Consider the following 115343-nt stretch of genomic DNA (forward strand, 5'->3'; position numbering starts at 1 on the left):
AGTTGGCGGCGGCGGCCGCGGCCACCGCGGCCAACTCCTCGCTGTTCGCCGTGGAATGGACCGCCGCACCGGCCGCCACCGGTGCCGGCGCCGGCACCGGCGGACCGGCCGACGTGCACGTCCTGCCCGGCGGCCCCGTCACCGAGGACCTCGACGACGCCACCGCCGACCTGGTCGTGTGCACCGTCGGCCCGGCCCGCGGCGACCTCGCCGAGAACGTCCACCGGACCACCGCCGCCGTCCTCGGCCTGATCCAGCGCTGGCTGGCGGGCGAACGGCCCGCCTCCTCCCGGCTCGTCCTCGTCACCCACGGCGCGGTGGACGCCGGCCCGGGCGAGGGCGCCCCGGACCTGGCCGCCGCCGCCGTGTGGGGCCTGATACGCACCGCGCAGTCCGAGAACCCGGACCGCTTCGTCCTCCTCGACCTCCCCGCCACCGGCGGGCCCGCCGGCACGGAAGGCACCCCCGGCACGGAGGGGCCCACCGGCAACGCGACACCCCTCGGCACCCCCACGCCCGCCGACGGCGTCGGCTGGACCGCCGTCCACGACGGCGTCGACTGGACCGCCGTCCGCGACGCCGTCGACCGGGGCGAGCACCAACTCGCCCTGCGCGCAAGCGAACTGCGCACACCACGCCTCGTCCGCCTGCCCGCCCCTGACGGCCTCCCGCTCCCCGCCGACGCACCCGCCTGGCGCCTCGACACCACCGGACCCGGCACCCTGGAGAACCTGGCCCTGGTCCCCGCCGACGCCCCGCCGCTGGAGCCCGACCAGGTCCGCGTGGCCGTCCGCGCGGCAGGCGTCAACTTCCGCGACGTCCTCATCGGCCTGGGCATGTACCCGGAGCCGTCCCCGATGGGCGCCGAAGCGGCCGGCATCGTCGTCGAGGCCGGCCCCGCCGTCACCGACCTGGCCCCCGGCGACCGCGTCTTCGGCCTCGTCCCCGCCGGCCTCGGCAACGTCGCCACCGCCCCGCGCGCCCAGCTCGCCCGCATCCCGCGGGACTGGTCGTTCAGCCAGGCCGCCACCGTGCCCGTCGCCTTCGTCACCGCGTACTACGGACTCGTCGACGTCGCGGGCGCGCGGCCCGGCGAATCTGTCCTCGTCCACGCCGCGACCGGCGGCGTCGGCACCGCCGCCGTCCAGCTCGCCCGCCACCTCGGACTCGACGTGTTCGGCACCGCGAGCCCCGCCAAGTGGGACGCCCTGCGCCGGGCGGGCCTCGACGACGCGCACATCGCGTCCTCCCGTACCACCGACTTCGAAGCCCGCTTCCGGACCGCCACCGGCGGGCGCGGCGTCGACATCGTCCTCAACTCGCTCACCGGCGACATCCTGGACGCCACCCTGCGCCTGCTCGCCCCCGGCGGCCGGCTCGCCGAGATGGGCAAGGCCGACCTGAGGGACCCCGAGCAGGTCGCGGCCGCCCACTCCGGCGTCCGCTACCGCTCCTTCGACCCCTCCGAGGCAGGCCCGCAGCGGCTCGGCGAGATCCTCACCGACATCCTCGCCCTGTTCGACAGCGGAGCACTCCAGCTGCCCCCGGCCACGGCCTGGGACATCCGCGACACCGCCGCCGCGTTCCGGCACATCAGCCAGGCCCGCCACATCGGCAAGAACGTCGTCACCGTCCCCGCGGCACCGGACCCCGACGGCACCGTCCTCGTCACCGGCGGCACCGGCACCCTCGGCGGCCTCCTGGCCCGCCACCTCGTCACCGAACACGGCATCCGTCACCTGCTGCTGCTCAGCCGCCGCGGCACCGACACACCGGGCGCCACCGAACTCGTCGCGGACCTCGAACGGCTCGGCGCCCACGCCACCGTCCTGGCCGTCGACGCCGCCGACCGCGCCGCCCTCGGCGCCGCACTCGCCGGCATCCCGGCCGCCCACCCGCTCACCGCCGTGGTCCACGCCGCCGGAGTCGCCGAGGACGGAGTCCTCGAAACACTCGACGCCGCACGGCTGCACGACGTCCTGCGGCCCAAGGTCGACGCCGCCGTCAACCTGCACGAGCTGACCGCCGGACACGACCTGACCGCCTTCGTCCTCTACTCCTCGGTGGCCGCCCAACTCGGACCCGCCGGCCAGGGCGGCTACGCCGCCGCCAACAGCTTCCTGGACGCCCTCGCCCGGCACCGGCGCGCCCACGGGCTGCCCGCCGTGTCACTGGCCTGGGGCCTGTGGGCCGCGGACAGCGGCGTCACCGGGCGGATGACCGACGTCGACCTCGCACGGGCCACCCGCCTCGGCGCGCCGCTGCAGGCCGCCCACGGTCTCGCCCTGTTCGACGAGGCGAGCACCACGCACCGCTCGCACATCGTGCCGGCCAACCTGGACACCACGGCCCTGAGGTCCACCGCCGCGCCCGTCCCGCCGATCCTGGCCGCACTGGCCGGACCCGCACGGCGACGGGCGGCCGGCGGCCGCGCCACCGACGCCTCCTTCCTCGCCCAGCGCCTCGCCGCGCTCCCGGGCGACGAGCGCCTCGCCCTGGTCGTCGACGTCATCCGCACCCAGGTCGCCCTGGTCCTCGGCCACGGCTCCGCCGAAGCCGTCGAACCACGCCGCGCCTTCAAGGACCTCGGCTTCGACTCGCTCACCGCCGTCGAACTCCGCAACCGCCTCGCCGCCGAGACCGGCCTGCGGCTGTCGGCCACCCTCGTCTTCGACCACCCGGCACCCGCCACGCTCGCCGACTACCTGCTCGGAGAACTCGTCGGCAGCATGCCCGCCGCGCCGCCGAAGACATCGGCGCAGCCGGCGCCCGCCGACGATCCCATCGCCATCGTCGGCATGAGCTGCCGCTACCCCGGCGACGCGGACAGCGCCGACCGGTTCTGGCAGCTCCTCCTCGGCGGCACCGACGCGATGACCGTCTTCCCCGCCGACCGTGGCTGGGAACAGAGCATCGCCGACGCCCGCTTCGCCCTGCGCGGCGGCTTCCTCGGCACCGCGACCCGATTCGACGCCGGCTTGTTCGGGATCAGCCCGCACGAGGCCCTGGCGATGGACCCGCAGCAGCGCCTGGCCCTGGAGGCAGTCTGGGAGGCCTTCGAGGACGCGGGCATCGACTCCACGACCCTGTGGGGCAGACCGGCCGGAGTGTTCCTCGGAGCCGGTTCCAGCCACTACGGCGTCAGCGCCGACCTCCCGCCCGAGGTCAGAGGACACGTCGTGTCCGGCTCGGCCACCAGCGTCATCTCCGGCCGCGTCTCCTACACCTTCGGTCTTGAGGGCCCGGCGGTGACGGTGGACACGGCGTGTTCGTCGTCGCTCGTCGCCCTGCACCTGGCCAGCCAGGCGCTGCGCGCGGGGGAGTGCGAACTCGCCGTCGCGGGCGGGGTCACCATCATGACCAGCCCGGACATCTTCACCGAGTTCCAGGTACTGGGCGGCGTGGCCGGCGACGGCCGGTGCAAGGCGTTCTCCTCGGCCGCCGACGGAACCGGCTGGGCCGAAGGAGTCGGCGTCCTCGTGCTGGAGCGGTTGTCGGACGCGGAGCGCAACGGGCACCAGGTGCTGGCGGTGGTGCGGGGCAGTGCGATCAATCAGGACGGTGCGTCGAACGGTCTGACGGCGCCGAACGGTCCGTCGCAGCAGCGGGTGATCCGTCAGGCGCTGGCGAATGCCCGGCTGACGGGCGCGGACGTGGATGTCGTCGAGGCGCACGGCACCGGGACGCGTCTCGGGGATCCGATCGAGGCGCAGGCGCTGCTGGCGACGTATGGCCAGGACCGTGACGAGGCCGGCGAGCCGCTGTGGCTGGGGTCGGTGAAGTCCAACATCGGTCACGCGCAGGCAGCCGCGGGTGTCGCGGGTGTGATCAAGATGGTGATGGCGCTGCGGCACGGTGTGCTGCCGGCGACGTTGCATGTGGACGAGCCGTCGGCGGAGGTGGACTGGTCGGCGGGTGCGGTGGAGTTGCTGACGGAGTCCCGGGACTGGCCTGCGGTGGAGCGTCCGCGGCGTGCGGGTGTGTCGTCGTTCGGCATGTCGGGTACGAACGCGCACGTGATTCTGGAGCAGGCCCCGCAGCCGGAGGCTTCGGTTGCAGAGACCTCTGTTCCGGGTGTGTCGGCGTGGGTGGTGTCGGCGAAGTCCGAGGCCGCGTTGCGGGCGCAGGTGGAGCGGCTGACCTCGTTCGTCGCGGAGCGGCCGGAGCTGGACCCGGTGGACGTGGGCTGGTCTCTGGCGACGACGCGGGCTGCGTTGGAGCATCGTGCGGTGGTCGTGGGGGAGGGCCGGGAGGAGTTGCTGGCCGGGCTGTCCGTGGCCACGTCGGCCGTTACGGGTGCCGGTGGTGTGGTGTTCGTTTTCCCGGGTCAGGGCTCGCAGTGGGTGGGCATGGCGCGGGAGTTGTGGCAGACCTCGCCCGTGTTCCGGGAGCGGCTGGCCGAGTGCGAGACGGCGCTCGCCCCGTACGTCGACTGGTCGTTGACCGATGTGTTGTTGCGGGACGGTGATGTGGACCGGGTGGATGTGGTCCAGCCGGTGCTGTGGGCGGTGATGGTGTCCCTGGCGGAGGTGTGGCGTTCGGCGGGTGTGGTGCCGTCCGCGGTGGTGGGTCATTCGCAGGGTGAGATCGCTGCGGCGTGTGTGGCGGGCTGGTTGTCGCTGGACGATGCGGCGCGGGTGGTGGCCTTGCGGTCGCAGGCTTTGGTGGCGGTGGCCGGTGGTGGGGGCATGGTGTCCGTGGCTGCCGGCCGGGAAGCGGTCGAGGGCCTGATGCCGGGCACGGTGTCGGTGGCCGCGGTGAACGGTCCGTCGTCCACCGTGGTCTCCGGCGACGCAGAGTCCCTCGGCTCCTTCATGGCCGAGTGTGAACGCCAGGGCATCCGCACGCGCCGCATTCCGGTGGACTACGCGTCGCACTCGCCGGAGATGGACCGGCTCCGGGAGCGGATCCTGGCCGACCTGGCCGGGCTGACTCCGGCCACCGGCACGGTTCCGATGCTGTCCACCCTGACCGGCGAGACCGTCGACGGCGGACTGGACGCCCGGTACTGGTTCGACAACCTCTGCTCCACGGTCGAGTTCGAAGGCGCCGTCCGGTCCCTTCTCGGTCAGGGACAGCGGACGTTCATCGAGATCAGCACCCACCCCGTACTCACGGTGGGCATCGAGGAGACGATCGACGCGACCGGGGCTGACGCCACGGCACTGGGTACCCTGCGACGCGGCGAGGGTGGCATGCGCCGCCTGCTGACCAGCCTCGGCGAGGCATGGGCCACCGGCGTGGACGTCAACTGGTCCGTGCTGCTCACCGGCCGCCATGTCGCTTTGCCGACCTACGCCTTCCAGCACCACCACTACTGGCTCAGCCCCCGCGCCGGCGCAGGGGACGTCGCGGCGGCAGGTCTCGTCGGGGCGGACCACCCGCTGCTGTCCGCTTCGGTCGCACTGGCCGCCGCCGACGACGTGGTGCTCACCGGCCGGCTGTCCCTGCCCGCGCAGCCCTGGCTGGCGGACCACACTCTCCACGGCCGCGTAGTGGTTCCCGGTACCGCCTTCGTCGAACTCGCGCTGCGGGCCGGCCACGAGGCCGGCTGCGGTGACATCTTCGAACTCACCCTTCACGAGCCCATGTTGCTGTCGGCGACCGGCAGCTCACGTATCCAGGTGCGGATCGGAGCGCCCGGGCCCGACGGCAATCGCGACGTGGCCGTCCACGCCCAGGCGGACACCACCGGCGACGACTGGATCCTGCATGCCGACGGCGTACTCGCCGGTGCCCCGGCCTCCGACGTCCCGGCCGCCGAGGTATTCGACCTCTCCGCGTGGCCGCCGCCGGGGGCGACACCGGTCGACCTGGAAGGGTTCTACCCGGCCCTGGCCGACGCGGGCTACGGCTACGGACCGGCGTTCCAAGGCCTGAGCCGGGCCTGGCGCGACGGAGACGACGCCCTCGCCGAGATACGGCTCCCCGCGTCCGCGGGTGAGGACGCCGACCGCTTCGGCCTGCACCCCGCCCTGCTGGACGCCGCGCTCCACGTACTCGGCGCCGCCGGGCTGGTAGCGGACCCGAGCGCAGTCCCGGTGCCGTTCGCATGGTCCGGGGTGTCGCTCCAGGCCACCGGTGCGACCGTGCTGCGTGTCAGGCTGTCCCCGGCGGGCCCCGACACCGTGTCGCTCCGGATCGCCGACGGCAGGGGTGCGCCTCTGGCACGGGTCCGCTCGTTGACCGTCCGTCCGTGGAACGCCACGGACACCGGGCCCACCGTCGGCGACTCGCTCTTCGCCGTCGAGTGGCAGCCCCTGCCCGCTGCCTACGACACCGCGGCCCCTGGCGGCCCCACGTCCGCCACCGAAGCGCCGTGGCAGGTCGAGGACCTCACCACCGCCGCCTCCGGGTCGGCACACGACTCGGCGGCCGACCGGGCACGTGCCCTGACGGTCCGCGCCCTGGACGTCGTCCAGCAGCGCCTGCGCGCCGAAGGCGAGCAGGCCGCCGCCCCGCTGGTCCTGCTGACCCGCTCCGCGGTGACGACCGGCACGGACGGCGCACCGACCGACCCCGCCGCGGCAGCGGTGTGGGGCCTGGCCCGGACCGCGCAGACCGAGCACCCCGGCCGCTTCGTCCTGCTCGACGTCGAGGCCGATGCCGACGACCCGTCCGCACCGTCGCCCGACTGGGAGCGGATCGGACGCGCCGTGACCGGCGGCGAAGCCCAACTGGCCGTGCGTGGCGGCGAACTCCTCGTCCCGCGCGTGGTCCGGACGGCACCGGCCGAACGCCGGGCCGCACCGGAGCCCGGAAGCCTGCGGGGCACGGTTCTGATCACCGGCGGGACCGGCGTCCTCGGCGGCCTGGCGGCACGGCGGCTGGCCGACGACCCCGGCGTCCGGCGGCTCCTGCTGCTCAGCCGGCAGGGCCCCGACGCTCCCGGCGCGGCTGAGCTCGCGGACGCGCTGCGCGACACCGGCGTCACGGTGGACATCGTGGCCTGCGACGTGGCCGACCGCGCCGCCCTGGCGGACGTCCTGGCCACCATCCCGCACGACGCCCCGCTCACCGGCGTGATCCACACGGCCGGGACGCTCGACGACGGCATGGTCGAAGCCCTGACCCCGGAACGCGTCCGGAGCGCACTGCGCTCCAAGATCGACGGGGCCGTCCACCTCCACGACCTCACCGCCGACGCCGACCTCGGCCTCTTCGTCCTCTACTCGTCCGCCGCCGCCACCTTCGGCGCGGCGGGACAGGCCGGCTACGCCGCGGCGAACGCGTTCCTCGACGCCCTGGCCCACCTGCGCCGCGCCGAGGGCCGGCCGGGCATCTCCCTCGGCTGGGGCCTCTGGCAGCAGGCGACCGGCATGACCGGCCACCTGGCGGACGCCGAGGCGGCGCGCGCGGCCGAGCTGACCGGCTCGCTGTCCGCCGCGGACGGCATGGCGCTCTTCGACGTGGCCCGCGCCTCCGGCCGCCCGCACCTCCTTCCCCTGCGGCTCAACACCGAGGCGACCGGCGACGGCGACACACCGCCGATGCTCCGCGCCCTGACCCGCCGCCGACTGCGCCGTGCCGCCGACGTGGCCGAAGCCGCCACGTGGACGCGTCGACTGGCCGAACTCCCCGAGGCCGAACGGACCCGGGCCGTCCTCGACCTCGTTCGCACCGAGATCGCCGCGGTCCTCGGGCACGCGGGACCGCAGGACGTCGAGCCCGGTCGCCCCTTCAAGGACCTCGGCTTCGACTCCCTCCTCGCCGTCCGCCTGCGCAACCGCCTCCAGGCGGCGACCGGCCTGCGTCTGCCGGCCACGCTCGTGTTCGACCACCCCACCGCACTCGCCCTCGCCGACCACCTTCGCGGCCAGGTCACCGGAACCCGGCCCGACACCGTGTCGCCGACCGCCGTCGCCACCTCCGACGAGCCGATCGCGATCGTGGGCATGGCCTGCCGCCTCCCAGGGGGGATCTCCTCCGCGGACGAGCTGTGGGAACTGGTGGCCGGCACCGGTGACGCCATGTCCCCGTTCCCGGCGGACCGGGGCTGGGCCGAAGCCCTGCGCGGCGCGCCGTTCGCACCCGTCGGCGGGTTCGTCCACGACGCGGACCGGTTCGACGCCGACCTCTTCGGCATCTCCCCGCGCGAGGCCCTGGCCATGGACCCCCAGCAGCGACTGCTGCTGGAAACCGCCTGGGAGACATTCGAGTCGGCGGGCATCGATCCGACGTCCCTGCGCGGCAGCGCCACCGGCATCTACGCGGGCGTGATGTACCACGACTACGCCGCGAGCATGGGCCGCGTTCCGGAAGGCGTCGAGGCCTTCCTCGGCACCGGAAACGCCGGCAGTGTCCTCTCCGGCCGAGTGGCGTACGCCTTCGGCCTCGAAGGACCGGCGATCACGGTCGACACCGCGTGCTCCTCGTCCCTGGTCGCCCTGCACTCGGCGGTCCAGGCACTGCGCGCCGGCGAATGCTCGCTGGCCCTCGCCGGCGGTGTGACGGTCCTGGCGACGCCCGGCATCTTCACCGAGTTCGACCGGCAGGGCAACCTCGCTTCGGACGGCCGCTGCAAGTCCTTCGCGGGAGCAGCCGACGGCACGGGCATGTCCGAGGGCGTGGGCCTGCTGCTGGTCGAGCGGTTGTCGGACGCGGAGCGCCATGGGCACCAGGTGCTGGCGGTGGTGCGGGGCAGTGCGGTGAACCAGGACGGTGCGTCGAACGGTTTGACGGCGCCGAACGGGCCTTCGCAGCAGCGGGTGATCCGTCAGGCGCTGGCGAATGCGCGCGTGGCGGCGGCGGATGTCGATGTCGTCGAGGCGCACGGGACGGGTACGCGTCTCGGGGATCCGATCGAGGCGCAGGCGCTGCTGGCGACGTACGGTCAGGAGCGGGGCGAGGCCCGTGAGCCGTTGTGGCTGGGGTCGGTGAAGTCGAACATCGGTCACACGCAGGCGGCCGCGGGTGTCGCGGGTGTGATCAAGATGGTGATGGCGCTGCGGCACGGTGTGCTGCCGGCGACGTTGCATGTGGACGAGCCGTCGCCGCAGGTGGACTGGTCGGCGGGTGCGGTGGAGTTGCTGACGGAGGCGCGTCCGTGGCCGGTGGCGGACCGTCCGCGGCGCGCGGGCGTCTCGTCGTTCGGCATCAGCGGCACCAACGCCCACGTCATCCTGGAGGCGCCTCCCACCGCACGGGCCGTCGCGGCGGCCCCGGTACCGACGCGTTCCGGGCTTCCTGCTCCGGTGCCGTGGGTGGTGTCGGCGAAGTCCGAGCCGGCGCTGCGGGCGCAGGTGGAGCGGCTGACGTCGTTCGTGGCGGAGCGGCCGGAACTGGATCCGGTGGACGTCGGCTGGTCGCTCGCGACGACCCGTGCCGCGCTGGAGCACCGTGTAGTGCTGGCGGCCGGCGGGGATGTGCTGGCGACCGGCACGTCCGCTGAGGGGCGGACCGCGTTCCTGTTCACGGGCCAGGGTTCGCAGCGTGCGGGGATGGGGCTGGGTCTGTATGGGGCGTTCCCGGTGTTCGCGGAGGCGTTCGACGCGGTGTGCGCGCGGCTGGACGTCCGGCTGGAGCGCCCGCTGCGGGAAGTTCTGACCGACGGCGTCGACCTGGACCGGACCGGCTGGGCGCAGGCGGGGCTGTTCGCCCTTGAGGTGGCGCTGTTCCGGCTGGTGGAGTCGTGGGGCGTGACCCCGGATGTGCTGCTGGGGCACTCGCTGGGCGAGATCAGTGCGGCGCATGTCGCGGGGATCCTCGACCTGGACGATGCGTGTGTGCTGGTGGCGGAGCGGGGCCGGCTGATGCAGGCGCTGCCCGCGGGTGGCGGGATGCTCGCTGTTCAGGCGACCGAGGCCGAGGTCGCCGACTCCGGTCTGGACGTCGCGGCCGTGAACGGCCCGAACTCCGTTGTGCTGTCGGGTGAACTGGACGCGGTGGAGCGCTACGCCGTCGAATGCGCAGAGCGTGGCCTGCGGTTCAACGTCCTGTCGGTGTCGCATGCGTTCCACTCGGCTCTGATGGAGCCGATGCTGGACGAGTTCGCGACGGTCCTGAACGGCCTGACGTTCCGTGCCCCCCGTATCCCGGTGGTCTCGAACCTGACCGGCGCCGTTGCCGAGCCGGGTGCCATGCAGCAGCCCGCGTACTGGCTGAACCAGGTCCGCGGCACGGTCCGCTTCGCCGAGGGCGTCACCGCCCTCGCGGCCATGGGCGTGACCCGCTGCCTGGAACTCGGCCCCGATGGTGTGCTGTCGGGCATGGCCCAGACCGGCGCCGAGGACATGCTCTGCGCCCCCGTTCTGCGCAAGGACCGCGACGAGAGCGACACCGTCCTGACCGCCGTGAGTCGTCTGTGGACCTCTGGGGCCGAGGTCGACTGGACGATGGTGTTCGCCGGCTGGGGCGGCCAGGTGGTCGATCTGCCGACGTACGCCTTCCAGCGCGAGCGATTCTGGCCGCAGCCGTCGGCGACGTCGGCCGCCGGCGACGGCCTGGACTCGGCGTTCTGGGATGCGGTGGAGCGTGAGGACCTGTCCGAGCTTGCGGGTCTGGAGTCGGCGTTGCCGGCGTTGTCCGCGTGGCGTCGGCGTCATCAGGAGCGTTCCACGGTCGATGCGTGGCGTTATCGGGTGATGTGGCGGCCGTTGGATGGTGTGGCGTCGTCGTCTCGGGTGTTGTCCGGGGTGTGGGCGGTTGTGGGTGCTGGGGATCCGGGTGTGTCTGCGGCGTTGTCGGCTGCGGGTGCGTCGGTGGTGGGTGTCGGGGTGGAGGAGGTTGCGGGGCTGTCCGGTTTGGCTGGTGTGGTGCTGGTGGCGTCGGGTGTTGCGGAGATGTTGTCGGTGGTGCAGGGGCTGGCTGGTGTGGATGCGCCGTTGTGGGTGTTGACGCGTGGTGCGGTGTCGGTGGGTGGTTCGGATCGGTTGGGTGATCCGGGTCTGGCGGCGGTGTGGGGTCTGGGCCGGGTGGCGGCGCTGGAGGTTCCGGACCGTTGGGGTGGTCTGGTGGACCTGCCGGAGGTGTTGGACGCGCGGGCGGGTGCGCGTTTCGCGGGTGTCCTGGCGGCACTTGGTGGGGAGGATCAGGTCGCGATCCGTGGGTCGGGGGTGTTCGGGCGTCGTCTGGTGCGTGCGGTGCCTGCCGCGGCGGTGGAGGGGTCGTGGTGTCCGAGTCCGTCGGGGACGGTGCTGGTCACGGGTGGTACGGGTGCGTTGGGTGTCGAGGTGGCGCGGTGGTTGGCGGGTCGGGGTGTGCCGCATCTGCTGCTGACGAGCCGTAGTGGTGTGGCGCCGGTGGGTCTGGTGGAGGAGCTCGCGGGGCTGGGTGCGCGGGTGACGGTCGCGGCGTGTGATGTGGCGGACCGGCAGGCACTTGGGGCGGTTGTCGCGGGCATTCCCGGACAGTGGCCGCTCAGCGGTGTTGTGCATGCGGCGGGTGTGTTGGATGACGGTTTGTTGGAGGGGTTGTCGCTGGAGCGTCTGGTGTCGGTGATGGCGCCGAAGGTGGACGGTCTGGTGAATCTGGATGTGGTGACGGCGGGGCTGCCGGTGGAGTGGTTGGTGGTGTTCTCGTCGTTGGCGGGTTCGGTGGGCAGTGCCGGGCAGGGTAACTATGCGGCGGCGAATGCGTGTGTGGATGCGTGGGTGGAGTGGCGTCGTGGGCGTGGGTTGCCGGCGGTGTCGGTGGCGTGGGGTCCGTGGGCCGAGGGGGGTATGGCCGCGGATGGTGTGGTGGTGGAGCGGCTGCGGCGTGGTGGGGTGCGTCCGCTGGACGCGGAGCTGGCGTTGCGGGTGTTCGGTGAGGCGATCCGGTCCGGTGACACGGATGTGACGGTGGCGGATGTGGACTGGGAGCGGTTCGTTCCGGTGTTCACGTCGGCGCGTGCGAGCCGTCTGCTGGCGGACCTCCCGGAAGCGGCCAAGGTGTCGTCGGTGTCGTTGGGCGAGGCGGCCGCGTCGGGCCTGCGGGAACAATTTGCGACGGTTCCGGCGGGGCAGCGGCAACAGATGCTGCTGGACTTGGTGCGGGGGCAGGCCGCTGCCGTTCTCGGGCATGCCGGGGTGCAGGGCGTGGAGCCGGGCCGGGCGTTCCGGGAACTGGGCTTCGACTCCCTGATGGCGGTCGAACTGCGCAACCTGCTCTCCGCGCGGACCGGGCTGCGTCTGCCCGCCACCCTCGTCTTCGACCACCCGGCACCGTCGGTCCTGGCCGACCACCTGTCGGCCGAACTGGCCGGTGACGGCGTCGGTATCGCGACGGCGACCGAGACGGCGGCCCTGGCGCTCGCGCCGGTGGACGAACCACTCGCGATCGTGGGCATGGCATGCCGCTTCCCGGGCGGAGTCACCTCGCCCGCCCAATTGTGGGACCTCGTCGCCGACGGAGTCGACGGCATGTCGCCGTTCCCGGCCGACCGCGGCTGGCCCGCCGACGCACCCGGCGGCGTAGGCGCGTTCGTTGCCGACGCAGACCGGTTCGATGCCGGGTTGTTCGGGATCTCGCCGCGTGAGGCGCTGGCGATGGACCCGCAGCAGCGGCTGCTGCTGGAGGCGGCCTGGGAGGCGTTCGAGTCGGCGGGGATGGACCCGCGGTCGCAGCGCGGCCGCAGCGTGGGCGTCTTCGCCGGCACCAACGGCCAGGACTACGGGCAGGTCCTCGCGGCGTCGCAGGACACCGGTGACGGGCACGCTGCCGTGGGGAACGCGGCGGCGGTGCTGTCGGGCCGGGTCTCGTACGCCTTCGGGCTGGAGGGTCCGGCCGTGACGGTGGACACGGCGTGTTCGTCGTCGCTGGTCGCGCTGCACTGGGCGGGGCAGGCACTGCGGGCCGGTGAGTGCGAACTCGCCCTGGCCGGTGGTGTGACGGTCATGGTCACCCCGGGCGCGTTCGTGGAGTTCGACCGGCAGGACGGTCTGGCGTCGGACGGCCGGTGCAAGGCGTTCGCGGGAGCGGCCGACGGCACGGGCTGGGGTGAGGGCGTCGGCCTGCTGCTGGTGGAGCGGCTGTCGGACGCCGAGCGCAACGGGCACAAGATCTTTGCGGTGGTGCGCGGCAGCGCGGTGAACCAGGACGGTGCGTCGAACGGTCTGACGGCGCCGAACGGGCCGTCGCAGCAGCGGGTGATCCGCCAGGCCCTGGCCAACGCCGACCTCACGACCGCTGACGTCGACGTGGTCGAGGCGCACGGCACGGGTACGCGTCTCGGGGATCCGATCGAGGCGCAGGCGCTGCTGGCGACCTACGGCCAGGAGCGCGGCGAAGCCGGTGAGCCGTTGTGGCTGGGGTCGGTGAAGTCGAACATCGGTCACACGCAGGCCGCCGCGGGTGTCGCGGGCCTGATCAAGATGGTCATGGCGATGCGGCACGGCGTCCTGCCGGCGACGCTGCACGTGGACGAGCCGTCGCCGCAGGTGGACTGGTCGGCGGGCGCGGTGGAACTGCTGACGGAGGCACGTCCGTGGCCGGTGGCGGACCGTCCGCGCCGCGCGGGCGTCTCGTCGTTCGGCATCAGCGGCACCAACGCGCACGTCATCCTGGAGCAGGCCCCGGAGCCCGAGCCGCTTCCGGTTGCCGCCCCGCGACAGGCGCCTGGGCTGGTCCCGTGGCCGGTGTCGGCGCACTCCGAGATCGCGTTGCGGGCTCAGGTGGAGCGGCTGGGATCGTTCGTGGCGGAGCGGCCGGAGCTGGATCCGGTGGACGTCGGCTGGTCGCTCGCGACGACCCGGGCCGCGCTGGAGCACCGAGCGGTGCTCACCTCCGGCGGGGATGTGCTGGCCGCCGGCACGGCCGCTGAGGGCCGGACCGCGTTCCTGTTCACCGGCCAGGGCTCGCAGCGCATGGGCATGGGGCTCGGGCTCTATGCGGCGTTCCCGGTGTTCGCGGAAGCGTTCGACACCGTGTGCGCCCGGCTCGACGTCCGCCTGGAGCGCCCGCTGCGGGAGGTTCTGAGCGACGGCGTCGACCTGGACCACACGATGTGGGCGCAGGCGGGCCTCTTCGCCCTCGAAGTCGCACTGTTCCGCCTGGTCGAGTCGTGGGGGGTGACCCCGGATGCGCTGCTTGGCCACTCGCTGGGTGAGATCAGCGCCGCACACGTGGCGGGCATCCTGGACCTGGACGACGCGTGTGTGCTGGTGGCGGAGCGTGGCCGGCTGATGCAGGCGCTGCCCGCGGGCGGCGGCATGCTCGCCGTCCAGGCCACCGAGGCCGACGTCGCCGACTCCGGCCTCGACATCGCCGCGGTCAACGGGCCCCGGTCCGTGGTGCTCTCCGGCGACGTGGACGCGATCAAGCGCTACGCGGTCGAGTCCGCGGAGCAGGGCCTGAGGGTCAGGAACCTTGCGGTTTCGCACGCGTTCCACTCGGCTCTGATGGAGCCGATGCTGGACGAGTTCGCGAACGTGCTGTCCGGACTGACGTTCCACCCGGCTCGGATTCCCCTCGTCTCCAACCTGACCGGAGCCGTCGCCGAGCCCGGTGCCATGCAGGAGCCCGCGTACTGGCTGAACCAGGTCCGTGGCACGGTCCGCTTCGCCGACGGCGTCACCGCGCTCGACGCGCTGGGCGTGACGCGATACGTGGAACTGGGCCCGGACGGAGTCCTGTCGGGCATGGCCCAGGACACCGTCTCCGATGCCGTGTTCGTCCCTGTCCTGCGCAAGGACCGCGACGAGACCGACACCGCCCTCACCGCGGTCGGCCGCCTGTGGGCGATGGGTGGCGAGGTGGACTGGACGGCGGTGCTCGGCGGCTGGGACGGCCGGACGGTCGACCTGCCCACCTACGCCTTCCAGCGCGAACGCTACTGGCCGCAGTTGCCGATGCAGGAAGTCCAGGACTCGTGGCGTTATCGGGTGATGTGGCGGCCGTTGGATGGTGTGGCGTCGTCGTCTCGGGTGTTGTCCGGGGTGTGGGCGGTTGTGGGTGCTGGGGATCCGGGTGTGTCTGCGGCGTTGTCTGCTGCGGGTGCGTCGGTGGTGGGTGTCGGGGTGGAGGAGGTTGCGGGGTTTTCCGGTTTGGCTGGTGTGGTGCTGGTGGCGTCGGGTGTTGCGGAGACGTTGTCGGTGGTGCAGGGGCTGGCTGGTGTGGATGCGCCGTTGTGGGTGTTGACGCGTGGTGCGGTGTCGGTGGGTGGTTCGGATCGGTTGGGTGATCCGGGTCTGGCGGCGGTGTGGGGTCTGGGCCGGGTGGCGGCGCTGGAGGTTCCGGACCGTTGGGGTGGTCTGGTGGACCTGCCGGAGGTGTTGGATGCGCGGGCGGGTGCGCGTCTCGCGGGTGTCCTGGCGGCACCTGGTGGGGAGGATCAGGTCGCGATCCGTGGGTCGGGGGTGTTCGGGCGTCGTCTGGTGCGTGCGGTGCCTGCCGCGGCGGTGGAGGGGTCGTGGTGTCCGAGTCCGTCGGGGACGGTGCTGGTCACGGGTGGTACGGGTGCGTTGGGTGTCGAGGTGGCGCGGTGGTTGGCGGGTCGGGGTGTGCCGCATCTGCTGCTGACGAGCCGTAGTGGTGTGGCGCCGGTGGGTCTGGTGGAGGAGCTCGCGGGGCTGGGTGCGCGGGTGACGGTCGCGGCGTGTGATGTGGCGGACCGGCAGGCACTTGAGGCGGTTGTCGCGGGCATTCCCGGACAGTGGCCGCTCAGCGGTGTTGTGCATGCGGCGGGTGTGTTGGATGACGGTTTGTTGGAGGGGTTGTCGCTGGAGCGTCTGGTGTCGGTGATGGCGCCGAAGGTGGACGGTCTGGTGAATCTGGATGTGGTGACGGCGGGGCTGCCGGTGGAGTGGTTGGTGGTGTTCTCGTCGTTGGCGGGTTCGGTGGGCAGTGCCGGGCAGGGTAACTATGCGGCGGCGAATGCGTGTGTGGATGCGTGGGTGGAGTGGCGTCGTGGGCGTGGGTTGCCGGCGGTGTCGGTGGCGTGGGGTCCGTGGGCCGAGGAGGGTATGGCCGCGGATGGTGTGGTGGTGGAGCGGCTGCGGCGTGGTGGGGTGCGTCCGCTGGACGCGGAGCTGGCGTTGCGGGTGTTCGGTGAGGCGATCCGGTCCGGTGACACGGATGTGACGGTGGCGGATGTGGACTGGGAGCGGTTCGTTCCGGTGTTCACGTCGGCGCGTGCGAGCCGTCTGCTGGCGGACCTCCCGGAAGCGGCCAAGGTGTCGTCGGTGTCGTTGGGCGAGGCGGCCGCATCGGGCCTGCGGGAACAACTTGCGACGGTTCCGGCGGGGCAGCGGCAACAGATGCTGCTGGACCTGGTGCGGGGGCAGGCCGCTGCCGTTCTCGGGCATGCCGGGGTGCAGGGCGTGGAGCCGGGCCGGGCGTTCCGGGAACTGGGCTTCGACTCCCTGATGGCGGTCGAACTGCGCAACCTGCTCTCGGCCGCGACCGAGTTGTCGTTGCCGTCGACCCTCGTCTTCGACCACCCGACCCCCGACACCCTCGCCGACCACCTCCACACACAACTCGCCCCCGGCGAAGCACAGCAGACGGCCTCGATTGCCGAAGAGATCGACCGGCTGGAAGCGGCCCTGCTGACGCTGTCACAAGCCGAGGGCGAACAGTTCGACGTCTCGGGCCGACTGCAAGCCCTCCTGGCGAACTGGCGGAAGAGCAATGCCCCCGATGAAGAGACAGCTGCCGACGACGCGCTGGACCAAGCGGCCAGCGCCGACGAAGTACTGCAGCTGATCCAGAAGGAATTCGGGGGACCGAAGTGAACAGCGTTCAGACATATCCCGTGAAGGACAACGGCCATGGCGGATGAAGCACAGCTCCTCAACCAGCTGAAGTGGATGACCACGGAGCTGCGCCAGGCCCAGCGCTCGCTGCGCCAGGTCGAGGAACGCGAACACGAGCCGATCGCGGTCGTCGGTGTCAGTTGCCGCTTCCCCGGCGGGGTCCGGTCCCCGGAAGACCTGTGGCGGCTGGTCCGCGACGGTGTCGACGGCATCGGCGACTTCCCTGACAACCGTGGCTGGAGCGAGGAGGGCGACTTCGTCCGCCAAGGCGGATTCCTCCACGACGCCGACCGGTTCGACGCGTCCATGTTCGGGATCTCGCCGCGCGAGGCGCTCGCCATGGACCCGCAGCAGCGACTGCTCATGGAGTCGGCCTGGGAGGTCTTCGAGTCCGCCGGGATCGACCCGCGGTCGCAGCGGCGTACCCGGACCGGCGTGTACGTCGGTACGAACGGCCAGGACTACGCAACGCTGCTGAACGCCGACGAGGCGGAGGGATACGTCTCCACCGGCGCCAGCGCCAGCGTGATCTCCGGCCGCGTGGCGTACGCGTTCGGGCTGGAGGGCCCGGCCGTCACCGTCGACACGGCGTGTTCGTCGTCGCTGGTAGCGCTCCACCTGGCGTCGCGTGCGCTGCGATCGGGAGAGTGCGGACTGGCCCTGGCCGGCGGTGTGACGGTGATGTCCACCCAGGCCGCCTTCGTGGAGTTCGACCGGCAGGACGGCCTGGCGTCGGACGGCCGATGCAAGGCGTTCGCGGCGGGGGCCGACGGCACCGGCTGGGGCGAGGGCGTCGGCCTGCTGCTGCTGGAGCGGTTGTCGGATGCCGAGCGCAACGGGCACAAGATCCTCGCCGTGGTGCGGGGTACTGCCGTCAACCAGGACGGTGCGTCGAACGGTCTGACGGCGCCGAACGGTCCGTCGCAACAGCGGGTGATCCGCCAGGCGCTGGCGAATGCCCGGCTGACGGGTGCGGACGTGGATGTCGTGGAGGCGCACGGGACGGGCACCCGGCTGGGTGATCCGATCGAGGCGCAGGCGCTGCTGGCGACCTACGGCCAGGAGCGCGGCGAGGCCGGCGAGCCGCTGTGGCTGGGCTCGGTGAAGTCCAACATCGGCCACACGCAGGCGGCCGCGGGTGTCGCGGGCCTGATCAAGATGATCATGGCGATGCGGCACGGTGTGCTGCCCGCCACCCTGCACGTGGACGAGCCGTCGCCGCAGGTGGACTGGTCGGCCGGTGCGGTGGAACTGCTGACGGAGTCCCGGGACTGGCCCTCGGTGGAGCGCCCGCGGCGCGCGGGTGTGTCGTCGTTCGGGATCAGTGGCACGAATGCGCATGTGATCCTGGAGCAGGCTCCGGAGCCCGTCGTCGAGGGGGAGCCGGCTGCCGCGCCGCGACAGGCGCCGGGTCAGGTGCCGTGGGTGGTGTCGGCGAAGTCCGACGCTGCGTTGCGGGCGCAGGTGGAGCGGTTGACGTCGTTCGTGGCGTCGCGGCCGGAGCTGGATCCGGTGGATGTGGGCTGGTCGCTGGCGACGACCCGTGCCGGGCTGGAGCATCGTGCGGTGCTGGCGGGAGGCGGGACGCTCGCCGAGGGCGTGGCGGCCGAGGGCCGGACCGCGTTCCTGTTCACGGGGCAGGGTTCGCAGCGTGCGGGCATGGGCCTGGGGCTGTACGAGGCGTTCCCGGTGTTCGCCGAAGCGTTCGACGCGGTGTGCGCGCGGATGGATGCCCGGCTGGAGCGCCCGCTGCGGGAGGTTCTGACCGACGGCGTGGACCTGGACCGGACCGGCTGGGCGCAGGCGGGGCTGTTCGCCCTTGAGGTGGCGCTGTTCCGGCTGGTGGAGTCGTGGGGCGTGAGCCCGGATGTGTTGCTCGGGCACTCGCTGGGTGAGATCAGTGCGGCGCATGTCGCGGGGATCCTCGACCTGGACGATGCGTGTGTGCTGGTGGCGGAGCGGGGCCGGCTGATGCAGGCGCTGCCCGCGGGCGGCGGCATGCTCGCTGTCCAGGCGACGGAGGCGGATGTCGCAGACTCCGGTCTCGACGTCGCGGCCGTCAACGGCCCGAACTCTGTCGTCCTGTCGGGCGCGGTCGAGGCTGTCGAGCGGTATGCCGCCGCATGCGCGGACCGTGGCCTGCGGGTCCGGGTCCTGTCGGTGTCGCACGCGTTCCACTCGGCGCTGATGGAGCCGATGCTGGACGAGTTCGCGACCGTGCTGGACGGTCTGACCTTCCACCCGGCGCGGATTCCTGTCGTGTCGAACGTGACGGGTGCGGTGGCCGAGCCGGGTGCCATGCAGGACCCGGGGTACTGGCTGAGCCAGGTCCGGCAGGCGGTCCGGTTCGCCGACGGTGTTGCGGCGCTCGACGCGATGGGCGTGACCCGCTACTTGGAGCTGGGTCCGGACGGTGTGCTGTCGGGCATGGCCCAGGAGACGGCCGCCGAAGCGGAGTTCGTCCCTGTCCTGCGCAAGGACCGGGACGAGGCCGGCAGTGCGCTGACCGCGGCCGGTCGTCTGTGGGCGACCGGTGCCGAAGTCGACTGGACGAAGGTGTTCGCCGCCTGGGGCGGCCGGACGGTCGACCTGCCGACGTATGCCTTCCAGGGCGAGCGGTACTGGCCGCGACCGAACACGAACGCCGGGGATCTGGCCGCTGTCGGTCTGGTGAGTGCGGGCCACGCGCTGCTGGGTGCCACAGTTGCCCTTGCCGACGGGGATGCGGTCGTGCTGACCGGCCGCCTCGCTCTCGGAGCACAGCCCTGGCTCGGCGACCACGTCGTGCTGGACCAGGTCGTGGTCCCGGGTGCGGCGTTGGTGGAGATGGTGCTGCGGGCGGGGCAGGAGGTTGGCTGCGGTCTGCTGCGGGAGCTGGTGCTGCGGGCGCCGTTGGTGCTGCCGGAGTCCGGTGGTGTGCAGGTTCAGGTGCGGGTCGAGGGGCCGGATGCCTCGGGTGACCGGCCGGTGCATGTCCATGGGTGTGTCGAGGGCGCGGAGGAGTGGACGTTGCATGCGTCGGGCTTCCTCGCTGTGTCGCAGACGCGGGTGCCTGAGTTCGGTTTGAGTGTGTGGCCTCCGCAGGGTGCGGTTGCGGTGGAGGTCGACGGGTTCTACGAGTCGTTGGCCGGGGTGGGCTTCGGTTACGGTTCGGTGTTCCAGGGGGTGCGGGCGGCCTGGCGTGACGCGTCCGGTGTGTATGCGGATCTGGTGTTGCCGGAGCCGGGTGTGGGGCAGGTCGACGCGTTCGGTATTCATCCGGCGCTGCTGGATGCCGCGTTGCATCCGGCGAATCTCCTGTCCCAGGGCTCCGGCAAGTCCGGAGAGCCGGGGGAGTCGGGGCCGCGGTTGCCGTTCGCGTGGTCGGGTGTGGAGTTGTTCGCGGTCGGGGCGACCGTGCTGCGGGTGGCGATCCGTCCCGAGGGCGAGAGCATCACGGTTCAGGCGGCGGACGGCACGGGTGCGCCGGTCGCTCTCGTGCGTTCGTTGATGTCGCGTGCGGTGTCGGCCGGGCAGTTGTCGGCGTCCGGGGGCGTGGCGGACGACGCGCTGTTCGCCGTGGAATGGGTGCCGGTTCCGGTATCACCTGGGATCACCGCTGTCACCGAAGAGGACTCGGCGGAGGCTGCGGCGTGGACGGTGCTGCCGGCCGGTGACGGTCCGGTGGAGCAGGTCCTCGGCGAGGTGCTGCGTGGTGTGCAGGAGTGGCTGTCGGACGAGAGCACGTTCGGCTCTCGTCTGGCGGTCGTGACCCGGGGCGCGATGCCCGTGGGCACTGCGGACGTCGTGGACCCGGTGGGTGCGGCGGTGTGGGGTCTGGTGCGCTCGGCGCAGTCGGAGCACCCGGACCGGATCGTGCTCGTCGACACCGACCCGGCATCTGAGGAACAGCTCGACCTGGCCCTCTTGGCCGGTGTCGACGAGCCGCAGGTCGCCCTCCGTGACGGTGTGCTGCTGGCGCCTCGCCTGATGCGCGCCGGAGGCAGCGGGTTGGTGCTGCCCGACGACACCTGGCGCCTTCTGCCTGGGACGGACGGCACGCTGGAGTCCCTCCACCTTGAGGCAGCCGGCTCGCTGCCTCTGGAGTCCGGCCAGGTGCGGGTCGAGATCCGTGCGGCGGGTGTGAACTTCCGGGACGTGCTCCTGGGCCTCGGCATGTATCCGGAGCCCGGCGAGATGGGTGCGGAAGCGGCCGGTGTGGTCGTCGAGGTGGGCCCGGAGGTTGCGGACCTTCACGTCGGGGACCGGGTATTCGGCTTCTTCACCGGTTCGTTCGGTGCTGAGGCGGTGACGGACCGGAAGCAGGTGGTCCGGGTGCCCGAGGGTTGGTCGTGGGCGCAGGCGGCGGCGGTGCCGGTGGTGTTCGCGACGGCCTGGTACGGGCTGCGGGACCTGGCTCAGGTCAAGGCCGGTGAATCCGTGCTGATCCACGCGGCCGCCGGTGGTGTCGGCATGGCCGCCGTCCAACTGGCCCGTCACTGGGGCCTGGAGGTGTATGCCACCGCCAGCCCCGCCAAGTGGCCCACGGTCGTTGCCGCCGGCGTGGATCCCTCGCGGATCGCGTCTTCCCGCGATCTCGACTTCGAAGACCGGATCCGGACCGCGACCGGCGGCAGGGGTGTCGACGTCGTGCTGAACTCGCTTGCGGGCGAGTACGTCGACGCGTCACTGAGGCTGCTGGCCCCCGATGGCCGGTTCCTTGAGATGGGCAAGGCCGACGTCCGGGCCGGCCTCGACGTCCCGTACTTCGCCTTCGATCTGTCGGAGGCGGGTCCGGAGGGTATGGGCCGCATCCTGACCGAGGTCGTCGCGCTGTTCGAGGCGGGTGTGCTCGCACCGCTGCCGTTGACCGTGTGGGACGTGCGTGAAGCGGTCACCGCCTGGCGGCACATGGCCCAGGCCAAGCACATCGGCAAGAACGTCCTCTCCCTCCCTGTTCGCCCGAACTCCGACGGCACGGTGCTGATCACCGGTGGCACGGGAACGCTCGGCGGCCTCCTGGCCCGCCACCTGGTCACCGAGCACGGCGCGCGGAACCTGCTCCTGCTGTCCCGCCAGGGTCCCGACGCTCCTGGCGCAGCCGCTCTCGTCGCGGGACTGGCCGAGCTCGGCGCGCAGGCAGGCATCGTGGCGTGTGACGCGGCCGACCGCGACGGCCTCGCGGCGGTCCTCGACGGCATCCCCGCCGAGGCGCCGCTGACGGGTGTCGTTCACGCGGCGGGTGTCCTCGACGACGGTGTCTTCACCGGGCTGACCCAGGAGCGCCTGGACACCGTCCTGCGCGCCAAGGCCACCGCCGCCACCAACCTCGACGAGCTGACCCGCGGCTCCGACCTGGCGATGTTCGTCCTCTACTCTTCCGCGTCGGCGACCTTCGGCACCCCCGGCCAGGCCAACTACGCGGCCGCCAACGCGTATCTCGACGCCCTCGCTGTCCGTCGGCGTGCGGAGGGGCTGCCTGGTCTCTCGCTGGGCTGGGACATGTGGCAGCAGGCCAGTGCGATGACCGGTCATCTTGAGGACCAGCTCGCGCGCGGGCTGGCCACCGAGCAGGCGCTCGCTCTCTTCGACACCGCACTGCAACGCTCTGCGGCACACCTGGTGCCGGTCAGCCTTGACCTTGCTGCGGTGCGTGCGGCGGGTGAGGTGCCCGCGCTGCTGCGTGGGCTGGTCACCGGGCGGGTGCGGCGTGCGGTCGCGCAGGAGTCCGTGGCCGGTCTGGCGCTGGTGCAGCGGCTGCGGTCCGTCCCCGAGGCCCAGCGGCACCAGCTGCTGCTGGAGCTGGTGCGCGGCAGCGCCGCGACGGTCCTGGGCCACGGTTCGACGGACGCGGTCGGTGAGCGTCAGGCGTTCAAGGAGCTGGGCTTCGACTCGCTCACCGCGGTGGAACTGCGTAATCGGCTGACTGCCGCCACCGGCCTGCGGCTGTCCGCGACGCTCGCGTTCGACTACCCCACCCCGGCTGTTCTCAGTGACCATCTGCTGGCGCAGTTCTTCGGCGAGTTGGACACCGCCGCAGAACCGGAGCCCCGGCTCACCCTGACCGGAACCGACGAGCCGATCGCGATCGTGGGCATGGCCTGCCGGTTCCCCGGCGGGGTCATGTCGCCCGAGCACTTGTGGGACCTGGTCGCCGACGGAGCAGACGGCATGTCGCCGTTCCCGACGGATCGCGGCTGGCCTGCCGATCTCGCGGGCCGATCCGCCGGGGTGGGCGGCTTCGTCCATGACGCGGACGGCTTCGACGCCGAGCTGTTCGGCATCTCGCCGCGTGAGGCCGTCGCCATGGACCCCCAGCAGCGGCTGGCGCTCGAGTCGGCGTGGGAGACCTTCGAGACCGCGGGAATGGATCCCCGTTCGCTGCGCGGCCGGAGCATCGGCGTGTTCGCCGGCGCGGCCTCCTCGGGGTACGGCATGAACGCACGGCTGCCCGAGGGCGCCGACGGACACCAGCTGACCGGAAGCACGACCAGCGTGATCTCCGGCCGTATCGCCTACTCCTTCGGGCTGGAGGGCCCGGCGGTGACGGTGGACACCGCGTGCTCGTCGTCGCTGGTGGCTCTGCACCTGGCCACGCAGGCGCTGCGCGCCGGCGAGTGTGACATGGCACTGGCCGGTGGTGTCACGGTGATGGTCACGCCGGGCATGATCGCAGAGTTCGACCGGCAGGACGGGCTGGCCGGCGACGGCCGGTGCAAGGCGTTCTCCTCGGCGGCCGACGGCACCGGCTGGTCCGAGGGCGTGGGTCTGCTGCTCGTGGAGCGGTTGTCGGACGCGGAGCGCAACGGGCACCAGGTGCTGGCGGTGGTGCGGGGCAGTGCGATCAATCAGGACGGTGCGTCGAACGGTCTGACGGCGCCGAACGGGCCCTCGCAGCAGCGGGTCATCCGTCAGGCGCTCGCCAACGCCCGGCTCACCGGCGCGGACGTGGACGTGGTCGAGGCACACGGCACCGGTACGCGTCTCGGTGACCCGATCGAGGCAGGTGCCCTGCTGGCGACCTACGGCCGCGAACGCGGTGAGGGCGGCGAGCCGTTGTGGCTGGGGTCGGTGAAGTCGAACATCGGTCACACGCAGTCCGCTGCGGGTGTCGCGGGTGTGATCAAGATGGTGATGGCGCTGCGGCACGGGGTGCTGCCGGCGACGTTGCATGTGGACGAGCCGTCGGCGGAGGTGGACTGGTCGGCGGGTGCGGTGGAGCTGCTGACGGAGTCCCGGGACTGGCCCGAGGTGGAGCGTCCGCGGCGTGCGGCGGTGTCGTCCTTCGGGATCAGCGGTACCAACGCCCACGTGATCCTGGAGCAGGCCCCGGTCGGGGCCTCGGTTCGGGAAGCTGCTGCGGTCTCTCCTGTTTCGGTTCCGGGTGTGTCGGCGTGGGTGGTGTCGGCGAAGTCCGAGGCCGCGTTGCGGGCGCAGGTGGAGCGGCTGACCTCGTTCGTCGCGGAGCGGCCGGAGCTGGACCCGGTGGACGTGGGCTGGTCGCTGGCGACGACGCGGGCTGCGTTGGAGCATCGTGCGGTGGTCGTGGGGGAGGGCCGGGAGGAGTTGCTGGCCGGGCTGTCCGTGGCCGCGTCGGCTACCGCCGTGTCCGGTGGTGTGGTGTTCGTTTTCCCGGGTCAGGGCTCGCAGTGGGTGGGCATGGCGCGGGAGTTGTGGGATGCCTCGCCGGTGTTCCGGGAGCGGCTGAAGGAGTGCGGGACCGCACTGGCTCCGTTTGTGGACTGGTCGTTGACCGATGTGTTGTTGCGGGATGGTGATGTGGACCGGGTGGATGTGGTCCAGCCGGTGCTGTGGGCGGTGATGGTGTCCCTGGCGGAGGTGTGGCGTTCGGCGGGTGTGGTGCCGTCCGCGGTGGTGGGTCATTCGCAGGGTGAGATCGCTGCGGCGTGTGTGGCGGGCTGGTTGTCGCTGGACGATGCGGCGCGGGTGGTGGCCTTGCGGTCGCAGGCTTTGGTGGCGGTGGCCGGTGGTGGGGGCATGGTGTCCGTGGCTGCCGGCCGGGAAGCGGTCGAGGGCCTGATGCCGGGCACGGTGTCGGTGGCGGCCGTGAACGGTCCGTCGTCCATTGTCGTCTCCGGCGACGCAGAGTCCCTCGGCTCCTTCATGGCCGAGTGCGAACGCCAGGGCATCCGCACGCGCCGCATTCCGGTGGACTACGCGTCGCACTCGCCGGAGATGGACCGGCTCCGGGAGCGGATCCTGGCCGACCTGGCCGGGCTGACTCCGGCCACCGGCACGGTTCCGATGCTGTCCACCCTGACCGGCGAGACCGTCGACGGTGGATTGGACGCCCGGTACTGGTTCGACAACCTGCGCTCCACGGTCGAGTTCGAGACCGCGATCCGTGCCCTCCTCGGACAGGGGATGCGCACCTTCGTCGAGGTCAGCGCCCACCCCGTACTCACGGTGGGCATCGAGGAGACCATCGACGCGACCGGGGCCGACGCCACGGCACTCGGCACCCTGCGACGCGACGAGGGCGGCATGCGCCGCCTGCTGACCAGCCTCGGCGAGGCATGGGCCACCGGCGTCGACGTCAACTGGCGGGCGGTGCTCACTGGCCGCCATGTCGCTTTGCCGACCTACGCGTTCCAGCATGAGCGGTACTGGCTGGACGTCCCGTCGCTGCCGGTTCAGGCTGCGGGCGGGGTGGTGGACGCGGTCGAGTCGCGGTTCTGGGATGCCGTGGAGCGTGGTGACCTCGATGAACTCGCGGGCACGCTCCAGCTGTCGGAGGCCCCGCAGTTGCTGGGGTCGGTGGTTCCGGCGCTGGCGTCGTGGCGCCGGGAGCGGAGGCAGCGGTCCGTGATCGACACCTGGCGCTACCAGGTGGTGTGGAAGCCTCTCGAAACGGCCTCTGCCGCACTGCTGTCGGGTACCTGGCTGGTGGTGGGCGACGACGGCAGGGACGTGGCCGGGGCGTTGACGGGCGCGGGTGCCGTAGTGGCGGGCCTGTCGGTGGATGAGGTCGTGGACCGTGCGGGCTTGGCCGGGGCGGTCGCTGCCGTGCCGGATGTGTGCGGTGTGGTGCTGGCGGCTGGCGCGGGGACGGCCGACCGCACTGCTGATGTGGTGGCGGATGAACTCACCCGGGTGACGGTGCTGTTGCAGGCGCTGGGTGATGCCGGGGTGGACGCGCCGTTGTGGGTGCTCACGCGGGGTGCGGTCGCTGTCGGTGCGTCGGACCGGGTGCTGGATCCGGTGCAGGCCGCGGTGTGGGGTCTGGGCCGGGTCGCGGCGCTGGAGTTCCCGCAGCGCTGGGGCGGCATGATCGACCTGCCCGAGACCCTGGACACTCGTGCGGGCGCCCGCCTCGCGGCCGTCCTGACCACCGGTGACGGTGAGGACCAGACCGCCGTGCGTGGCTCCGGTGTCTACGCCCGGCGTTTGGTCCGGGCAGCGGCGACTGATGCGGCGGGCGAGGGATGGCAGCCCTCAGGAACCGTGCTGGTCACGGGTGGTACCGGGGCGCTGGGCGCTGAGGTTGCGCGGTGGCTGGCGGGTCGGGGTGTGCCGCATCTGGTGCTGACCAGCCGCCGAGGGACCGCCCCGGACGGCCTGGTCGAGGAGCTGGCAGCGCTCGGGTCCCGGGTCACCGTGGCCGCGTGCGATGTCGCCGACCGGGATGCGCTCGCCGAGGTCATCGCCGCTGTTCCGGCAGATGCTCCGCTCACCGGTGTGGTGCATGCGGCCGGTGTCGGAGACACGCAGATGCTGGAGGCCGCCGACCGGGACACCACGGCTGCGGTGATCGGCGCGAAGATCGACGGGGTCGCACACCTGGAGGCCCTGACCGCGGATCTTCCGCTCGACCTGTTCGTCGTCTTCTCTTCCGGCGCCGCAGTGTGGGGTGGTGCGGGTCAGGGCGCCTACGCCGCGGCGAACGCGTTCCTCGACGCCTGGGCGGCCGAGCGCCGTGAACGCGGCCTGTCCGCCACATCCGTGGCCTGGGGCCCCTGGGACGGTGCCGGTATGGCCGTCCAGGGTGAGACCCAGCAGCTCCTGCGCCGACGCGGCATGGCCCCGATGAACCCCGAACTCGCCATGCGCACCCTCGCGGCAGCCGTCGATGCCGGGGAGTCGGGACTGACCGTCGCCGACATCGACTGGCCCACGTTCACAGCCTCGTTCACCGCCATCCGCCCCAGCCAACTCCTCGCCGACCTCCCCGAAGCCACCACCCCGGACACGTCGTCATCGTTCGAGGAGGACGGCGGAGCAGCCGGTCTGCGCCGGCAACTCGCAGGGACAGCGGCCGCGCAGCGCCGGCAGGTGGTGCTGGACGTCGTGCGCACCCACGCCGCGGCCGTCCTCGGGCACGCGGACGGGGAGTCCGTGGAAGCCGGCCGGGCCTTCCGCGACCTCGGATTCGACTCCCTGATGGCAGTCGAGGTCCGCAACCGTCTCCAGTCGGTCACCGGACTCAGGCTGCCGGCCACCCTCGTCTTCGACCACCCCACACCCCTCGTCCTGACCGACTTCCTGCTCACCGAACTCTCGGACATCGCCCCCGGCACAGCGTCGCAGGCCCGGGCGGTGGCAGCCGCCGGCGGCGTCGACGAGCCGGTTGCCATCGTCGGCATGGCCTGCCGCTTCCCCGGCTCGGTGACCTCCGCCCAGTCCCTGTGGGACCTGGTCGCCGACGCGGGCGACGCGGTGGGGCCGTTCCCCACCGACCGTGGCTGGCCCGCGGGCATCGCCGGCCGGGGCGCGTTCCTCGACCACGCCGACGAGTTCGACGCCGACCTGTTCGGCATCAGCCCCCGAGAAGCCCTCGCCATGGACCCCCAGCAACGACTGCTGCTGGAAACCGCATGGGAAGCGTTTGAGTCCGCCGCCCTCGACCCGGCCGGACTGCGCGGCTCGGCGACCGGCGTGTTCGTCGGTGGCACCACCTCCGGCTACGGCACCGGAACCCAGATCCCCCAAGGCGCCGAAGGACACCTGCTCACCGGCAACGCCACCAGCGTCATGTCCGGACGCGTCTCCTACGCCTTCGGCCTCGAAGGCCCCGCCGTCACCGTCGACACCGCCTGCTCCTCCTCCCTCGTCGCCCTGCACCTGGCGGCGCAGGCGCTGCGGACCGGTGAATGCGACATGGCGCTCGCCGGCGGCGTGACCGTCATGGCCAACCCCGGCGTGTTCGCCGAGTTCGACCGCCAGGGCGGGCTGGCCTCCGACGGCCGGTGCAAGTCGTTCGCCGATTCCTCCGACGGCATGGGCTGGGGCGAAGGCGTCGGCCTGCTCCTCGTCGAACGCCTCTCCGACGCAGAACGTCGCGGACACCGCGTGCTCGCTGTCGTGCGGGGCAGCGCCATCAACCAGGACGGCGCCAGCAACGGCCTGTCGGCGCCGAACGGGCCCTCGCAGCAGCGGGTCATCAGCCAGGCGCTGGCCAACGCCGACCTGACCGGTGCGGACATCGACGTGGTCGAGGCCCACGGCACCGGCACGCGCCTCGGCGACCCGATCGAGGCCCAGGCGCTGCTGGCGACCTACGGCCAAGACCGCGCCGGTCACGAGCCTTTGTGGATCGGCTCGGTCAAGTCCAACATCGCCCACACCCAGGCCGCCGCAGGCGTCGCCGGCGTCATCAAGATGGTCATGGCCCTGCGCCACGGCCTGATGCCCGCCACCCTCCACATCGACGAACCGTCGACCCAGGTCGACTGGACCGCCGGCGGGGTCGAACTCCTCACCCAGGCACGCCCCTGGCCCGAGAACGACGACCGGCCTCGGCGGGCAGGTGTGTCCTCATTCGGTATCAGCGGCACCAACGCCCACATCATCCTCGAACAGGCACCCGCGCCCGAGCCGGTCTCGGATGTGACGAAGCAGCAGACGCCCAGCCTGGTGCCGTGGCTCGTCTCGGCCAAGTCCGACACCGCCCTGCGCGCACAGATCGACAGCCTTCGGACCTTCGTTGCCGACCAGCCCGAACTGGACCCGGTCGACGTGGCCTGGTCGCTCGCGACCAGCCGGGCAGCGTTGGAACACCGCACCGTCCTGGCCGCCGATGGGGAGGTGCTCGCCACAGGCACCACGGGCGAAGGCAAGACCGCGTTCCTGTTCACCGGCCAGGGCTCCCAGCGCGCGGGCATGGGCCTGGGGCTCTACGAGGCGTTCCCCGTCTTCGCCGAAGCGTTCGACGCCGTCTGCGCCCGACTTGATGTCCGGCTGGAGCGCCCGCTGCGGGAGGTTCTGACCGACGGCGCCGACCTCGACCGCACGATGTGGGCTCAGGCGGGGCTGTTCGCGCTCGAAGTCGGCCTGTTCCGGCTGGTGGAGTCCTGGGGCGTGACCCCGGATGTGCTGCTGGGGCACTCGCTGGGTGAGATCAGTGCGGCGCATGTCGCGGGGATCCTCGACCTGGACGACGCGTGTGTGCTGGTGGCGGAGCGGGGCCGGCTGATGCAGGCGCTGCCCGCGGGTGGCGGGATGCTCGCTGTTCAGGCGACGGAGGCCGAGGTCGCCGACTCCGGTCTGGACGTCGCGGCGGTGAACGGCCCCAACTCCGTTGTGCTCTCGGGTGACCTGGACGCTGTGGAGCGCTACGCCGCCGAGTGCGCGGACCGTGGCCTGCGGTTCAACGTCCTGTCGGTGTCGCACGCCTTCCACTCGGCCCTGATGGAACCGATGCTGGACGAGTTCGCGAACGTCCTGAACGGCCTGACGTTCCACCCCGCACACATCCCGGTGGTCTCGAACCTCACCGGAGCCGTTGCCGAGCCGGGTGCCATGCAGCAGCCCGCGTACTGGCTGCACCAGGTCCGCGGCACGGTCCGCTTCGCCGACGGCGTCACCACCCTCCAGACCATGGGCGTGACCCGCTACCTCGAACTCGGCCCCGACGGTGTCCTGTCGGGCATGGCCCAGGACACCGCCACCGCCACCGGTGCCGTGTTCGTCCCCGTTCTGCGCAAAGACCGCGACGAGAGTGACACCGTCCTGACCGCCGTGAGTCGACTGTGGACCTGCGGTGTCGAGGTCGACTGGCGCGCGGTGTTCGCCGGCTGGGGCGGCCGGACGGTCGACCTGCCCACCTACCCCTTCCAGCGACAGCGGTACTGGCCCGAGCCGATCGCCGCACCCACCAGCGGCGAGGTGGCCGAGACCGGATTCTGGGACGCGGTCGAACGCGAAGACCTCCAGCAACTGGCCACCGAACTCGAACTCACCGAACCCCCGGCCTCCCTGGGCCAGGTCCTGCCCGTGCTCGCCACCTGGCGACGCCGCCGACGCGAACGCTCCGTGATCGACTCCTGGCGCTACCAGGTCGCCTGGAAACCCCTCACCACCCTCCCCACCACACCCACCCTCACCGGCACATGGATCCTCGCCACCACCGGCGACCCCACCACCACCACCGCCACCATCACGGCCGCTCTCACCGGAGCCGGTGCCACCGTCCTCACCCTCCCCCTCGACACCCCCCACGACAACGCCACGGCCACACGCCACGAACGGAAAGCGGCACTCGAACACCTCGCCGCCCAGGCCCCCGACCTGTCCGGCATCCTGCTCCTCGCCGACACCCTCACCAACCAGCCCGCACACGACGGCATCCCCGCACCCCTCGCCGGCGTGCTGACCCTGCTCCAGGCACTCACCGACACCCACCTCACCGCCCCCCTGTGGGTGACCACCCGCGGCGCCGTGTCCACCACGGCATCGGACCCGCTGACCAACCCGGCCCAGGCCACCATCTGGGGCATGGGCCGCGTCGCCGCACTCGAAGCACCCCACGTCTGGGGCGGCCTCATCGACCTCCCCGCAACAACCGACACCCACCCCACAACCGACACGAACACGGCAGCACGCCTCGTCGGCGTCCTCGCCGACGGCCGCGAGGACCAGGTCGCCGTCCGCGACTCCGGGCTCCACGGCCGGCGCGTCCTGCACGCCCCGACCACCACACCGCCCACCACCCCGTGGACCCCCACCGGGACCGTCCTGATCACCGGCGGCACCGGCGCCCTCGGCACCGTCGTGGCCCGCTGGCTCGCCCACCGCGGCACCCCCCACCTGGTCCTCACCAGCCGCAGCGGCAACGCCCCCGACGGCCTGACCGAAGAACTCGCCCGCCTCGGCACCCAGGTCACCGTCGCCGCCTGCGACGTCACCGACCGCGACGCCCTCGCCGAAGTCATCGCCCGCATCCCCACTCACACACCACTGACCGGCATCGTGCACGCCGCCGGCATCGGGAACTCGGCAGGGCTGGAGCAGACCACCGCCGCGGCGTTCGCGGACGCGGTGCGGGCCAAGGTCGAGGGCACGGTCCTGCTGGACGAACTGACGTCGGGCCTGCGGATCGACCTCTTCGTCGTCTTCTCGTCGATCGCCGCCACCTGGGGCAGCGGCGGCCAGGCCGCCTACGCGGCCGGCAACGCCTTCCTCGACGCCTGGATCCAGCACCGCCACGACCGCGGACTCCCCGGCACATCCCTGGCCTGGGGCCCCTGGGCCGAGGTGGGCATGGCCACCGAGGGCGAGACGGAGGAGTACCTGCGTCGGCGTGGGCTGCACACGATGGATCCGGAGCTCGCGATGCGGGCACTGGCCCAGGCGATCGACTCGGGACCGGGCACGCTGACGGTGGCCGACGTCGACTGGCCCACCTTCCTGCCCGCCTTCACCTCGGCACGGCGCAGTGCGCTGCTCGGCGACCTGCCCGAGGCGGCCGCCCTGGCCGACACCGCCCCGGGCGGCGCTCCCGGCGCGGAGTCGCCGCTGCGTCAGGAACTCACGTCGATGCCCCAGGAGCGGCAGCAGGAGAGGCTGCTGGAGCTGGTGCGGGAGCAGGCTTCGAGCGTGCTGGGGCACTCCGCCGCGCAGGCGGTCGAACCCGGGCGGGCGTTCCGTGACCTGGGCTTCGACTCGCTGATGGCGATCGAACTGCGCAACCTGCTGTCCTCGCACACCGGGACGACTCTGCCCGCGACGCTGGCGTTCGACTACCCCACGCCGCGAGTGCTGGCGGAGTACCTCCAGGCCCAGCTTCTCGGCGCGGACCGGCCCGCGGAAATGGTGCCGGCCCGGGCGGGCGCGGCCGACGAGCCGATCGCGATCGTGGGCATGGCCTGCCGCTACCCGGGTGGAGTCGACTCGCCGGAGCGGTTGTGGGACCTGGTCGCCGGCGGGACGGACGGCATGTCGGTGTTCCCGGCGGACCGCGGCTGGCCGGCCGATGTGGCCGAGGCGGCCGGTGGCATGGGCGGGTTCGTCCATGACGCGGCCGGGTTCGACGCGGGCCTGTTCGGGATCTCGCCGCGTGAGGCGCTGGCGATGGACCCGCAGCAGCGGCTGCTGCTGGAGGCCGCATGGGAGACGTTCGAGTCGGCGGGAATGGACCCGCGTGCGCAACGAGGCCGCAGCGTGGGCGTGTTCGCCGGCGCGTCCTCGTCCGGATACGGCTACGGCGGTGTCCCAGGATCCGACGGTCACCTGCTGACCGGTACGGCGAACAGCGTGATCTCCGGCCGGGTGGCGTACGCGTTCGGACTCGAGGGTCCGGCGGCCACGATCGACACGGCGTGTTCGTCGTCGCTGGTCGCCCTGCACTGGGCGGCACAGGCACTTCGGGGGGGCGAGTGCGACCTGGCGCTGGCGAGCGGCGTGACCGTGATGGCCACGGCGAACGTGTTCACCGAGTTCGACCGGCAGGACGGGCTGGCGTCGGACGGCCGGTGCAAGTCGTTCGCCTCGGCGGCCGACGGGACCGGCTGGGCCGAGGGCGTCGGTGTCCTGATGCTGGAGCGGTTGTCGGATGCTGAGCGCAACGGGCACAAGATCCTCGCGGTGGTGCGCGGCAGTGCCGTCAACCAGGACGGTGCGTCCAACGGTCTGACGGCGCCGAACGGCCCCTCGCAGCAGCGGGTGATCCGCCAGGCTCTGGCGAACGCCCGGCTTTCCGGCGTCGATGTCGATGTCGTCGAGGCGCATGGCACCGGCACCCGGCTGGGTGACCCGATCGAGGCGCAGGCGCTGCTGGCGACCTACGGCCAGGAGCGCGGCGACGCCGGCGAGCCCCTGTGGCTGGGCTCGGTGAAGTCCAACATCGGTCACACGCAGGCCGCCGCAGGTGTCGCGGGCGTGATCAAGATGATCATGGCCATGCGGCACGGCGTGCTGCCCGCCACGCTGCACGTCGACGAGCCGTCGCCGCAGGTGGACTGGTCCGCCGGTGCGGTGGAACTGCTGACGGAGTCGCGTGCCTGGCCCACGGTGGAGCGTCCGCGGCGTGCGGGTGTGTCGTCGTTCGGGATCAGCGGGACGAACGCCCACGTAATTCTGGAGCAGGCACCGGAAGCGGAGCCGGCACTGGAGCCCGCCCCGATCGACCTGCAGACGTGGACCCCGCAGGCGGTCCCGTGGGTGGTGTCGGCGAAGTCCGAGCCTGCACTGCGGGCTCAGGTGGAGCGGCTGAGGTCGTTCGCCGCGGAGCGGCCGGAGCTGGATCCGGTGGACGTGGGCTGGTCGCTGTCCACGACCCGTGCCGCGCTGGAGCATCGTGCGGTGCTGGCGGGGGAAACGACGCTCGCCGAGGGCGTGGCGGCCGAGGGCCGGACCGCGTTCCTGTTCACGGGGCAGGGGTCGCAGCGTGCGGGCATGGGGCTGGGGCTCTACGAGGCGTTCCCCGTCTTCGCCGAAGCCTTCGACGCGGTGTGCGCGCGGATGGATGCCCGGCTGGAGCGCCCGCTGCGGGAGGTTCTGACCGACGGCGTCGACCTGGACCACACGATGTGGGCACAGGCCGGCCTCTTCGCCCTCGAAGTCGCCCTGTTCCGTCTGGTGGAGTCGTGGGGCGTGAGCCCGGATGTGCTCCTCGGCCACTCGCTGGGCGAGATCAGCGCCGCGCACGTTGCCGGGATCCTCGACCTGGACGATGCGTGCGTGCTGGTGGCGGAGCGGGGCCGGCTGATGCAGGCGCTGCCCGCGGGCGGCGGCATGCTCGCCGTGCAGGCGACCGAGGCCGAGGTCGTCGGCTCCGGCCTGGACGTCGCGGCCGTCAACGGCCCGAACTCCGTCGTCCTGTCGGGCGCGGTCGAGGCTGTCGAGCAGTATGCCGCGGAGTGCGCCGAGCGCGGCGTGCGGTTCAACGTCCTGTCGGTGTCGCACGCGTTCCACTCGGCTCTGATGGAGCCGATGCTGGACGAGTTCGCGGCCGTGCTGGACGGTCTGACCTTCCACCCGGCGCAGATTCCTGTCGTGTCGAACCTGACGGGTGCGGTGGCCGAGCCGGGTGCCATGCAGCAGCCGGCGTACTGGCTGCGTCAGGTGCGGCAGGCGGTCCGGTTCGCCGACGGTGTCGCCACGCTCGACGCGATGGGCGTGACGCGGCACGTCGAGCTGGGTCCGGACGGTGTGCTGTCGGGCATGGCTCAGGAGACGGTCTCCGACGCCGTGTTCGTGCCTGTGCTGCGCAAGGACTGCGACGAGACCGACACCGCCCTGACCGCCGTGAGTCGTCTGTGGGCCTGCGGCGCGGACGTCGACTGGCGCGCGGTGTTCGCCGGCTGGGGCGGCCGGACGGTCGACCTGCCGACGTATGCCTTCCAGCGCGAGCGCTACTGGCCGCAGCCGGGCGTACTCGGCGCGGACGCGGGCGCACTGGGCATCCAGGGAGCCGAGCACGCGCTGCTCGGCTCCGTGGTGGCCCTCGCCGACGCGGACAGCGTGCTCCTCACCGGCCGTCTCTCCATGGATACTCAGCCGTGGCTGGCCGATCATGTGGTGTCGGGGCATGTGGTGGTGCCTGGGACCGCGTTGGTGGAGATGGTGCTGCGGGCGGGGCAGGAGGTGGGCTGCGGTCTGTTGCGGGAGCTGGTGCTGCGGGCTCCGCTGGTGCTGCCGGAGTCCGGTGGTGTGCAGGTTCAGGTGCGGGTCGAGGGCCCGGATGCTTCGGGCGACCGGCCGGTGCATGTCCATGCCCGTGCCGAGGGCGTGGACGAATGGACGCTGCACGCGTCCGGTTCGCTGGCGGAGCAGGCTGCTTCGGGGGCGGGTTTCGAGCTGAGTGTGTGGCCTCCGCAGGGTGCGGAGGCGGTGGACGTCGACGGGTTCTACGAGGCGCTGGCGGGTGCGGGCTTCGGTTACGGTCCGGCGTTCCAGGGCGTCCAGGCGGCCTGGCGGGACGCTTCCGGTGTCTACGCCGAGGTCACATTCGCGGAGTCGGTGGACGGGTTCGGTATCCACCCCGCCCTCTTCGACGCGGCACTGCACCCCTCCGGGCTGGTCCCGAGTGCCGACGCTGAAGCGAGTGGGCCGCGGTTGCCGTTCGCGTGGTCGGGTGTGGAGTTGTTCGCGGTCGGGGCGACCGCGCTGCGGGTGGCGATCCGTCCCGAGGGCGAAGGCTTCACGGTTCAGGCGGCGGACGGGACCGGTGCGCCGGTCGCGGTGGTCCGTTCGCTGGTGTCGCGTGCGGTGTCGGCGGAGCAGTTGTCGGCGTCCGGGAATGCGGCGGACGACGCGCTCTTCGCGGTCGAGTGGGTCGCGCTCCCGCCCGGCGGTGCTTCCGGTGAGACGGCGTGGACGGTGCTGCCGGCCGGCGACGGCCCGGTGGAGCAGGTCCTCGGCGAGGTGCTGCGTGGTGTGCAGGAGTGGCTGGCGGACGAGAGCACGTTCGGTTCGCGTCTGGCGGTCGTGACCCGGGGAGCCATGCCCGCGGGTCCTGGCCGTGCCGTGGACCCGGTGGGTGCGGCGGTATGGGGTCTGGTGCGCTCGGCGCAGTCCGAGCACCCGGACCGCATCGTGCTCGTCGACACCGACCCGGCATCTGAGGAACAGCTCGACCTGGCCCTCTTGGCCGGTGTCGACGAGCCGCAGGTCGCCATCCGTCAGGGTGCGCTGCTGGCGCCCCGCCTGATGCGCGCCGGAGGAGGCAGTGGACTGGTGCTGCCCGACGACACCTGGCGCCTTCTGCCGGGCACCGACGGGACTCTGGAGTCTCTCCACGTCGCCGCCGCCGACGTGCAGGAGCCGGGCCCCGGCCAGGTGCGGGTGGAGATACGTGCGGCGGGTGTGAACTTCCGGGACGTGCTCCTGGGCCTGGGCATGTATCCCGTTCCCGGCACGATGGGCTCCGAGGCGGCCGGTGTGGTCGTCGAGGTGGGCACGAACGTTGACGATCTTGCTGTCGGTGACCGGGTGTTCGGGTTCTTCGAGGGCGGGTTCGTGACGGAGGCCGTGACCGACCGCCGTCTGCTGGTGCGCGTTCCGTCGGGCTGGTCGTGGGCGCAGGCGGCAGCGGTGCCGCTGGTGTTCGCGACGGCCTGGTACGGACTGCGGGATCTGGCCCAGGTCAAGGCCGGTGAATCCGTGCTGATCCACGCGGCCGCCGGTGGTGTCGGCATGGCCGCCGTCCAACTGGCCCGTCACTGGGGCCTGGAGGTGTATGCCACCGCCAGCCCCGCCAAGTGGCCCACGGTCGTCGCCGCCGGCGTGGATCCCTCGCGGATCGCGTCCTCCCGGGACCTCGACTTCGAAGGCCGGATTCGGACCGCGACCGGCGGTCGTGGTGTCGACGTCGTCCTGAACTCGCTTGCGGGCGAGTTCCTCGACGCGTCCCTGAGGCTGCTGGCCCCCGGCGGTCGGTTCGTCGAGATGGGCAAGACCGACGTCCGGGCCGGCCTCGACGTCCCGTACTACCCGTTCGACCTCACCGACGCAGGTCCCGAGCGTATGGGCCGTATCCTCGCCGAGGTCGTCGCCCTCTTCGAACAGGGCTCCCTCCAGCCACTGCCGCTGACCGTGTGGGACGTGCGTGAAGCGGTCACCGCCTGGCGGCACATGGCCCAGGCCAAGCACATCGGCAAGAACGTCCTCTCCCTCCCGGCCCGCCCGAACCCCGACGGCACCGTACTGATCACCGGCGGCACCGGAACCCTCGGCGGCCTCCTCGCCCGCCACCTCGCCACCGAACACGGCACGAGGAACCTCCTCCTGCTGTCCCGCCAGGGCCCCGACGCCCCCGGCGCAGCCGACCTCGTCACGGAACTCGCCGAACTCGGCGCGCAGGCACGCATCGTGGCCTGCGACGCGGCCGACCGTGATGCCCTCGCGGCGGTCCTCGACGGCATCCCCGCCGAGGCTCCGCTGACGGGTGTAGTCCATGCGGCGGGTGTCCTCGACGACGGTGTCTTCACCGGGCTGACCCAGGAGCGCCTGGACACCGTCCTGCGCGCCAAGGCCACCGCCGCCACCAACCTCGACAAGCTGACCCGCGGCAGCGATCTCGCCATGTTCGTCCTCTACTCCTCGGCGTCGGCGACGTTCGGGAGTCCGGGGCAGGCCAACTACGCGGCCGCGAATGCCTTCCTCGACGCCCTCGCTGTCCGTCGGCGTGCGGAGGGCCTGCCTGGTCTCTCGCTGGGCTGGGACATGTGGCAGCAGGCCAGTGCGATGACCGGTCATCTTGAGGACCAGCTCGCGCGCGGGCTGGCCACCGAGCAGGCGCTCGCCCTCTTCGACACCGCACTGCGACGCTCGGCGGCACACCTGGTGCCGGCCAATCTTGACCTTGCTGCGGTGCGTGCGGCCGGTGAGGTGCCCGCGCTGCTGCGTGGGCTGGTCACCGGGCGGGTGCGGCGGGCGGTCGCGCAGGAGTCCGTGGCCGGTCTGGCGCTGGTGCAGCGGCTGCGGTCCGTCCCCGAGGCCCAGCGGCACCAGATGCTGCTGGAGCTGGTGCGCGGCAGCGCCGCGACGGTCCTGGGCCACGGTTCGACGGACGCGGTCGGTGAGCGTCAGGCGTTCAAGGAGCTGGGCTTCGACTCGCTCACCGCGGTGGAACTGCGTAATCGGCTGACTGCCGCCACCGGCCTGCGGCTGTCCGCGACGCTCGCGTTCGACTACCCCACCCCGGCCGTGCTGAGCGACTACTTGGCCCAGCAGTTCTTCGGCGAGTCGGAGGCGATCGCAGAGTCGGCCCGTCAGCTCACGTCGGACGTGAGCGATGAGCCGCTGGCGATCGTGGGAATGGCCTGCCGTTTCCCGGGGGAGGTCGTGTCCCCCGAGCAGCTGTGGGACATGGTCGCCGACGGGAGGGACGGCATCTCGCCGTTCCCCTTCGACCGTGGCTGGCCGAGCGAGGCGCTCGCTGACATGACGCGACTTGGTGGGTTCGTCCACGGTGCGGACGGCTTCGACGCCGGACTCTTCGAGATCAGCCCTCGTGAGGCGCTGGCGATGGACCCGCAGCAGCGGCTGCTGCTGGAGGCCGCCTGGGAGACGTTCGAGTCGGCCGGAATGGACCCACGGTCGTTCCGTGGCCGGAGCGTCGGCGTGTTCGCCGGCGCGGCGTCGTCCGGCTACGGCGCGGCGGGGATCCCGGGTGCCGAAGGACACATGCTGACCGGTACCGCGAGCAGTGTGATCTCAGGGCGGGTTTCCTACGCGTTCGGGCTGGAGGGCCCGGCGGTGACGGTGGACACAGCGTGTTCGTCGTCGCTGGTGGCGTTGCATCTGGCGGGTCAGGCGCTGCGGTCGGGTGAGTGCGACATGGCGCTGGCCGGTGGTGTGACGGTGATGGCCACACCGGGCGCGTTCATCGAGTTCGACCGGCAGGACGGGCTGGCCGGCGACGGCCGGTGCAAGGCGTTCTCCTCGGCCGCCGACGGCACTGGTTGGTCTGAGGGCGTCGGCCTGGTGATGCTGGAGCGGTTGTCGGACGCGGAGCGCAACGGGCACCAGGTGCTGGCGGTGGTGCGGGGCAGTGCGATCAATCAGGACGGTGCGTCGAACGGTCTGACGGCGCCGAACGGTCCGTCGCAGCAGCGGGTGATCCGTCAGGCGCTGGCGAATGCCCGGCTGACGGGCGCGGACGTGGATGTCGTCGAGGCGCACGGCACCGGTACGCGTCTCGGGGATCCGATCGAGGCGCAGGCGCTGCTGGCGACGTATGGCCAGGACCGTGACGAGGCCGGCGAGCCGCTGTGGCTGGGGTCGGTGAAGTCCAACATCGGTCACACGCAGGCAGCCGCGGGTGTCGCGGGTGTGATCAAGATGGTGATGGCGCTGCGGCACGGTGTGCTGCCGGCGACGTTGCACGTGGACGAGCCGTCGGCGGAGGTGGACTGGTCGGCGGGTGCGGTGGAGCTGCTGACGGAGTCCCGGGCCTGGCCTGCGGTGGAGCGTCCGCGGCGTGCGGGTGTGTCGTCGTTCGGCATGTCGGGTACGAACGCGCACGTGATTCTGGAGCAGGTCCCGCAGCCGGAGGCTGCGGTTGCAGAGACCTCTGTTCCGGGTGTGTCGGCGTGGGTGGTGTCGGCGAAGTCCGAGGCCGCGTTGCGGGCGCAGGTGGAGCGGCTGACCTCGTTCGTCGCGGAGCGGCCGGAGCTGGACCCGGTGGACGTGGGCTGGTCGCTGGCGACGACGCGGGCTGCGTTGGAGCATCGTGCGGTGGTCGTGGGGGAGGGCCGGGAGGAGTTGCTGGCCGGGCTGTCCGTGGCCGCGTCGGCTACCGCCGTGTCCGGTGGTGTGGTGTTCGTTTTCCCGGGTCAGGGCTCGCAGTGGGTGGGCATGGCGCGGGAGTTGTGGGATGCCTCGCCGGTGTTCCGGGAGCGGCTGAAGGAGTGCGGGACCGCACTGGCTCCGTTTGTGGACTGGTCGTTGACCGATGTGTTGTTGCGGGATGGTGATGTGGACCGGGTGGATGTGGTCCAGCCGGTGCTGTGGGCGGTGATGGTGTCCCTGGCGGAGGTGTGGCGTTCGGCGGGTGTGGTGCCGTCCGCGGTGGTGGGTCATTCGCAGGGTGAGATCGCTGCGGCGTGTGTGGCGGGCTGGTTGTCGCTGGACGATGCGGCGCGGGTGGTGGCCTTGCGGTCGCAGGCTTTGGTGGCGGTGGCCGGTGGTGGGGGCATGGTGTCCGTGGCTGCCGGCCGGGAAGCGGTCGAGGGCCTGATGCCGGGCACGGTGTCGGTGGCGGCCGTGAACGGTCCGTCGTCCATTGTCGTCTCCGGCGACGCAGAGTCCCTCGGCTCCTTCATGGCCGAGTGCGAACGCCAGGGCATCCGCACGCGCCGCATTCCGGTGGACTACGCGTCGCACTCGCCGGAGATGGACCGGCTCCGGGAGCGGATCCTGGCCGACCTGGCCGGGCTGACTCCGGCCACCGGCACGGTTCCGATGCTGTCCACCCTGACCGGCGAGACCGTCGACGGTGGATTGGACGCCCGGTACTGGTTCGACAACCTGCGCTCCACGGTCGAGTTCGAGACCGCGATCCGTGCCCTCCTCGGACAGGGGATGCGCACCTTCGTCGAGGTCAGCGCCCACCCCGTACTCACGGTGGGCATCGAGGAGACCATCGACGCGACCGGGGCCGACGCCACGGCACTGGGTACCCTGCGACGCGACGAGGGCGGCATGCGCCGCCTGCTGACCAGCCTCGGCGAGGCGTGGAAGGCGGGTGTCGACGTGGACTGGCGGGCGGTGCTCACCGGCCGCCATGTCGCTTTGCCGACCTACGCGTTCCAGCACCAGCGGTACTGGCCGCAGTCGGTGCCGGGTGGGAGCGGTCAGTTCGCCTCTGGACATGCATTGTTGGGGACCTCGGTCTCGTTGGCCGAGGGCGCCGGCAGTCTTCTGACCGGCTCGCTGTCTGTGGACGCCCAGCCGTGGCTGGCCGATCATGTGGTGTCGGGGCATGTGGTGGTGCCTGGGACCGCGTTGGTGGAGATGGTGCTGCGGGCGGGGCAGGAGGTGGGCTGCGGTCTGTTGCGGGAGCTGGTGCTGCGGGCTCCGCTGGTGCTGCCGGAGTCGGGTGGTGTGCAGGTTCAGGTGCGGGTCGAGGGCCCGGATGCTTCGGGTGACCGGCCGGTGCATGTCCATGCCCGTGCCGAGGGCGTGGACGAATGGACGCTGCACGCGTCCGGTTCGCTGGCGGAGCAGGCTGCTTCGGGGGCGGGTTTCGAGCTGAGTGTGTGGCCTCCGCAGGGTGCGGAGGCGGTGGACGTCGACGGGTTCTACGAGGCGCTGGCGGGTGCGGGCTTCGGTTACGGTCCGGCGTTCCAGGGCGTCCAGGCGGCCTGGCGGGACGCTTCCGGTGTCTACGCCGAGGTGGCGATCGCGGAGTTGGTGGACGGGTTCGGTATCCACCCCGCCCTCTTCGACGCGGCACTGCACCCCTCCGGGCTGGTCCCGAGCGCCGACGCTGAAGCGAGTGGGCCGCGGTTGCCGTTCGCGTGGTCGGGTGTGGAGTTGTTCGCGGTCGGGGCGACCGCGCTGCGGGTGGCGATCCGTCCCGAGGGCGAAGGCTTCACGGTTCAGGCGGCGGACGGGACCGGTGCGCCGGTCGCGGTGGTCCGTTCGCTGGTGTCGCGCGCGGTGTCGGCGGAGCAGTTGTCGGCGTCCGGGAACGCGGCGGACGACGCGCTCTTCGCGGTCGAGTGGGTCGCGCTCCCGCCCGGCGGTGCTTCCGGTGAGACGGCGTGGACGGTGCTGCCGGCCGGTGACGGCCCGGTGGAGCAGGTCCTCGGCGAGGTGCTGCGTGGTGTGCAGGAGTGGCTGGCGGACGAGAGCACGTTCGGTTCGCGTCTGGCGGTCGTGACCCGGGGAGCCATGCCCGCGGGTCCTGGCCGTGCCGTGGACCCGGTGGGTGCGGCGGTATGGGGTCTGGTGCGCTCGGCGCAGTCGGAGCACCCGGACCGCATCGTGCTTGTCGACACCGACCCGGCCACCGACGACCAGGACGTGGACCTGACGCTGCTCGCCGGTCTCGACGAGCCGCAGGTCGCCCTCCGCGACGGTGCGCTGCTGGCGCCCCGCCTGATGCGCGCCGGAGGAGGCAGTGGACTGGTGCTGCCGGACGACACCTGGCAAATGCTGCCTGGGACGGACGGCACGCTGGAGTCCCTCCACATCGAGGCGGTCGATTCGCTGCCTCTGGAGTCCGGCCAGGTGCGGGTCGAGATCCGTGCGGCGGGTGTGAACTTCCGGGACGTGCTCCTGGGACTGGGCATGTATCCGGAACCTGGCGTCATGGGCTCCGAGGCGGCCGGTGTCGTCGTGGAGACCGGTCCCGGTGTCGGCGACCTTGCTGTCGGTGACCGGGTGTTCGGGTTCTTCGACGGTGGGTTCGCCGACGAGGCGGTGGCGGGCCGGGAACTGCTCGTGAAGGTTCCGTCGGGCTGGTCGTGGGCGCAGGCGGCAGCGGTGCCGCTGGTGTTCGCGACGGCCTGGTACGGACTGCGGGACCTGGCCCAGGTCAAGGCCGGTGAATCCGTGCTGATCCACGCGGCCGCCGGTGGTGTCGGCATGGCCGCCGTCCAACTGGCCCGTCACTGGGGCCTGGAGGTGTATGCCACCGCCAGCCCCGCCAAGTGGCCCACAGTCATCGCCGCCGGCGTGGATCCCTCGCGGATCGCGTCCTCCCGGGACCTCGACTTCGAAGACCGGATTCGGACCGCGACCGGCGGTCGCGGTGTCGACGTCGTCCTGAACTCGCTTGCGGGCGAGTTCCTCGACGCGTCCCTGAGGCTGCTGGCCCCCGGCGGCCGGTTCGTCGAGATGGGCAAGACCGACGTCCGGGCCGGCCTCGACGTCCCGTACTACCCGTTCGACCTGTCGGATGCGGGTCCCGAGGGTATGGGCCGCATCCTGACCGAGGTCGTCGCCCTGTTCGAGGCGGGTGTGCTCGCACCGCTGCCGTTGACCGTGTGGGACATGCGTGAAGCGGTCACCGCCTGGCGGCACATGGCCCAGGCCAAGCACACCGGCAAGAACGTCCTCTCCCTCCCCGTCCGCCCCAACCCCGACGGCACCGTACTGATCACCGGCGGCACCGGAACCCTCGGCGGACTCCTCGCCCGCCACCTCGCCACCGAACACGGCGTCCGCCACCTGCTCCTGCTGTCCCGCCAGGGCCCCGACGCCCCCGGCGCAGCCGCTCTCATCGAGGAACTGGCCGAACTCGGCGCGCAGGCAAGCATCGTGGCGTGCGACGCCGCCGACCGCGACGCCCTCGCCACCGTCCTCGACGCCATCCCCGCCGAGACCCCGCTCACCGGCGTCGTCCACGCCGCCGGCGTCCTCGACGACGGCATCGTCACCGCGCTGACCCAGGAACGCCTGGACACCGTCCTGCGCGCCAAGGCCACCGCCGCCACCAACCTCGACAAGCTGACCCGTGGCAGCGATCTCGCCATGTTCGTCCTCTACTCCTCCGCATCGGCAACCTTCGGCACCCCCGGACAGGCCAACTACGCCGCCGCCAACGCCTACCTCGACGCCCTCGCCACCCGCCGCCGCGCACACGGCCTGCCCGGCCTCTCCCTCGCCTGGGGCATGTGGCAGCAGGCCAGTGCGATGACCGGTCATCTTGAGGACCAGCTCGCGCGCGGGCTGGCCACCGAGCAGGCGCTCGCCCTCTTCGACACCGCCCTCAACCGACCCACAGCACACCTGATACCGGTCAGCCTCGACCTTGCTGCCGTGCGTGCGGCCGGCGAGGTGCCCGCGCTGCTGCGCGGCCTGGTCACCGGCCGGGTGCGGCGTGCCGTCGCGCAGGAGTCCGTCGCCGGTCTGGCACTCGCCCAGCGGCTGCGGTCCGTCCCCGAGGCCCAGCGGCACCAGCTCCTGCTGGAGTTGGTGCGCGGCAGCGCCGCGACGGTCCTGGGCCACGGTTCGACCGACGCGGTCGGTGAGCGTCAGGCGTTCAAGGACCTGGGCTTCGACTCGCTCACCGCCGTCGAACTGCGCAACCGGCTGACCGCCGCCACCGGACTCCGGCTGCCCGCGACGCTGGTGTTCGACTACCCCACCCCGACCGTGCTGAGCGGCTACCTGGCCCAGCAGTTCTTCGGAGCCGACGAGCCGGTGCCGACGGCGCCGGCCCGGGTCGTGCCGCTCGACGAGCCGCTGGCGATCGTGGGCATGGCCTGCCGGTTCCCCGGGGAGGTCACGTCTCCCGACCAGCTGTGGGAGCTGGTCACCGGCGGAGTGGACGGTATGTCCGCCTTCCCGTCGAATCGCGGCTGGCCGGCCGAGGTGCCCGGCGGTGCCGCCGGCCTGGGTGGGTTCGTGCACGACGTGGACCGGTTCGACGCCGCCTTGTTCAACATCTCGCCGCGTGAGGCCGTCGCCATGGACCCGCAGCAGCGCTTGCTGCTGGAGGCCGCGTGGGAGACGTTCGAGTCGGCCGGAATGGACCCGCGGTCCCTGCGGGGTCGCAGCGTGGGTGTCTTCGCCGGAGCGTCGTCGTCCGGGTACAGCATCCCCGGAACGCTGGGGGCGGACGGTCATCTGCTGACCGGCAACGCGCCGAGTGTGATCTCCGGGCGCGTCGCCTACGTGTTCGGGTTGGAAGGCCCTGCCGTCACTGTGGACACCGCTTGCTCCTCCTCCCTGGTGGCGTTGCACTGGGCGGGGCAGGCGCTCCGTGCCGGTGAGTGCGAACTCGCTCTCGTCGGCGGTGTGACGGTGATGGCCACACCGGGCATGTTCGCCGAGTTCGACCGGCAGGACGGACTGGCCGCGGACGGCCGCTGCAAGTCGTTCGCGGCTGCCGCGGACGGGACGGGCTGGGGCGAAGGCGTCGGTACGGTGCTGGTGGAGCGGCTGTCGGACGCCGAGCGCAACGGGCACAAGATCCTCGCGGTGGTGCGCGGCAGCGCGGTGAACCAGGACGGTGCGTCGAACGGTCTGACGGCGCCGAACGGTCCGTCCCAGCAGCGGGTGATCCGCCAGGCCCTGGCCAACGCCCGGCTCACCGGTGCCGACATCGACGTGGTCGAGGCCCACGGCACCGGCACCCGTCTCGGCGACCCGATCGAGGCGCAGGCGCTCCTGGCGACCTACGGTCAGGAGCGGGGCGAGACCGGTGAGCCGCTGTGGCTCGGCTCGCTGAAGTCGAACATCGGTCATACACAGGTGGCCGCGGGTGCGGCCGGTGTGATCAAGATGGTCATGGCGTTGCGGCACGGCGTGCTGCCCGCGACGCTGCACGTCGACGAGCCGTCGCCGCAGGTGGACTGGTCGGCCGGTGCGGTGGAACTGCTCACCGAGGCGCGTCCCTGGCCCGAGTCGGACCGTCCGCGCCGCGCGGGCGTCTCATCCTTCGGCATCAGCGGCACCAACGCCCACGTCATCCTCGAACAGGCTCCGGAATCGGAGCCCGAGCCGGTTCCGGTCGCCGCGCCGCGACAGGCACCGGGCTTGGTGCCGTGGCTGGTGTCGGCGAAGTCCGAGACCGCGTTGCGGGCACAGGCCGAGCGGCTGACATCGTTCGTGGCGGGGCGGCCGGAGCTGGATCCGGTGGACGTCGGCTGGTCGCTGGCGACGACACGGGCCGCGCTGGAGCACCGTACGGTGCTGGCCCCTGACGGGGAAGTGCTCGCCGCGGGCAGGGCCGCTGACGGCCGGACCGCGTTCCTCTTCACCGGCCAGGGCTCGCAGCGGCCCGGGATGGGCCTGGGGCTGTACGAGGCGTTCCCCGTCTTCGCGGAAGCCTTCGACGCCGTGTGCGCGCGGTTTGACGTCCGGCTGGAGCGTCCGCTGCGCGACGTCGTGACCGACGGCGTCGACCTGGACCGCACGATGTGGGCGCAGGCCGGTCTCTTCGCCCTCGAAGTCGCCCTGTTCCGGCTGGTGGAGTCGTGGGGCGTGACCCCCGACGTGCTCCTCGGTCACTCCCTGGGCGAGATCGTCGCCGCACATGTGGCCGGGATCCTCGACCTGGACGACGCGTGCGTGCTGGTGGCCGAGCGGGGCCGGCTGATGCAGGCGCTGCCCGCGGGCGGCGGCATGCTCGCCGTCCAGGCGTCCGAGGCCGAGGTCGCCGACTCCGGCCTGGACATCGCCGCCGTCAACGGCCCGAACTCCGTCGTCCTGTCCGGCACGGTCGAGGCCATCGAGCGGTACGCCGCCCAATGCGCCGAGCAGGGACGCCGGTTCACCGTTCTGACCGTGTCGCACGCGTTCCACTCCACGCTGATGGAACCGATGCTGGACGCGTTCGCGACCGTCCTGGCCGGCCTCACGTTCCACCCGGCCCGGATTCCCCTCGTTTCGAACCTCACCGGAGTTGTCGCCGAACCCGGCGCCATGCAGCAGCCCGCGTACTGGCTGAACCAGGTCCGCGGCACGGTCCGCTTCGCCGACGGTGTCAAAGCACTCGCAGCGATGGGCGTGACCCGCTGCGTCGAACTCGGCCCGGACGGCGTCCTGTCGGGCATGGCCCAGGACACCGTCACCGACGCCGAGTTCGTCTCCCTCCTGCGCAAGGACCGCGAGGAGACCGATACCGTGCTCACGGCGGCCGGTCGACTCTGGGTGTCCGGAGCCGAGGTCGACTGGACGGCGGTGTTCGCCGGTTGGGGTGGTCGGACGGTCGATCTGCCCACCTATGCGTTCCAGCGTGAGCGCTACTGGCCGGAGCCTTCGGCCACGGCTGTCGCAGGCGACGGCGGTGATCCGATCGAGGCCGCGTTCTGGGATGCGGTGGAACGTGAGGACCTGACGGAACTCGCCGGTCTGGAGTCGGCACTCCCGGCGCTGTCGGAGTGGAGGCGGCGCCACCGGGAACGCTCGACGCTGGACTCGTGGCGTTACCGCGTCACCTGGCAGCCGCTGGACGGCCTGCCCGAGACGGCGGTGCTGTCCGGTATCTGGGCGGTCGTGGGCACCGAGGACCCGGAGGTGTCCGCCGCGTTGGAGGCCGCGGGCGCGACCGTGGTCGGCCTGTCCGCCGAGGAGGTGCCGGGACTGCCTGGCCTGGCGGGTGTCGTCCTGTCCGCGTCCGGGTGGGCGGAGACGCTGGCCGTGGTGCAGTCACTGGCCGGGGTGCACGCACCGCTGTGGGTGCTGACACGAGGTGCGGTGTCCGTGGACGGTTCCGACGGGCTCGGCGATCCGGATCTGGCGGCGGTGTGGGGTATGGGCCGGGTCGCGGCGCTGGAGCTGCCGCAGCGCTGGGGCGGTCTCGTCGACCTGCCGGCCGAGCTGGACGCGCGGGCCGGTGAGCTTCTCGCGGGTGTCCTGGCCGCCGATGCGGCCGGTGCGGGTGAGGATCAGGTCGCGGTCCGTGGGACCGGGGTGTTCGGGCGTCGGCTGGAGCGTGCGGTGCCTGGCGGTGTGCCGGCCACGCCGTGGGACCCGGACCCGTCGGGCAGCGTGCTGGTCACGGGCGGTACCGGTGCGCTGGGTGCGGAGGTGGCGCGCTGGCTGGCGGGCCGGGGTGTGCCGCATCTGGTGCTGACCAGCCGTGGCGGCGTCGCGCCGGAGGGTCTGGTCGAGGAGTTGTCCGGGCTGGGGGCGCAGGTCACGGTCGCGGCCTGCGATGTGGCCGACCGGGACGTCCTGGCGGCGGTGATCGCCGGTGTTTCGGAGCAGTGGCCGCTCACCGGCATCGTGCACGCGGCCGGTCTCGACCTCCCGCAGCGGATCGAGGAAGCCACCCCCGAGACCTTCGCGACGGTGCTCCGCGCGAAGGTCGACGGGACCCGTTACCTCGACGAACTCACCGCCGGGATGCCGATCGGTCTGTTCGTGGTGTTCTCGTCGATCGCCGCGACCTGGGGCAGTGGCAGTCAGAGTGCGTACGCGGCGGGCAACGCTTTCCTCGACGCCTGGGTCCAGCACCGCCACGACCGCGGACTCCCTGGTACGTCCATCGCCTGGGGCCCCTGGGCCGGAACGGGCATGGCGGCCCAGGGCGAGGCGGAGCAGGGACTGCGCCGGCGCGGGCTGACCCCGATGGAACCGGACCTGGCGATCCGCGCCCTGGCCCAGGCGGTCGACAACGGCGACAGCAGCCTCACCGTCGCCGACGTCGACTGGACACGCTTCGCCGAAGCCTTCACCCTCCTGCGGCCCAGCCCGCTGCTCCACGAGTTCACCGCGACGTCCGAAGACCCGGCCGCCGGAGCGACCCCTGCCGACGAAACGGAGGAGAACACCGGTGCCGAGTTGCGGGACCGGTTGGCGGACGCCCCGGCCGCACAGCGCCAACGGATCCTGCTGGACATGGTCCGGTCCACGGCCGCGACCGTCCTGCGACACCGCGATCCGCATGCGATCGGAGCCGGCGAGGCGTTCAAGGACCTCGGGTTCGACTCCCTCATGGCAGTCGAGTTCCGCGATCACCTCAACCGGCTGACAGGCTTGCGCTTCCCGGTGAGCCTCGTCTTCAACTTCCGTTCGCTGCAGGCGGTGGCCGACCTGCTCCTCACCGAGCTGATGCCGGAACCCACCGCACCGGACGACCCCGTGTCCGACTCCCGTGACGCCGAGATCCGCGGTGTCCTCGCCGCGATCCCGATCGAGCGGCTGCGGGAAGCCGGACTCGTGGACACCTTGCTGAAACTGGCAGAACCCACAGACGCCGTCGAGCAGTCCTCGACCGAGAGACTCGACTCGCTGGACGACCTGGACGCCGAAGCCCTCATCGAAATCGCGCTCGACGCCGCACGGCACGAAGCCAGTTCTGGAGAAACCAATGACCGCTGACTCGGCCGACAAGCGAATCGTCGAAGCGCTGCGGGCCTCCCTCAAGGAAGCCGAGCGGCTCCGCACCCAGAACCGGGAGATCCTGGCCGCGAACAGCGAGCCGATCGCCATCGTCGCCATGAGCTGCCGGCTCCCCGGCGATGTCGCGGGCCCCGACGAGTTCTGGCAACTGGTGAGCACAGGCACCGACGCCATCACGGACTTCCCCTCCCACCGCGGCTGGGAACAACCCGAGCGGGACCAGGGACCCGAGACCTATGCGCCCAGGGGCGGCTTCGTCCACGACGCCGACCTTTTCGACGCCGACCTGTTCGGCATCAGCCCGCGCGAGGCGCTCGCCATGGACCCGCAGCAGCGGCTGCTGCTGGAGTCCGCGTGGGAGGCGTTCGAAACCGCGGGCGTCGACCCGCGCTCACTCGCGGGCACGCCCACCGGAGTGTTCATCGGGGCTTCGCCCTCCGGCTACGGCCTGATCGACCAGGGCTCCGAGGACGCCGAGTCGTTCGCCCTGACCGGGGGCGCCAGCAGCGTCCTGTCGGGCCGCGTGTCCTACGTCTTCGGCCTCGAAGGCCCCGCGGTGACCGTGGACACGGCGTGCTCCTCGTCGCTGGTGGCCCTCCACCTCGCCGCGCAGGCACTCCGCCAGGGCGAGTGCCGCATGGCCTTGGTCGGCGGAGTCGCCGTGATGGCGACCCCCGGCTCGTTCAGCGCCTTCGCCAAGCAGGGCGGTCTCGCCTCGGACGGCCGGTGCAAGTCGTTCGCCGCGGCCGCCGACGGCACCGGCTGGTCCGAGGGCGTCGGCGTCCTGCTGGTCGAGCGTCTGTCGGACGCCGTCCGCAATGGACACCAGGTACTGGCGGTGGTGCGGGGCAGCGCGATCAACCAGGACGGCGCCTCCAACGGCCTGACGGCGCCGAACGGCCCCGCGCAGCAGCGCGTGATCCGCCAGGCCCTCGCCAACGCCCGGCTGACGGGCGCCGACGTCGACGTGGTCGAGGCGCACGGCACCGGCACACGGCTCGGCGACCCGATCGAGGCGGAGGCACTCCAGCTCACCTACGGCCGGAGCCGGGGCGAGAGCGGCGAACCGCTGTGGCTGGGCTCGGTGAAGTCGAACATCGGCCATGCCCAGTCCGCGGCAGGTGTCGCGGGCGTGATCAAGATGGTCATGGCGTTGCGGCACGGCGTGCTGCCCGCGACGCTGCACGTCGACGAGCCGTCGCAGCAGGTGGACTGGTCGTTGGGCGCGGTCGAGCTGCTGACCGAGTCCCGTCCGTGGCCGATGGTGGAGCGTCCGCGGCGTGCGGCGGTGTCGTCGTTCGGCATCAGCGGCACCAACGCGCATGTGATCCTGGAGCAGGCTCCACCATCGGAGACCGTTCCGGTTGCTGCGACCCGGCAAGCGCCTGGGCCGGTGCCGTGGGTGGTGTCGGCGAAGTCGGACGCTGCGTTGCGGGCGCAGGTGGAGCGGCTGAGGTCGTTCGTGGCGTCGCGGCCGGAGCTGGATCCGGTGGATGTGGGGTGGTCGCTGGCGACGACTCGTGCCGGGCTGGAGCATCGTGCGGTGCTGGCGGGGGGCGGGACGCTCGCCGAGGGCGTGGCGGCCGAGGGCCGGACCGCGTTCCTGTTCACGGGGCAGGGTTCGCAGCGTGCGGGTATGGGGCTGGGGCTGTACGAGGCGTTCCCGGTGTTCGCGGAGGCGTTCGACGCGGTGTGCGCGCGGATGGACGTCCGGCTGGAGCGCCCGCTGCGGGAGGTTCTGACCGACGGCGTGGACCTGGACCGGACGGTGTGGGCGCAGGCGGGGCTGTTCGCGCTCGAAGTCGCCCTGTACCGCGTCGTCGAATCGTGGGGCATCACCCCGGATGTGTTGCTGGGTCACTCGCTGGGTGAGATCAGCGCCGCGCATGTCGCGGGGATCCTCGACCTGGACGATGCGTGTGTGCTGGTGGCGGAGCGGGGCCGGCTGATGCAGGCGCTGCCCGCGGGTGGCGGCATGCTCGCTGTCCAGGCGACGGAGGCGGATGTCGCAGACTCCGGTCTCGACGTCGCGGCCGTCAACGGCCCGAACTCCGTCGTCCTGTCGGGCGCGGTCGAGGCTGTCGAGCGGTATGCCGCCGCATGCGCGGCCCGTGGCCTGCGGGTCCGGGTGCTGTCGGTGTCGCACGCGTTCCACTCGGCGCTGATGGAGCCGATGCTGGACGAGTTCGCGGCGGTGCTGGACGGTCTGACGTTCCACCCGGCGCAGATCCCGGTGGTCTCGAACCTGACGGGTGCGGTGGCCGAGCGGGGTGCCATGCAGGACCCGGGGTACTGGCTGCGTCAGGTGCGGCAGGCGGTGCGGTTCGCGGACGGTGTGGCGGCGCTCGACGCGATGGGCGTGACGCGGTATGTGGAGCTGGGTCCGGACGGTGTGCTGTCGGGCATGGCTCAGGAGACCGTCAGCGACGCCGAGTTCGTCCCTGTGCTGCGCAAGGACCGGGACGAGGCCGGCAGTGCGCTGACCGCGGCCGGTCGTTTGTGGGCCTGTGGTGTCGAGGTCGGCTGGTCTGTGGTGTTCGCCGGTTGGGGCGGTCGGGTGGTGGATCTGCCGACGTATGCCTTCCAGCGGGAGCGGTTCTGGCCGGAGCTGTCGGCGGTGGCCGCTGCGGGCGGTGGTGGGGATCTGGTCGATGCCGCGTTCTGGGACGCGGTGGAACGCGAGGACCTGTCCGAGCTCGCCGGTCTGGAGTCGGCCCTGCCGGCTCTGGCGGAGTGGCGGCGGCGTCACCGGGAGCGTTCGACGCTCGGCTCGTGGCGTTACCGCGTCATGTGGAAGCCGCTCGACGGCCTGCCGCAGGCGGGAGTGCTGTCGGGGGTGTGGGCGGTTGTCGGCGCCGAGGATCCGGCGGTGTCCGCGGCCCTGTCGGCGGCGGGTGCGACGGTGGTCAGCGTTCCGGCCGGTGAGGTGCCGGGACTGCCCGACCTGGCGGGTGTCGTCCTGGCCCCGTCGGGGTGGGTGGAGACACTGTCCGTGGTCCAGGCACTGGCCGGGGTGGCCGCACCGTTGTGGGTGCTGACCCGGGGCGCGGTGTCGGTGGGCGGCTCGGACCGGCTGACTGATCCGGACCTGGCGGCGGTGTGGGGCATGGGCCGGGTCGCGGCGCTGGAGCTGCCGCAGCGCTGGGGCGGTCTCGTTGACCTGCCCGAGGTCCTGGACGAGCGGGCGGGTGCCCGCCTCGCCGGCATCCTGGCCGGTGGTGGTGAGGATCAGGTCGCGATCCGCGGGGCGGGTGTGTACGGCCGTCGTGTGGCGCGTGCGGTGCCGGCCGTGGTGGTCGGTGAGGGCTGGCGGCCGTCGGGGACCGTGCTCGTCACCGGTGGCACCGGTGGTCTGGGTGCCGAGGTCGCGCGCTGGCTCGCGGGCCGGGGTGTGCCGCATCTGCTGCTGACCAGCCGCGGCGGTGCCGCGCCCGAGGGTCTGGTCGAGGAGCTGTCCGGGCTGGGTACGCAGGTCACGGTCACGGCCTGCGACGTCGCCGACCGCGACGCCCTCGCCACCGTCCTCGCCGACGTGCCCGCCGACCTGCCGCTGACCGGCATCGTCCACGCGGCCGGGGTGGTGGACACGGAAGGGTTGGAACAGAGCACAAGTGCGTCGTTCGACGCGGTGCTGCGGGCCAAGGTCGAGGGGACGAGGTATCTCGACGAGCTGACCGCAGATCTGCCGCTCGACCTGTTCGTGGTGTTCTCCTCGATCGCCGCGACCTGGGGCAGCGGCGGCCAGGCCGCCTACGCGGCCGGCAACGCCTTCCTCGACGCCTGGATCCAACACCGCCATGACCGCGGACTTCCCGGCACATCCATCTCCTGGGGCCCCTGGGCCGGAGCCGGCATGGCCATGGACCCGGAAGCCGGCAGGAGCCTGCGTCGGCGTGGGCTGGCGCCGATGGACCCGGTGTTGGCTGTCCGTGCCCTGGCGGAGGCGATCGACCGGAACGACAGCGGTCTGACGGTCGTCGACCTGGACTGGTCGGTGTTCTCCCCGGCGTTCACCTCGTCCCGTCCCAGCGCCTTGTTCTCCGAGCTTCCGGAAGCTGCGGAGGCGCTCGCAGGCACGCCGGACGGTGGTGCCGCGCAGGGACTGCGGCAGCGACTCCTGGACGTCCCTGCCGGGGAACGGGCCCGATTCGTGCTGGATCTGGTGCGTGAGCGGGCCGCCGCGGTGCTCGGGCACACGGGTGCGGACGCGGTCGAGCCCGGGCGGGCGTTCCGCGATCTGGGCTTCGACTCGCTGATGGCGGTCGAACTGCGCAACCTGCTGACCACCGAGACCGGCCTGACGCTCCCCGCCACCCTCGTCTTCGACCACCCCAACCCGACCGCCCTCACCGACCACCTCCTGTCCCACCTGGCAGGCGACACCGCACAGAACACCCCCGCAGTCGCGGGTGCCATCCTCGACGAACCGGTCGCGATCGTGGGCATGGCCTGCCGCTACCCCGGAGGCGTCACCTCCCCGGAGGAGCTGTGGAACCTGGTAGCGGGCGGGGCGGACGGCGTCACCCCGTTCCCCGACGACCGCGGCTGGCCCACCGCCCTGCTCGATTCAAGCGCTTCGGTGGGCGGTTTCGTCCACGACGCCGACGAGTTCGACGCCGCCCTGTTCGGCATCTCACCGCGTGAAGCCCTCGCCATGGACCCCCAGCAGCGCCTCCTGCTGGAAACCGCGTGGGAAACCCTCGAAACCGCAGGCATCAACCCCCGCTCCCTGAAGGGCCACAACGTCGGCGTGTTCGCCGGCGCCTCCCCCTCCGGCTACGGCACCCAAGTCACCGGCGCCGAGGGGCACCTGCTCACCGGAACCGCCAGCAGCGTCATCTCCGGCCGACTCGCCTACGTCTTCGGCCTCGAAGGCCCGGCCCTCACCGTCGACACCGCCTGCTCCTCCTCCCTCGTCGCCCTCCACCTCGCCGCCCAGGCCCTGCGAACCGGCGAATGCGACATGGCCCTCGCCGGCGGCGTCACCGTCATGGTCACCCCCGGCGCATTCGCCGAGTTCGACCGCCAGGACGGCCTCGCCTCCGACGGCCGCTGCAAGTCCTTCGCCGCCGCCGCCGACGGCACCGGCTGGGCCGAAGGCGTCGGCCTCCTCCTCGTCGAACGGCTGTCCGACGCCCGCCGCAACGGCCACCACGTTCTGGCAGTCGTCCAGGGCAGCGCCGTCAACCAGGACGGCGCCTCCAACGGCCTCACCGCCCCCAACGGCCCCTCCCAACAACGCGTGATCCGCCAGGCCCTCGCCAACGCCCAGCTCACCGGTGCCGATGTCGATGTCGTCGAGGCACACGGCACCGGCACCCGGCTCGGCGACCCGATCGAAGCAGGGGCCCTGCTCGCCACCTACGGCCAGGAGCGCGGCGAGGCCGGCGAGCCGCTGTGGCTGGGCTCGATCAAGTCGAACATCGGTCACACGCAGGCTGCCGCCGGTGTCGCGGGCATCATCAAGATGATCATGGCCATGCGCCACGGCGTGATGCCCGCCACCCTCCACGTCGACGAGCCCACACCCCAGGTCGACTGGACCACCGGCGCGGTCGAACTCCTCACCGAACAGCGTCAGTGGCCCGAGTCGGACCGGCCGCGCCGTGCCGCCATCTCCTCGTTCGGCATCAGCGGCACCAACGCCCACGTCATCCTCGAACAGCCTTCCGCCGCGGAGACCGTCAAGGTAACGGCGGTCCGTGCGACGCCACCCAGACTCATTCCCTGGGCGGTATCGGCGAAGTCCGAGACCGCGTTGCGGGCGCAGGTCGAGCGGCTGACATCGTTCGTGGCGGGGCGGCCGGAACTGGACCCGTTGGACGTCGGCTGGTCGCTGGCCACCACTCGGGCTCCGCTGGAGCACCGCGCGGTGCTTCACGGCGACACGTTGCTGGCCTCCGGGCTCGCTACCGAGGGCCGAACCGCGTTCCTGTTCACCGGCCAGGGCTCGCAGCGTGCCGGCATGGGCCTGGGGCTCTACGAGGCGTTCCCCGTCTTCGCCGAAGCCTTTGATGCTGTCTGCGCACGGCTCGACGTCCGGCTGGAGCACCCGCTCCGGGAGGTCCTGACCGACGGCACCGACCTCGACCACACGATGTGGGCACAGGCCGGCCTCTTCGCCCTCGAAGTCGCCCTGTTCCGCCTCGTCGAGTCGTGGGGGGTGAGCCCGGATGTGCTGCTCGGCCACTCGCTGGGCGAGATCAGCGCCGCGCACGTCGCGGGCATCCTCGACCTCGACGACGCCTGCACCCTGGTCGCCGAACGCGGCCGCCTGATGCAGGCCCTGCCCACGGGCGGCGGCATGCTCGCCGTCCAGGCCACCGAAGCCGACGTCGCCGACTCCGGCCTCGACATCGCCGCCGTCAACGGCCCGAACTCCGTCGTCCTGTCCGGCACCGCCGAGGCCATCGAGCGCTACGCCGCCTACTGCGCGGTCCGTGGCCTGCGGTTCAACGTCCTGTCGGTGTCGCACGCCTTCCACTCGGCCCTGATGCAACCGATGCTGGACGAGCTCGCGACCGTCCTGAACGGCCTCACGTTCAACCCGGCCCGGATTCCGCTCGTCTCCAACCTCACCGGAGCCCTCGCCGCCCCTGACGCCATGCAGCAGCCGGAGTACTGGCTGAACCAGGTCCGCCAGCCCGTCCGCTTCGCCGACGGCGTCGCCACCCTCCACACCATGGGCGTCACCCGCTACCTCGAACTCGGCCCCGACGGCGTCCTGTCCGGCATGGCCCAGGACACCGTCACCGAGGCCGAGTTCGTCCCCGTCCTGCGCAAGGACCGCGACGAGACCGACACCGCCCTCACCGCGATCAGCCGCCTGTGGGCCTCCGGCACCGACATCGACTGGCGCGCCGTGTTCGCCGACTGGGGCGGCCGGACGGTCGACCTGCCCACCTACCCCTTCCAGCGCGAACGCTACTGGCCGCAGCCGGGCATACTCGGCGCGGACGCGGGCGCACTGGGCATCCAGGGCGCCGAGCACGCGCTGCTCGGCTCCGTGGTGGCCCTCGCCGACGCGGACGGCGTACTCCTCACCGGCCGTCTCTCGGTGGACGCGCAACCGTGGCTGGCCGACCACCTCGTGCTCGGCCGTGTCGTGGTGCCCGGCACCGCACTGGTGGAGATGGCGCTGCGCGCCGGCCAGGAGGTCGACTGCGGTCTGCTCCGTGAACTGGTCCTGCGCGCCCCGCTGGTGCTGCCCGAGTCCGGCGCCGTCCAGGTCCAGATCCGGATCGAGGAACCCGATCCCTCGGGCGACCGCCCCGTCCACCTCCACGCTCGCCCCGAAGGCGCGGACGAATGGACGCTGCACGCATTGGGCTTTCTCGCCGCCTCGGACACCCGAACGCCCGGGTTCGATCTGGAGCTGTGGCCCCCGCAGGAAGCCACGGCAGTTGACCTGGACGGCTTCTACGACGTCCTGGCAGGGGTGGGCCTGGCGTACGGCCCGGCGTTCCAGGGCGTCCAGGCGGCCTGGCGGGACGCTTCCGGTGTCTACGCCGAGGTCACGATCGCGGATCCGGTGGACGGGTTCGGTATCCACCCCGCCCTCTTCGACGCGGCACTGCACCCTTCGGGGCTGCTGATCGGCGACGCCGACGCCCCGGGGGCGCGGTTGCCGTTCGCGTGGTCGGGTGTGGAGCTGTTCGCGGTCGGCGCGGCCACGCTGAGGGTGGCGATCCGTCCCGACGGCGAGGGCATCACCGTGCAGGCGGCCGACGACGCCGGTCTGCCCGTCGCGGTGGTGCGTTCGCTGATGTCCCGCGAGGTGTCGGCGGACCAGCTGTCCTCCGTCGGTCGAGCGGACAACGCGCTCTTCGCGGTGGAGTGGGTCCCGCTGCCGCGGGGCAGCGCTTCCGGCCACACGGCGGAGGAAGCCCCGGCATGGACGGTGCTGTCGGCCGGTGACGGCCCGGTGGAGCAGGTCCTCGGCGAGGTCCTGCACGGAGTGCAGGAGTGGCTGAGCGAGGAACACCCCGAGCACGCACACCTCGCCGTCGTGACCCACGGTGCCGTGCCCGCGGGGTCTGTCGTCGGTGTGGACCCGGTGGGTGCGGCGGTGTGGGGTCTGGTGCGCTCGGCGCAGTCGGAGCATCCGGACCGGATCGTGCTCGTCGACACCGACCCGGCATCCGGCGATCCGTTCGATCCGGCGCTGCTCGCCGGGGTGGACGAGCCGCAGGTAGCGGTCCGCGACGGTGCGCTGCTGGTGCCCCGTCTCGCCCGTACCGCCGCCGGCTCGACCGCTGTGCCGCTGGACGGTGACGGCACCGTGCTGATCACCGGTGGCACCGGAACGCTCGGCGGGCTCCTCGCCCGCCACCTGGTCACCGAACACGGCGTCCGCAACCTGCTCCTGCTGTCCCGCAAGGGCTCCGGCGCCCCCGGCGCAGCCGCTCTCATCGAGGAACTGGCCGAACTCGGCGCCCGCGCCCGCATCGTGGCGTGCGACGCCGCCGACCGCGACGCCCTCGCCACCGTCCTCGACGGCATCCCCGCCGAGACTCCGCTCACCGGCGTCGTCCACGCGGCGGGTGTCCTCGACGACGGCATCGTCACCGCGTTGACCCAGGAGCGTCTGGACACCGTCCTGCGCGCCAAGGCCACCGCCGCGTCGAACCTGGACGAGCTGACCCGTGGCTCCGACCTGGCGATGTTCGTGCTCTACTCCTCCACGTCGGCGACGTTCGGTGCCCCCGGCCAGGCCAACTACTCGGCCGCGAACTCCTACCTCGACGCCCTCGCGATCCGCCGCCGTGCGGAGGGACTGCCCGGTCTGTCCCTGGCCTGGGGCCTGTGGCAGCAGGCGAGTGGGATGACCGGTCATCTCCAGGACCGGACCGGGCGTCTCGGCCCCGGTCTGACCGACGAGCAGGGCCTGGCCCTCTTCGACGCCGCTCTGGGCGCGGACCGCGCCGATGTCGTGGCGATGTTGCTCGACACCGTCGCCCTCCGTTCCTGGAACGCTGCCACCCCGTTGCCCGCGCTGCTGCGCGGCCTCGTCCCGGCCGCCGTCGTCCGCAGGGCAGGACGAGCGACCGGAGGCGAGCCCCAGCTGTTGCGTCAGCTTGCGGGGCTGTCTTCGGCCGAGCGGGACAGGCTGCTCCAGGACATGGTGCTCACGGAGGTGGCCCATGTCCTCGGGCACGCCTCCGCGGACGCCGTCGGGGAACGCCAGGCCTTCAAGGACCTGGGCTTCGACTCGCTCACCGCGGTGGAGCTCCGCAACCGGCTCAACGCCGCCACCGGACTCCGGCTGCCCGCGACGCTGGTCTTCGACTACCCGAACGTTCAGCTGCTCGCCGGTCATCTGGCTGCCTTGCTGTCCGGTTCCGGTGAGCCGGCCGTGGTGGCACCACGGCGAACTGCCCCGGCGGCTGCGGACGAGCCGATCGCGATCGTGGGCATGTCGTGCCGGCTGCCGGGCGGTGTGGTGTCCCCCGAGGGGCTGTGGGATCTGGTCACGGCAGGACGGGACGGGGTGACGGACTTCCCCGACGACCGCGGCTGGGACGTGACCTGGAGCGGGGTCTCCGGATCCGGTGGCTTCCTCGCCGGTGCCGGTGACTTCGACGCGGGCCTCTTCGGCATCTCGCCGCGTGAGGCGCTGGCCATGGACCCGCAGCAGCGCCTGCTGCTGGAAGGGGTCTGGGAGGCGTTCGAGTCCGCGGGGCTGGACCCGATGTCGCTGCGCGGATCGTCGACCGGCGTGTACGCCGGAATCATGTACCACGACTACGCCCAGAGCCTGGGCGTCGTCCCGGAGGACGTGGAAGCCTTCCTGGCCACGGGCAACGCCGGAAGCGTGTTCTCCGGGCGGGCAGCCTATGTCTTCGGGCTCGAGGGCCCGGCCGTCACCGTCGACACGGCGTGCTCGTCCTCGCTCGTCGCGCTGCACCTGGCCGCGCAGGCACTCCGGGCCGGTGAATGCGACCTGGCGGTGGCCGGCGGTGTGACCGTGCTGTCCACACCAGGCGTGTTCGTCGACTTCGCCCGGCAGGGCGGACTGTCCTTCGACGGCCGGTGCAAGTCCTTCGCCGCCGCGGCCGACGGCACGGGCTGGTCCGAGGGCACGGCGGTCCTGGTCGTGGAACGGCTCTCCGACGCACAGCGCAACGGCCACCACATCCTCGCCGTCGTCCGCGGCAGCGCGATCAACCAGGACGGCGCGTCGAACGGTCTGACCGCACCCAACGGTCCCTCCCAGCAGCGGGTCATCAGCCAGGCCCTGGCCAACGCCCAGCTCACCACCGCCGACATCGACGTCGTCGAGGCGCACGGCACCGGCACCCGCCTGGGTGACCCGATCGAGGCAGGGGCCCTGCTGGCCACGTACGGCCAGGAGCGCGGCGAGAGCGACGAGCCGCTCTGGCTGGGGTCGGTGAAGTCGAACATCGGGCACACCCAGGCGGCCGCCGGTGCGGCGGGTGTGATCAAGATGGTCATGGCGCTGCGGCACGGTGTGCTGCCGGCCACGCTGCATGTGGACGAGCCGTCGCCGCAGGTGGACTGGTCGGCCGGTGCGGTGGAGCTGCTGACGGAATCCCGTGCCTGGCCCGAGTCGGATCGTCCGCGCCGCGCGGCGGTGTCCTCGTTCGGGATCAGTGGCACGAACGCGCATGTGATTCTGGAGCAGGCTCCGGAGCCCGTCGTCGGGCGGGAGACGGTTGCCGCGCCGCGACAGGCGCCGGGTCAGGTGCCGTGGGTGGTGTCGGCGAAGTCCGAGCCCGCGCTGCGTGCGCAGGTGGAACGGCTGACGTCGTTCGTGGCGGAGCGGCCGAAGCTGGACCCCGTGGACGTCGGGTGGTCGCTGGCGACGACCCGGGCCGCGCTGGAGTACCGCGCGGTGCTGGCCGGCGACACCGTCCTGGCCACCGGTGCTGCCGGTGACGGACGACTGGCGGTGTTGTTCACCGGGCAGGGTTCGCAGCGTGCGGGCATGGGCCTGGGGCTGTACGAGGCGTTCCCGGTGTTCGCCGAAGCATTCGACGCGGTGTGCGCGCGCCTCGATGCCCGGCTGGAGCGCCCGCTGCGCGAGGTCCTCGCCGATGGCGTCGACCTTGATCAGACGGCGTGGGCGCAGGCCGGACTCTTCGCCCTCGAAGTCGCCCTCTTCCGGCTGGTCGAGTCGTGGGGCGTGAGCCCGGATGTGCTGCTCGGCCACTCGCTGGGTGAGATCAGTGCGGTGCATGTCGCGGGCATCCTCGACCTGGACGACGCCTGCACCCTGGTCGCCGGGCGCGGCCGCCTGATGCAGGCACTGCCTGCGGGTGGCGGGATGCTGGCCGTCCAGGCGACGGAGGCGGATGTCGCCGGCTCCGGTCTCGACGTCGCGGCCGTCAACGGCCCGAACTCCGTCGTCCTGTCGGGCGCGGTCGAGGCTGTCGAGCGGTATGCCGCGGAGTGCGCCGAGCGCGGCGTGCGGTTCAACGTCCTGTCGGTGTCGCATGCGTTCCACTCGGCGCTGATGGAGCCGATGCTGGACGATTTCGCGGCGGTGCTGGAGGGTCTGAGCTTCCGCCCCGCGCGGATCCCGGTGGTCTCGAACCTGACGGGTGCGGTGGCCGAGCCGGGTGCCATGCAGGAGCCGGGGTACTGGCTGAGCCAGGTCCGGCAGGCGGTCCGCTTCGCCGACGGCGTCACCGCCCTCGAGGCGATGGGCGTGACCCGCTATCTGGAGCTCGGTCCCGACGGTGTGCTGTCGGGCATGGCCCAGGAGACCGTCACTGAGGCCGAGTTCATCCCTGTCCTGCGCAAGGACCGCGACGAGACGGACACCGCGCTGACCGCGGCCGGTCGCCTGTGGGCGACCGGTGCCGAGGTCGACTGGACGACGCTGTTCGCCGCCTGGGGTGGCCAGGTGATCGATCTGCCCACCTACGCGTTCCAGCACGAGCGGTACTGGCCGCAGCCGAACAGGGGCCCGGGAGACCTGGCCGCCGTCGGCCTGACGGGTGCCTCCCATGCCCTGCTGGGTGCGGCGGTGACGCTGGCAGAGGGCGACGGCGTACTGCTGACCGGCCGTCTGTCGCTGGGTGTGCAGTCGTGGCTGTCCGACCATCTGGTGCTGGATCGGGTGGTGGTGCCGGGTGCGGCGTTGGTGGAGATGGTGCTGCGGGCGGGGCAGGAGGTGGGCTGTGGTCTGCTGCGGGAGCTGGTGCTGCGGGCGCCGTTGGTGCTGCCGGAGTCGGGTGGTGTGCAGGTTCAGGTGCGGGTCGAGGGGCCGGATGCCTCGGGTGACCGGCCGGTGCATGTCCATGGGTGTGTCGAGGGTGCGGAGGAGTGGACGTTGCATGCGTCGGGCTTCCTCGCTGTGTCGCAGACGCGGGTGCCTGAGTTCGGTTTGAGTGTGTGGCCTCCGCAGGGTGCGGTTGCGGTGGAGGTCGACGGGTTCTACGAGTCGTTGGCCGGGGTGGGCTTCGGTTACGGTTCGGTGTTCCAGGGGGTGCGGGCGGCCTGGCGTGACGCGTCCGGTGTGTATGCGGATCTGGTGTTGCCGGAGCCGGGTGTGGGGCAGGTCGACGCGTTCGGTATTCATCCGGCGCTGCTGGATGCCGCGTTGCATCCGGCGAATCTCCTGTCCCAGGGCTCCGGCAAGTCCGGAGAGCCGGGGGAGTCGGGGCCGCGGTTGCCGTTCGCGTGGTCGGGTGTGGAGTTGTTCGCGGTCGGGGCGACCGTGCTGCGGGTGGCGATCCGTCCCGAGGGCGAGGGCTTCACGGTTCAGGCGGCGGACGGCACGGGTGCGCCGGTCGCTCTCGTGCGTTCGTTGGTGTCGCGTGCGGTGTCGGCGGAGCAGTTGTCGGCGTCCGGGCACGCGGCGGACGACGCGCTGTTCGCCGTGGAATGGGTGCCGGTTCCGGTATCACCTGGGATCACCGCTGTCACCGAAGAGGACTCGGCGGAGGCTGCGGCGTGGACGGTGCTGCCGGCCGGTGACGGTCCGGTGGAGCAGGTCCTCGGCGAGGTGCTGCGTGGTGTGCAGGAGTGGCTGTCGGACGAGAGCACGTTCGGCTCTCGTCTGGCGGTCGTGACCCGGGGCGCGATGCCCGTGGGCACTGCGGACGTCGTGGACCCGGTGGGTGCGGCGGTGTGGGGTCTGGTGCGCTCGGCGCAGTCGGAGCACCCGGACCGGATCGTGCTCGTCGACACCGACCCGGCCACCGACGACCAGGACGCGGACCTGACGCTGCTCGCCGGTCTCGACGAGCCGCAGGTCGCCCTCCGCGACGGTGCGCTGCTGGTGCCTCGGCTGATGCGGGCCGGGGGTGCTGCGCAGTCTGTGCCGCTGGACGGTGACGGCACGGTGCTGATCACCGGTGGCACCGGAACGCTCGGAGGGCTTCTCGCCCGCCACCTGGTCACCGAGCACGGCGTCCGTAGCCTGCTTCTGCTGTCCCGCCGGGGCGCGGACGCGCCCGGTGCGGCCGCACTTGTCGCGGAGCTCGCCGAACTCGGGGCGCAGGCCGGCATCGTGGCGTGTGACGCGGCCGACCGTGATGCCCTCGCGGCCGTCCTCGCGGGCGTTCCCGCGGAGACTCCGCTGACCGGTGTCGTTCACGCGGCGGGTGTCCTCGACGACGGCATCTTCACCGCTCTGACCCAGGAGCGTCTGGAGACGGTGCTGCGGGCGAAGGTCACCGCCGCTTCGAACCTGGACGAGCTGACTCGCGACAGCGATCTCGCCATGTTCGTGCTCTACTCCTCGGCGTCGGCGACGTTCGGGACTCCGGGCCAGGCCAACTACTCGGCCGCCAACGCCTATCTCGACGCCCTTGCCGTCCGACGTCGTGCGGAGGGTCTGCCCGGCCTGTCCCTTGCCTGGGGCCTGTGGGAGCAGGCAAGTGGCATGACCGGCGGACTCGCCGAGACCGACCGGACCCGGGTGACCAGTGCTGGTAATGCCCTGTCCACGGAGCAGGGTCTTGCTCTGTTCGATGCGGCGTTGGGGCTGTCGGTGGCGCATGTGGTGCCGGTCGGTCTGGATCCGGTGGCGGTGCGGGCGGCTGGTGAGGTGCCTGCGTTGTTGCGTGGTCTGGTCGCTGGTGGGGTGCGGCGTGGGGTTGCGCAGGCGTCGGGTGCGGGCTTGGCGTTGGCGCAGCGGTTGCGGTCGATGCCTGGTGCTCAGCGTGCGCAGGTGTTGCTGGAGTTGGTGCGCGGTAGTGCGGCGGCGGTGCTGGGGCATGCTTCGGTGGATGCGGTCGGTGAGCGTCAGGCGTTCAAGGATCTGGGCTTCGATTCGCTGACGGCGGTGGAGTTGCGGAACCGGTTGACGGCGGCGACGGGGTTGCGGTTGCCGGCGACGCTGGTGTTCGACTATCCGAGCCCGGTGGTGCTGAGTGATCACCTCCTCTCCGAGTTCTTCGGTGGGTTGGAGGCGGCCGGTGAGCCGGTGCGGCCTGTGAGTGTGGCCGGGGCCGATGAGCCGTTGGCGATCGTGGGTATGGCGTGCCGGCTGCCGGGTGGGGTGACCTCGCCCGATCAGTTGTGGGATCTGGTCGCGGGTGGGGTGGACGGTTTGTCGCCGTACCCGGTTGATCGTGGCTGGCCTGCGGATCTGGCGGGCCGGGGTGCGGGTGTGGGCGGGTTCGTCGATGAGGCGGACCGGTTCGATGCGGCGTTGTTCGGGATCTCGCCGCGTGAGGCGCTGGCGATGGATCCGCAGCAGCGGCTGCTGCTGGAGGCGGCGTGGGAGACGTTCGAGTCGGCGGGGATGGATCCGCGTTCGTTGCGGGGTCGCAGTGTGGGTGTGTTCGCGGGGGCGTTGTCGTCCGGGTATGTGGCCGGTGGTGAGGGTCATGTGCTGTCGGGTGCGGCGAACAGTGTGATCTCGGGTCGGGCGGCGTATGTGTTCGGTCTTGAAGGGCCGGCGGTGACGGTGGACACGGCGTGTTCGTCATCGTTGGTGGCGCTGCATCTGGCGGGTCAGGCGCTGCGGTCGGGTGAGTGCGACATGGCGCTGGCCGGTGGTGTGACGGTGATGGTCTCTCCGGCCGCGTTTGTGGAGTTCGATCGTCAGGACGGGCTCGCGGCCGATGGCCGGTGCAAGGCGTTCGCGGGTGCGGCGGATGGCACGGGCTGGGCCGAGGGCGTGGGTCTGCTGCTGGTGGAGCGGCTGTCGGATGCCGAGCGCAACGGGCACAAGATTCTTGCCGTGGTGCGGGGCAGTGCGATCAATCAGGACGGTGCGTCGAACGGTCTGACCGCGCCGAACGGTCCCTCGCAGCAGCGGGTCATCCGCCAGGCCCTGGCCAACGCCCGACTGACCGGCACGGACATCGACGTCGTCGAAGCGCACGGCACCGGCACCCGGCTCGGGGACCCGATCGAGGCCGGGGCCCTGTTGGCGACCTACGGCCAGGAGCGCGGCGAGGCCGATGAGCCGCTGTGGCTGGGTTCGGTGAAGTCGAACATCGGTCACACGCAGGCGGCCGCGGGTGTCGCGGGCCTCATCAAGATGGTGATGGCGATGCGGCACGGCGTGCTGCCGGCGACGCTGCACGTCGACGAGCCGTCACCGCAGGTGGACTGGTCCGCCGGCGCGGTGGAACTGCTGACGGAATCCCGCGCCTGGCCCGAGTCGGACCGTCCGCGCCGCGCGGGTGTCTCGTCGTTCGGCATCAGCGGCACCAACGCCCACGTCATCCTGGAGGCGCCTCCCGCCGCACAGGCCGTCGAGGCGCCGCGGGTGCGTGCCGCGCTCCCTGCTCCGGTGCCGTGGGTGGTGTCGGCGAAGTCCGAGCCCGCGCTGCGGGCGCAGGTGGAACGGCTGACGTCGTTCGTCGCGGAGCAGCCGGAGCTGGACCCCGTGGACGTCGGCTGGTCGCTGGCGACGACGCGGACCGCGCTGGAGCACCGTGTAGTGCTCGCCGCCGGCGGTGATGTGCTGGCCGCAGGCACGGCCACTGAAGGGCGGACCGCGTTCCTGTTCACCGGCCAGGGCTCGCAACGCGCGGGCATGGGGCTGGAACTCCATGAGGCTTTCCCGGTGTTCGCGGAGGCGTTCGACGCTGTCTGCGCCCGGCTCGACGTCCGACTGGAGCGCCCTCTCCGGGAGGTCCTCGCCGACGGTGTCGACCTTGATCAGACGGCGTGGGCGCAGGCCGGCCTCTTCGCGCTCGAAGTCGCCCTGTTCCGGCTGGTGGAGTCGTGGGGCGTGAGCCCGGATGTGCTGCTCGGCCACTCGCTGGGTGAGATCAGTGCGGCGCATGTCGCGGGCATCCTCGACCTGGACGACGCCTGCACCCTGGTCGCCGAGCGGGGTCGGCTGATGCAGGCGCTGCCTGCGGGTGGCGGGATGCTGGCCGTCCAGGCGGCGGAGGCCGAGGTCGCCGATTCCGGCCTGGACATCGCCGCCGTCAACGGCCCCAATTCCGTGGTTCTTTCCGGCGACGTGGAGGCCGTCGAGCGCTACGCCGTCGCGTGCAGAGAGCGTGGCCTGCGGTTCAACGTCCTGTCGGTGTCGCACGCCTTCCACTCGGCGCTGATGGAGCCGATGCTGGACGAGTTCGCGACAGTGCTTGCCGGGCTCACGTTCCACCCGGCCCGGATTCGCCTCGTCTCCAACCTCACCGGAGCCGTGGCCGAACTTGGTGCCATGCAGGAGCCGGGGTACTGGCTGAACCAGGTCCGCGGCACGGTCCGCTTCGCCGACGGCGTCACCGCCCTCGCGGCGATGGGCGTGACCCGCTACTTGGAGCTCGGTCCCGACGGAGTCCTGTCGGGCATGGCTCAGGACACCGTCACTGAGGCCGAGTTCATCCCTGTCCTGCGCAAGGACCGCGACGAGACGGACACCGCCCTCACCGCCCTCAGCCGCCTGTGGGCCTCCGGGGCAGCCATCGACTGGACGACGGTGTTCGCCGGCTGGGGCGGCCGGACGGTCGACCTGCCCACCTACGCCTTCCAGCGCGAGCGGTACTGGCCGCTGCCTGACATGGGCGCGGGAGACCTGGCTGCTGTCGGCCTGGCGGGTGCGGGCCATGCGCTGCTCGGTGCGGCGGTAGAACTGGCCGGCGGAGACGCGGTGGTGCTGACCGGCCGCCTCGCGCTGGGTACCCAGCCCTGGCTGGCTGACCACGTCGTGCTGGACCAGGTCGTGGTGCCGGGTGCGGCGTTGGTGGAGATGGTGCTGCGGGCCGGACAGGAAGTGGGCTGCGGTCTGCTGCGGGAGCTTGTCCTGCGGGCCCCTCTGGTGCTGCCAGAATCCGGTGGCGTGCAGGTCCAGGTGAGCGTCGGCGGATCGGACGAGTCCGGAGACAGGCCGGTTCAGATTCATGGCCGGCTGGACGGCGCGGAGGAGTGGACGTTGCATGCGTCGGGCTTCCTCGCTGTGTCGCAGACGCGGGTGCCTGAGTTCGGTTTGAGTGTGTGGCCTCCGCAGGGTGCGGTTGCGGTGGAGGTCGACGGGTTCTACGAGTCGTTGGCCGGGGTGGGCTTCGGTTACGGTTCGGTGTTCCAGGGGGTGCGGGCGGCCTGGCGTGACGCGTCCGGTGTGTATGCGGATCTGGTGTTGCCGGAGCCGGGTGTGGGGCAGGTCGACGCGTTCGGTATTCATCCGGCGCTGCTGGATGCCGCGTTGCATCCGGCGAATCTCCTGTCCCAGGGCTCCGGCAAGTCCGGAGAGCCGGGGGAGTCGGGGCCGCGGTTGCCGTTCGCGTGGTCGGGTGTGGAGTTGTTCGCGGTCGGGGCGACCGTGCTGCGGGTGGCGATCCGTCCCGAGGGCGAAGGCTTCACCGTGCAGGCGGCGGACGGCACGGGTGCGCCGGTCGCTCTCGTGCGTTCGTTGATGTCGCGTGCGGTGTCGGCCGGGCAGTTGTCGGCGTCCGGGGGCGTGGCGGACGACGCGCTGTTCGCCGTTGAGTGGACTGCGTTGCCGCCGGGCAGTGCGTCCGGTGATGCGGCGGAGGCTGCGGCGTGGACGGTGCTGCCGGCCGGTGACGGTCCGGTGGAGCAGGTCCTCGGCGAGGTGCTGCGTGGTGTGCAGGAGTGGCTGTCGGACGAGAGCACGTTCGGCTCTCGTCTGGCGGTCGTGACCCGGGGCGCGATGCCCGTGGGCACTGCGGACGTCGTGGACCCGGTGGGTGCGGCGGTGTGGGGTCTGGTGCGCTCGGCGCAGTCGGAGCACCCGGACCGGATCGTGCTCGTCGACACCGACCCGGCCACCGACGACCAGGACGCGGACCTGACGCTGCTCGCCGGTCTCGACGAGCCGCAGGTCGCCCTCCGCGACGGTGCGCTGCTGGTGCCTCGGCTGATGCGGGCCGGGGGTGCTGCGCAGTCTGTGCCGCTGGACGGTGACGGCACGGTGCTGATCACCGGTGGCACCGGAACGCTCGGAGGGCTTCTCGCCCGCCACCTGGTCACCGAGCACGGCGTCCGTAGCCTGCTTCTGCTGTCCCGCCGGGGCGCGGACGCGCCCGGTGCGGCCGCACTTGTCGCGGAGCTCGCCGAACTCGGGGCGCAGGCCGGCATCGTGGCGTGTGACGCGGCCGACCGTGATGCCCTCGCGGCCGTCCTCGCGGGCGTTCCCGCGGAGACTCCGCTGACCGGTGTCGTTCACGCGGCGGGTGTCCTCGACGACGGCATCTTCACCGCTCTGACCCAGGAGCGTCTGGAGACGGTGCTGCGGGCGAAGGTCACCGCCGCTTCGAACCTGGACGAGCTGACTCGCGACAGCGATCTCGCCATGTTCGTGCTCTACTCCTCGGCGTCGGCGACGTTCGGGACTCCGGGCCAGGCCAACTACTCGGCCGCCAACGCCTATCTCGACGCCCTTGCCGTCCGACGTCGTGCGGAGGGTCTGCCCGGCCTGTCCCTTGCCTGGGGCCTGTGGCAGGAGGCCAGCGGTATGACCGGGCATCTCCGGGACCAGTTGTCCACGGGGACGTCCACGGAGCAGGGCCTTGCGCTGTTCGATGCGGCGCTGGGGCTGTCGGTGGCGCATGTGGTGCCGGTCGGTCTGGATCCGGTGGCGGTGCGGGCGGCTGGTGAGGTGCCTGCGTTGTTGCGTGGTCTGGTCGCTGGTGGGGTGCGGCGTGGTGTTGCGCAGGCGTCGGGTGCGGGCTTGGCGCTGGTGCAGCGGTTGCGCTCGATGCCCGGTGCTCAGCGTGCGCAGATGCTGCTGGAGCTGGTGCGCGGCAGCGCGGCGGCGGTGCTGGGCCACGCCTCGGTGGACGCGGTCGGTGAGCGTCAGGCGTTCAAGGACCTGGGCTTCGACTCGCTGACCGCCGTCGAACTGCGCAACCGGCTGACGGCGGCGACAGGGTTGCGGCTGCCCGCGACGCTCGTGTTCGACTATCCGAGCCCGGTGGTGCTGACCGACCATCTGCTGTCGGAGTTCTTCGGCGGCGCGGAGGCGGTCGGGGAGCCGGTCCGGCAGGTGAGCGCGGCCGGGACCGATGAGCCGCTGGCGATCGTGGGTATGGCGTGCCGGCTGCCCGGGGGTGTGACGTCGCCCGAGCAGTTGTGGGACCTTGTCTCCGGTGGGCTGGACGGTTTGTCGCCGTTCCCGACGGATCGTGGCTGGCCGGCCGAGTTGGCCGGTCGGGGCGCCGGTGTGGGCGGGTTCGTCCATGACGCGGACCGGTTCGACGCGGCGTTGTTCGGGATCTCGCCGCGTGAGGCGTTGTCGATGGATCCGCAGCAGCGGCTGCTGCTGGAGGCGGCGTGGGAGACGTTCGAGTCGGCGGGCATGGATCCGCGTTCGCTGCGGGGTCGCAGTGTGGGCGTGTTCGCGGGGGCGTTGTCGTCCGGGTACATGGCGGGTTCCGAAGGGCATGTGCTGTCGGGGGCGGCGAACAGTGTGATCTCCGGCCGGGCGGCGTATGTGTTCGGTCTGGAGGGGCCGGCGGTGACGGTGGACACGGCGTGTTCGTCGTCGCTGGTGGCGTTGCATCTGGCGGGGCAGGCGCTGCGGTCGGGTGAGTGCGACATGGCGCTGGCCGGTGGTGTGACGGTGATGGTCAGCCCGACTGCGTTCGCGGAGTTCGACCGGCAGGACGGATTGGCGGCCGATGGCCGGTGCAAGGCGTTCGCCGCGGGTGCGGACGGCACGGGCTGGGCCGAGGGCGTGGGTCTGCTGCTGGTGGAGCGGTTGTCGGATGCCGAGCGCAACGGGCACAAGATCCTCGCGGTGGTGCGTGGCAGCGCGGTGAACCAGGACGGTGCGTCGAACGGTCTGACGGCGCCGAACGGGCCGTCGCAGCAGCGGGTGATCCGCCAGGCCCTGGCCAACGCCCGGCTGACCGGCGCGGATGTCGATGTGGTGGAGGCGCACGGCACGGGCACCCGACTCGGGGACCCGATCGAGGCACAGGCGCTGCTGGCCACGTACGGCCAGGACCGTGACGAGTCCGGTCCGCTGTGGCTGGGGTCGGTGAAGTCGAACATCGGCCACACGCAGGCAGCCGCGGGTGTCGCGGGCCTGATCAAGATGGTCATGGCGATGCGGCACGGCGTCCTGCCGGCGACGCTGCACGTGGATGAGCCGTCGCCGCAGGTGGACTGGTCGGCGGGCGCGGTGGAACTGCTGACGGAGGCGCGTTCCTGGCCCGAGTCGGACCGTCCGCGCCGCGCGGGCGTCTCGTCCTTCGGTATCAGCGGCACCAACGCGCACGTCATCCTCGAACAGGCTCCCGAGCCGGACGCTGTTCCGGTTGCCGCGACGCTGCAGGTGCCGGGGCCGGTGCCGTGGATGATCTCGGCGAACTCGGAGTCCGGGCTTCAGGTCCAGATCGAACGCCTGAGGTCGTTCGTCACCGGCCGACCGGAGCTGTCCCCGGTGGACATCGGCTGGTCGCTCGCGACGACGCGCGCCGCTCTGGAGCACCGTGCGGTTCTGTCCGCGGACACGACAGTCGCCACGGGTACCGCCCGCGAGGGTCGGACGGCGTTCCTGTTCACCGGGCAGGGTTCGCAGCGTGCCGGTATGGGCCTGGGGCTGTATGAGCGGTTCCCGGTGTTCGCCGAGGCGTTCGACGCGGTGTGCGCCCGGCTGGACGCTCGACTGGAGCGTCCGCTGCGGGAAGTTCTGACCGACGGCGCCGACCTGGACCGGACGGCGTGGGCGCAGGCCGGCCTGTTCGCCCTCGAAGTCGCCCTGTTCCGACTGGTCGAATCGTGGGGTGTGACCCCGGATGTGCTGCTCGGCCACTCCCTCGGTGAGATCAGCGCCGCGCATGTGGCCGGCGTCCTCGACCTCGACGACGCCTGCACCCTGGTCGCCGAGCGCGGCCTGTTGATGCAGGCGCTGCCCGCGGGCGGCGGCATGCTCGCCGTCCAGGCGACCGAAGCCGACGTCGCCGACTCGGGCCTGGACATCGCGGCGGTGAACGGTCCGAACTCCGTGGTGCTGTCGGGTGATCTGGACGCGGTCGAGCGCTACGCCGCCGCATGCGCCGAGCACGGCCTGCGGTTCACCGTCCTCTCCGTCTCGCACGCGTTCCACTCCGCTCTGATGGAACCGATGCTGGACGCGTTCGCGGCGGTGCTGGACGGGCTGACGTTCCACCCGGCCCGGATCCCGGTCGTCTCGAACCTGACCGGCGACGTGGCCGGCCCCGGGTTGATGCAGGAACCCGGATACTGGCTGCGTCAGGTGCGGCAGGCGGTCCGCTTCGCGGACGGTGTCGCGACGCTTGACGCGATGGGCGTGACCCGCTGCCTGGAACTCGGCCCGGACGGTGTGCTGTCGGGCATGGCCCAGGACGCGGTCACCGGTGCCGAGTTCGTCTCCGTCCTGCGCAAGGACCGCGAGGAGACCGACACCGCTCTCACCGCCGTCAGCCGCCTGTGGACCTCCGGTACGCCCATCGACTGGACGGCGCTGTTCGCCGGGTGGGGCGGCCGGACGGTCGACCTGCCGACCTACGCGTTCCAGCGTGAGCGGTACTGGCCGGAATCTTCGCCGGCGGCCGCTGCGGGCGGCGGTGGTGACCTGGTCGATGCCGCCTTCTGGGACGCGGTGGAACGGGAGGACCTGGCAGAACTCGCCGGCCTGGAGTCGGCGTTGCCGGCGCTGTCCGCGTGGCGTCGGCGTCATCAGGAGCGTTCCACGGTCGACTCGTGGCGTTACCGGGTGACATGGCGTCCGCTGGACGGTCTGCCGTCGTCGTCGCAGGCGCTGTCCGGGGTGTGGGCGGTTGTCGGCACCGAGGACCCGGAGGTGTCCGCGGCCCTGTCGGCGGCGGGCGCGTCGGTGGTGGGTGTTCCGGTGGAGGAGGTCTTGGCTCTGCCGGGCCTGGCGGGTGTGGTCCTGGTCGCCTCGGGTGTGGCGGAGATGCTGTCCGTCGTGCAAGGGTTGGCCGGGGTGGACGCGCCGTTGTGGGTGCTGACCCGGGGTGCGGTGTCGGTGGGTGGTTCGGACCGGTTGGGCGATCCGGGTCTGGCGGCGGTATGGGGTCTGGGCCGGGTCGCGGCGCTGGAGATCCCGGGCCGCTGGGGCGGCCTGATCGACCTGCCGGCCGAGCTGGATGCGCGGGCGGGCGCCCGCCTCGCGGGCATCCTGGCCGCCGGTACCGCCGGCGGCGGTGAGGACCAGGTCGCGGTCCGCGGGTCGGGGGTGTTCGGGCGTCGTCTGGTGCGTGCGGTGCCTGCTGCGCCGGAAGACACGTCGTGGAGCCCGGACCCGTCGGGGACGGTGCTGGTCACGGGCGGCACCGGTGCGCTGGGTGCCGAGGTCGCGCGGTGGCTGGCGGGCCGGGGTGTGCCGCATCTGCTGCTGACCAGCCGCGGCGGTGTCGCGCCGGAGGGTCTGGTCGACGAGCTCGCGGGGCTGGGCGCGCGGGTGACGGTGGCTGCGTGCGATGTGGCCGACCGGGAGGCTCTGGCGGCGGTCGTCGCGGGCGTGCCGGACGATGTGCCGCTGACGGGCGTGGTCCACGCGGCGGGTGTTCTGGACGACGGGTTGCTGGAGGGCCTGTCGCTGGAGCGTCTGGCGTCGGTGATGGCGCCGAAGGTGGACGGTCTGGTCAACCTGGACGCGGTGACGGCGGAGCTGCCCGTCGAGTGGCTGGTGGTGTTCTCCTCGCTCGCGGGCTCGGTGGGCAGCGCGGGTCAGGGCAACTACGCGGCTGCGAACGCGTGTGTGGACGCGTGGGTGGAGTGGCGTCGCGGTCGTGGTCTGCCGGCGGCGTCGGTGGCGTGGGGTCCGTGGGCCGAGGAGGGCATGGCGGCTGACGGTGTGGTCGTGGAGCGGCTGCGGCGTGGCGGGGTCCGCCCGCTGGACGCGGAGCTCGCGCTGCGCGTCTTCGGCGAGGCGATCCGGTCCGGTGACGCGGATGTGACGGTTGTGGACATCGACTGGGAGCGGTTCGTTCCGGTGTTCACATCGGCACGCCCCAGCCGTCTGCTGGCGGACCTTCCGGAAGCGGCCGCGGTCGCGGCGGCTCTGCCGGCCGGCTCGCGTGGGCCGAGCCTGCGGGAACAGCTGGAGGGCCTGCCGGACGGCAGGCGCCGCCAGGTCCTCCTCGACCTGGTCCGGGGGCAGGCCGCCGCCGTGCTCGGACATGCCGGGGTGCAGGCGGTGGAGCCCGGCCGGGCGTTCCGGGAGCTGGGCTTCGACTCGCTGATGGCGGTCGAGCTGCGCAATCTGCTGTCCGCGGCGACGGAGTTGTCGTTGCCGACCACCCTCGTGTTCGACCACCCGACACCTGACACCCTCGCCGACCACCTCCGCGCGGAGCTGACCGGTACGGGAGCGGCGGTCGCGTCCGGTGCGCCGGCACCGTCGGCGGGAACCGACGAGCCGCTGGCGATCGTCGGGATGGCGTGTCGCTTCCCGGGCGGAGTGGGATCGCCCCAGCAGTTGTGGGACCTGGTCTCCGACGGGGTGGACGGGCTGTCCGTCTTCCCGGTCGACCGGGGATGGCCGGCGGAGGTGTCCGGCGTCGCGGGCGGCGTGGGCGGATTCGTCCATGATGCCGGCGAGTTCGATGCGAACCTGTTCGGGATCTCGCCGCGTGAGGCGCTGGCGATGGACCCGCAGCAGCGGCTGCTGCTGGAGGCGGCCTGGGAGGCGTTCGAGTCGGCGGGGATGGACCCGCGGTCGCAGCGCGGCCGCAGCGTGGGCGTCTTCGCCGGCACCAACGGCCAGGACTACGGGCAGGTCCTCGCGGCGTCGCAGGACACCGGTGACGGGCACGCTGCCGTGGGGAACGCGGCGGCGGTGCTGTCGGGCCGGGTCTCGTACGCCTTCGGGCTGGAGGGTCCGGCCGTGACGGTGGACACGGCGTGTTCGTCGTCGCTGGTGGCGTTGCACTGGGCGGGGCAGGCACTGCGGGCCGGTGAGTGCGAACTCGCCCTGGCCGGTGGTGTGACGGTCATGGTCACCCCGGGCGCGTTCGTGGAGTTCGACCGGCAGGACGGTCTGGCGTCGGACGGCCGGTGCAAGGCGTTCGCGGGAGCGGCCGACGGCACGGGCTGGGGTGAGGGCGTCGGCCTGCTGCTGGTCGAGCGGCTGTCGGACGCCGAGCGCAACGGGCACAAGATCCTCGCGGTGGTGCGCGGCAGCGCGGTGAACCAGGACGGTGCGTCGAACGGTCTGACGGCGCCGAACGGTCCGTCCCAGCAGCGGGTGATCCGCCAGGCCCTGGCCAACGCCGACCTCACGACCGCTGACGTCGACGTGGTCGAGGCGCACGGCACGGGTACGCGCCTCGGGGACCCGATCGAGGCGCAGGCGCTCCTGGCGACCTACGGTCAGGAGCGGGGCGAGGCCGGCGAGCCGCTGTGGCTGGGCTCGGTGAAGTCGAACATCGGTCACACGCAGGCCGCCGCGGGCGCGGCGGGTGTGATCAAGATGGTGATGGCGCTGCGGCACGGTCTGATGCCGGCGACGCTGCACGTCGACGAGCCGTCGCCGCAGGTGGACTGGTCGGCGGGTGCGGTGGAACTGCTGACGGAATCCCGGGCCTGGCCCGAGTCGGACCGTCCGCGCCGCGGGGCGGTGTCCTCGTTCGGCATCAGCGGCACCAATGCGCACGTCATCCTGGAGCAGGCTCCGGAGCCCGAGCCGGCTCCGGTTGCCGTGCCGCGGCAGGCGCCTGGGCTGGTCCCGTGGCTGGTGTCGGCGAAGTCCGGTGCCGCGCTGCGGGCGCAGGTCGATCGGCTGACGTCGTTCGCCGCGGAACGGCCGGAGCTGGACGCCGTCGACGTGGCCTGGTCGCTCGCGACCACACGAGCCGGTCTTGAGCACCGCGCGGTGCTGTCCGGGGACACGACGCTCGCCACCGGCTTCGCCGGCGAAGGCAGGACCGGGTTTCTCTTCACCGGCCAGGGTTCACAGCGTGCGGGCATGGGGCTGGAACTCCACAAGGCGTTCACGGTGTTCGCGGAAGCCTTCGACGCGGTGTGCGCGCGGCTCGACGTCCGGCTGGAGCGTCCGCTGCGCGACGTCCTGACCGACGGCGTCGACCTGGACCACACCGTGTGGGCGCAGGCCGGCCTCTTCGCCCTCGAAGTCGCCCTCTTCCGACTGGTCGAGTCCTGGGGCGTGACACCCGATGTGCTGCTCGGTCACTCCCTGGGGGAGATCAGCGCCGCGCATGTCGCGGGCATCCTGTCCCTGGACGACGCCTGCACCCTGGTCGCCGAGCGGGGCCGGCTGATGCAGGCGCTGCCCGCGGGCGGCGGCATGCTCGCCGTCCAGGCCACCGAGGCCGAGGTCGCCGACTCCGGCCTGGACATCGCCGCCGTCAACGGCCCGAACTCCGTCGTCCTGTCCGGCACGGTCGAGGCCATCGAGCGGTACGCCGCCCAATGCGCCGAGCAGGGACGCCGGTTCACCGTTCTGACCGTGTCGCACGCGTTCCACTCCACGCTGATGGAACCGATGCTGGACGCGTTCGCGACCGTCCTGGCCGGCCTCACGTTCCACCCGGCCCGGATTCCCCTCGTTTCGAACCTCACCGGAGTTGTCGCCGAACCCGGCGCCATGCAGCAGCCCGCGTACTGGCTGAACCAGGTCCGCGGCACGGTCCGCTTCGCCGACGGTGTCAAAGCACTCGCAGCGATGGGCGTGACCCGCTGCGTCGAACTCGGCCCGGACGGCGTCCTGTCGGGCATGGCCCAGGACACCGTCACCGACGCCGAGTTCGTCTCCCTCCTGCGCAAGGACCGCGAGGAGACCGATACCGTGCTTACGGCGGCCGGTCGACTCTGGGTGTCCGGAGCCGAGGTCGACTGGACGGCGGTGTTCGCCGGTTGGGGTGGTCGGACGGTCGATCTGCCCACCTATGCGTTCCAGCGTGAGCGCTACTGGCCGGAGCCTTCGGCCACGGCTGTCGCAGGCGACGGCGGTGATCCGATCGAGGCCGCGTTCTGGGATGCGGTGGAACGTGAGGACCTGACGGAACTCGCTGGTCTGGAGTCGGCACTCCCGGCGCTGTCGGAGTGGAGGCGGCGTCACCGGGAACGCTCGACGCTGGACTCGTGGCGTTACCGCGTCACCTGGCAGCCGCTGGACGGCCTGCCCGAGACGGCGGTGCTGTCCGGTATCTGGGCGGTCGTGGGCACCGAGGACCCGGAGGTGTCCGCCGCGTTGGAGGCCGCGGGCGCGACCGTGGTCGGCCTGTCCGCCGAGGAGGTGCCGGGACTGCCTGGCCTGGCGGGTGTCGTCCTGTCCGCGTCCGGGTGGGCGGAGACGCTGGCCGTGGTGCAGTCACTGGCCGGGGTGCACGCACCGCTGTGGGTGCTGACACGAGGTGCGGTGTCCGTGGACGGTTCCGACGGGCTCGGCGATCCGGATCTGGCGGCGGTGTGGGGTATGGGCCGGGTCGCGGCGCTGGAGCTGCCGCAGCGCTGGGGCGGTCTCGTCGACCTGCCGGCCGAGCTGGACGCGCGGGCCGGTGAGCTTCTCGCGGGTGTCCTGGCCGCCGATGCGGCCGGTGCGGGTGAGGATCAGGTCGCGGTCCGTGGGACCGGGGTGTTCGGGCGTCGGCTGGAGCGTGCGGTGCCTGGCGGTGTGCCGGCCACGCCGTGGGACCCGGACCCGTCGGGCAGCGTGCTGGTCACGGGCGGTACCGGTGCGCTGGGTGCGGAGGTGGCGCGCTGGCTGGCGGGCCGGGGTGTGCCGCATCTGGTGCTGACCAGCCGTGGCGGCGTCGCGCCGGAGGGTCTGGTCGAGGAGTTGTCCGGGCTGGGGGCGCAGGTCACGGTCGCGGCCTGCGATGTGGCCGACCGGGACGTCCTGGCGGCGGTGATCGCCGGTGTTTCGGAGCAGTGGCCGCTCACCGGCATCGTGCACGCGGCCGGTCTCGACCTCCCGCAGCGGATCGAGGAAGCCACCCCCGAGACCTTCGCGACGGTGCTCCGCGCGAAGGTCGACGGGACCCGTTACCTCGACGAACTCACCGCCGGGATGCCGATCGGTCTGTTCGTGGTGTTCTCGTCGATCGCCGCGACCTGGGGCAGTGGCAGTCAGAGTGCGTACGCGGCGGGCAACGCTTTCCTCGACGCCTGGGTCCAGCACCGCCACGACCGCGGACTCCCTGGTACGTCCATCGCCTGGGGCCCCTGGGCCGGAACGGGCATGGCGGCCCAGGGCGAGGCGGAGCAGGGACTGCGCCGGCGCGGGCTGACCCCGATGGAACCGGACCTGGCGATCCGCGCCCTGGCCCAGGCGGTCGACAACGGCGACAGCAGCCTCACCGTCGCCGACGTCGACTGGACACGCTTCGCCGAAGCCTTCACCCTCCTGCGGCCCAGCCCGCTGCTCCACGAGTTCGCGGGAACGGCCGGGGCCCTGACCGTGCCACAGGAGGAGGGCGGGGCGAGCGCTGCCGATCTGCGCGCACGACTGGCTCCGCTGAGTCCTCAGGAGCAGGAGGCGGAGCTGTCGGAGATGATCCGCCGCGGTATCGGCGCCGTGCTCGGTTACAAGTCGGAGGAGGACATCGACAGGCGGCCGTTCCGGGATCTCGGGTTCGACTCGCTGACCGCGGTCGAGTTCCGCAATGTGCTGGCGAAGGACAGCGGGCTGCAGCTCGCCTCGACGGTCGTGTTCGACCATCCGACGCCGTCCGCACTGGTGCGGCACCTCCTCGACGAGCTGGGCGGGAGCGTGGCCGACGTGGCCGAGCCCATGATCAGCGCCCTGGACGAGCTGGACGCGGCCTTCGCCGCCGGTCGGACGGACGGGCTGGTCCGGGCCCGGGTGGCGGTTCGGCTGCAGGCATTCCTGGAGAAGTGGACGGCGGGCGAGCCGGCCGCCGCGGACGAGTCGCTGGCCGAGCGGCTCGACGCGGCCGGTGACGACGAACTCATCGCTCTCATCCAGAAGGAGCTCGACGAAGGAGCGGAGTAGCGGATCCGGAATAGCGGAACCGAAGGAGCAGAACCGGAGTTGAAGGACCTGAGGAGAGGGACCGGAGGGGAAGGACCGGTGTACTCAGGCCCCTGAACGCCGGGAGCGCCGTCGGGGCGGAAGCGAAGGCGCCCGCCACGGACTCGATCCGTCCGTGGCGGGCACCAGAGACCCGACACCACAAGTACCGTCTGTGAAAGGATGTTTGACATGTCGGCTGACGTGCCCGAGCTGCGGGCGTCGCACGGTGACCGTGACCGCGTCGTGGAGGTTCTGCGGATCGCCGCCGGAGACGGCCGAATCACCTCCGAGGAGCTCGAGGACCGCGTGGAACGCGCGCTGACGGCGCAGACGCAGGGCGAGCTGGCCGCGCTGGTCGCGGACCTGCCGGCCGAAGCCCTGACGGCGGAGGACCTCGTCGTGGAACAGCGCAGCGGCAACTGGTCACGGGCCGGCCAGTGGACGGTTCCGCAGCACATCACGGTGAAGACGAAGATGTGCCGGGTCACCCTCGACTTCACCGATGCGGTGATCACGTCGAGAACGCTGCGCATCGACGTGGACATGGAGCACGGCAGGATCGTCATCGTCGGCGCGCCCGACATCGCGATCGACACCGACCAGCTCAACCTGACGTTCTCCCAGGTGAAGCGTGCCTCGAAGGATGTCGTCGCCGACCCCCGCCTCCGTATCCAGCTGGTCGGAACGCTCCAGCACGCGAAGGTGGTCGAGCAGCGGCCGTGAGCCCGGGCCCGTCAGCCGTCACACCGCACGCGGTGAGAGCCGGGTCCTGGTCGAGGATCGCGCGGTAGCGGCGCTGGGCCTGCAGCCCCGGCTGCAGGCCCAGGTCGTCGCGGAGGCGTTCGCGCAGCCGGTGGAAGACCTCGATCGCGTCGGCCTGCCGGTCGGCCCGGTACAGGGCGAGCATCAGTAGGTCGTGCAGCCCCTCGCGCAGCGGATGCTGGGCGGCCAGGCTCCTCAGCTCGCCGGCGACCGCGTGCTCGTCGCCGAGGGCCAGCCGTGCGGCCATGAGGAGCGCGAGCAGACGGCCAAGCAGCAGATCGCCTACCGTGCTGCGGTCGACGAGCAGAAGGCGCAGATCACGGTGGCCAAGGCGGAGCGGGCGGCACAGCCGTGCGCGGACTGCGGCCTGTCCGACGCCGCTGGGCTGTGCATGACGTGCACGTTGCGGCGGGAAACTGCGGCCGTGGTGGACCAGGCGGTGGACATCACGGTGGCGTTGCGAGCCGACGTCGACGATCCTCAGGGCCTGGCAGAGCTGACCGAGACGGTGGCGCGGGACACTTGGGCGTACGTGCACGGGTCCCAGGTACCGGAAGGGTTCGACCACCCGACGTCGCAGGCGTACGCTGAGCGGCAGATGGCCAAGCTGGTGCTGGAGGCACGCCGCCGGCGGGCGTTGGAACGGCTGCGGGAGTCGAAGCCTGCCGAGGCCGAGGCCGCGCACGTGAAGCGGATGGCTATGCGCGGGATGTCTCCCACTGAAAAAAACCGCAAGCGGGCCGAGACGGCCGCAGACAAGGCCCGGACGCGGGTGGCGGAGGAGCTGCTGGGTGAGTTCCTCGGCGATCTTTACCGGGCCCGGGCCACGGCCGTGCCGCGAGAGCCGGTGCGGGCGTGGAACGAGCGGTGCGCCGCGCTCGCGGTCCGCCCTCTCACCGAGGACCAGGCCGTGGCCGAAGTGGTGGAAGCGTCGTGATCCGGGCCGGTGTTCCTCACGATGTGGGTCTGTGCGGCCCGGGCGGATTCGACCATGGCAGGGCGGGTGACCAGGGCATACGCCTTGGTCTCCTCGCTGCTCCAGCCCTCGGCCGGGGATTTGGCCGTGGGATACCAGCGGCTGGTGACGGAGTCGTCCCATCCGTCGCCGGGTTCGACCTACCAGGGCATTGCCGCCTGCATCGTGTGCAATTCGGCGTGAACTTCGTGCGGTTCACGGCGTGCTCTCTGGGCCGGCCCACCCGGCTGCGATGCAGATCGCGGCATCTTTTTCGGCGGTGGGAGCAACCGAGGGGCGCGACACAAACGCGGGCCCCCTTCTACGGTGTGCGCGATCGGACACCGCCTGTTCGTCTCCGACAGAGAGATGACCGGTGTCCGGCGGAAGGAATGGATCTGGTGACCGCGATCGAAGGGAGAACCGTGTCCCGGCCCGCGCACGCTGCTGAACCCCTACTGCACGGGGGCGCCAAGCAGCGGGGTGCGGTACCCGAAACCCGTACCGCACCCCTGATGAAGGAAGAAGGGTGGACCCGCACGCTCGGGACCGGCCGGCGTGCTCAGCCTGCTGCGAAGGCGAGTACGACGTTCTGCCCGCCGAACCCGAAGGAGTTCGTGAGCGCCAGGTCGACCCGGCAGCGCCGGGCCTCCTTGGCCACCACGTCGACCTCGATCTCCGGGTCCTGGCTTTCGAGGTTCGCCGTCGGCGGGATCAGCCCGTTCTCGAGCGTCAGCACCGTCAGCGCCGCCTCGATCGCCCCGGCCGCGCCGAGCGTGTGCCCGAGGGTGCCCTTGGCCGACGTGACCGCGGGGCCGGTACCGAGGCAGCGGGCCAGGACCCTGGCCTCGGCCAGGTCGTTCAGCGGCGTCGACGTGCCATGCGCGTTGACGTGGTCCACGTCGGACGGAGCGGCGCCGGCCTCGGCGAGTGCGGCGCGGATGGCTCGCTCCACACTGGTGCCGGCGGGGTCGGGGGCGGTCGCGTGGTACGCGTCGGCGGAGGCACCGTAACCGACGAGCCGGGCCCGGACGCGGGCGCCGCGGGCCTCGGCGTGGTCGGCGCGTTCGAGGACCAGGATGCCGCTGCCCTCCCCTATGACGAATCCGTCGCGGCCGGCGTCGAACGGGCGTGACGCCGCCGCCGGTGATTCCGTACGGGTCGACAGTGCGCGCATCTGGCTGAAGCCGGTGACGATGAGAGGTACCACCGCGGCGTCGGTGCCGCCCGTCAGGACGATGTCGCAGACGCCCTGGCGCAGCATGTCGCGGGCCACGCCGATGGCGGTGGCCCCGGAAGCGCACGCCGTGGCGGTCACGAGGTTCGGGCCGGTCGCCCGGAAGCGGATACCCAGGTGCCCGGCGACCATGTTCGGGATCAGCATCGGCATCAGCATCGACGACACCGTCTCGGGCCCGTCGTTGTCGAACTTCCGGTACTGCGTCTCCCACGTGCCCGCACCGCCCACGCCGCAGCCGACGACGACGCCGACCCGGGCGCCGTCCCACGTGGCCGGATCCAGTCCGGCGTCCGCGACGGCCTCCTGCGCGGCGATGAGCCCCAGCTGCACGAACCGGTCGTACTGCATGGTCGTGCGACGGCCGAGCAGTGCCCGGGCGTCGAAATCGGGGACCCGACACGAGAAGTCGACCGGCAACCCGGCCAGCGCCGGGTCGGTGGCAGCGGTCGGCACCCCGGCGCACACCGCGCGCCAGGTCGCTTTGGTGCCGACGCCAGCGGCGGTCACCAGCCCCAAACCCGTGACGACGACACCGGTGGTCATGACGCCGGGTTGAGCTGGGCGTCGATCAGCTTCACGACGTCGGCGACCGTGCTGCGCGGGGTCGCGTCGTCCTCGCCGATCTCCACGTCGAGGTCCCGCTTGATGACCAGGCCGAGTTCCACCAGGAACAGCGAGTCCAGTTCGAGCTCCTCGAAGGTGATGTCCGGGCGGACCTCCTCGGGCTGCACCTCGAACTGGTTGACCAGTATGTCGGTGAGCCGGTCGTACGTGTTCTTCATCAGAGGGCTCCTCATCAGCAATCGGTAACCGTCGCTCGGCTAGTCGCAGAGCACGAGATCGGGCCAGGTCAGCAGCGCCGAGCCCCAGGTGAAGCCCGCGCCGCACGCGGTGAGCAGGGTCTGCTGGCCGGGCCGCACGGTGCCGTCGGCGACGCCGTGGAGCAGCGCCAGCGGGATGGAGGCGGCCGCGGTGTTACCGACGCGGTCGATGTTGGTCACGACGCGGCCACGGTCGATGCCCAACTGGTCGGCGAGCTGGTGGACGATGCGGATATTGGCTTGATGGGCCACCAGCCGGTCGACATCGGCGACGCCCCGGCCGGCGCGCTCCAGCACGGTCTGGCACGAGGCGGTCATCCGCATGACGGCGTGCTTGAACACCTCGCGGCCGGCCATCGTCAGATACCGCTCGCCGTCCCGCTCCGGCCCGTCGGACAGCCGCTGCCGGGAACCACCGCCGTTGACCTCGATGAGTTCGGCGTCGGCGCCGTCGCTGCCCAGATCGATGTGGCCGATCGCGCCCGGCTCGTCGGGGGCGCCGGCCCGCAGGACCACCGCGCCGGCCCCGTCGCCGAAGATGGGAGCCGTCCCGCGGTCAAGGGGATCGACGATGCTGGAGTACGTCTCGGCGCCGATGAGCAGCACCCGGTCGGCGACGCCTGTGGTGATCAGTCCAGCTGCGCAGGCGAGCCCGTACACGAACCCGGTGCACGCGGCGTTGAGGTCGAAGGCGGCGGCGCCGGCCAGGCCCAGCCGCGTCGCGACTTCGGGGGCGGTGGCCGGGCAGATCCGGTCGGGCGTGGTCGTGGCCAGGACCACGGCGTCCATGTGCGGCTCGCCCGAGGAGACCAGGGCTCGCGCTCCAGCCTCGACGGCGAGGTCGGAGGTCGCGGAGCCGGGTTCAGCGAAGTGGCGGCGCGCGATGCCGGTACGGGTGCGGACCCAGTGGTCGGAGGTGTCGAGTTCGGCTGGCAGGTCGTCGTTCGTCACCACCCGAGGAGGCAGCCAGCCCCCCAGGCCACTGATGACCGCGGCACGCGTCATGCGCCAAGGATGCCAGCAGGCGCTGAAAGTCGGCTGAAGGATCTCTGACGCGCAGCCGCTTTCAGCACTCCTTCAGCAGCTTGTCAGCAGCTGGTCAGAGCATGGGCAGCGGGGTGCGCGAGCATGATTGTGTGAGCGAGGAGACGACTATGGACGAACCCGGTTACCTCGAAGCGCACGCAGCCGTGCAACGGCGCTTCCCCATCCAGCGGACGGGGAACGGGAACGAGAGACCGGTGCCCCCGAAGGCGCCCGGCACCACCGCCGACAAGATCGCCGACCTGCGGGCCAGGCGCGAGGCGGCCCTGCACGTCCCCGACCGCACGGTCCGCCGCCTCGCCCGGTTCGGACGGATGACGGCCCGGGACCGCCTGGAGTACCTGCTCGACCCGGACTCGTTCGTGGAGACCGGCCTGCTCGCCCGCCACCGCTCGACCGGCTTCGCCGCCGACACGGCGCGGCCGAGCGGCGACGGCGTCATCACCGGCTACGGCACCGTGGACGGCCGCCGGGTGTGCGTCTACGCCCAGGACGCCCTGACCCTGGGCGGCAGCGTCGGCGAGGTCTTCGGCGAGAAGGTCGGCAAACTGCTCGACCTCGCCTTGCAGACAGGTTGCCCGGTCATCGCGATCAACGACTCCAGCGGCGCGCGCGTCGCCGAGGGCGTGCTGTCGCTGGCCGCATACGGCCGCGTAGCCAACAAGGTGGTCACCGCGTCCGGCGTCATCCCACAGATCTCGCTGATCATGGGACCCTGCGCGGGCGGCGCCGTCTACGTGCCGGCCTGCACCGACTTCGTCGTGATGGTCGACCGGACCTCGCACATGTTCGTCACCGGCCCGGACGTCATCCGGACGGTCACGGGCGAGACGGTCCGCATGGAGGACCTCGGAGGCGCGCAGGTGCACGCCACGGTCGCCGGCAACGCGCACTACGTGGCGGACAGCGAGGCTGAGGCGCTCGACTACGTACGGGACCTGCTGTCGTTCCTGCCGTCCAACAACCTGGGCGAGGCGCCGGCGTACCAGAACACGGCGGTCCTGGACGTCACCCCCGACGACCTCGAGCTCGACTCGATCCTGCCCGATGCGCAGCGCGAGACGTTCGACATGGTCGAGGTGATCGCGCGCGTGGTCGACGATGGCGAACTGCTGGAGGTGCACCCGGGTTTCGCGCCGAACATCATCTGCGGCTTCGGCCAGATCGAGGGGCACACCGTCGGCGTCGTGGCCAACCAGCCGCGGCAGCTGGCCGGAGCTCTCGACATCGCGGCGGCCGAGAAGGCGGCGCGGTTCATACGGTTCTGCGACACGTTCAACATCCCCATCGTGACGTTTGTGGACGTCCCCGGCTTCCTGCCCGGCACCGCCCAGGAGCATCAGGGCATCATCCGGCGCGGTGCCAAGCTCGGCTTCGCCTACATCGAGGCGACGGTGCCGAAGGTGACCGTCATCGTCCGGAAGGCGTTCGGCGGCGGGTACGCGGTGATGGGCTCCAAGGAGCTCGGCGCCGACATGTGCTTCGCCTGGCCCACCGCATGGATCGGCGTGATGGGTGCCGCCAGCGCTGTCGACATGCTGTGCCACCGCGAACTCGGCGCCGCCGACGATCCCGGCGAGCTGCGCGAGGAGCTGATCGAGCAGTACGAGGAGACGGTGCTGACCCCCTACATGGCGGCCGAACGCGGCAGCCTTGATGACGTCATCCTGCCGTCGGAGACCCGGCTGACCGTGTTGCGCGCACTCAGGGCGTTGCGTAACAAGCGTGTGACACTGCCGCCCCGCAAACACAGCAACATCCCGCTGTAGGAAGCGGGATGTCGCTGAGGAAGTGCGCGGAGCCGACTACCGCAGGCTCCGCGCGAAGGCCCGTGCGGCCCACGGCATCGAGAGGATCGCCAGAGCGCCGACGACGAGGATGCTCTGCCAGATCACGTTGCTGCCCAGCTCATCGGCGAACAGCGCATCGACATCCTCACCAGGGGCGTTGCCCAACTACCCTGGTGGCGGCGGCAGAAGATCCTGTTCCGGGTGGGCGGGGCCGGATTCTCCCACCAGCTGCTGGACTGGAGCGCGGGCGGAGGGCCAGCCCCACGTTCCGCTGGGAGTACTCCGTCGGCTGGTACCTCACCGAGCGCGAGCAGGCCACGATTGAGATCGTGGACCGCAAGAAGCTGTGGCAGCCGACCACCGGCGAGGGCGGCCACGTCCGTGAGGACGCGTTCGTCGCCGACATCACCGGCCTGCTTGCCGACATCACCGGCTGGCCGAAGAGCCATCGGGTGATCGCCCGGAGGAGCCGCTGCGCCCCCGCTGCCTCAAGGACGCCTCCGACTACGAGATCAAGCAACAGGTCCGCTACCGGACCTTCGCCACCAACAGTCGCCGCGGTCAGATCGCCCACCTCGACGCCCGGCACCGCAAGCACGCCCGCGTCGAGCCGCGACAGCAAGGCGTCCGGGATGGGCCTCCTGCCCTCCCACGAGACGAATGTCAATGCCGCCTGACTGACGGCCACGACCTTCGCGCCTGGCTCCAACTCTCGCGCTGGACGGCGAGGAGGCCAAGGCCACCCCCAGGACACTGCGCTACCGCATCCTCCACGTCCCCGCCCGCCTGGTGCGCGGCCGGCGCAAACGCCGCCTGAAACTCTTCGAAACCGGACTCCGGACAGCCGCGATCGTGCGGGCACTCACCCGCATCCTCGCTCTGCCCCACCCCACCTGAACGGCACGAACCGCCCCGCCGGGCACCGAGAGGAGGACACCCGCGGTCACCGGGCCCGTGGGACCCGGCGCGATCCGGCACGCCAGCCGACGCGCACCCCTGACCGGCACTGCCCCGGACAGGGATCAACACGGCATCACAGGCACAAGATCAACCGGCCGACTCGGTGAATCGACGAGGTCGGGACCGAGGAAGCCGAAGATCTCGCCTTTGTCGACGGACATTTCGACGCTGCATACGGCTTAGTACTCCAGCTGTAGATCGTGATCTTCATGTCTGAGTTGAGGCTTGTCGCCGGTAGTGACTGGTGCGTGATCGGACTTGATGACGTCGTCTCGACTCGGACCAGCTGAGGCGGTGGGCCACGTTGGACAGCGGCTGGACGATGAGCGTGATGAACAGGTGCTGGATCTCGTTGCAGGTCAGTGGAATGAGGTCGTCGGAGGCAGGGCGGGTGTGTTCGTCGGCGCGGAATACGGCGAGGAAGGCGTGGGCGAGCATGGCGAGGGTGACCCAGCGGGCCCAGGAGGGGTACCGGCGGAGCTGGTGCTCGTCCAGGCCGGCCAGCCCCTTCTCCGTCTGGAATGTCTCCTCCACCCGCCATCTCGAACCGGCGACCCTGACCAAGGGGGTGAGCCGGACTGGCCGGGTGGAGTGGCAGCGGTAGTAGGCGAGTTCAGCCATGCGGCGGTGGACCGTCGTACGCACCGTCACCGCTGTACGGACCACCACGGCCGGTATGGCCTGGGACCGAGCTGGCCTCACGGCCACGCCACAACACCGAGAGGCCCGCCGAAGCCCTGGGGGCGGCCCGGCCGTGATGCCCTGTTCTCAGCGGCTCTGCTCTGGGCTTGCGGGGCGGTCGGTGACGACGGCGGCTGCTGCAGAGGTAGCGGCGAGGCACCGCAGGTCGTGGGTCTGGCGTGTGCGGTGGGTGGGGTGCTCAGGTGTTCGTCGGATGTGAGGGGGCTCGCGGTGCGCGGCGGCGGCGGGGGGTCGCCCGGTTGGGCGGGGGCTGGGGCGGTGGCTGGCCTGGGTTGGGGAGGGGCTGGAAGGGGAGGGTGCCGCGATAGCCGACTGCGAGCGCGAGCTGGTGTCCGGCCAGGCGGCGGGCGTCGTCGAGCGACAGGGAACCGGGGTCGGTGAGGAGCCGGTTGGTCAGGCCGTCGAGGAGGGCCATGGCGATGGTGGCCACGTCGTGGGGGGCGCAGTGGTGGAAGTCGCCGCGGTCCAGGCCGTCTTCGATGGCGGCGATGAGTGGGGCCAGGACGCGGTGGCGTAGTTCGGCGAGGGCGGCGGTGAGTTCGCCGGACCCGGTGGAGCGGATCTCCAGCTCGCTCCACAGGCGGCATTCGAGGACGTCGTCGTGGGTGAGCGGAAGTCCGAAGTCGATGAGGTCGGCGAGGCGTTCGGCCGGCGCTTCGCGGTCGGAGCTCTGCGTCCGGCCTTCCAGTCGGGCTTCGGCGCGGGTGAGCGAGTAGGTGAGCGCGTCGGTCAGCAGCCGGTCGCGGCCGGTGAAGTGGTAGTGCACCAAGGCGGTGGAGACTTTGGCGTGGGCCGCGATGTCGGCGATGCGGACGCCGTCGAACCCGTCCCGGGCGATGAGTTCCACCGCGGCCTGCAGGATGCCGTCGCGGCCACCGGTGACCTCGCCGGGGGCGGCGCTCTTGCCGGTCGGTGCGGTGGTGCCGGTTGCCTTGTTCACGGATTCGATCCTTGCACACCTCTTGCCGCGGCCGACTCGCTGACTTTAAAGTCAGCCCACCTGATGCTGACTTTAAAGTCAGCGATTTGTGCAAGGAGAGCACCATGAGTCGCTACGGCACGATGTTCGGCCCGGACATCACGTTCCACGGAGTCGAGACCTGCACCCTCGACGAGCCGGACACCTACCGGGGTGCCGACGTCGTGATCGTCGGCGCCCCCTTCGACGGGGGCGTGAGCCACCGCCCGGGCACCCGGTTCGGCCCGCAGGCGATCCGGTCGACCGACTACCTCGCCCCCGATGCCTCGCGCCCGTCGCTGCCGCTGCGCGTGGACGCACTCGCGGATCTTCGCGTCCTGGACGCCGGCGACGTGGAGATGTTCGCGGGCGACATCGAGACCAGTATCCAGGCGATCGAGAAGGCCGTGCACGCCATCGCCTCCGCCGGTGCGATCCCGCTCGTACTCGGCGGCGACCACACCATCGCGCTGCCGGACATCACCGGCGTCGCCCGCCACCACGGCTTCGGCCGGGTGTCGGTCATCCACTTCGACGCGCACGCGGACACCGCGCACATCGAGTTCGGCCACCTGCACGGGCACGGCCAACCGATGCGCCGCCTGCTGGAGTCCGGAGCCGTGCGCGGCGACCGCTTCCTCCAGATGGGCCTGCGCGGCTACTGGCCCGATGCCGAGACGCTGGACTGGATGGCCGACCAGGACATGCGCTCGTACGAGATGAGCGAGATCGTCACCCGCGGCCTCGACGTGTGCGTCGAGGAGGCCATGGGCATCGCGCTCGACGAGTGCGACGGCGTGTTCCTGTCCATCGACGTCGACGTGGTCGACCCGGGCATGGCGCCGGGCACCGGCACCCCCGAGCCCGGCGGCCTGACGTCCCGACAGCTCCTGGACACCGTCCGGCGTCTGGCGTTCGAACTCCCGGTCGTCGGCATCGACGTAGTCGAGGTGTCGCCGCCGTACGACCACGCGGACATCACCGCCATGCTCGCCAACCGGATCGTGCTCGAAGCCCTGTCCGGGATCGCGGCCCGCCGCCGCGGCGACACCTGGCAGCCGGCCCGCCCGCTGCTCGAAGGGCGCGGCACCGCGGCGAAGTGAGCAGGACCCAGTGATGAACGTGGCGGCCGGAGACGTCGTGCGGCGTCACCCGGCCGCCACGGCTCTCGAACCCCGGGCCGCCATGGCTGCACCGCGGACGCGCTCCCTCCTTACCGCCCGTCCGCCTCCCGAGCCTGGAAGGACCGTTTGTGATCACGCCCGAATCCGCCGGAACCACCGCCGGCACCGCGCAGCACCCGCCCGCCGCCCACGTAGAGACATACGGCATCGAGCACATCCCCGAAAGCGAGCGCTACGGCAAGCCCCGGGACATGCTCTTCGTCTGGGCCGGCGCCAATGTGAACTTCCTGTCGGTCGTCCTCGGCGGCTCCCTCGTTCTGCTGGGCCTCGATCTGTGGCAGAGCCTCGCCGTCATCGTGGTGGGCAACCTCTTCTGGGCGTTCAACGGCATCCTCGCCATTTCCGGCCCGGTGTCCGGCACCCCGTGCAGCGTGCTGACGCGCGCGACCTACGGCATCCGCGGCAACCGGGTCGGTTCGCTGGCCACGAACTGGTCGGTGTGCGTCGCGTATGCGGCGGTCAATCTCGGCTTGGGGTCGCTGGCCGGGTTCGCGCTGCTCGACTACCTCGGCATGACGGTCACGACCACGGTCGAGGCAGTCGTGGTCGCCGTACTCGCCGGCACGACCTTGCTCGTCAGCGTCTACGGCCACGCCCTCATCTTGCGCCTCAGCCCGCTGTTCACCGCCACGCTGACGGTCATGCTGGTGCTGCTGGCCGGCTTCGTCGTCGCGCACGCCGAACCCGGTCATGTCCCCGAAGGGGCACCACACGGCGCCGACCTCGGGGCCGCACTACTGATCGGTTTCGCGATCATCGCGTCCGTCCCGCTGTCGTGGGGAAGCGGCGCAGACTACGCCCGCTACCTGCCCGCCGACGCGTCCCCGCGAGCCGTGGCATGGTGGACGACGCTGGGCGGCTTCGTACCGACCGTCCTGCTCAGCCTCGTGGGCGTACTCGCCGGCACTGCCGTCGACATGACCGACCCGCAGACCTCACTCAAAGACATTGTGCCCGGCTGGTTCTACCCACTGCTCCTGCTGGCCATCGTCCTCGGTTCCGTCGCCAACAACATCCTCACCACGTACAGTTCCGGCCTCGCCCTGCAGGCCGTGGGCGTCCGCATCAGCCAGTGGGCCGCAGTCCTGCTCGACGGCCTCGCTGCCACCGCCATCACCGTCTACGCGCTGTTCATCACCGACTTCCTCGACGCGCTCAACGACATCCTCGAACTCACCGTCGCCGTCCTCGGCCCCGGCCTCGCGATCAGCGTCGCCGACGTCATCCTGCGCCGGAACCACTACCGCGGCCCCGGGCTGCACAATGAGACCCCCACCAGCGCCTACTGGTACCACGACGGCATCAACGTGGCCGGGCTTGCCGCCCAACTCCTCGGCACCGGCACCGCATTGCTGTGCCTCAACTCGCTGTACGTCGGGCCTGTCGCGTCGGCGCTGAACGGAGCGGACGTGTCCGCGCTGCTCGGCCCACTCGTCGGCGGCCTGACGTACACGGTCCTCTTCCGCTCCCTCTACTCCCGCCAACTCGACCGGGTCCGCCAAGACCGAGCTGCCGAGTCCGCCCGGTCGACGGCCGCCATCGCTTGATTGTGATGCCGCAGATCGCGGCAGTACCGTCACGTCGTCTCAAGGAAGGAGTGGAGCTGGTGTCGGGGTAGCGGAAGACGAACCCGGCGGAGCCGTCGAACGACCTGCGTGGCGATGTGCCGTGCATGCTGTCTCACACCTGCGTACGCGAGGGAGAAAATTCCCGGCCCGGCCGGAGACGGCTGCGCAGCTCTGCGCTGGACACGGCTCGCCCGCGCTCCGGGAGAAGCTGTCGTCGGGGCGGGCCATCGCGATCCCGCCTACTGGATCAACCGGGACGGATGCGCCGCGGAGCAGTTGTGGCTCGATGCCCAGGAGGGTCGGGGCGAGCCGTTTGCCGATTCCTGGGTTGATAGAGGGCTTCTCGAAGACCTGATGAAGGAGAGCGAGACCACCAGAGCCGCTATGACCAAGCTGGCCATGGATCCCTCCCTCGCGGGGCCCACGGAAGTGGCGGATACTGCGGCATCAGCGATGGATGCCGCACATGCGATGTTGGTCCATCTCAGACTTGGCTGGTGGGGCGGTCTGGGAACGGGTGCGGCCACCGTTGCGTGAGTTGTGTGGACTTACGAAGAGACGGTGGCCGCAGGTCACAGCATAGATCCCGGTCGTTGGCGGGAGGCGTTCGAGGTGGCCATGGGCCGTATCGCGGGCCGATTCGCCCGGGTCGAACCCCGTTTGAGGGCCAGCCGGTTGGTGCTGGGGCTGTTGTCTGACCTGCCGCGCAAGAACTGCTGGACGATCGCGGAGTGGGCCGGGGAGAAGACTCCGCACAGTATGCAGCACCTGCTGTGCCGCGCGTCCTGGGACGCTGATGCCGTGCGTGATGACGTGCGCGAGTACGTCGTCGAACATCTTCATGACGAGGCGGCGGTGCTGGTCGTGGACGAGACCGGCGACGTGAAGAAGGGCATCCGCACCGTCGGGGTCCAGCGCCAGTACACCGGCACCGCCGGACGGATCGAGAACTCCCAGGTCGCCAGTCTGTCCGCAGTATTTGCCTTTGCAGGACTTATGTAATCCGATGGTCTCGATTATACCGGTCATTATTGAACATTCGGCTGGCGTCGTCCCGGCATGAGCGGCCACGTTAACCCGACGGCTTCCGTCGGCACAATGGTCTGAAACCCCTAGCGGCCCGCGGAAAGCGATGGGCGATCCCGGGGCAACCCCTAGACCGGGGGCGGGAAGCAGTGGGGTCGGCTGGTGGATATACGGGGCAATGACTGCTTGACGATGCTGTACGGTTCCGGCAAGCATGGGCTTCGTCGATCATTCGTCGGCATACCACTGACAACGATGGCCAGGCGGAGAGTCCTGATGGAAATAGCAATTCTCGGCCCGCTGACGGTGATCGGGAAGAGTCGTCTCCCGGTGGGCGGAACCAAGGTGCGCGCCATCCTCGCACTGCTCGCCCTCAACGCCGGCTCCGTCGTGTCCTGCCAGGATCTGGCCGACGAACTGTGGGACGACTGCCCGCCGCGCACCACCAAGAACACCCTGCAGGCCCACATCGCCCGGCTGCGCCGGCTGCTGGAGGACGCCGGCCGTCCGGACGCGCTGCAGACGGTGAGCCAAGGCTACTTGCTGGACTTGAGCCCCGACGCGATCGACGCAGAACGCTTCCACCGCCTCGCTTCCAGCGGCGCCCAGCGCGTCGCCGACCACCCGCAGGCCGCAGTCGAGCACCTCGAACAGGCGCTGCGTCTGTGGCGGGGGCCGGTCCTGCTCGACGCCGGTCCGGGCGCGCGCTGCCGGTCCGCGGCGCTGTGGCTCAACGACAGCCGCGTTGCCGCGCACGAGAACCTCATGGCCGCGCGGCTGGCCCTCGGCGACGAGCGCGCGGTCGCCTCCGAACTGGAGAGCCTGGCCGCCCAGCATCCGCTGCGCGAGGGGCTGCACGACCTGCTCATGCTCGCGCTCTACCGGGCCGACCGGCAGGCTGACGCGATTGAGGTGTTCCACCGGCTGCGCCAACGCCTCCGCGACGACCTCGGCCTGCAGCCCGGCCTGCAGGTCCAGCGCCGGTACCGCGCAATCCTCGACCAGGATCCGGCGCTCACTACGCCACTGCGCGCCGCGTAGTGGCTGAGGAACCCATGGTGCCACCGACCCTGTATGCGCTGAGCGATCTGCACGTCGGCTATCGCGAGAACCGCGAACTCGTCGAGCGCATCCGCCCCACAGACCCGGGCGACTGGCTCATCGTCGCCGGCGACGTCGGGGAGTTCTTTGCCGACATCGAATGGTGCCTCGGGCTGCTGCGCTCGCGGTTCGCCAAGGTCGTCTGGGTGCCCGGGAACCACGAACTGTGGACGCACCCCGACGATCCCGTCCGGCTGCGCGGCGAGCACCGCTATCGCGAGCTGGTGGAGATGTGCCGCCGCCTCGACGTCCTCACACCAGAGGACGAATATCCCCTGTGGACTGGACGCGGCGGTCCGCTCCTGATCGCGCCGCTGTTCGTGCTGTACGACTATTCCTTCCGGGCACCCGGAACGCGCACGAAGGCCGAGTCGCTGGCCTACGCGTACTCCACCGGAGTCGTGTGCACCGACGAGTCGATGCTCCACCCCGACCCGTATCCGAGCCGTGAGGCGTGGTGCTCGCAGCGCGTCGAGTACACCGAGCGCCGCCTCGCCGCGTGCGCACCCGAGCAGTCCGTCGTCCTGGTCAACCACTATCCGCTCATCCGGGACCCCATGGACGTCCTGCGATACCCCGAGTTCGCGCAGTGGTGCGGCACCGAGCGCACCGCCTCGTGGCACCTGCGGTTCCGGGCCGCGACGGTCGTCTACGGACACTTGCACATACCCCGCAACATCACCCGGGACGGCGTGCTGTTCCAGGAGGTGTCACTCGGATACCCGCGGGAATGGAAACGCCGCGGCACACCGCCGCCGGTGCTGCGCCCGGTGGTCCTGCCCGGGACGAACGCGGCGTCGGCGGACCGGTAGGGAGGGGCGCATGCTCGATATTCTGCCTGACATGGTCGCGACCGCCGAAGAGTTCGGGGACCTGGCAGACGCCTACCTGTTCCCGGAGGAGGCCGCGACGGCGGCGCGCGCCGTCGAAGGACGCCGGCGCGAATTCGCCACCGGACGGGCCTGCATCCGCCGGGCGCTCGGCCGCCTCGGCCTGCCGCCCGTCCCGGTCCTGCCGGGGGAGCGGGGTGCGCCGGTCTGGCCGGATGGCATCGTCGGCAGCCTCACGCACTGCGCCGGCTACCGCGGAGCCGCCGTGGCCCGCCGCGACGACGCGCTGACCATCGGCATCGACGCCGAGCCGGACGCACCGCTGCCCGATGGCGTGGCCGAGGCGGTGGCGCTCGACGCCGAACTGAAGATGCTGGCCGCGTTACCGGCGCATCCCGCCGCGCCCAACTGGGACCGGTTGTTGTTCAGCGCGAAGGAGTCGGTCTACAAGGCCTGGTACCCGGTGGCCCGCGTCTTCATCGGCTTCGACGCCGCCCGCATCGAGTTCGACCCGGACGCCGGAACGTTCCACGCCGAGCTGCTCGTGCCCGGGCCGTTCAGCGGGTTCACCGGGCTGTGGCGTGTGCAGCGCGGCCTGCTCCTGACTGCGATCGTGGTCTGAACGGGATCCGGCGGCAGGGCCCCTGAACCCCCTGAACTCCCAGCACCCACTGCGGCACACGCCGCCGGCGGTGACCCGGAGCGGGGCGGCAGCACCACGGACGGTCGCGGCGACTGCGAAGCAGCAGCGCGACACGGTACGTGCGCCGGCAGCACAACCCGAAGCAGCCGGCCGTGCTGGAAAAGACGAGTAAGTCATGCGCGGAGCCGGCAGGAGACCGGCCCGCGCATGACGGCCCACGTGCACGAGGAGTGACCAGCCCCCGGGGGACACAGGTTCCGCCAGCCACCGCGCTCCGCTCGACCGGTCAGTCGAGCGCGCGTTTCATGAAGCCCTTGACGCCGGCGAAACCGAAGCCGATGAGTGCCGCGCCCAGGACCAGAAGGGAGATCCACAGCGGCAGCGACTCGACGCTGCCGTCCGCCAGCAGCAACGCGCGCAGTGCTTCGCTGAAGTATGTCAGCGGGTTGACCGCGCAAATTACCTGGAACCACCGAATCGCTTCGAGACCGAGCCAGGGAAACTGCGTGGCGCCGGTGAACATCAACGGAGTGAGCGTCACCGCGAACATGATCTCGATCCGCTGCGGCGGAACGAAGGTGCCCAGGGTCATTCCGATCGCCGCACCCACCAGAGATCCCAGCAGGATCACTCCGGCGATCCCTGGCACAGCGCTCAACGGCCAGTCCACCCCGTCCAGGATGAGCATGCCGATCGGGATCATCAGCACGGCCGACAGCACTCCACGCGCGGCGCCGAAGAGCATCTTCTCGACCGCGACCAGTTCCAGACGCAGCGGTGCCAGGAGCCGGTCCTCGATCTCCCTGGTGTAGGAGAAGTCCAGCACCAGCGGAAGGGCGGTGTTCTGCAAGGCCCCGATGAACGCGGCCAGAGCCACCACGCCCGGCAGCAGTACCTGCTCGAACTCGGCGCCCACGTAACCGAGGTCACCCAAAACCTTGCCCAGGATGAAGAGGGTGAAGAGCGGCTGGAGAACCACCTGCGCGAGGAACGAGGGAAGTTCGCGGCCCGTGACGAACAGGTCGCGCCAGAAGACGGCCATGAAGACGCGCGCGGAGCCGGGCCCGCGCGCCGCGTCGTCGCCGCCCTGACGGCTCGGCGTTTCAAGCATGCTGGTCAACGGAGCTCCCGACCGGTGAAATGGATGAACACGTCCTCGAGGCTCGGTCTGCCGATGGCGATGTCGCTCACCTCGCAGCTGACGCCCTCGAGCACCTTGATGACGCCCGGCAGCACAGCGGTTGGGGCAAGGGCCGTATAGAGCCGGAACTGCTCGTCCGCGCCCGAGGGGTCCGCCGGAAGGCGCTCCACCCGCTCCACCCCGTCAGCACCCGCGAGCGTGAGCGTGACGTCCTCGGCGGTGGTGCTGTCGGAAAGGCGGAGCGTGACGGTCAAGGTGCTGCTGCCGGGGAGGGTGCGGGTCAGCGCGGCGGGCGTGTCGAGGGCGATGAGCTTGCCGTGGTCGACGATGCCGACGCGGTCGCACAGCTTCTCGGCCTCGTCCATGTCGTGGGTGGTGAGCACCACGGTCACCCCGTCGTTGCGGAGTTCGGATATCTGTTCGTGCACGAACAGTCGTGCCTGTGGATCGAGTCCCGTCGCCGGCTCGTCGAGGAACAGCACAGAGGGCCGGTGCATCAGCGCCCGCGCAATCATCACCCGCTGAGCCTGACCGCCGGACATGAAGTCGACACGGGCGTCAGCGAAGTCCTTCAGTCCCATCCGCTCCAGGAGGAGGTCCGCCGTCCGCTTCCGCGCGGCGGAGCGGGCCCCGTGGTAGGCCGCGTGGAACAGCAGGTTCTGACGGACGGTCAGAGACCGGTCCAGGTTGTTGCGCTGCGGCACGACGGCCAGCGCCCTGCGCGCCCGGGCGGACTCCGCCACCACGTCCACCGAATCGACCATGGCACGTCCCGAGGTGGGGAGCACCCGCGTGGTCAGGATTCCCACGGTCGTGGTCTTGCCGGCTCCATTCGGTCCGAGCAGACCGAAGACCTCTCCGTGCGACACGGAAAAACTCAGGCCGTCCACTGCGGGTACCGGACCGTTCGGATATTTCTTTACCAGGTCTTCGACCCTCACGGCATCAGTCACGATGCCGACCCTAACGACTGCCTCTGTCAGAAGCCCAGCGACGGTAGGGAGCGGAGTGCACCCCCGCCGCAAAATAGGGGTGACCCCCTATCGACGGGAAATTCTTGGGATTCTCGTCGCCACGGCGCTGACCTGCGGTGACGCGCCCAGGTTTCGGGCCGTTCAAGTTTCCCTCAAGAGGGGTGGATAAGGGGGCTGGCGCGCGACACCGGAACCTCCTTGTCGCTTTCGGTGGTAATCGCTCTGTTGCAGCCCGGATCATCCCTGTAAAACTCCGCACACATACCCGGACCACCACCCGGCGACCATCAACCGGAGCATCCGCGACCGTGCGCTCGTGGTAGCCGCGGACCCGCGCCGTCCCGGCCTCGCAGTCCGGGCACGCACCGGGAGGGCCAGGATGCCGGCGGCCCACGTGCCGCCGGAACCAGCAGGGCGCTGCGCCGGGCGCTCGCCGCCCAGGGCCTCACCCGGTATCGCGTCCACCATCTCGGGGCGGCAAAGTTGATGCGGAGCCCGCGACTCGACGCCTGATTACGCCGTAAGCACTCCAGCCGGACCCGCGTCGAGGCAGTTGCAGCACCACGGGCGGCTCCAGCTCCCGGCTGATCGCCGGCACGGCGCGCAGCAGGCCCTCCAACCGTTGCTGGGCGCGGGCCGGCATGTGCAGCTGCCCGGTGACGCGGCTTGGCCCGGCGGCTGTATGCGGATGCAGGCGGGGCGGCAGCGACTGTTGATCGGGGTCCATGGCGCGCCCCTTCCCTGATCCTGCGCGGGAGCTCCGCAAGTCTCAGTACAGCTCAGGCAGCGCTCGGAGACCGAAAATGGGGCCGTGGCCCGATCGCGGTGGAGCGCGCAACCTGATTTCCAGGGTCTGCGGGTTCCACGACGGGGCTGGACATAGCCGCTGGCTGGAAGCGCCTCACCTTCCAGCCCTGCTCGCACGGAGCAGGGCTCGGTGGCCCTTGGACAAGGGCCGTCCGGCCCTTCACCCTCCCGCCCGGCGGCGCGCGATGACGTACACCGAGAGATCTGCCCATGCGGGCAAAGTGGGTGGGAAACACGTTGCCCGTCCCGCGCGCCACCGTGGCGATCACGCGATGTCGTTCGACCAGACTTGACGGGCGCCTACCCACGTGGAGCGCACCGGAACGGCCGCGAGGGCGTCGGGGTCGGTGGCGAACAGGTCCTGGCCGAGCACGGTGAAGTCAGCCAGGTATCCGGGAGCGATGCGGCCCTTGAGGTGGGACTCGCCTGTGGCGTGCCCGGAGCCGGCGGTGTAGACGCTTAGAGCCTCACGGACCGTCAGGGCCCGGTCGGCGCCGAGGACATCGCCCTCGCTGGTGCGCCGGGTCACCATCGTCTGGAGGGCGAGCAGCGGCTCGAGGGGACCCGCCGGGTGGTCGGACGAGCCCGCGACGACGACGCCGGCGTCCAGAAAGGAGCGGTGGTCGCTGACCCGTGCGGCGCGCGCGTCACCGTAGTAGCGGCGCAGCTTGGAGCCGTGCCCGTGGACGAATGCGCCGAACGGCACAGGGGTGACCTCTGCGGCGTGGATCCGCTGGACCAGCTTCTCGTCGACGAGGGAGCAGTGCTCGATGCGGTGGTTGATCCGCTGCTCGGGGTGGGCGGCGCGGGCCGCCTCAATGGCGTCGAGGACCTGGGAGACGGCCAGGTCGCCGTTGGCGTGCACGCCGACGCGCAAGCCCGCCGCGTGCAGGGCGAGAACTGCGTCGGCGAGCTCGGTCTCGTCCAGGAGCTGGATTCCGTTGTCGGACCCGGTCTCGGCCGGGTAGGGGTCGCGGCACAGGCAGGTGCCCCCGGCCAGCGCGCCATCCATGATGATCTTGACGCCGACGATGCGCAGCCACTCGTCACCGAATCCGGCGTGCAGGCCCACGTGGCGCAGGGCGTCCGCGTAGCGATGCCACAGGAGTGCGCCCACCCGCATGGTCAGCCGGCCGCGCTCGCGCATGTGCTGATAGGTGCGCAGTGCGGCCGGGGTGGTCACGGCGTCGCAGACGGAGGTGATGCCGGCCGCGTGGTAGGCGGTGAAGACGTCGGCCAGCGGTTCGAGCAGGGCCTCGGGCGCTGCCTGCGGCAGCAGGGCGGGTTCGCCGGAGGCACGGTAGAGCTGGTCGAACCAGGTCCGCTCGTAGAGCCAGCCGTCCAGTCGGCCCGTCGTGTCGCGGCCCAGGTCGCCGCCGGTCTGGGGGCCGCTGCCGTCGTGCAGATCAGTCAGCATCAGGGCCGCGGAACCGGCGACCGCCATGTGGAACGAGAAGTGGATCACCAGGAGCGGGTGGCGGGTGGTGATCGCGTCGAGCGCCGTGCGATCGAGGCGGCCGTCGGGGTCGGTGGCGGGGTTGTAGCCCTGGGCGACGATCCATCGGCCCGGCTCGGTGGCGGCCACGCGTGCCGCGAGCCGCTCCCGAGGGGTTCCGGCGCCCGCGCCCAGGTCGAGGCGGAGAGCGGCGTTGGCCACCTCCATGGGGTGGCAGTGCGCGTCGTGGAAGCCGGGCACCAGGTGGGCGTCGCCCAGATCGACGGTCTCGGCGCCCGGCAGTGCCGTGTACGCCTCGGCTGCCTCGCCGACTGCGGCGATCCTCTCGCCGACGGTGGCGAGGACCCGGGTGTCGGCCGCGCCGTCCAGGGTGGTGATGCGGCGGGCCCGGATGATGCGAACAGGCGCGGGAGCGGCGACGGGGCCGTGCTGCCTGTTGGTCGCGGTGGTCATACCGGTCTCCTTCTTGTCTTTCGTTCCCGTGCGGCTGGACATGTTGCCGAGGACGGCGTCCGGACGGGAACGAGGGGGCGGTGCGGTGGTGTGGCGACGTCCGGCGGACGGTCGCTCGTGACGGTGCGTCTTCGGGAAGGGACTGCAAGGTCAGCGCACGGGTGTCGGGGCCGGCGTCGGGGCCTCCCGCTCCTCCTCGGCGGCACGGCTGCCCCGCAGGCGCGAGACCGCCTCGGTCACCACTGCCACCAGGACGTTGACCGCCAGGGAGATGAGACCGTGGCTGACCGGACCGTCGTAGATGCCGCCGAAGGTCAGCCAGATGAGGACGGCCTCGCCGGCGACAATGCCCGCCCCCGCCGACGGTGCGCGTAGCAATGGGCGCCTGGTCAGGGCGGCGGCCGTCGCCGGGGCCATCTGGGCGAGGCCGCTGTAGGTGAGCAGGAGCAGGTTGGCGAGAGCATCAGGCCGGGCGATACCCAGGACGAGGGCGACCCCGACACCGGCCACCACCGTGGTGTGGTTGACGATGAGCGCGCGACGGCGGTCCTGTACGCGCAGCACATTGCGGGCCACCATGGTCGACATGCCGAGCACGATGGCGGCGGCCGGGACCATGGCAGTGGCGGCCGCCGCGACAGCCACGACGCCCACGAGCCAAGCGGGCAGCGCCTGGGCGACCAGGGTGAGCAGGACTCCGTTGTTCCCGTTCACGGGAGCCGAGAGCGCGGTGATCGCGACAAAACCTACGACGATCGGGATGGCCTGAGTAGCGCCGTAGACGGGCATCCAGATGCTGTTCTTACGCAGGGCGCGCTCGGAGTCGGCGGCCATGACCGCGGGCCAGTTTTGAGGCATCGTCATGAACAGCACGCTGAACAGACTGGTCAGCATCGCGGTGAAGAACCAGACGGCGCCGTGCGGGCCACTGTACGGGACGCTGAGCAGCTCACTGTGGTGGGAGCGCAGTTCACCGCCGAGGCTGCCGAGCCCGCCATGAAAGTGGGCGGGGACGGCGACGAGCAGGACGATCAGGACGACCAGCATCAGGGCGTCCTTGAAGTACGCGGTCCTGGCGACACCGTGGATGCCGGACCACAACACGAAGGCAGCGATGAGCACCGAGGCGAGGATCATCGCGGGGGTTCCGACGTTGTCCTTTCCGGTGGCGAGTTCGACGACCAGGCCGAGTCCGGTGATCTGCAGTTGCAGATAGGGCAGCAGGAAGAGCACGCCGAAGACAGCGGTAACGGTGCCGAGCAGGGGACTGCGGTAGCGATCGGCGAAGAAGTCGCCTTGCGTGACATGGCCGCGTTCGCGCCCGATGCGCCACACGATCGGACTGATGACGTAGAGGCCGACGTAGGCGATGGGCAGGTACGGCAGGGCGTAGACGACCGCGACACCGGAGCTGAAGGCGAGGCCCGCGAGGCCCAGGAACGTGAAGGTCGTGTAGATCTCCCCAGCCTGCAGGAACCACGTGGTCAGGGCGCCGAAGTTACGGCCTCCGACGCTCCACTCCTCAAGATTGGCGGCGGGCTTGCGACGGCCCATCATGCCGAGTAGGCCGATGACGACTATGCCGACGACGCAGACGACGAGGACGGTGCTCATCGGCGCTCCTCCCGGAGATTGTGGGGGTCGGCAGCGAGCGCGGTGCGGCGCCGCTCGACGAAGGCGAGGGCAGGGGTCAGGGCGAGGACCCAGACGACGGACCAGACCAGCAGGGACGGCATGCCGAACCACAAGTGCGGTCCGTTGACGAAAGGCAGCCAGACAGCTGACAGCAGGGCCACTACAGGCACGGCGGTCAGCAACCACGGAAGGCGCATAGCGAACTCCGAGACATGTCGCGAGTCGGTGGTCGGCTGCCGAGAGAGGGACAGCCACCGTGGCGGACGGCCGGCGGCCGTTGCCAAATCACAGAAGGAGCTTGAAACTCCTGGAGTGCACCCCATGGATTTCTGCATAATTCATTCAGGAGAGATGCCACAGTGACCGATTCCGCCACCGGCTTGCTGGACGAGCTGGATCTTTCCCTGGTCAATGCGCTCCAGACCGCGCCCCGCGCGTCCTGGGCGCGGGTAGGAAGGGCCATCGAGGTCAGCCCGGTGACGGCGGCGCGGCGCTGGGAGCGGCTGCGCGCCCAGGGCCTGGTCTGGGTGACCGCGTACGGCGGAGCCTTCGTCAACCACCACCACTGTGTCGCCATCGTCGACGTGAACTGCGAACCCGGCCACATCCCAGCAATCTCGGCCGCGCTTGCCGAGCAACCGCAGATCACCAGCATCGAGCACACAGCGGGCCACCACGACCTGTCCCTCAACGTCATGGTGGACTCGCTGGCCGACCTCTCCCGGCTGCACACCGAGGTCCTCGGGAGACTGCCCGGGGTGCGTGCCACACACAGCCGGATCGTCACCCGGTTCTTCACGGAGGGCTCCCGCTGGGACATTCGTGCCATCAGCCGCGACCAGCGCGAGGCGGTCCGCTCCGGGGCGCCCCCCGCGGTGGGTGACGTCGATCCCGCACCGGCCGAGGCCGACCGGGAGCTGCTGCTCGCACTCGGCGCCGACGGGCGCGCCGGATACGGCGAATTGGCCCGGCGTACGGGAATGAGTGAGTCGACGGTGCGGCGCCGGGTGGCGTGGATGGTGCGTACGGGGGCCGCGCTGCCGCGCTGCGAGGTGGCCCACACCTACTCGCCGTATCCCGTGTTCGCCACCTTCCATGCGAACGTGCCCTCCGATGCGCTGGCCCGGGTCGGCCCCGCGCTGGCCGCGCTGCCGGAGGTGCGGATGTGCGCGGCGACCACCTCGAACCACAACCTGGTGATCAACGTCTGGGTGCGCTCCACCCCCGACGTGCTGCGCCTGGAGTCGTACATCGCCGAGCGCTTTCCGGAGATCGCTGTGGCCGACCGCTCCCTCACGCTCGGCAATCCCAAGCGCATGGGCTGGATCCTCGACGAGGCGGGGCGGGCGGTGCGGCACGTACCCATCGACCTGTGGCGACGGCCGGGGGTCGGCTGAGCCGCCAGCGTCGGCGCCTCTCACGCCGCGACGAGCCGATGCGCAGCCACACCAGCGCCGAGACGGCAGCCGGGTAATTGTGACTGAGCGGCCGAGTTGGCCCTTCAGGGCTTGAGTTGGCCCGGCTCAGCGTTGTGTCGGCCCGCTGCCGCGACCTTTCGAGATAGATGAAGCGTGATCGGGTTGGCCGACACGGAGCCTGCTCAACGCCAGTGCATGGGGATCTTGGCAAGTTCATCTTCCTGGGCCGTGCGCTTGCAGACGAGGCGCTGCGTCGTGGTCACGAGGTGACGTTGTTCAACCGCGGACAGGCGGGCCCGACGCCCTCGGGCGCGGAGGCGGTCCAGGGCGACCGAGGGAACGAAGCCGCCTTGCGTGCGCTGGTGGAGGGGCGGACCCGGGACTGTGTGATCGACGTACCTGGACTGCTTCCTCGGCCAAGGCCCTGGCCACAGGTCTGCGCTGCCGCCCGGTCGCCGATACCGTCGCGGACACCTGGCGAGCGCTCAGCGAGGGCGGGTATCCGCGGCCCAAGTACCTTCAGGGGAAAATTCCCGTCGGCTTGGACAAGGACAAGCACGACGCGGTCCTCGCCGCGTGGGACGCCCGCAGGTCGTAGGCCTGAACCCCACCGCGCCCCGGCCCCGCGACCCGGCAACGGTGCAGCAGGGCCCGCCGCGGCGGCCCCGAGCCCCCTATGACCATAGTCAGCCGTCACTCCGCAAGAAAAGAGAACTGGGACGATTGGCGTATGTCCCGCCTGTCCATCGAGCCTCGTCCGGGTCAGCGCACCGACCGCTGCCCTGCGGGCCGACAACGACGCTCAGCCAGGCCAACTCAAGCGCTGAAGGGCCAACTCAGCCGCTCAGTCCCGGTAGTTGATGCTCGCCATAAAAAGGGCTCCGAATTCAGTAGTCGAGATCCAGGTAGTCGATGTCGTTAATGGCCACGTCCGACAGCCCCATGGCCCGGTTCCCGCCGTCCTGGAAATAAACGTCCTTAAAGCCTTCGGCGATGATCCCACGCATCTCCTGGTCGCTGGCCCCGGCGTCGCGGGCGTCGAACAGGCGCTGCGCGTACGTCGCGGGGAGGCGGACAGTGAGGCGGCGGAAGCGGCCGTCGTCGGTGGTGCCGATCGGCGCGGTGTAGCCGAAGCGGGCCCGCGTCTCCACGGTGATCCCGGTGGCGGCGGCCTGCTTCCGCCGGCGCTTGCGGACCTGGGGCTGCCAGCGGGACCGGACGGCGCTGTCGATCTTCGCGGCGATGTCCTTGGGCGGGTGCTTGCGCTCGCCCTTGCGGTAGCGCTCCACCGACCGCTGGGTCACGCCCAGCTCGGCAGCCACGGCGCGCGTCGTCTTCAGCTGCTTCATCAGGAAGTTGATGCGGCCCTGGAGGGTCTTGGGCGGCTCCCGGGTGAACGCCTCCCGGTCGGCACGCTCGATCGCGTCCTCGATCTCTCCCACCGGTCAGCTCCCGTCCGTAAGCGCGCCGTGGCCGTAGCGGTGGCGGATCAGGTGAGCGTCGGCGGCCGGGGCGAGGTCCACGACCAGGCGCTCGCCCACGCCGGAGGCTGTGGTGGCGTCCGGCGTGAGGTAGCCAAGACTGCGCAGCTCGCCGACCGCCTTGCGGAAGGCGTCGCGGCCCTCGGCGGCCAGGCGCTCATCACGGGTGAGGGAGACCAGATCGCTGACCGTGGGCTCCTGCCCGGGGGTGTAGCCGGTGGCGAGTTCGGCCAGGACGCCGCGGGCACGCCAGGTCAGACGCATGTCCCGCATCGCCCGCGCGAACAAGGCCGGGTCGTGGACAGGCGAGGCGGAGGGAGCGGGCCACTCCGGGAAGGCCGTGGCGTCGGTGGTGTTCATCGGGTACGACTCCTTCGGTGATATATCCAGTGAGGGCGCGCCAGGGTACGGCCTACTTGCCCTCTTCGAGGACGGCGTCGCCGCCCTTGATGTGGCGAGCGGGGTTGAGGCCCTTCTCCATCAGATCGACCGCCCACGCCATCTCCTGGACGCCCTCCAGCTTCGCCAGGCCCGGGGTGGGACCGAGGCGGAAGCCGCCCGGCTGCGGCTTGCCGGAGGTGGCGTACGGCAGGAAGTCCATCGGCGAGGCCCCGGGCGAGGGGTATACGACGCAGTCGGACAGCACGGCCAGCGGGTACAAGCCCGTCATCTTGGCCATGTTGCTGAGCTTGCGGTGCATGTTGACCCGGGCCTTGCTGATGACGGCGGCCCGGATGTCCGGGCGCCAGGTCGGCCGCTGAAGGGCCGGCCACGTCTCGCCGTCGCGGTACTGCTTGCCCTGCGGGCCCTCGCGGAGCTTGCCGATGCCGCCCTTGACGGTGCCCTTGATGGCGGCGAGTACGGCCGCCAGGGCCGGGTCGGCCTGCTTGTGCTGCTCCATCGCGGCAAGGAACTCGGTGTCGGTGAGGTCCTTCGTGACGCCCAGGTCGGCGAGCGTGTCGACATACGCGTTCTTGAGCCGGTCGTGCCACGGGTCCAGGTACGCCCCGGTCTCCCGGCGCAGGTACGCCTCGATCGGGGCGACGTTGTAGCCGAGCTCCTGGGCGTAGGCGACGGTGTGCGTCTGGTACCAGGCAGGTCCCGTCGGGCGCTCGCCGGCCGGCGTGAACGGCGAAGGGAGGCGCGGGTCCAGTTCAACGTGGGAGAGGTCCACCAGCCAGGAGCCGGGGATCTTCGGGCTGAACGTCGGGGCGTGGAAGTGGTCGGGCGCGGAGAGCCCCACCGTCAGCCTCGCCGCGGCCGCGAGGAACGCGGTGTTCAAATCGAGCCCCACCGCCCACGGCCGCAGGCACTCCTCATCGGACAGCAGTGAGACGTCGCGCACCCACTGGTACGCCTCCTCGTTCAGGAAGCCGCCGGTCCAGCCGGAGTGGACGACCACGGGGTGCTCGGGGCGGGCCTCCGGCGGTGCCGGGTCCATCGGGTCCGTGCCCAGCGAGCCGGGGTTGTGGCCGGAGACCCAGTTGCCGGTCTCCTTGTCCTGCACGGCCCGGGTCGGCGGGCGCAGTGCCGTCATCAGCTCCAGTCCGGACACGGCCGTGCTGCCGCGCGGGGTGATGACCCGCTGGGCGTAAATCCCGAGGACGCGGGCGACGTCGGCCGGCTCCATCTCCGACACCCCCGGCCACGACCGCTCATCGAGGGCGTCCCACGAGAGGACGGCGAGCTGCACGCACTGGCGCTGGTTTCCGGCGGCCTTGCGGTAGATCCTCGCCCACGGGCCGAACCCGCGCTGCGTGAGCTGCCACTTCGCCTTGGCGACCTGCTTGATCACGGGGTGGTCCTCGGGCAGACGCAGGGAGCGGCGCTGCTCGTGGCCCTCCAGGCGCTCCGGCAGCCCGAGCTTCACGGCCGCGGACGCGGTGAGCACGATCAGCGGGTCGGAGTCCTTCCCGTTGCGGTGCAGCTTCGGCGCACCGAGACCGGACTCCTTGAGGGTCCACTCCACTAGATGAGGCACGGTGGTCGCCGGGCAGTCCAGCACGATGCCGTCGACGCCGTACGCGGAGCCGTCACCGTCCAGCACTGCGAGCGGGCCGTGCGGGAAGCGTGGATCGGTCGCGGGCTTGGCTGCCTTCTTCGCGGCCGGGCGGCGAGACGACGTCGCCGGGCGGGCGGGGCGCTCCGGCGCGACCGGGGCGGCGGGTGCCTCCGCCGACGCGACGGTCTCCGCCGCGGGCTCGGGCGCAGCCGGACCGGTGAACGTTTCCGGGACCGGCTGCGGCGCGGCGGCCGGGACGGGCGCAGCGGCGGGAGTGCCGTGGGCGGGGTACTTCGCCGCCCAGCCGTTCAGCAACCGCTGGTACGCCTCCAGGCGTGGCGACTTCGGCTCGGAGCGGCCGTTCTCGTAGTTCTTGACCGACTGCGTCGACGTCTTCAACGCGGCCGCGAGGCGGACCTGGGTGATACCGGCGGCCTCGCGCAGCCGGGCGCGCTCCGCCGGGGGCGGGAGCTGAGGCTCCTCCTCCAGCAGCGCGTCGATGTTCGCGAACAGCTCTTCCTCGGATGCCATGTGTCTCTACCTCCAGTCTGAACAGTAGCAGAATTTACCCTTGCGTTTAACTCAAACATTTAACCCGTCCATAAGTATGCCAATCTGACGTCAGAGGAGCGCTTCAGGAGCGAACGCCCGTATGTGAAGGGTGAGTTGACGTGTCGTCTGCCATCGGGACGTCAGCGGAGTCTGCCACTGGATGTCAGTGGTTCTGCCATGAGGCGTGTCAGTAGGCAGTGCTGTCGTCGGCGTCGGTGAGGCGGAGGCTGTACCGGACGTCGTCGGCCAGGACGGCGGTGCCGTCGTCGGTGCGGACCAGGAGCCCGGCGTCGAGCAGGCCCGCGACGGTGGCCGCGGTCGGTTCCTCGGGGTCGGTGGAGACGGAGCCCTCGTAGGACGCCTGGAACAGCACGGCCGCGTCCTGACTGCTGAGGACGTCGCGCTGGAGCGGCCGGTGGTGCGAATCGCTCGGGTGACGCCACGGCTCGGTGTGGTTGGCGGGGTGGACCCAGTTCATCTGCCGGTCGGTGAGGACGTCCAGGCGCGGGCTGAGGGTGAAGTGGGCGGGGCCGCGCGCCGGAGTGCGTACGGCCCCGCGAGGTGGGGGTAGGCCCAGGCGCGTTCGATGGCGTCGGCGACGCGGTCGAGGTTCCAGCTGAGGGACTCGGCGAGGAAGTCGGCGGTGATCGGGCGGCCGGCGTGGGCGAGGGCGTTGAGGACGGTGAGGGCGTCCGTGTCAGGCCCATGATGGAACTGTGGTCGGTCGGGCGGACGGGAAAGCCCCCGCAGCGGGTGCTCGGCCCGATGGGGCCCCTGAGCCCCTGGGAGTACCGGCAGGGCTTCCGGGACGACAGCTCGGTGCATTTCCTGGCCAACGGGAACTCCATACGGTTCCAGGACGCGGCGGACCCCGAGGACCGCGGCGAGTCCTACGTGTTCGCAGAGGAGCAGAAGTTCCTGGCGGTCTCCCGCGACGGCAGGACCCTGCTTCGCACCGTCGACAAGAACACCGTGGGCATCCTCCGACCCGGCGCTCTGGAAGAAGGAGCTGTGCGACACCCTCGGCCGTGACCTCTCCGAGAACGAACGCCGGGGCCTACCCGTCTGGCTGCCGGACCGGGTCTGCCCGCCGGGCGGCCGCTAAGACCGACCGGAAAATCGATGGGCGAGCAAGATCCGCAGATGCGGGTTCACGGCCCGACCGACGTCGGATCATGCCCGTAAAACGGTGTCAAAAAGTCGGCGTGCTCAAGAACGTGAGGACTGCACTTTTCTGTACGGTCTCGGAGGTGCGACAGCCTCTGGGCGACGACACCGCCGACCTTCTCGCCCCCGTCCCGGCCCAACGGACCGGTGACCTTGTGGGATACGCACGCGTGTCCACAAAGGGGCAGTTGCTCGACCGACAGATCCACGCGCGCGCCGAAGCGGGATGTTTCCGGATCTTCTCCGACAGGAAGTCCGGCAAGAACGCCGAACGCGAAGAACTGCGAGCCGTGCTCGACTACCTCCGGCCGGGGGACATCCTCGTCGTCCCGTCGCTCGACCGGCTCGGCCGCTCCATCCAGGACCTCATCGCCATCGTCTCCGGCCTGCGCCGGCGCGGCATCGGCTTCACCTCACTCCACGAGGCGCTCGACACCACCACGCCCGGCGGACGCCTGGTCTTCCACGTCTTCGCCGCCCTCGCCGAGTTCATCCGAGAACTCATCGTCCAGGGCACCAACGAGGGCCTGGACGCCGCCCGCGCCCGCGGTGCCCGGCTCGGCCGCCCGCCGCCCGCCGGTCATGACCGAGGAACGGGTACGCCACGCCCGCGACCTGCTCACTCACCCAGAGAACTCCGCCTCCTCGATCGCCAAGTTCCTCGGCGTCTCCCGCGACACGATCTGCAAATACGTGCCCGAGCTGAAGGGCGGACGACTCGCGCTCGCCGAGCCGACAGGGGCAGCCGCACTGCCCCGCCCAGCGCAGTCGGCAAAGTAGCCATGGCATTATCCGTTGTTTTTGCGGCCGCTGATCCGGCGCCCCTCCAGGTGGGCGGAAATCCGCTTGGCGAGCCCTCTCGCCCGTGCTGAAATGCGCGGATGGATACTTCTGAAGTACTCGCCCTCTTCGACCGTCAGATGCGGCGGGATACCCTCGCCGACGCGCCCGGCGCCCGGGTCGAGAGGGTCGGCAAGGTGGTGCGGCAGGTCGGCGTCGAGGGCGGCTGGAGCGCGGTCGTCTGGTCCGGTCTGGACCAGGCCACGGCGCGGCCGGCGATCGCCGAGCAGGTGCAGTACTTCACCGAGCTGGGCCGTGAGTTCGAGTGGAAGCTCTACTCGCACGACCAGCCGGAGGATCTCGGCGATCTGCTGCTGGCGGCCGGGTTCGAGGCTGAGCCCGACGAGGCCCTGATGATCGCCCGGATCGCCGACCTTCCCGATGGCAGCGGACTGCCCGAGGGTGTCCGGCTGCACCCGGTGACCACCCCGGCCGACGTGGAGCTCATGCTGTCCGCGCACGAGGGGGCGTTCGAGACGACTGCGGACTGGATGCGGCCGAGCCTGCTCGACATGCTGGCCGAGAGCCCGGGGACGGTCAGCATGGTCGTCGCGATGGCCGGCGACATGCCGGTCTGCGGGGCGCGGATGGAACTACACCCGGGCACCGAGTTCGCCAGCCTCTGGGGCGGCGGCACCGTACCCGCCTGGCGCGGCCGGGGGATCTACCGGGCGCTGGTTGCGCACCGCGCCGAGATCGCCGCCGAGCACGGCTACCACTACCTGCAGGTGGACGCCTCCGACCAGAGCCGCCCGATCCTGCAGCGGCTCGGCTTCGCCGCTCTGAGCACCACGACCCCGTACGTGTACAAGCCGTAGCCGGTACCCCCTGCTCAACGCTTCTCGCTCGCGGGCTGGAGCACTTCGGCCGGGCAGGGGTCCTCGCCGCGGTGCGCCCCGAAGCCCTCCAAGGCGCGCTCGCCAGCAGCGCGACGATCGCGGCCGGCGCAACCGGCCTGTGGCCGACCATCCAGGCATTCGCCGACGTCAAACCCAAGCAGCGACCGGCGCTTGCGCCGCGTGACCCCGGCGATGTCGCGTTCACGCATGATCCGCTCCACTCGCTTGCGGTTGACCCGCCGGTCCAGCCTGCGCAGCTCGGCATGAATACGCGGTACCCCATAGGTGCACCGGGAGGCGATATGAATCACGGTGATCTCGTGGGCCAGGGCGTCGTCGGCGGCCCGGCGGGCGGCGCGGGCCTGCTCGCCGGCCAACCAGGCGTAGAAGGAGGACCGGGCCACCTTCAGCAGCCGACACAACAGAGCGACTCCGTGGGTGGTCTTCTCTGCCTCGATGAACGCGTACACCTCGCTCATCGATCGCTCTCCTTCGCGAAGAAGACCGCCGCTTTTCGCAGAACCTCGATCGTCTCGGCCTGCTCACGGTTCTGCCGCCGCAGCCGACGCAGCTCTTCCCGCTCCGCGCTCGTCAGCTCGCCCGGCGCCCCCTGCCCGCGGTTGATCGTGTCCTGCTTGACCCAGTTCCGCAGTCCCTCGGCGCTGACCCCGATCTCCCGGGCCACCTCGGTGACGGTCTTGCCGGAGGAGCGAACCAGCGCGACCGCGTCGCGCTTGAACTCCTCCGTATACCGCCTACTGCGGTTGCTCTTGCTTCCCACCTGGCACTACTTCCTCTGGAACCTCACGTCCCAGTCTCCAGGTGTCCAACATCAAGGGGAAGCTTCAGTGGCCAGTTCGGAGGTCCCACTGGCGGCCATTTAGTGGGGAGGTAACTGGCCGTGGTTTGTTCACGGTGCGTAGTTGCGGTGATGGTATGCCCGCAGGTGTCTCGGTGTCGATCGGGCTTTTGCGCCGTTAGGTCCGGTCTCAGAACTCAGTCGGCGGCAAGTAGCTGCTCGCGCAGGATGTCGGCGTGCCCGCAGTGGTGGGCCAGCTCTCGCAGGACTTGCAAGTACACCCAGCGCAGCGTGCGCGGCCCGGCCCGGTGGCCGGTCACGACGGTGTCCAGCGGCAGGTCGGCGACCACCGCCCGGGCCGTCGCGCAGGCCTCCCGGTGGGCCGCCGTGACGGAGGCGACGGTGTCGTCGTCGGCGAGCCGGAAGGACTCGTCCGGGCTCTGAACCAAGCCGAGCTCCCAACGGGATGTGCCGCCGACGCACTCCTCGAACCACACCCGCTGCATCCACGTGACGTGCTTGAGCAGCCCGAGCAACGTCGTCGCCGACGAGACGAGTCGGCGGCGGGCCTGCTCCTCGGTGAGGCCGTCGAGGGTTACCTCGAGGGCGCTCCGATACTCCTTGACGAACGCATCGAGCTGGGTGCGTTCGTCATCCAACGGCACATCGAACGAGCCCATCAGAGTCTCCCATCATGCCGCAAGCTGAGGGCACATCAGCTCGTGCGAGCGGCGACCCACGGCGACATCGACAATCCTAAGACCCGTTCTCAGGACTCCTGCGCCACGAGCCGGCGCAGTCGCGTCGGTCACGCGGGCCGGGTCCTCGTGGACTGAGACGGATTGCGACCGCGTTGGGCTTCGACGGTTCCGCCCGGCGACCAAACATCCGAAATCCTCACTGAGAGTGCAAGTGGCCACCGCTGGGGACGCCGCTGGCCGTCCGTGTGTGCCGTCCGTGGGGAATGTGAGCTGGCCGCTGACAGTCGTCAGGGGCGGGTGTGGGAAGAGGGGGCTCGCCTCTGTCGACCCGTCGACGGAGGTATGCCTCGTGCCTGCAGCGCTTCGAGCACCAGCGTTGTTGGCTGCCGCGGAGCGGGTTGCCGCAGATGCCGCAGATGCCGCAGGTCGGTTCCGGGATGGCCAGGGCCTCGGCTTCTTCGCGCTTACGTTGGCGGTATGCCTTTCGACGGCAGCGCGCTGAACACCATCAGCGGGTCTCCCGTGGACGGAGAGGGCCAGCTTCGTGCCGCAGGACAAGCAGGCCGTCTCGCGTCCCTTCTGCGGTTTCGGATTCCGCTGCCGGTATGCCTTCTGGCGGTATGCCTGCGAGCAGGTCTGCCGTGAACCGCCGTTGGTGCGCCGGATGATGAGAGTTCCGCATGCAACACACCGAGTGCCCTCGAGGATCTCTCGGAGGGCCGAGGGGGCACGGCCGGTCACGGCGGCCAGGCGTCGCCAGTCAGGCGAGCCTCCGTCGTGCCGACGGAGGCTCGCGGAGGTAGGTCCGCAGGTGCTCGGTCTTGACGTGGTTGGCGGCGGCGAGACGTTCGATGAAGGAAATGAGGCCTTCACCAGCGATGGGCCGGACCTGCCGGGGGAGCTGGGAGGGGTTCCGTGTACAGAAGCCCCGGCCGCGCCTGGCGGTTCAGCCCGTGAGGGTGTTGAGCCAGCCGGTCAGCAGACGGTTGATCTCCTCGGGGCGTTCCTGCTGGATCCAGTGGCCGCAGCCCTCTACGAGGTGGGAGGCGGTCAGGCCGGGGAGGGTGGTGGGGAAGGCGTCGATAGCGTCGGACATCCAGGTGGTGGAGGCGTCCAGGGCGCCGCCGATGAACAGGGACGGCTGCTTGATCGGGGCGCCGCGGTGGGGGGCGAGGTCTTCCCAGTCGCGGTCCACGTTGCGGTAGCGGTTGAGGGCGCCGGTCAGACCCGTGCGCTCGAACTCTCCGGCGTAGACGTCGAGGTCGTCCTCGGTCAGCCAGGCCGGGAGGATGCCGGTGGGAAAACGGTCACGCAGCTGGCCGCCGTGGGCGACGAAGTGCGGGTCGGGCTCGCCCTGGGCGGGCATGGTGTCGGCGGACAGGGCGGCGTAGAAGCCCGCGAGCCAGACCCGCACGTCAGGCTCGATCTCCGTCTCGGTGCGGCCGGGCTCCTGGAAGTAGGAGACGTAGAACTCCTGCTCGGGGCCGCCGATCTGGCCGAAGATGTCGGTGGGGCGGGGGCCGCCGGGTGGCGCGTACGGGACGCTCAGCAGGGCGACGGCCCGGAAGACCTCGGGGTGGAGCAGGGCGGAGGTGGCGGCGATGTTGGAGCCCCAGTCGTGGCCGACGACCACCGCGCTCTCCTCGCCGAGGGCGTGCACGAGGGCGACATTGTCCTCCACCAGTTCCAGCATCCGGTAGGCGTCGGTCGCCGCAGGCTTGGAGGAGCGGCCGTAGCCGCGCACGTCGATCGCCACCGCCCGGTAGCCGGCCGCGGCGAGTGCCGGGAGCTGGCGGCGCCAGGAGTACCAGGACTCGGGGAAGCCGTGCACGAGCAGGACCAGCGGGCCGGTGCCCTGCTCGACCAGGTGCAGGCGCCCGGCCGGGGCCTCGACGGTGCGGTGGCGGAGTGCGGCGGACGGCTCGGGCTGCATGGGGGCTTCTCCTCGGTTCGCGGGTGGACGCAGGTACGCATCGATCATGCGGCGCGGCGACCGCCCGACGCGATTACCCTTGCCAGTCTGGCAAACTTGCAGGACAGGATGGAGCGGCGCGTCCGGAAGGGGGCAGGGCGGGTGACAGGCGACGACGTGGCCGCCACGCTGGCGGCGATGGGCCCCCGGCTGCGGGCCGCGCGCGAACACCGCGGCTCCACGCTCACCGGCGTCAGCCGCGCGACCGGCATCTCCCCGAGCACGCTGTCGCGGATCGAGACCAGCCGACGCAAGCCCACCCTGGAAGTGGTGTTGCAGTTGGCGAAGGAGTACGGCGTCTCCCTGGACGAGCTGGCCGGCACCGCCCCCGCCGCCGAGCCCCGCACCTCCGCGCTCCAGCGTTTCGGCGACGACAAGGCGGTGCTGCCGCTGACCCGGTACGTCGGGGGCCTGCACGCCCACAAACACGTCCTGCCCGCCGTCCAGGAGCCGCCCGCGCGGCCCCGGCAGGTCTCCCACGACGGCTGGGAATGGCTGTGCGTCCTGTACGGGCGGCTGTGGCTCGCACTCGGCGACCAGGACCTCGTCCTGAGTGCCGGGGACGTCGCCGAGTTCGACACCCGCAATCCCCACGGGGTCGCGAACGCCGGCCCCGGCGGCCCGGTCGAGTACCTGATCATGTTCGGGCCGCAGGGAGAGCGCCTGCGACCGCGCACCACCCCGCCCGCCCCCGGCCTCAGGGCCCGGTAGCAAGCAGAGAACGAACGGCCTGACGTCCTGGATATGCCTGGGATGTCAGGCCTCTTCCTCGTTGTCCTCAGCGGCGTCGGGTCGCGGAAGGGGCGCAGGCTCTGGCCGGGGTCGCTGGCCTTGATGTGGAACAGGTAGCGGCCCAGGAAGTTGATGTGCCGGTCCTTGAGCGGGGAGAGACGGGCGACGTCCTCGTCCTTGATGTCGTGGCCTTCGGCGCGGAGCCGGGCGACGCGGCGTCCAGGTAGCGGGTGTTGCACAGCACCACCGCGTTGAGGACCAGGCCCAGGGCGGCAAGCTGGTCCTCCTGCCCCTCGCGGTACGCCTGGCGGATCTGGCCCCGACCGCCGTGGCAGATCGCGCGGGCGAGCCGGTGGCGGGACTCCTGGACGGTGAGCTGCCGGTTCATCAGGCGCCGGCAGGTGTCGTCCACCGGGTCGACCAGGGCGAGCAGGTGCATGGGCCCGGCGCTCGCCGTCATGCCCGCGCCCCGCACCGAGCGGCCGATCCGGATCGGGTACGCGAGGACATCGACCGCCCGCCAGGAGCTGGCAAGCCAGCTCGAAGCCCTCCACCGCGCGGATTGCCACAAGATCTTCAAGGAGCAGATCAGCACCCGCGTCAAGGTCCGGCCCGAACTGGAGAAGGCGCTCGCCCTGGCCCACCAGTTCAAAGAGGCCGCGTCCGAGGCCGGAGGCACCTGGAGCCGATACGCCGCCGGAGACCACTGGCGGTCACCACCCGGCTGGACCCCGCGGAGAACTGGCGACAGTTGAATACGCGAGCCCACCAGTAAGTAATCCGAGGCCGGAACACTCCGGGGCCGGAAGATGGCGTGAGCCCCGCGCTCGTCCTGGCAGCCGTGTGATCGACGGGCAACCATTCCTGCGACCTGATGGTCATGTCCGTGCCACCCGCGTACCGGGTGGGCATTGTCAGCTCCGCCTCGGGACGTTCCTGAGGCGCTGGAACATGGGGGAAACGCCTTCATGCATCACCGCACCACCGTGGCAGGCTTCGCCGGGGCCCTTGCCCTGTCTGCGCTCACGATTCCGGGGGCCGCCCAGGCGGATGACTTCTCGGGCGACATCAGGATCACGAAGGTGGTCGTCAACGGAGGGAAGGGCATCGTCCTGGGGACCACGGACGTGAAGACGTTCACCATCGCGGTGACCGCCACGGACGACTCGGGCATCGAGGTCGGAAGGACCTTCCCGGTCATGTGGCACACGCCCCTCCCGAACGGCGACTCTTACGGTCTCGTGATGCCCGACAACATCGCGGGCAAGTGCGTGCGCCAGAGCTTCACCACGACCACCTGCACCTACACGCTGAAAATGAACCCGCGCATCCACCCCCGGGACAACACCACGGCCGGGACCTGGACCGTGAGAGCCCACGCCCTGGCCAACGACGGTGACTACATCACCAAGGATTCCGTCGCCAAGGCGAAGGTCCTGCGCAACTCCAGGCTGACGGTCAACGCCTCGCCGGAACCGGTGAAGAAGAACAAGACGATCACCGTCACGGGCGCCCTGACCCGCGCCAACTGGGAGACCTACAAGTACGGGGGCTACACCAGGCAGCCGGTGAAGCTCCAGTTCAAGAAGAAGGGCACGAGCACCTACAAGACCCTCAAGACCGTCACGACGGACAGCAAGGGCAACCTGAGGACGACGACGAAGGCCACGGCGGACGGCTACTTCCGCTACTCCTTCGCAGGCACGTCCACCACCCCGGCGGTCGCCTCCGCGGCGGACTACGTCGACGTGAAGTAACCCTCGGGAGGGTCATCTATCCTCCAGCAAGCGCAGAAGGCTCAGGCCGGAGACCCTTCGGTCTGGGCCTTCTTGAGCCCTGGCTGTTTCCCGGCCCGGTCCGCAGGTGCACCAGCGTGGCCAGCAGCCGGTCGGTATACACCAGCTCGTACTTCGGCCCGGCCCCCGCCTCACGTCGGCGCGAACCCTGACGACGGCCATGGCGTTCGGACTCGCAGCGGGCCTCCCAGCGCGCAGCGAGCTCCGTGACCAGCTCGCCCAAGAGCCACTCCGGGACACCGCAGAGGGCGGGATGCGCCATCACCGCACGGATCTGATGAGTCATCACAACCCGGATAACTCGCACCAACACCCCGATGTCCCCAACCGTGACGAAGATCATCAATCGCAGAAGGGCCCGTAGATCCAGGTGTCCCCTCCCGACCGCCCCGGTAGTGTGCGCCGACATGACATCGGAACTGGAACGCCCCCCGCTCCAAGCGGACGAACGCACCGCGCTCATCGGCTGGCTGGACCTGCAGCGGCAGATCCTGCGCTGGAAATGCGAGGGGCTGAGCGATGAGGACGCGCACCGCCCGGTCATCCCGACCTCACCGGTCATGACGATGGCCGGTCTCATTTCCCACATGCGCTGGATCGAGCACATGTGGCTGGAGGTGCTGTTCCTCGGCGGCGACGAGAAGCAGAACCCGTCGTTCGACGAGTCGAGCGAGGACGCCGACTGGCACACCGACGGCCGCCCCCTCGCCGAGCTCCTCGCGGAGTACGAGGCCCAGTGCGCCCGCAGCAACGAGATCGTCGCCGCGGCCTCCCCGGACGACGTCGGCCGACACCCCGACTTCCGCTCCGGCAGCGCCAACCTCCGCTGGATGCTGATCCACCTCGTCGAGGAGACGGGGCGGCACGCGGGGCACGCGGACATCGTCCGAGAGCTGCTCGACGGCACGAAGGGCTATTACTAGCGCGGCTCCGCGTAGCGGGCCCTTGCCTCAGGAGCCAGGCCAACACGCCTCACGACCAATCGCGGGAGAGCCCGTTATTCGGTCACGCGGTGAGGGAGGGGTCGAGGCGGGCAAGGTGGCTGACGCGGGTGCGGTCGAGCGGGTGGCCGTTCCACCAGGCATCGAGGCGAATGAGGTTGAGCGCAACGGCGGAGAAGACGTGCTCCAGGTGGGTCTTCTGGAGGCCGAGGTAGCGGGCACGTCTCATCCCGGTGACCGCGACCGCCTGGTGGATGGTTCCCTCGATGCCCGCGCGGGTTCCGTACTTGGCTCGCCACTGTTCGCCGGACTGCTGGAGGCGGGCATGGTCGAGGACTTCTTGCAGCTCGCGGGGTTGCAGGGAGAGGGTCCGGCCGCCGGTCTTCGAGCGGGTGCACTGGTCTCGCACCGGGCAGGGGCGGCATGTTTCCTTGTCGAATTTGATGACGATGGCCTTGGTGCCGCGCTGGGTGGCGGGGCTCCACCAGGTGCTGGTGTCCCCGCGTGGGCAGGTGGCCTGCCGCTTGTCCCAGCCGATGGTGAACGCGGTGCGGTCGAACCCGGCGCCGGCACGTGCCTGGGGTGAGCTGTTCAGCAGGACCGGGGTGACCAGGGTGACCCCGAAGCTCTTCTTCATCCCCACGATCAACTCGGCGGAGGCATAACCGGAATCGAGGAAGTGCTCGGCGGGCAGAAGACCACGGCCACATCTCCTCGCGTTTGCTCGTGGAAGCCGGCGGATGCCAGGAGTGAGTCCGCGGGCCGTAGCGTTCGGCCCATTCCCGAACGGGCACCGCCCCGACCAGCCAGTCCGGGGCCGCGCAGGCCAGCGCCTCCAGCGCGGCCCGCAGCGTCTCCCCGGCCAGCTCCAGCCAGTTCAGATCACGTACCGCCGCCAGCACGCGGGTGGAGTCCGTGCGCTGCCTGCCTCCCGCCTTCACCAGGCCCTGGTCCTTGAGTGCGGTCAGCAGCAGGTCGAGCACCTTCTCCTCCATCCCGTGCTCGACGAGTCGTGTGCGGAACTCGGACAGCACCGAGGCGTCGAACCCGGGATCATCCAGCTCCAGGCCGAGCGCGTATTTCAGGTCCATGCCGTACCGCACCCGATGCGCTGCCGCCCGGGCGGTGAGGTTCTCGGCGAACTGCAACACCGTCACCAGCGCGAGCCGGCCAGGTGACCAGCCTGGCCGTCCTCTGGCTTCGAACGCCTCGGCGAACTCGGCGTCCGCGAACAACTCGCCCAGCTCGTCACGGACCCGCATCGCCAACGGGTACGGGCCCCGTGCCGCCACCGCCCGTGCCACCTGCGCGGTCAGCTCAGGTACCTTCGGCCACGGCCTCGGCTGCATCGACATTTCCACACCCCACCCGCGACCGGGAACGTCAAGACGGCCGCTGCTGTCCTGCCCAACGAGCCGTCAGACCCGCTGGGTACGGAATAAGCCAGCAGGATCGGTGACACGGTTCTTACCGGCACCCCAAGAGGCCCGCGAGTTCACGGAAACTGCAGGGCTTTTCGCGGGAACCCGAGGATGGATTGTCGTGTTCTCGTGGGTTCGGCCTTCGGGTTCAGGCGAACACGCGGG

39 protein-coding genes and 6 pseudogenes (1 of these 45 cut by a window edge) are annotated in these 115343 nt (G+C 71.2%); 21 read left to right on the plus strand and 24 right to left on the minus strand.

The window, feature by feature from the left end; genetic code table 11:
* The 4 genes from OG936_RS38390 to OG936_RS38405 form a co-directional block, all read left to right on the plus strand.
* Window positions 1–16652, plus strand: partial view of a type I polyketide synthase gene (locus OG936_RS38390; protein WP_331755245.1) — the 3' portion only. It extends 16441 nt beyond the left edge of the window; the window shows 16652 of its 33093 coding nt (coding positions 16442–33093); its start codon lies beyond the left edge, outside the window; it ends in the stop codon at window positions 16650–16652.
* 36 nt (window positions 16653–16688) lie between these two features.
* Entirely contained in the window at window positions 16689–48116 is a 31428-nt protein-coding gene (locus tag OG936_RS38395) for a type I polyketide synthase (RefSeq protein ID WP_331755246.1), read from the plus strand.
* Window positions 48106–76446 carry a type I polyketide synthase gene (locus OG936_RS38400; RefSeq protein WP_331755247.1) on the plus strand — a complete coding sequence of 9447 codons (28341 nt, stop codon included), beginning with the start codon at window positions 48106–48108 and terminating at the stop codon, window positions 76444–76446. Before OG936_RS38395 ends, OG936_RS38400 begins: the two co-directional genes overlap by 11 nt.
* Window positions 76447–76656: 210 nt before the next feature.
* Window positions 76657–77190, plus strand: coding sequence for a DUF1707 domain-containing protein (locus OG936_RS38405; protein WP_331755248.1), 534 nt, complete (start codon window positions 76657–76659; stop codon window positions 77188–77190).
* Here OG936_RS38405 and OG936_RS38410 read toward each other — a convergent pair.
* Window positions 77072–77476: an AfsR/SARP family transcriptional regulator gene (locus tag OG936_RS38410; protein ID WP_331755249.1), complete on the minus strand. Its 405-nt coding sequence runs from the start codon at window positions 77474–77476 to the stop codon at window positions 77072–77074. The two genes, OG936_RS38405 and OG936_RS38410, sit on opposite strands and share 119 nt — an antisense overlap.
* Here OG936_RS38410 and OG936_RS38415 point away from each other — a divergent pair.
* The gene (locus tag OG936_RS38415) at window positions 77384–78166 is read left to right on the plus strand and encodes a hypothetical protein (RefSeq protein WP_331755436.1); all 783 of its coding nucleotides are present in this window, start codon (window positions 77384–77386) and stop codon (window positions 78164–78166) included. The two genes, OG936_RS38410 and OG936_RS38415, sit on opposite strands and share 93 nt — an antisense overlap.
* Window positions 78167–78746: 580 nt before the next feature.
* Here OG936_RS38415 and OG936_RS38420 read toward each other — a convergent pair.
* Genes OG936_RS38420 through OG936_RS38430 form a run of 3 tightly spaced genes read right to left on the minus strand, consistent with a single transcriptional unit; the run spans window position 78747 to window position 81250 of the window.
* Complete coding sequence (locus OG936_RS38420) at window positions 78747–79967, minus strand: beta-ketoacyl-[acyl-carrier-protein] synthase family protein (protein ID WP_331755250.1); 1221 nt, start codon at window positions 79965–79967, stop codon at window positions 78747–78749.
* Window positions 79964–80206 (minus strand): acyl carrier protein, encoded by a 243-nt coding sequence (locus OG936_RS38425; protein ID WP_266752864.1) that lies wholly within the window; start codon window positions 80204–80206, stop codon window positions 79964–79966. The genes OG936_RS38420 and OG936_RS38425 overlap by 4 nt, the downstream gene beginning before the upstream one ends.
* A 39-nt stretch (window positions 80207–80245) precedes the next feature.
* A complete protein-coding gene (locus OG936_RS38430; protein WP_266752866.1) occupies window positions 80246–81250 on the minus strand; it encodes a beta-ketoacyl-ACP synthase III in 1005 nt (334 codons plus the stop codon).
* A 149-nt stretch (window positions 81251–81399) separates the two neighbouring features.
* Between OG936_RS38430 and OG936_RS38435 the strand changes: the two genes are divergently transcribed.
* Window positions 81400–83058: an acyl-CoA carboxylase subunit beta gene (locus OG936_RS38435; RefSeq protein WP_331755251.1), complete on the plus strand. Its 1659-nt coding sequence runs from the start codon at window positions 81400–81402 to the stop codon at window positions 83056–83058.
* A gap of 36 nt (window positions 83059–83094) precedes the next feature.
* Here the strand turns inward: OG936_RS38435 and OG936_RS38440 are convergent, their stop codons facing one another.
* Entirely contained in the window at window positions 83095–83244 is a 150-nt protein-coding gene (locus OG936_RS38440; protein WP_266752870.1) for a hypothetical protein, read from the minus strand.
* 8 nt (window positions 83245–83252) lie between these two features.
* Here OG936_RS38440 and OG936_RS38445 point away from each other — a divergent pair, with 8 nt between their 5' ends.
* Complete coding sequence (locus tag OG936_RS38445; protein ID WP_331755252.1) at window positions 83253–83756, plus strand: hypothetical protein; 504 nt, start codon at window positions 83253–83255, stop codon at window positions 83754–83756.
* 490 nt (window positions 83757–84246) lie between these two features.
* Here OG936_RS38445 and OG936_RS38450 read toward each other — a convergent pair.
* Window positions 84247–84669, minus strand: a pseudogene (locus OG936_RS38450) (IS701 family transposase); the annotation flags it as partial.
* Window positions 84670–84919: 250 nt separating this feature from the next.
* A complete protein-coding gene (locus tag OG936_RS38455) occupies window positions 84920–85681 on the minus strand; it encodes a TetR family transcriptional regulator C-terminal domain-containing protein (protein WP_331755253.1) in 762 nt (253 codons plus the stop codon).
* Between the two features lie 104 nt (window positions 85682–85785).
* Between OG936_RS38455 and speB the strand changes: the two genes are divergently transcribed.
* The 6 genes and pseudogenes from speB (at window position 85786) to OG936_RS38485 (ending at window position 92030) form a co-directional block, all read left to right on the plus strand.
* Complete coding sequence (speB, locus tag OG936_RS38460; RefSeq protein WP_331755254.1) at window positions 85786–86802, plus strand: agmatinase; 1017 nt, start codon at window positions 85786–85788, stop codon at window positions 86800–86802.
* A 149-nt stretch (window positions 86803–86951) separates the two neighbouring features.
* Window positions 86952–88430, plus strand: coding sequence for a cytosine permease (locus tag OG936_RS38465; RefSeq protein ID WP_331755255.1), 1479 nt, complete (start codon window positions 86952–86954; stop codon window positions 88428–88430).
* A gap of 639 nt (window positions 88431–89069) precedes the next feature.
* Window positions 89070–89414: pseudogene (locus OG936_RS38470) on the plus strand (transposase); the annotation flags it as partial.
* Window positions 89415–89753: 339 nt separating this feature from the next.
* Entirely contained in the window at window positions 89754–90518 is a 765-nt protein-coding gene (locus OG936_RS38475; RefSeq protein ID WP_331755256.1) for an AfsR/SARP family transcriptional regulator, read from the plus strand.
* 14 nt (window positions 90519–90532) lie between these two features.
* The gene (locus OG936_RS38480; protein ID WP_331755257.1) at window positions 90533–91390 is read left to right on the plus strand and encodes a metallophosphoesterase; all 858 of its coding nucleotides are present in this window, start codon (window positions 90533–90535) and stop codon (window positions 91388–91390) included.
* Window positions 91391–91400: 10 nt separating this feature from the next.
* Complete coding sequence (locus tag OG936_RS38485) at window positions 91401–92030, plus strand: 4'-phosphopantetheinyl transferase superfamily protein (protein WP_331755258.1); 630 nt, start codon at window positions 91401–91403, stop codon at window positions 92028–92030.
* 307 nt (window positions 92031–92337) lie between these two features.
* Here OG936_RS38485 and OG936_RS38490 read toward each other — a convergent pair whose 3' ends face one another.
* The 6 genes and pseudogenes from OG936_RS38490 to OG936_RS38515 all read right to left on the minus strand — a co-directional run bounded on the left by OG936_RS38490 (window position 92338) and on the right by OG936_RS38515 (window position 98714).
* The gene (locus OG936_RS38490) at window positions 92338–93162 is read right to left on the minus strand and encodes an ABC transporter permease (protein ID WP_331755424.1); all 825 of its coding nucleotides are present in this window, start codon (window positions 93160–93162) and stop codon (window positions 92338–92340) included.
* 5 nt (window positions 93163–93167) lie between these two features.
* Window positions 93168–94145: an ABC transporter ATP-binding protein gene (locus OG936_RS38495; RefSeq protein WP_331755259.1), complete on the minus strand. Its 978-nt coding sequence runs from the start codon at window positions 94143–94145 to the stop codon at window positions 93168–93170.
* 274 nt (window positions 94146–94419) lie between these two features.
* Window positions 94420–94560: pseudogene (locus OG936_RS38500) on the minus strand (transposase family protein); the annotation flags it as partial.
* Between the two features lie 678 nt (window positions 94561–95238).
* Window positions 95239–96882 carry an amidohydrolase gene (locus OG936_RS38505; RefSeq protein ID WP_331755261.1) on the minus strand — a complete coding sequence of 548 codons (1644 nt, stop codon included), beginning with the start codon at window positions 96880–96882 and terminating at the stop codon, window positions 95239–95241.
* Between the two features lie 150 nt (window positions 96883–97032).
* Window positions 97033–98496: a sodium:solute symporter family transporter gene (locus tag OG936_RS38510; protein ID WP_331755262.1), complete on the minus strand. Its 1464-nt coding sequence runs from the start codon at window positions 98494–98496 to the stop codon at window positions 97033–97035.
* A complete protein-coding gene (locus tag OG936_RS38515) occupies window positions 98493–98714 on the minus strand; it encodes a hypothetical protein (RefSeq protein ID WP_406500827.1) in 222 nt (73 codons plus the stop codon). Before OG936_RS38515 ends, OG936_RS38510 begins: the two co-directional genes overlap by 4 nt.
* Window positions 98715–98876: 162 nt before the next feature.
* On the opposite strand from OG936_RS38515, the gene OG936_RS38520 reads away from it, so the two are divergent.
* The gene (locus OG936_RS38520) at window positions 98877–99914 is read left to right on the plus strand and encodes an AsnC family transcriptional regulator (RefSeq protein WP_331755264.1); all 1038 of its coding nucleotides are present in this window, start codon (window positions 98877–98879) and stop codon (window positions 99912–99914) included.
* Window positions 99915–100822: 908 nt separating this feature from the next.
* Here OG936_RS38520 and tpg read toward each other — a convergent pair.
* The 4 genes from tpg to OG936_RS38540 all read right to left on the minus strand — a co-directional run bounded on the left by tpg (window position 100823) and on the right by OG936_RS38540 (window position 104448).
* A complete protein-coding gene (tpg, locus tag OG936_RS38525; protein WP_331755265.1) occupies window positions 100823–101377 on the minus strand; it encodes a telomere-protecting terminal protein Tpg in 555 nt (184 codons plus the stop codon).
* A gap of 3 nt (window positions 101378–101380) precedes the next feature.
* Window positions 101381–101776 (minus strand): hypothetical protein, encoded by a 396-nt coding sequence (locus OG936_RS38530; protein WP_331755266.1) that lies wholly within the window; start codon window positions 101774–101776, stop codon window positions 101381–101383.
* Between the two features lie 52 nt (window positions 101777–101828).
* Window positions 101829–103949 carry a telomere-associated protein Tap gene (gene tap, locus OG936_RS38535; RefSeq protein WP_331755267.1) on the minus strand — a complete coding sequence of 707 codons (2121 nt, stop codon included), beginning with the start codon at window positions 103947–103949 and terminating at the stop codon, window positions 101829–101831.
* A 208-nt stretch (window positions 103950–104157) separates the two neighbouring features.
* Window positions 104158–104448 carry a hypothetical protein gene (locus OG936_RS38540; RefSeq protein WP_331755268.1) on the minus strand — a complete coding sequence of 97 codons (291 nt, stop codon included), beginning with the start codon at window positions 104446–104448 and terminating at the stop codon, window positions 104158–104160.
* Window positions 104449–104531: 83 nt separating this feature from the next.
* Between OG936_RS38540 and OG936_RS38545 the strand changes: the two genes are divergently transcribed.
* From OG936_RS38545 to OG936_RS38555, 3 genes and pseudogenes are all read left to right on the plus strand, one after another.
* Complete coding sequence (locus OG936_RS38545; protein WP_331755269.1) at window positions 104532–105002, plus strand: hypothetical protein; 471 nt, start codon at window positions 104532–104534, stop codon at window positions 105000–105002.
* 230 nt (window positions 105003–105232) lie between these two features.
* Window positions 105233–105917: pseudogene (locus OG936_RS38550) on the plus strand (recombinase family protein).
* A 101-nt stretch (window positions 105918–106018) separates the two neighbouring features.
* A complete protein-coding gene (locus OG936_RS38555; protein ID WP_331755270.1) occupies window positions 106019–106795 on the plus strand; it encodes a GNAT family N-acetyltransferase in 777 nt (258 codons plus the stop codon).
* A gap of 14 nt (window positions 106796–106809) precedes the next feature.
* On the opposite strand, the gene OG936_RS38560 is transcribed toward OG936_RS38555, so the two are convergent.
* From OG936_RS38560 to OG936_RS38575, 4 genes are all read right to left on the minus strand, one after another.
* The gene (locus tag OG936_RS38560) at window positions 106810–107295 is read right to left on the minus strand and encodes an IS3 family transposase (RefSeq protein ID WP_331755271.1); all 486 of its coding nucleotides are present in this window, start codon (window positions 107293–107295) and stop codon (window positions 106810–106812) included.
* Window positions 107292–107597, minus strand: a complete 306-nt coding sequence (locus tag OG936_RS38565) for a transposase (protein WP_331755272.1) — start codon at window positions 107595–107597, stop codon at window positions 107292–107294. The genes OG936_RS38560 and OG936_RS38565 overlap by 4 nt, the downstream gene beginning before the upstream one ends.
* A gap of 215 nt (window positions 107598–107812) precedes the next feature.
* Window positions 107813–108295 carry a DinB family protein gene (locus OG936_RS38570; protein ID WP_331755273.1) on the minus strand — a complete coding sequence of 161 codons (483 nt, stop codon included), beginning with the start codon at window positions 108293–108295 and terminating at the stop codon, window positions 107813–107815.
* A 967-nt stretch (window positions 108296–109262) separates the two neighbouring features.
* A complete protein-coding gene (locus OG936_RS38575) occupies window positions 109263–110249 on the minus strand; it encodes an alpha/beta hydrolase (RefSeq protein ID WP_331755274.1) in 987 nt (328 codons plus the stop codon).
* 141 nt (window positions 110250–110390) lie between these two features.
* Between OG936_RS38575 and OG936_RS38580 the strand changes: the two genes are divergently transcribed.
* Window positions 110391–110999 (plus strand): helix-turn-helix transcriptional regulator, encoded by a 609-nt coding sequence (locus OG936_RS38580; protein ID WP_331755275.1) that lies wholly within the window; start codon window positions 110391–110393, stop codon window positions 110997–110999.
* 77 nt (window positions 111000–111076) lie between these two features.
* Here the strand turns inward: OG936_RS38580 and OG936_RS38585 are convergent.
* Window positions 111077–111459: pseudogene (locus tag OG936_RS38585) on the minus strand (Tn3 family transposase); the annotation flags it as partial.
* A gap of 19 nt (window positions 111460–111478) precedes the next feature.
* Between OG936_RS38585 and OG936_RS38590 the strand changes: the two are divergent.
* The 3 genes from OG936_RS38590 (at window position 111479) to OG936_RS38600 (ending at window position 113739) form a co-directional block, all read left to right on the plus strand.
* Window positions 111479–111775, plus strand: coding sequence for a recombinase family protein (locus OG936_RS38590; RefSeq protein WP_406500885.1), 297 nt, complete (start codon window positions 111479–111481; stop codon window positions 111773–111775).
* A 213-nt stretch (window positions 111776–111988) separates the two neighbouring features.
* Window positions 111989–112777, plus strand: coding sequence for a calcium-binding protein (locus OG936_RS38595; RefSeq protein ID WP_331755276.1), 789 nt, complete (start codon window positions 111989–111991; stop codon window positions 112775–112777).
* A 446-nt stretch (window positions 112778–113223) separates the two neighbouring features.
* Entirely contained in the window at window positions 113224–113739 is a 516-nt protein-coding gene (locus OG936_RS38600; RefSeq protein ID WP_331755278.1) for a DinB family protein, read from the plus strand.
* An 82-nt stretch (window positions 113740–113821) separates the two neighbouring features.
* Here the strand turns inward: OG936_RS38600 and OG936_RS38605 are convergent, their stop codons facing one another.
* Together OG936_RS38605 and OG936_RS38610 are read right to left on the minus strand one after the other, a co-directional pair.
* On the minus strand, window positions 113822–114394 hold the full coding sequence (locus OG936_RS38605; protein WP_406500832.1) for a transposase: 573 nt from the start codon (window positions 114392–114394) through the stop codon (window positions 113822–113824).
* Between the two features lie 400 nt (window positions 114395–114794).
* Window positions 114795–115112 (minus strand): annotated as a pseudogene (locus tag OG936_RS38610) (transposase); the annotation flags it as partial.
* Between the last annotated feature and the right edge of the window lie 231 nt (window positions 115113–115343).

This window comes from Streptomyces sp. NBC_00846 (assembly GCF_045207325.1).
Taxonomy (GTDB): Bacteria; Actinomycetota; Actinomycetes; order Streptomycetales; family Streptomycetaceae; genus Streptomyces.

What these genes read in the sequence shown, in the direction of transcription:
- OG936_RS38395 (WP_331755246.1), top strand. Translation starts at nt 16,689, where the DNA reads ATGGCGGATGAAGCACAGCTCCTCAACCAGCTGAAGTGGATGACCACG.
- OG936_RS38400 (WP_331755247.1), top strand. Translation starts at nt 48,106, where the DNA reads ATGACCGCTGACTCGGCCGACAAGCGAATCGTCGAAGCGCTGCGGGCC.
- OG936_RS38405 (WP_331755248.1), top strand. Translation starts at nt 76,657, where the DNA reads ATGTCGGCTGACGTGCCCGAGCTGCGGGCGTCGCACGGTGACCGTGAC.
- OG936_RS38410 (WP_331755249.1), bottom strand. Translation starts at nt 77,476, where the DNA reads ATGGCCGCACGGCTGGCCCTCGGCGACGAGCACGCGGTCGCCGGCGAG.
- OG936_RS38420 (WP_331755250.1), bottom strand. Translation starts at nt 79,967, where the DNA reads ATGACCACCGGTGTCGTCGTCACGGGTTTGGGGCTGGTGACCGCCGCT.
- OG936_RS38425 (WP_266752864.1), bottom strand. Translation starts at nt 80,206, where the DNA reads ATGAAGAACACGTACGACCGGCTCACCGACATACTGGTCAACCAGTTC.
- OG936_RS38430 (WP_266752866.1), bottom strand. Translation starts at nt 81,250, where the DNA reads ATGACGCGTGCCGCGGTCATCAGTGGCCTGGGGGGCTGGCTGCCTCCT.
- OG936_RS38435 (WP_331755251.1), top strand. Translation starts at nt 81,400, where the DNA reads ATGGACGAACCCGGTTACCTCGAAGCGCACGCAGCCGTGCAACGGCGC.
- speB (WP_331755254.1), top strand. Translation starts at nt 85,786, where the DNA reads ATGAGTCGCTACGGCACGATGTTCGGCCCGGACATCACGTTCCACGGA.
- OG936_RS38475 (WP_331755256.1), top strand. Translation starts at nt 89,754, where the DNA reads ATGGAAATAGCAATTCTCGGCCCGCTGACGGTGATCGGGAAGAGTCGT.
- OG936_RS38480 (WP_331755257.1), top strand. Translation starts at nt 90,533, where the DNA reads ATGGTGCCACCGACCCTGTATGCGCTGAGCGATCTGCACGTCGGCTAT.
- OG936_RS38485 (WP_331755258.1), top strand. Translation starts at nt 91,401, where the DNA reads ATGCTCGATATTCTGCCTGACATGGTCGCGACCGCCGAAGAGTTCGGG.
- OG936_RS38490 (WP_331755424.1), bottom strand. Translation starts at nt 93,162, where the DNA reads ATGCTTGAAACGCCGAGCCGTCAGGGCGGCGACGACGCGGCGCGCGGG.
- OG936_RS38505 (WP_331755261.1), bottom strand. Translation starts at nt 96,882, where the DNA reads ATGACCACCGCGACCAACAGGCAGCACGGCCCCGTCGCCGCTCCCGCG.
- OG936_RS38510 (WP_331755262.1), bottom strand. Translation starts at nt 98,496, where the DNA reads ATGAGCACCGTCCTCGTCGTCTGCGTCGTCGGCATAGTCGTCATCGGC.
- OG936_RS38515 (WP_406500827.1), bottom strand. Translation starts at nt 98,714, where the DNA reads ATGCGCCTTCCGTGGTTGCTGACCGCCGTGCCTGTAGTGGCCCTGCTG.
- OG936_RS38530 (WP_331755266.1), bottom strand. Translation starts at nt 101,776, where the DNA reads ATGAACACCACCGACGCCACGGCCTTCCCGGAGTGGCCCGCTCCCTCC.
- tap (WP_331755267.1), bottom strand. Translation starts at nt 103,949, where the DNA reads ATGGCATCCGAGGAAGAGCTGTTCGCGAACATCGACGCGCTGCTGGAG.
- OG936_RS38540 (WP_331755268.1), bottom strand. Translation starts at nt 104,448, where the DNA reads ATGAACTGGGTCCACCCCGCCAACCACACCGAGCCGTGGCGTCACCCG.
- OG936_RS38555 (WP_331755270.1), top strand. Translation starts at nt 106,019, where the DNA reads ATGGATACTTCTGAAGTACTCGCCCTCTTCGACCGTCAGATGCGGCGG.
- OG936_RS38560 (WP_331755271.1), bottom strand. Translation starts at nt 107,295, where the DNA reads ATGAGCGAGGTGTACGCGTTCATCGAGGCAGAGAAGACCACCCACGGA.
- OG936_RS38570 (WP_331755273.1), bottom strand. Translation starts at nt 108,295, where the DNA reads ATGGGCTCGTTCGATGTGCCGTTGGATGACGAACGCACCCAGCTCGAT.
- OG936_RS38575 (WP_331755274.1), bottom strand. Translation starts at nt 110,249, where the DNA reads ATGCAGCCCGAGCCGTCCGCCGCACTCCGCCACCGCACCGTCGAGGCC.
- OG936_RS38590 (WP_406500885.1), top strand. Translation starts at nt 111,479, where the DNA reads ATGCCCGCGCCCCGCACCGAGCGGCCGATCCGGATCGGGTACGCGAGG.
- OG936_RS38595 (WP_331755276.1), top strand. Translation starts at nt 111,989, where the DNA reads ATGCATCACCGCACCACCGTGGCAGGCTTCGCCGGGGCCCTTGCCCTG.
- OG936_RS38600 (WP_331755278.1), top strand. Translation starts at nt 113,224, where the DNA reads ATGACATCGGAACTGGAACGCCCCCCGCTCCAAGCGGACGAACGCACC.
- OG936_RS38605 (WP_406500832.1), bottom strand. Translation starts at nt 114,394, where the DNA reads ATGAAGAAGAGCTTCGGGGTCACCCTGGTCACCCCGGTCCTGCTGAAC.